The sequence below is a fragment of the Methylophaga sp. OBS1 genome (assembly GCF_026319365.1).
On the sequence record NZ_JAPDMS010000001.1, the window covers coordinates 1,262,266 to 1,377,608 of the forward strand.

The window sequence follows — 115,343 nt, forward strand, 5'->3', positions numbered from 1 at the left end:
AACCCCTTCAAGTGCCAGTGCTTGAAGGTCGATAGGCCGCCCCTGCTGACGGAGTTCACGAAGCTTGTCAGCAAAATCGTTGAGCCCGACGATATGTTCTCCCATCAGACCCAGAATCGGCGAGTGGATCTCGGGATGGGCCAGGCGTTTGATTTGGTAAACAAAATCATCGGCTTTCAACTCACGCGTATCAGTTTGTTCAAAATCAGCCAGCTTCTCGACCTCGTCAAGTTGTTCCTGCGTCAAAGCGTGATACAGAAAATCACCCTGTTCATCGCGGACAAATGCCGGATGAGGCTGGTAATAGATCCCGCTTTTGAGCGGAATCGTGTAAACACTGTAGGCAATATTGTCACTGTCTTCTGCTACCGGCTCGTTATTTTCATCCAGATAAGTCACTTGCGGCATAGCATCTGCAACCAGCGGCTCCAGCTGATAAGGACGTTTAAGATAATGATACTGATACGGTGGCTCATAAATCTGACCGGTGATGGCGATTTCATTGGCACTGTATGAGCGGGCCGGGTCAAGGTGTTTGGGTCGAAGCGAAAAGGAAGTATAGAGGGTATCCAGCTCAGCATTCTGATCCGGGTAGGGTGAGTTGACCGCACCGAATTCACAGGCGGACACAACAAGCAGCGACAGACAAACCAGCAGATATCTCAGTTTCATTCTCACAACGTCAAAATTGGAACCAGATGTGTGACCAAGATTATCACGAGTTTACTGCGCGGTCGCCCTTCCCGTTGGTGATAAAATCAGGTAAGTTATCCCGCTTTATCCGCAGTTTAGGAGAGACTTATGGGTTTCCTGCAAGGCAAACGCGTGTTAATTGTGGGCGTTGCCAGCCCGCGCTCTATCGCCTCCGGCATTGCACATGCCATGGCCAAACAAGGGGCTGAACTGGCCTTTACCTATCAAAATGACAAGCTCAAATCCCGCGTTGAAAAAATTGCTGAAGAATGTGGCGCCGACCCGGCAATGGTCTTTCCCTGCGATGTCAGCAGCGATGACCAGATTCAGGCGGTCTTCGACGATCTGAACAAACATTGGGATGGTCTCGATACCATCGTTCATTCAGTCGCCTTTGCGCCACGTGAACAATTACAGGGCAGCTTTGTTGACAGCGTCACCCGCGAGGGTTTCTCCATGGCCAACGATATCAGTGCCTATAGCTTTGCTGCACTGGCCAAGGCCGGTAAACCGATGATGGCTGACCGTAACGGTTCTATGCTGACACTGAGCTATCTGGGCGCTGAACGTGCGATTGATAACTATAACGTCATGGGCGTCGCTAAAGCCGCACTGGAAGCGACTGTCCGTTACATGGCCTACTCACTGGGCGAAGAAGGCATTCGCGTGAACGCCGTTTCTGCGGGTCCTATCAAAACCCTGGCGGCCGCCGGTATCGGCGATTTCGGCAAAATGCTGGCTTATGGTGAGCGTAACTCTCCGCTCCGTCGTAACGTCACCATTGAAGAAGTCGGTAATGTCGCTGCCTTCCTCTGCTCCGATCTGGCGTCAGGGGTCACCGGCGAAATTACTTATGTGGATGCGGGTTACAACATCGTCGGCATCGGCGATAAGTAGAACGCCAGCAATCTGCTAATATTCACGACAGGGCATTTTATATGCCCTGTTTTGTTTTCAGCGCGGGGAAATCCAATGTCGCACTTTCATGCCCTGGTTCTGTTGGGCTTTATCATTGCCGGTGCGGTTATCGGCGTTTTTTATGGCTGGTATGCCGGTGAAGCCGCCATGGCTGTTGCTTGGTTGGGCAGCCTTTTCCTCAACGCGCTGAAGATGACCATCATTCCCCTGATCATTGCCTCTGTCGTCAGTGGTATTGGCAGTCTTGGTGATATCCGGCAGTTGGGGAAGCTGGGGGGCTATACGATGGTCTACTATCTGTCGACCACAGCACTGGCGGTTTTTGTCGGTCTTCTGGTCGTAAACTGGATTCAACCCGGCGCTGGCATTCAACTGACACAGACTGCTGTGCCGGAACATATTCTGTCGAAACAGGACACGGGTATCAGTGATATCTTCCTGTCACTCATCTCCCCCAATCTGTTTGCTGCTGCCAGTCAGACAGAGTTATTGCCACTCATCGTCTTTGCCATCCTGTTTGCGATGGCACTCACCACTATCGGTGATAGATCCAAACCCGTGTTTGCGGTATTCGATGGTATCAATGAAGCCATGATGAAGCTGGTAATCTGGATTATGCATTTTGCCCCGGTTGGCATATTCGCGCTGATTGCCGCCCGCCTGGGAAGTACCGGGGGCGGCGAACAGTTTATGGCAGAAATCAGCGCGGTAGGCATGCATGTCGTGACGGTACTGACCGGCCTGCTGCTTCACGCAATTATATTATTTTGTATCCTTTATTTTGTCGCCCACCGCGGTATGGATTACCTGTTAGGTATGGCCAGGGCACTGGTCACGGGCTTTGGTACCGCCAGTTCCTCAGCCACCCTGCCGCTGACCATGGAATGTGCTCGTGAAAACAAGGTCAGTCCCAAAGCGGTTAAATTTGTTTTACCTCTGGGGGCGACTATCAATATGGATGGCACCGCCTTATACGAAGCGGCAGCGGTCATGTTTATCGCCCAGGCCTATGGCATCGAACTCACGCTGATGCAGCAGGGACTTGTCTTTATTACTGCGACACTGGCTGCAATCGGTGCTGCAGGCATCCCTGAAGCCGGTCTGGTAACGATGGTGATTGTGTTGACTGCGGTCGGGCTGCCACTCGAAGGTATCGCGCTGCTGCTGGCTGTGGACTGGTTCCTGGATCGTTTCCGCACCACCGTCAATATCTGGGGTGACAGTGTCGGTGCTGCCGTTATTGCCAGGCTGACATAAAAAAAGCGCCCGAAGGCGCTTTTTTCTGTCTGCTTAAAATCTATCTCAGACTTTTATCCCGAATCTCAATATCGGCGTCTGCTCGCAGACTGGCAATGAATGCCTGCAGTTCAGCGTTGGACATCATTTGCTGTAACTGCTCTTGTATGGACTGTCTTTCTTCAGCCTCAACATCCGCAGTCTGACCGTTTTGAACATCAGTCAGCTTGATCACAACGTAATTGCCATTATCCGCTGTAAAGCCGGTGTATTGGGCCTGAGACTCAGGCTTTTGCATTTCAAACGCGCGTTGCAGAATCTGTTGACTGACTGCCTCGCTGTCACGGCCATAAAAAGCTGCGGGCTGCCAGCTTTCCAACAACGTCTGCGCCTCGGCACCCGTTTTCAACTCAGCCACGATGGCTTCACCTTTTTCACGGGCAAACTGGCTGGCTTCATCAAATAACAGCTGTTGTTCTATGGCAGGTTTAACAGATTCAAATGGCAACACACTCTCTGGAATGTGTTTGTTCTTATGGATCACCACAAGATGCGTATCCGATAGCTCAATCACAGCGCTGTTCAGTTCGTTTTGCAGCACATCCTCACTGAAAGCGGCTTCTACTACTTTGGCTTCGCTGCTTATGCCTGACTCGGTACCACCGCGAGTAAACAGCGGCGTAGTTTGAATCTCAAGCCCGAGTTCTTCGGCTGCCACATCAAGGCTATCCGGGTTTTCAAAACTCAGGTTAGCGAGTTGTTCAGCTTTATCATAAAATTGAGCTTCAGCCTGTTGACTGCGGTAGCGTTGCTCAACTTCAGTACGGACGTCACTGAAGTCCTGTACTTCTGGTGATTCCACACCGGTCAATTTAATCAGGTGATAACCGAACTCCGTCTGTACCGGCTCACTGATATCGCCCACATTTTCCAGTGCAAAAGCTGCTTCTTCGAAAGCAGGCTCCATCACATCAGGGCCGAAATAGCCAAGGTCGCCGCCTTGAGCTGCCGAACCCGTGTCTTGCGACTCAGCTTTGGCAAGCGTTCCAAAATCTTCACCCTGTTGGAGTCGCTCAGCAATCTTTTCAATCTCTGCGAGCGCCTGTTCGTCGTCACCTTCGATCAGGATGTGACTGACACGACGTTGTTCGGGTCCCACAAACTGAGATTCGTTATCGACATAGAATTGCTGTAATGCTTCTTCATCAACCGTAATAGTGTCAGCAATACTGTCTATGTTGAGTTCAACATAATTCACTCTGACCTGCTCGGGTGCGGTGTATGCCGTTTTGTTGTTGTCATAGTATGCACGGACAGCTTCATCATCGATGCTGACTTTATCAACATAGTTCTGAAGCGGCACCACCCCGTAAGCAATTTCACGTTGCTGCTTTTCCAGTTCCAGCACTCTATCCAGTTGCACCGGCGTTACGATAGCTGAGCGCTGAATATTCCGGGTCAGTTCCTGGGTCAGCAAATCATTGCGGAGCTGGGCTTCAAAACTGGCAGGACTGTAACCCACACGGGCCAGCATCATCGCATAGTAATCAGGGTCAAACTGGCCATCACGCTGAAACGCCGGGTTGGAACGGATCATTTCTGAGACTGAGGCATCATTGACTGTTTGTCCCAGCTTTTGACTGGCCTCATGCAGTAATCGCTGTTCAATCAAGCCGTCAAGAATGTTCCGTTTGACAGCTGCCCCTTCAAACATCGCCGGATCAAACTGTTCACCCAGGACGTTACGCATCTGGTCACGATACTGCTGCAGGGACTGCTGGAGTTCTGTCTGGTTGATTTCATGGCCGTTGACTTCTGCGACAACAACGTCGGATGCACCGGTCATGTAGGAGTTTACCCCCCACAAAGCAAACGGAATACTAATCAGACCGACAATGAACCAGGCAATCCATCCCTGGGCGCGATCACGAATGTAATGCAACATGGAAGAAAACCTTCATATCTGTAGTTATAAAAATGGATAGTCTAAACCATCAGGCAAAAAAAAAGGCGCATAAAATGCGCCCTTTTTCGTACTTGGCGGAGCGGACGGGACTCGAACCCGCGACCCCCGGCGTGACAGGCCGGTATTCTAACCAGCTGAACTACCGCTCCAAGAATTCCTGGTGGGTGCTGAGGGGATCGAACCCCCGACCCTCGCCTTGTAAGGGCGATGCTCTCCCAGCTGAGCTAAGCACCCCAAGAAAAAAGACTAGTTTACAGCATCCTTGAGTGCTTTACCAGCTTTGAAAGCAGGAATTTTAGCCGCAGCGATTTTGATTTCTTCGCCGGTACGTGGGTTACGGCCAGTACGTGCAGCGCGCTCACGAACAGAGAAAGTACCGAAGCCAACCAGCGTGACCTGGTCGCCTTTGCTCAGCGCTTTAGTGACAGCTGATGTCATGCCATCAACAGCTTGGGCGGCTTTTGCTTTAGAGATGTCTGCAGCTGCAGCAACTGCATCGATGAGTTCAGATTTATTCACAGCTTAATTCCTCATATCGTTATTGATCGTTATGTCGTCCAAATGCCGGATTCGCTGCTACCTGGCTCAGCGAGACCGGACTGTGTGTATCTAACTACAGCAAAATTAGCGTGTCAAGACAACGGATCACTGTTTGTAAATAGATTTTATCGGGCTTCAGCCGGAATCTTCGGCATAAGGTTGACAATCTGATTCAGGCCATGAATATTGTCAGGTTGCCTGTTTCTGTTCCAGGCGACGCGCCATTGCCACATATTGTTCAATGGTGACTGTCTCGGGACGTTGTTCCGGTTTGACCCCCACCTGCTCCAGGTCAGCCAAAGATAGTAGTTTTTTCAATGTGTTAGCGATCGTCTTGCGGCGCTGGCTAAACGCGACCGTGACCAGCTTATTCAGCCAATCCCTATCCACATCGCCGCCTTTCTTTTGTGACAGAGGTTGCAGATAAATAATCGCAGATTCGACTTTGGGAGGGGGGTCAAAGGCTTCAGGCGGTACGATGAACATTTGCTCTGCGTAGCATTGATGCTGCAGCATAATACTCAAACGACCATACTGCTTTGAACCCGGTGAAGCGCAGATGCGCTCAACAACTTCGCGTTGCAGCATAAAGCACATATCCTCAATACACGCGGATTGCTCGATAAGATGGAATAACAGCGGGGTTGTAATGTTATAAGGCAGGTTACCGATCACCCGCAGCTTTTCATCATTCTGCTGCAGTTGTTGATAGTCGAATTTAAGGGCATCAGCTTCATAAATTGTCAGATGCGGTTGGCCAGCGAACTGCTGTTTCAGCAACGGTACCAGATCCCGATCCAGTTCAACCACATCCAGATGGTCACAACGGCTCAGCAGTGGTTTGGTCAGCGCCCCGCGACCAGGGCCAATTTCTACCAGATGTTCCCCCTTATCGGGGCTGATAACCTCGATAATTGCTTCAATAATGGCCTGATCATGAAGAAAGTTCTGGCCAAAACGTTTGCGCGCCCGAGGGTAGTGAGATTCAGTCATATTATTTGTCTTGGGATTGCTGGCTGTCAGCCATTTCGAGCGCCATGTCGATGGCGGCCTGCAGGCTGGATGCAGACGCTTTACCGGTCGCAGCCAGATCAAGTGCCGTACCGTGATCAACGGAGGTACGGATAAAGGGCAAGCCCAGCGTCACATTTACAGCGCGACCAAAGCCATGATGCTTGAGCACCGGTAGCCCTTGATCATGAAACATCGCCAGCACCACATCATAGTCTTTCAACCTATCCTGATTGAAAATGGTATCTGCCGGCCAGGCACCGCTGACTGCAAGCCCTTCAGACTGACAGGCATCAATGACCGGCTGTATGGTGTCTATTTCTTCATGTCCCAGATGACCGCCTTCACCAGCATGGGGGTTGAGCCCGCAAACAGCGATTCGGGGCTTGTTCAGACCAAACTGACGCTTGAGTGAGTCATTGGTAATATGCAGAATCTGCTGCAGGCTGTCACGGGTGATAGCATCGCTCACCGCTGCCAACGGTAAATGCGTTGTCGCCAGTGCCACTCTCAAATCACCCGTCGCCAGCATCATCACCACCTTAGCGACACCCGCACCATCAGCAAAAAACTCGGTGTGACCACTGAAGCTGTGACCGGCATCGTTTATGACGCCCTTATGAACTGGCGCCGTCACAATCGCATCGAATTCACCACTGATGCTTTTATCGAGTGCCAGCTGCAACATGGCAAGCACATAGCTGCTGTTGGCTGGATTAAGCTCGCCGGCAGTAACCGGCTGACTTAACTGGACAGGGAGGTAGTACAGACTTCCGGGTTCGGCTATGGCCGCAGGCTGATTCAGATCGGCCTCAATCAGCTTTAACGGCAGATTTAGCTGCTGTGCTCTTTGCTGCAACAGCGACGGATCAGCCAGGACAATCAATTGCGCCTGTTGCCGGGTCTGCGCCAGTTGAACAGCGAGGTCAGGGCCTATGCCAGCAGGTTCACCACTGGTGAGTGCTATACGCCTTATCACCATTAAAGATCACGGTATTCGACATAGGCTTCATCACGCATTGCCCGCAACCAGCTTTCCAATTCTTCGTCGATCTTGCGTTGACGGATTTGCTCGCGCGCTTTGTTGCGTTTGAACTCTTCCGCCATGTTTTCTTCACGCCGGTCTTCCACTTTGATCAGATGCCAGCCAAAACGACTCTGGAAAACATCGCTCATTTCACCAATCGCAAGTTCATCCATTTTTTCCTGGAACTCCGGCACCATTACACCGGGACTGACCCAGCCCAGGCTGCCGCCCTCAATGGCTGAACCGGTATCTTCAGAGTGAGCACGGGCCAGTTCGGCAAAATCTTCACCGTTGGCAATACGTTCACGCAGTTGATTCAAACGTGCTTCTGCTTCTTCATCGGTCACGAGTTCGTTGGTCTTAATCAGGATATGACTGGCCAGGGTCTGTTTGACCAGATGGGTCTCAGCGCTCTTTTTGTCCTTGAGCCGGACCAGATGAAAGCCACTGCCACTGCGCAGCGGTTCGCTCACTTCGCCGACAGACAGCTTGGGAACGACGTCAGCGAATAGTGAAGGCAGTTCACCTTGTTTACGCCATCCCAGTTCTCCCCCTTCCAGTGCATTCTGACCATCGGAGTAACCCGCTGCGACCTGACCGAAGTCACCGCCTTCGGCCAATAAACCCTGAATCTTTTCCAGTTGTTCCTGCGCCGCCTGTACTTCTTCCGGTGATGCTGCTTCCGGCATACTAATCAGGATGTGCTGCAACTGGTATTCAATGTCACTGTTGCCACTCTGCACACTCTGCGTCGACAGGAAGTTATCCACTTCCCGATCAGAAACAACAACACGGTCCTCCACCTGACCTTTACGCAGTCGGCTGATAATCATCTCTTCACGAATCGTTTCACGGAACTGACTGAAGTCGTAACCGTCTTCTTCAAGAACATCACGAAACTGTCTGAGATTCATATTGTTGTTGTCGGCAATCTGACGCAGTGCCGCGTTTAATGCATCATCGCCTACCCTGACGCCCACTTGTTCAGCACGCTGCAATTGAAGGCGTTGCATAATCAGTCTTTCCAATACCTGGTCACGCAGCACATCGCTGGGCGGGATCGCAGCCTGACGCTGACGTATTTGCTGCCTTACTGTCTGCTGCATGTCCATCAACTCGCTTTCCAGAATCACTTCATCATTAACAACGGCAATGATGCGGTCCAGCGGTGCAGCCCAAACATTGCTGGCCACCAATAACGCGGCAATCAAAAACTTCATCAAAATTATTACTCCAAAATTCACGCGGGCATTATATAAGGATCAGTTCAAGCTGTGTGTCACGGCTTTGACTCTAACGGGGTTCAGTCTGCCTGATAACCGCGAATACTGGTCTCCAGCAAGCTGTCAGATTTTTTACCAAAGGCGCCCAGGCCTTTCAGCTCAACCTGGAAATAAATGGCCAGATTGCGGTCATCGTCAAAGGCATCATTGACGTAGTTACGTATTGCCAGACGCGTGGCCCAGCAACAACTGTCGTATTGTAAGCCGGCCAGGGCTTCCAGCGTTTTACCCTGATCGATGGAACGGTACCAGCGACCAAACAGCTGCCAGCGATCTGAGACCGGCACCTGGGCTGAAATGTCGACCTGTTCCAGACCTTCCAGGCGGGTAATATCCGCACCATCACGACGGTAACGATGAGAGATGTTGAAAATACCGCCCTTATCACCGCGATAGCGCAGTCCCACCGAGGACATATTGGATTCGGTTTCGCCCGGATCCCACTGGATTTCACCACTGACTGACCATTCGTCATTAATGAATGCCACAGCTTCTGCAATCATATCTGAATCAGCATCACTATTTTCAATACCATTGGGCAGGGTTACATTGCGATCATCAAAATAGCGAATCTGTCCCAGCGTCAACCTCAGATTTTCATCACCGGTTTCCTGATTGATGATTCTCGAAGTCACAGCGAGCGAGAGCTGATTGGCATCACCGATACGATCGCCACCAATAAAGCGGTCATAGGAGAAAAGCCGGATCATGTTAAATGTGGACAGACTGGTGTCAAAGTCGGGAATATCCGATTGATCTCGCTCGGGTATATAAAGATAGAAAGCCCGGGGCTCCAGTGTCTGTAAAAAATTGCCCTTGCCGATGTTCAGCTCACGCTCGAAAAACAGCCCGGTATCAAAACTGGCTATAGGCAGAGAACGTGATGCATCATCATCAAACTGATTCAGATCATCGCTTTTGAGATTGTAGCGGGTATGGTTAAACGCCAGTCTGGGCGTGGCAAAAAAGGCTGAGTTACCCATCGGCATACTGACAGCCGGTTCGAAATTAATACGCTGACCTTCGACCCGGTCATTGTGATCAAACTCCACATACTCCGCATCAAATTCATAGGTCAGGCCCAGCGCCTGGTCAGGCAGGTAACCGCTCAATAGTAGCTGAGGCAGTCGTTTATATTGTTCAGGTACATCTGACAGGGTCTGATAGCCCTGCATGCGAGCAGTAAAGTTCCAGACATCCCCCACATAACCGGTCTCAACCAGGCGGTTCAGGTGAGTTCGACTGGACAGACTCAGACTGGAGCCAAAATCCTCGAAATAATTCTCATCCGAGACATAGTTATAATCGACAATCGCACGCCAGCGGTTGGGCAGATAAGAACGGTGCTGCCAGGTAAATAACTCACGATCCTCCTGGTAATATGGATTCAGATCTTCACCACTATTTTTGAGATCGTCTGAATCAAGGAAGTTGGCCTCGATCTCACCCTCTCCCCACTCTGATAAGTAACGGAACTGCCCGCCCAGCATCAACCCACGATCACTCATATATCGCGGCGTCAAAGTGGCATCCATATTAGGCGCAATGTTCCAGTAATAGGGTGTCATGACATCGAAACCGGTCTCATCACTGTTGCCTACTGAAGGCGGCAGGAAACCCGACTTACGCTTATCATTGAGCGGGAAGTTGATGTAAGGCGTATAGAATATGGGGATACCGCCCACGCGAACCACCACGTCTTCGGCTTCCCCGACACCGGACACATGGTCCAGGTGGACTTCATCGGCATCCAGCAACCAGGCATTATCCCCTTCCGGACAAGTGGTATAGCTGGCGTTTTTCAAATCTGTGCTGGCTTTGCCTTTACGCAACAGGTGACTGGCCTGCCCACGGGCATGCATCTGACGGATTCGATACTGGGCATCCAGCATTCTGCCCTCATCTTTTTGCATCGACCATTCAGCCTGCTGGGAATCAATGATAATTTCACTATCACGCAGTCTGACATCGCCGCTGGCGGTAACATCACCACTGGCACGATTATACGTGGCGCGCTCTGCGCTCAGTTGCTGACCGGCGCGGGTGATATCGACATCGCCGGAGAACACCGAGGTACCGCTCTGCAGTAACTGCACATCATTGGCTTTGACATCAACCGGGCTCTGCTCCGAATCTACCTCCGATGCCGGCAGGAATAGATCCTCGTAACCAAAGTGGCAACTGAGTCCCTGTTCCTGTTGGGCCGCAACCGTCCCGGTAATGCAGGACAGTAATAAGGTAGAGAGAAGCTTTAATTTGCGCATGTTCATCCTCAAGCTGCTGACCCAGCCATGATTAACGTCCTGACCGAATGAAAAATAACGCTCAATTTATCGCATATATATAAGTAATCAGCAAATTAGTTCCGTCGCTATCAGCCACGCTGAAGCGGATAATCCCATCTGCTCAAAGACTTAGCTTTAAGGCCTGCTGGTGAGTGATTTTCAGGCCGTTCATCAGGCACGCTGAATCCGCTGAGGGGATAAAATAATTTTGTCATGATGTGTTGACAGAGCGGGCTTCAGTCCCTATAGTATGCGCTTCCTTTCGGGGGCTATAGCTCAGCTGGGAGAGCGCCTGCATGGCATGCAGGAGGTCGGCGGTTCGATCCCGCCTAGCTCCACCAATAACTCGAAAGAAAAGTTTTAGGTCCCCATCGTCTAGAGGCCTAGGACACCGCCCTTTCACGGCGGTAACAGGGGTTCGAATCCCCTTGGGGACGCCAAATTGAGGGTCTGAACAATCAGACCCTTTTCTTTTGAGACAATTTAAAGACCTGGGTCCCCATCGTCTAGAGGCCTAGGACACCGCCCTTTCACGGCGGTAACAGGGGTTCGAATCCCCTTGGGGACGCCATCTTTATTCTGTTTTACCTTACCCGCTTGTTCATCCACAAAGCCAGTGCGGCAAACAGCATAGTCGGAAACGACGATGCCAGCCACGGCAACAAACCGAACACCAGCCCCATGTGCTGAAAGCTCTGGTTAAAAAGGTGAAAGCCGATTCCGAGCAAAGCACCGGCCAGAATCCGGCCCCCTATCGGCGCTGAACGCAGTGGTCCAAATACAAACGGCACGGCCAGCAGCACCATCACCGCCGCACTCACCGGCATCATCAATTTACTCCAGAAAGCCAGCTCATACTGGGCCACCGACTGATGATTGTCTTTCAGATAGGTCACATATTCCAACAAGTCCCACACCGGTAAGAATTCAGGCGGCACCACCACGATATTGACCATGCCCGGATTGAGCTGGGATTGCCAGCGGGCGTGCGTGACAGACCGGACCTTGACCCCTGCCTCATTAATCGTACTCTGGACGACATCGGTTAAGATCCAGCTTTCATCCTGATATTCTGCTTTGACAGCCCGGGTCAGGATCCGCAGCCGGTGATTGTCATCAAACTCATAGATCGCCACATTGGAAAAACTGCCGTCGGCATTAATTCTGTCAATGTGATTGAAATGGTTACCGTCACGGGTCCAGAAACCATGTTCGGAGCGTGTTCCCACCGTGCCGGTCTGCGCCACCGACTGTAACTGTCTGGCATATTGTTCAGTAATCGGTCGAAGCCCTTCACCAATGACCAAAGCCACCAGCATCAGTATGGCTGCCACCACCACGACAGCTTTATTGATATCGGCAATCGAATAACCCGCGGCCCGCATCGCCACCAGCTCGCTCTGGCTGGCGAGATTACCCAGGCCAATCACACTGCCCAGCAAGGCTGCCACCGGCAGTAATTCATAAATCCGCTTGGGCATCGTCAATGCAATATAGCTGAGGATACTGCCGATGCCGTAGTCGCCCTCGCCCAGATCATCGAGTTCAGTAATAAAGTCCATAAAGGTATACAACGCCAGCAATACCAGCAGCACCAGGGCGGTGCTGGCAATAATGTTTTTGGCAATGTATTTAGACAGTATGCGCATTTATGAACTTTGTTTTTGTTGATAGCGGGAAAGAAAACGACGCAGGGTCTGACGGTTCAACAGCAGCAACAGCACCACCAGCATTAATACATGCACCCAGACGCCACCGAGCCAGACGGGAATGTCCCCCTTGGCGACCCAGGCACGATTGACGCCCAGCAGATTGCTGTAAATGATGTAGATCAGCACCGCTGGGACAAATCCGGCATAACGTCCCTGACGGGGACCGGCATTGGCCAGCGGAATCGCCAACAGGCACAGCAGCAGCGTCATCAGGGCCGCAGCTGTACGCCACTGAACTTCTGCAAGATCACGCGGTTCGCCCCGTGCCAGCAGGTCTGACGTGGCCATCGCCTTGTGACGTTCACGCACCTCGCCTTCCTGTCCTTTTTCTATCAACAGACTGTGGCTGCCGAACTGCGCGATAGTGAAATCCTGATCCCCCGCTCTGCCCTCATAGCGGTAGCCCTCTTCCAGGACCAGGAATTTATCCCCGGTTTGCGAATCAATTTCGAAGTGGCCGGTTTCGGAGCGAAATATCAGTGGCTTGTCCTCACGATCAATCTCAATGAAGACATTTTCCATAAACTGCTTATTGGCGCTGAGCCCCTGCGAATAAAAGGTCCAGTCGCCGCCTTCACTTTCCTTGAAACTGCCCGCAATCAAGCCCGTCGTATTCGCGGAAATCTTGGCCTTTTCCTGTAATTCATAGCGTTCAGACAACACGCCGGGCACCACGAACAATGACAGCACGGCGACAATGACTGCAATGGTACCGGCAAACAGCAGCACATTGCGCATGATGCGCAGATTGGAGATGCCACAGGCCGACATGACGGTGAGTTCATTATCGGAACTCATCCGCCCCAGTGACAGCATGACAGCGAGAAAAGCGCCTATCGGCAACAGAATCGACAACGCTCCCAGCGAACTCAGGCCAAGCAGGCTGAAAATCACATCGGCTGGCATGTTACCTACCGCGGCATCTGCGAGATAGCGGGCAAAGCGGGTTGAAATATAGATCAGCCAAAGCACGCCGGTCACAGCGACCAGGTTAATCACAAACTCCCTGAGCAAATAGCGATCGATGATGGTCAGCCAGGAAGATATCGGGTGCGGAACGTTGAGCATTAACGGCGTGTCTTGGTTAGAATAAAACGTTTGTTTTTGGCACAATCAATTTCGAATTCAAGAAGTCTAAACTAATTCATCCCTACAGGAGAAATCCATGCAGTATTTTGTCACTACCGATGCGCTGGCGTCACAGCAGACTGACTGTCTCGTTGTTGCCGTTTATGATGGCGGCGAACTGAGCCCCTGCGCTGCGCAGTTGGATGAAGACACCCGCGGCGCGGTGCAGCGTGTGGTTGATGCCGCCGATATTACCGGCAAACCGGGTCAGACCCTGTTCATGTATCACCCCGAAGGCATCAAGAGTCCACGTATTCTGCTGGTTGGTGTCGGTAAAAAAGGCAAAACCACTGAGAACGATTTCAACGCGGCGACCACCACCATGGCGCAGGTTTTGAATGAAAGTGGCGCACAAACCGCGACCTGTTGTCTCGCCGAGGTGGAACTGGGTGATCGCTCAGTTGCCTGGAAAGTGCGGCAGACCAGTGTCAATACCGAAACGGCACTCTACCGTTACACACACACTAAAAGTGAAAACAAGCCGATCGAAAAACCTTTGACACAGCTCAGTTTTGCCTGTGATGAGACTGACACGGCGGCGCTGGGCCAGGCCGTCGATCAAGGCGCAGCGATTGGCCGCGGCATGAACCTGGCACGTGAACTGGGCAACCTGCCCGGTAACATCTGCACCCCGAGCTATCTGGCCGAGCAAGGTATCAAACTGGGTCAGCAGTTCGACAGCATCACTACCACCGTGCTGGATGAAGCGGAAATGGAAAAACTGGGCATGGGGTCCCTGCTTTCAGTCTCCCGCGGCAGTCGTCAACCAGCCAAGCTGATCACCATGGAATACAAGGGTGCCGGCGACGCCAAACCCGTCGTCCTGGTGGGTAAAGGCCTGACTTTTGATGCTGGCGGTATATCCCTCAAACCCGCTCAGGGCATGGATGAGATGAAATACGACATGTGTGGCTCTGCCAGCGTATTCGGCACCATGCAAACCATCGCAGAACTGGGCCTGCCGATTAATGTTGTGGGCGTGGTTCCCAGCTCGGAAAATATGCCGGACGGCGATGCCAACAAACCGGGCGATATCGTCACCAGCATGGCCGGAAAAACCATCGAAATTTTGAATACCGACGCTGAAGGCCGCCTGATTCTGTGTGATGCGCTGACTTATAGCGAACGTTTCGAACCCGATACCGTAATTGATATTGCGACCCTGACCGGGGCGATCATTGTCGCACTGGGCAGCGTCACAACCGGTGTGATGGCCAACAACCAGGATCTGGCTGATGCCCTGCTCAAAGCCGGTAATGACAGTTACGACCGCGCCTGGCAGTTGCCTCTTTGGGACGATTACCAGAAACAACTCGACAGTAACTTTGCCGATATCGCCAATGTCGGTGGTAAAGAAGCCGGCAGCGTCACGGCCGCCTGTTTCCTGTCCCGTTTCACCGAAAAATTCCACTGGGCACATCTGGATATCGCCGGCACTGCCTGGCTCGGCGGTAAAGCCAAGGGGGCAACGGGTCGTCCGGTGCCACTGTTGGTGCAATATCTGTTGAACAAAATCGAATCACAAAGCTGATATGACCCGAGTCAGCTTTTACGTGCTGAAGTCAATTGAGCCGGAACAGCGGCAGGCCTTTGCCTGCCGCCTGGCTGAAAAGATTTATCATCAGGGTCAGCAAGTCTACATCCACACCGAAAATGCCAGCCAGAGTGCCGCGCTGGACGAGGCATTATGGGCTATCCGCCCGGATAGTTTCGTTCCTCATGAACAGGTAAGTTCAGGCAGTGATAATGCCAGCCCGGTGCTCATCGGCCACGCTGAAACCAGCCCGCCCCGACTGATGGATGTATTAATCAACCTCACCGATCAGCAACCGCTGTTTTTCAGTCAGTTTGAACGGGTGGCTGAGATTATCGACGATAATGCCCCGGTGAAACAGGCGGGGCGAGAACGTTTTCAGTTCTACAAACAGCGTGGCTACGAACTCGATACCTTCCACATTTAATTTTCCTGCAGACCAATTTCCGATTGCGGCTGACCGCGACCTGCCTCAGCAGGTATAATGCCCTGCTACTTTAACGACTTAGATCTGAACAAGAACAAGATGGAAAAAACATACAGTCCTGACGCGATTGAAGAACGCTGGTATCAGCAATGGGAACAGGCCGGGGAATTCAAACCGACCGGTGAAGGTGACCCTTACTGCATCATGCTGCCACCACCCAATGTCACCGGCAGCCTGCATATGGGCCATGGTTTCAACAATACCATCATGGATACGCTGACCCGCTATCACCGCATGAAAGGCCATAACACCCTGTGGCAACCGGGTACTGACCATGCCGGTATCGCAACCCAGATGGTAGTTGAGCGTCAACTGAATGCTCAGGACAAAACCCGCCATGATCTGGGCCGGGACAAATTCATCGAACGGATCTGGGAATGGAAAGAAGAATCGGGCGGTAATATTACCCGCCAGCTTCGCCGCCTGGGCTCTTCGCTGGACTGGTCACGTAACCGCTTCACAATGGACGATGAGCTGTCCGAAGCAGTGAAACAGGTCTTTGTGCGGCTTTATGATGAAGGTCTCATCTATCGGGGCAAGCGCCTGGTGAACTGGGATCCGGTATTGCATACCGCTGTCTCTGATCTGGAAGTATTGTCAGAGGAAGAATCCGGTCACCTCTGGCATTTCCGCTATCCCCTAACAGATGGCAGTGGCCATCTGGTAGTCGCCACCACCCGCCCTGAAACTATGCTTGGCGATACCGCGGTGGCAGTCCATCCTGAAGATGAACGCTATCAGGACCTGATTGGCAAAACCATCACCCTGCCGCTGGTGGGCAGAGAAATCCCGATCATTGCCGATGATTATGTCGACCGTGAGTTCGGTACCGGTTGCGTAAAAATTACCCCGGCCCATGATTTCAATGACTACGAAATGGGCCAGCGACATAATCTGGAGCAGATCAATATCCTGACCGCTGATGCTGCCATCAACGATAATGCACCGGAAAAATACCGGGGGCAGGATCGTTACGAAGCCCGGGATGTGATTGTGCATGACCTGAAAGAACTGGGTCTGCTGGAAAGCATTCAGGATCATAAACTGATGGTGCCCCGCGGTGACCGCAGCGGTGCAGTCATTGAACCCTTCCTAACCGACCAGTGGTATGTCAAAGCTGACGTACTGGCCGAGCCCGCAGTCAAAGCCGTGAAAGAAGGCAAGGTCAAATTCGTCCCCGGCAACTGGGATAAAACCTTCTTCAACTGGATGGATGGCATCCAGGACTGGTGTATCTCACGTCAAATCTGGTGGGGACACCGCATCCCGGCCTGGTATGACAACAACGGTCATGTCTATGTTGGGCATGATGAAGCCGATGTACGTCACAAGCACAAGCTTGCTGATGACATTGAACTGAATCAGGATGAAGACGTGCTCGACACCTGGTTCTCTTCCGCCTTGTGGCCATTCTCCACGCTGGGCTGGCCCGACAATACCGATGCGCTGAGAACCTGGTACCCGACCAGCGTCCTGGTTACCGGTTTTGACATTATCTTCTTCTGGGTCGCCCGGATGATGATGATGGGCCTGCACTTTATGGATGATGTGCCGTTCAGGGAAATCTATATCCATGGTCTGGTACGTGATGCCTATGGTCAGAAAATGTCGAAATCCAAGGGTAATGTCCTGGATCCTATCGATATTATCGATGGTATCGATCTGGAAAGTCTGGTTGCCAAACGCACCAGTGGCATGATGCAGCCGCAACTTGCCGCCAAGATTGAAAAAGCGACCCGCAAGGAATTCCCGGACGGCATTGCGCCACACGGTACTGATGCCCTGCGCTTCACTTTTGCCTCGCTCGCCTCCACCGGCCGTGATATCAACTTCGATATGAACCGGATTGCCGGTTACCGCAATTTCTGTAACAAGTTGTGGAATGCCGCGCGTTACGTTTTGATTAACACCGAAGATCAGGACACCGGCATTGATAACAGTGATGTCGAACTGAGTCTGGCCGATCGCTGGATTATCTCCAAGCTGCAAAGCACGGAGAAAGACATCACCCGAGCGCTGGACAGCTATCGTTTTGACCTGGCTGCGCAGGGCATATACGAGTTTATCTGGAATCACTACTGCGACTGGTACCTGGAACTGTCAAAGCCGGTACTGACTTCTGACACCGCATCAGAAGCAGCCAAACGCGGTACCCGTCGCACATTGGTCCGGGTGCTGGAAGCGACCTTGCGTCTGACACATCCATTTATGCCATTTATCACCGAGGAAATCTGGCAGACTATTGCACCTCTGGCCGGAGTCAAAGGTGAATCGATTATGCGTCAGCCCTACCCCGTTGCTGATGACAATAAGATCGATGAAGCTGCCGTTGCCGAGATGGAATGGGTGATGCAGTTTATCACCGGTGTGCGTTCAATTCGCTCGCAGATGAATATCGCACCGAAAAAACAACTGCCGGTATTGCTCAAAGATGCTCAGGCTGAGGATAAGATCCGACTGGAGAACAACCGTAACTTCCTGAGCAGGCTTGCCAACCTGGAATCCATTGACTTACTGGATGGTGAAGCACCGGCCGCTGCCACCGCGCTGGTGGGCAAAATGGAAATCCTGATCCCGCTGGAAGGCCTGATCGATAAAGACGCCGAGATTACCCGTCTGAACAAGGAAATGAGCAAGCTCGACAAGGTCATCAAGCAATCTTCCGGTAAGCTGGCCAATGAAAACTATGTCGCTAAAGCACCGGCAGAAGTCGTGGCCAAAGAGCGCGAAAAGCTGGGAGAAATGCAGCAGGCTTATCAGCAATTGGAACAGCAGTTAGCCGCGTTGGGGGCTTAAAGGCTGGACTGGACAGTCATTGGCCTCGTATAAGAGGCCTCTGCTTTATCAAGGGGCTATTGGCACAATTGGCTAAATGTCATGTTGAGCGAAGCCGAAACATCTCCACGGCTGGAGCTATCAATTGCTTCCACTGCGGCTCACAGTAAAAGGCAAAAAAAAGCCGCTGAATTTTCAGCGGCTTTTTTGTCGCAATCAGAAAAAGGCTTATTCTTTTTCCATACCGATTTCATAAAGCTCGATATTCGCCTCTTCGATTTCACCGGTGGTGGCATCGACATCGACTTTGACTTCATAGCCATGCACGCTCTGAATATCGAACTCATAAGTGGCGTCACCATCGAAACCGACTTCCATTTCAGAGGCGACGACTTCACCCGGATGGAACATCAGCGCAGTCTCACGCGCTTCAGCTTGTGAGATTTTTGCCAGTTTCTTGAATGCCGGATCGTTAGCATCGACTTCACGCTCGATTTCAGTAATAAAACCTTCCTCGGCATTGCATTCAACGTTATAAGTGTTGCCGTCGGCGTCTGCTTCAATATCGAACTCATAAACCGGATCATCGCCTTCCATTTTCAGTTCAACTTTACGGGCATTACCGGGAATGGTATCCAGTGCGGCATCAAGACAGGTTTCGATTTTGACGATATTCCAGTTACGAATATCATCCAGATCGTAGTTGTCATCTGCGGCAAAAGCAGTAGAAGAGAGAGATAAAGCCAGAGCGGCAGGAATAATTTTCAGAACAGAAGTTGTCATGTAAAGCTCCTTTTTGAGATGAAAGATCCAAAACGATCAATCTCTACCCACAAGAGCAATGATCAAACTTGTGAGTACAGTATAACAGCCATTATTAATTTTAGGAATTTTTCCTATACCCATCCAACATGACAAGTGGTAACAAGAAAAGTTTTGCTAAATACTGACTCTTCTATATTGACGATACTGCGCGTTCCAGACAGTGTTCTCAATCGCTTCCTGCACGCTCTGTTCATCTGACTGGGCCGCCAGGTCCTGCTCCTGTGCGATACGAATGACCGCAAAGGCGATCGCCTGACTCAACTCACGTACGCTGCTGAGTGGGGGTAATAAGGCACTGCTGTTATCCGTTGATAAAGGCGAGTTATTAGCCAGCACTTCACTCGCCACCATCATCATCTCCTTAGTGACCCGCGAAATCCCGCCCGCTACCACAGCAAGGCCGATACCGGGGAAAATATAGCTGTTATTGCATTGAGATATCACAAACTCCCTGCCTTCAAATTCCACAGGGTCAAAAGGACTGCCGGTCGCAATGATGGCCTTGCCACCGGTCCAGCGAATCAAATCTGCCGGCAACGCCTCAACGCGACTTGAGGGATTACTCAAGGGAAAAATCACCGGCATCTCACAATGTTGCTGCATGGTTTTAATCAGCGATTCGGTAAACAATCCCGGCTGCCCCGAAACACCAATCAGAATGGTCGGTCTGGCCTGCTCAACGACCTGTTCAAGGCTGATAAAATCAGACGTTACTGACCAGTTGCTGATTGCATTGTCGTACTGCGCCAGTCGAGCTTGCGCATCATAAAGCCCGGACATTGATTTAGTCAGCAGCCCGGCTTTATCCACCATATAAATCCGGGTTCTTGCCGCTTCCTCGGTCAGTCCTTCACGACACATCTGAGCGACCAACTGCTCGGCAATGCCGCAACCGGCTGATCCGCCGCCGGCGAATACGATGCGCTGCTCCGAGAGTTTCTGCTGTTTAAAACGACAGGCTGCCAGCAGGGAGCCCACTGTGATGGATGCCGTGCCCTGAATATCATCATTAAAGCAGCAGATTTGGTCCTGATAGCGCTCCAGCAGCGGCAACGCCTTGCGCTGTTCGAAGTCTTCAAACTGGATTAAAACACCAGGCCAGCGACGTTCTACAGCATCGATAAACAGTTCGATGAATTCATCATATTGTTCATCATCAATCCGGTGATGCGGCCAGCCGATATACATCGGATTGTCGAGCAAGGTGTCGTTATCAGTACCGACATCCAGCATCACTGGCAATGTATAAGCCGGGCTGATACCGGCACAGGCCGTATATAAAGACAATTTACCAATCGGAATCCCCATGCCACCGACGCCCTGATCGCCAAGGCCCAGTATGCGGCTGCCATCGGTAACCACAATCACTTTGACATGGCGTTTGGTGGCGTTATGTAGAATTTCATCAATGCGATAACGGTCAGGATAGGCAATAAAGAGACCGCGGGCACGACGGTAGATTTGTGAAAACTTCTCGCAGGCCTCGCCCACAGTCGGCGTGTAAATCACCGGCATCATTTCCTGCAGATGTTGTTCCAGCAGATAATAAAACAGGGTTTCGTTGGTATCCTGCACCATACGCAGGTAGATGTGTTTATTAATGGCCGAGTCAAAGCTGGCATATTGCAGATAGGCGCGTTCGGCCTGTTCTTCTATTGATTCAAAGTGATGCGGAATCAGTCCGGTCAGGTTGAAATCGCGTCGCTCCTGCTCGCTGAATGCCGTGCCTTTATTGAGCAGCGATGTGCCCAAAAGCGCTGTGCCGGCATGCGGAATGTAGACAGGTTCCTCTTTACGCTGATCTGTCATTGGACTTGCTCCCTGTTAGTGCCTCGCCTCAAGGCCAGTATAAACCGTGAGCACGCAGGAAAAGCAAACCTGTCATTGGTTCCGGGAACTGCGATTAATAAAGAAAAGCCCGGCACAGGATTGATACCGGGCTTTTAATATTTACTGATCGACTTTGACCTCGATACGGCGGGGTTTGGCCTCCACTGACTTGGGAATAGTCAGTTCGAGCACACCATCACGGGTCTTGGCCGCAATATTGTCGAGATCAGCTCTTTCCGGCAGGGTAAAACGTCTGATAAAACTGCCACTGAATCGTTCCACGCGGCGGTAGTTATCCTTTTCTTCCTCCTTATGCCCCTGGCGCTCACCTTTAATCGTCAGGATGCCGTTTTCAGCGGTGACTTCAATGTCTTCGGATTTCACACCGGGCAGATCCGCATGAATCGTGAATTTATCCTGATCTTCACTGATATCCACGGCCGGGCTCCACTCTTCACTGTTAAAGCTGCTCTCTGTGGTCGGCGTCTGAAACAATGAATTCATTTCCCGCTGCAGTTCATCCAGCAGGCTAAGGGGTCTGTAACGTTGAATTGCCATAATAAACCTCCAAAAAACATCAAGTTAATCAGAGAGACATGTCTTTCTGACTAAAATAATGTGTCCACCAGTGAGGCTTTTCAAGAGGTTTATCAAGATTTTTTTATTGATATTGATCGGCATCAATATCAGTCACTTAGATTTTGACTCAGGGCTTAATCAGCCCCAGCACCACGGCAATATTGGCAAGTTCCGCCGCTGTGTTCACCTTCAGCTTGCTCTTAATCTGGGTGTTGTAGTTAGCCACCGTTTTATAGCCAAGGTGGAGATCATTCGCTGCTTCGTGCGCGGTCATGCCTTTAGCCAGCCGACAGAACACATCAAACTCGCGCGGTGATAATAAATCGACGACTTCGCGGTAATGCTCAATATCCATATGACGCACATCATCGATTTCAGGTAGCAGCTTCTCCTCCACATACTGTTTTCCCTCTGCCACGGCCTTGACCGCTTCAGCAAGGACTTCAGCTGCGCTGTTTTTACTGACATAGCCTCTGGCACCGGCCTGAAGTGCCCTTTCAACATAAATGGCCTCGTCATGGATGCTGTAAACCAGCACTACCGCTTTAGGATCCTGCTTATGCAGACGCCGAATCGTCTCCAGGCCGCCGATACCCGGCATCGATAAATCCATCACCACCACATCGGGCTGTAGCCTTTCATATTCCTGTCCAACCAGTTCACCCCGGTTCACATCCATGATATCGCCGATAAAGGGTTGTGCTGATAACAAAATACGAAATCCAGCGCGAACGACTTCATGGTCATCGACTAATAAAACACTGATGTTATTGTTCGTCATTCTCTCTCTCTATGAATGGCATCCAGGCCCTGACTCTGACTCCCTGACCGGGGATGGATTCGAATGCAAACTGGCCGCCCATGCTCTCAACCCGCTCGCGCATACCCAGCACACCAAAGCCTTCTCCTTCCGTTGAGCCGCCAATCCCATCATCCTCGACTCTGATAACGACCTGCTCTTTACCTTTGATGATATGTCGTCTGACCGTCACCGTTGCTTTGGATGCCTGAGCATGACGGACCACATTAGTCAGACACTCCTGAACGATGCGGTAGACATGGATGCCTACTTCATCATCAAGCCAGTTCACAGCCTCATCATAAGTTAAATCAATTTCCAGCGCAGGATATCGCCGTTGCCATTCGGTGACCAGGTCTGTCAAAGTCGCTGCGAGCCCCAAATCACTGAGGCTGAGCGGGTGCAGGGTACGCATCATCGAACGCACGACCACTGAAAGATGGTTACAGATACCAATGATAGAGTCCGCAATCTCATTGATCTTCGCTTTCGGCTGCTTGCTTGCAACAGCCATCGCCTTAACAGCGGTCAGCGATTGGCCCATTTCGTCATGCAGTTCGCGCGACATAGTCTGCCGTTCATTCTCCTGAATGTGCATCGTATGTCGGGCCAGCGCCTGGTTATTCTGTCTGGCAATATTCAGGGCCTCCGTCAGGTTATTCACTTCTGTAGCTATGGCATCGAATTCACTGATTTTGAAATGCGGTAATTTTTTACTGTATTCACCACTCTCAACACGACGCAAACCCGCCAGAATCGCATGGACACTCTTAAGCATCGATTGAAAAACGATATTAATGGCGACAAAAATGACCATCATCATCAATACTATCGACCAGAAAAAAGCGACCGACTCACCCCAGGCTTCGGCGATTTCATCGATAGGATCAGCGCGGATAAGAATGGTTTTTGTTCGACCATCCAGCAATTGAATATCATAGCTCGCAGAGGGTGCGTCGGAAGTGACCGCCATTTTGAACCAGGCCGGTGGCATATCCTCCTCGTCAGACACTCTCTTTCCCGCGAGCCATTCACTTTCACTGCCGTCATCATTCACCAGACTGATATGTATATGACGGGTTTTCTGAATAGCACTGAGCTGACGCATCCAGTGCTGTTCAGTAATCGCACGATTGGCTGGATATTTGAAGCTCAGATCAATCATCTGGAGGGCCAGGTTAAAAGAGGAATTGATCTCTTTCTGAACCGACTGACGCGCCTGCCAGATGGCCATCAGGCCGCCAATAATGAGAATCAAGACAACAGACAGCACAATCCTGGCGTTGATCAGCCCTCGCAAGCTCATAGCTGAATCAGGTATGTTGCTGGATCAAAAATCATAATTTAGCCCCAGGCTGAACCCATAGCTTTCCCAATCGACCTCGTTGAGTTTAATGCTGACTTCATTACCGTTAGAGAAATAAGTTGTATCAACGCCATCTCTGTCCGCAAGCCAGTTTTTATATTCAAAATCCAAAGTGACTGCAAGTGCAGGTGAAACAGACCACTTGCTGTTGATTCCAGCCACCCATCCAGTGCCTTCTGCCTCATGTTCAAAGCTAACAGGCTGTGCAAAATCCGTCCTTAAGTTCCATTGAGCTTCCGCATCGTACTCAAAGTAGTGATACTCAAGATTCAGCCCAAGGCTAAAGCGATTTTCTTTGATAAAAATCGTCTCCAGCCCCACCCAAGGACCAAACCAGGTAGTGTCGTAACTCGAGTCCAGCCCTTCAAAGGGCCCGTTTGCTGGTATGGTTTGATAACCATCAACTGTTTTGAGATTCTGGCTGTGATAGGCGAGCCCTAGTTTTGGCCTTAATTCAAAACTTGAAGTATTAGCCTGGTTTAAAGGCCAGGCAAAGCGATGCCCAGCAGCCAAAGAGATATCGAGAATATTGCCTTCATCTGCCCCATTGTTGGAACGAGAGAATTCCAATGTACGGTTGTTTCCTAAATAATCGGAATCCTGATTTTTACCATCAAAGATTTCACCCCAGACTAGGTCACCGTTCACGAACCAGTTATTTTTCAGATATAAATTAGCGCCCAGATTAATAGTTGCAATTTCCAGATCCTGCCATGTGAGCTCCGATAAAATATTCGGCTGTCCCCCTAAACCCGCGATACTCCACTGAAGGTCATCTCGGCGATACCCCGTTTTGATATAAATGTCCGCATAATCATAGGTCAATGGCGGCACTTTTTTCTCGGGACGTCTGTCATAGACGTGTAATTTTAACCTCTCAGGTTCTTTAGCTTTATTGTTTGGAACGGAAGACGGTTGATAAGTGCTTGTCGATTTAATCTCAGCCAGTTGTTTTTCATTTTCTGATGTAGGCACTTCCTCAAATACATGCATGGTTAACTTCGGTGCTGCCAAAGCTGAAAACGACACGCAGAGGACCGGCAATGAGGTCAATGATAGGCGCATCCATTTACCGGGTTTCATTCATCACCTCCTCAAACGGCAAGGCTGAAATCAGATACATATAGGTCGTGTCACCCTCCTGCCCCCGAGGTGCCAGCGAAGTATTCTCAACTGTCGAGGCAAGCCAACGACCATTAATGTCTTGATAATTGACGGGCTGCTCTACGCTTGTTGTATTAAGGACCCGCACCGCAGTGACATACATCCCCCCCCTATTCCATGCATCCAGAGGCTTGGCCGCTAACTGAGTACCAGGGAAAATATCTTCACGCAGGGCACGTGGCACCCTAACCAGCGAGTATAGAGGGTCCTTGAGTCTATCGATTTCACTGATGCGCATCATGTCTGCGGCATATTCACTCATTTCCATATAGATTTCTTGACGACTTGCGTTGGCCGAATCCATTGTTTCAGCAGCCGTGGCTGTTTCCGCATTCACATCATCTTCTTTATCAATGAAACGGTTTGGCGGTTCAGCCGGATCCGGGTAGCCCGCGTTGTGCGACTTGTAAAAAAGATTATCGTTGTTTCGAATGCTCTCGCTTTCTCCAGGCACATTCATAATTCGCGGAGTTATCAAGAGGACAGTCTCGGTCTCTTCTTCACCTTCAATTGTGGATGTGAACAATCGCCCAATAACTGGAATTTCACCCAATAGGGGGACTTTCCGTTCATTGCGGTTTTCGCTGGTTCGAATCAAGCCTCCGACAGCAACTGTCAGATTATTTTTGGCCATTACCGTTCCGGTAAGCCTGGCAGTGTCTACTGTATCAACCGGTACATTAGTAATACCCGTCACCGTATCTCCCACCGGAATCGTGCCACCCCCTTCATTTACAGTGGAATTTTCCTGTTCAATGAACAATTCAACCGTTTGGTCATTGTTAATTCTTGGCGTAAGGCGCAGGGTAATCCCGATATCCTCACGAGAAATCTGGGCTTCAACAAAAGCCTGTTGCAATACAATCCCGTTATCTATAACTGCCGGGAAAAACTCAAAGCCTTCCGTCAGCAGAACTTCCTCACCGATGAATAACTCTGCAGGCCTGTGATTGGAAGCAACAACCATTGGATTGGATAGAACCTTGATACGATTTCGTTCTTCAAGAAATTGAATGTTGGCCCGCAGACGGTTGTTGAGAAACTCATAAACAAAAGTACCGGAGTTCAGCAGGTTATTATTGCCAAGCAAAATCGGGTTTTGTGACTGATTACTGCCACTGGGCTGCAGCTCAAAGTTGAAGATTGAATTGATATCTTCGCCAAGAACCACGTTAAGGATTCGCATTTCCAGCATCACCTGTGGGACAGGAATATCCATCCGGTCTATCAGCTGTTTGATGCCAGACAACACTGCTCGGTCGTCTGATCGCACAACAAGCATATTATGCTCATTATTGACCGTCACATAAATGGGCTGAGACTGGACTGTAGCCTGCTGCAGCGCCTCTTGACTGACATTGCGGGCTCCTGACTGCTCAATTGCCGAAGCAATCTGTTCGATCTGATCGACAGTGAGTTCATCGCCATCCAAGACCGCACCCGACTGCGTCAGGTTATCACGACCAATACCACTCCGCCCGCGGGAACTGCCACTAGAGCGACTCGTTCGACTTGAGTTACGTACACTTCGGTTGTTCCCTCTGACGTTGCCGAAACTTCCTCTTTGAGAGCCTGAGCCTATGCTGTTTCCGGAACCAAAACCAGAACCGAAACTGTTTGAGGCGGGTGGCAAACCATAAGAGAGCAAAACCCGTTGACCATAAATGTCTTCAATAGCTTGTGCGATCACCAGCACATTGGCATTGAGAAGACGGAATATCTCGATGTTTTCGCTTTCCCTGACAATCAAATCCTTACTGTACTGCTCACGCGTCATTAAACGATAGGTATCGGTATCTTCATCATAGCGGTACCACAAATCACTGATGCGACTGATTGATTTAACTGCATCCAGAATCGTGACATCCTTCAGATGAATCGTGACCTGTCTCTGCGCTGCTTCCGGCGTCGCAATAATATTCTGCCGACTCAACTCAGAAAGGGTTCGAACAACATCACTGATCGCACTACCCGTGAACTCAACCTCTCTGATACGCGTGGTGTTGTCAGGATTATTGATAACAGGCCGAGGCGGGATAGCCTGTGGTCGCTCGGCGATGTAAGTCTGATTCATCACCGTTTGATTCTGCGTTTCAGCTGAGGCCAAACCAGCAACGATCATGCTCACCAGTACAAAACTTATTCTTGTGGATTTCATATAACTCATCTTAAAACGCGAATACGGCCGAGTGTCCCGGTTTCTATGGTGATACTCAGTCGGGAAATTTCAGAAATACGAATGGCATTGGCGGGCTGTCTGGGATCAATGTTAATTTCATCCCCCTCACGCACCATGTAAACACCGCTGCCGCTGATCTCGAGCAATGCCAGCTCTTCCTGCTCTCCCTCCGGTGTGATGAAACCTCTGAGGCGCATTTTAGGAATCTGTATCTCAACATCATCTGGCGCTGGACGAAATCCGAATGCATCACTATCAATGTTCGCCACCGTCCCCGCCTGTTCGTACATCAGAATACTCGGCGTGAAAGGGTCACGGATAAATGTTCGATCATTACTCGCACCTTGCATTTCGTTCGCACTTATTGCGCCCAAGTGGGCGAGTATGAGGCCGGAAATAATTAACTTGATCACTTGTTTCATCATGTTTTCCTGCTGTCTAGGCTGCAAGGGCAAAAAGCGCCTGAAAAAAGGCATAATAGACAAAGCCCACCATACCGCCGATGATCAGAATCATCGCCGGTTCAAGCATGGCAGACAGACGTTTGATACCAATTTCAAGTAGGTTCTGATAGTAGATCCCAAGTTCCTGCTGGATACGATCCAATGAACCTGTTCTCTCGCCAATAGCAATCATATGTGTCACCAGTGATGGCATTTGAGGATGCTGGATACTACTGGCCAGATCCCGCCCCGCCATGACGCTTTCCGATGCCCGCTTTAGTTTGTCCGAGTAGATTTTATTGGCTATGAGATCTGCTGTTATCTTGAGTGTTTCAAAAATTGTTATGCCGCTTCGCATCAGAATTGATGAGGCCCAGTTCATCTGTGACATTGACCCGTATATAATTAATTTGCCAAACACCGGCGTGCTGAGCAGGATGCGATCAATCCAGCGTCGGCCGGGGTAGGTTTTATAAGTGATCAGAATAAGGATCATTATGGCAATCATCACGCCGATAATGGTCAGCCCGTTCTCTCTCAGGAAAGCCGCACCGTCAATTAAAGTCTGTGTTGATTCTGGCAGTCGTTTACCACGCCCCTGAATAAATTGTGCAAATTTGGGAATGATCATTGTCACCATGAATACCGCCACGCCAATCGCAGCCAATATGACCACCACTGGGTAAATCATGGCGTTGATCATCTGCTTGCGTAGCTGTGATTTTTTTTCCAGATGAATCGCAAGCCGGTCCATAATCACATCCAACTCACCCGTGCTCTCCCCGGCAACCACCAGATTAATCGCGATATTACTGAATACATCCGGGTGTTTACGCAACGCAGAGGACAGAGATTGGCCTGCCTCAATATCACGGTGCATTTTCCTGAGCGCAAAGTTGAGCCTGGGACTACTCACTTGCGTCGCAGCCAATTGGATACATTCAGCCAGTGGCAGACCTGCTCTGAGCATGAATGCCATTTGCCGGTAGAAGAAAATTAAGGCGTCAGTCGAAGCAGATCGTTGTGTCGCATACCAATCGCTGAAGTTATCCTGTCCTAGAAAACCTGAACGACGTTTTTCTTTGATATCAAGGACACGCAACCCCTCTGTACGCAGTGCCTGGGCCACAGCATTAGTATTTTCCGCCTGCATCTTACCGGAGAGCTCCTCCCCGGTCCGACTCAAAGCCTGATAAGCAAACATCGGCATCTCAGGCTATCTCCGCCATATCATGACGTTTGAAAACAGCCACATCACGGACCTCGTCCAGCGTGGTAAGCCCTCTCAGAACTTTTTCACAGCCATCTTCCCACATAAATTTGAGGGCTTTCCCCGCATTGGCTTCCAGTGTTTCTTCATCGGCCCCTTTTGCTACCATTCTTGCCAGACGCTCGTCGAACCAAAGCGTTTCGAACAGGCCCAAACGACCTCTGAAGCCCTGGCCCTGACAGACGGCACAGCCTACTGGCTCGAAAATTTCGACCTCATCTTCAACACCCAACAGCACTTTTTCATCATCCGTAGCTGGTCGGCTTTTGGCACAGTGGCGACAGAGGCGTCTGACCAGCCGTTGCGCAATCACCGCCGTCATCGTTGAACCAATCAAAAATGGTTCGCAGCCAATATCGACCAGACGCGTCACAGCGCTCACGGCATTGTTTGTATGTAATGTAGAGAAAACCAAGTGGCCCGTCATGGCTGCCTTGACGGCCACGTCAGCCGTTTCAGAGTCACGAATCTCCCCCACCATCAACACATCCGGGTCATGACGAAGCAAAGACCGTAGTGCATCGGCAAAATTAATCTTGGGGCCAGTCTGAATTTGTGAGATACCGTCAATCACATATTCAATCGGGTTCTCCACCGTCATGATATTGATATCGGAATGATTGATTTCCTGCAGTGCGGCGCACAATGTGGTTGATTTACCACTTCCAGTAGGCCCCGTAAGCAAAATCATGCCGTAAGGTTTTCGTATCGCCTGCTTGAACTCGATCAAATCATTCTCAAGAAAGCCCAAATCAGTCAGTGTGAGGCTGTTGCTTTCACTACCGAGTAAACGCATGGTAATGCGCTCGCCCAAGCGGGTCGGCGCTGTCGCCACACGAATGTTGAATTCCATATCAACGGGAGAGGCAAGTCGATAAGAGAAACCACCATCCTGGGGCATCCGCTGCTCTGAAATATCCAGTCCAGACAATACTTTCACCCGGGATATCAATCCCGCTGCAACAGACTGGTCAGCATCAAGGGGATAATCTGTTAGTTTGCCATCCACCCGGAAGCGAACACGTAAGCCATCCTCTTCCGTCATTAAATGCACATCCGATGCCCGATTAAGATAGGCATCCTTGAGAACACTATCCAGGACGGCAACCAAATCTGTTTCAGTCACTGCTGCAGACTCATTGGCTTGGCCTACAGCGGTGTTGGCCAGCACTTTCCTGATTGCCAGTCGCAAGCGTTCAGGGTCACTCATCACTACAGGTAAAGTCGTGCCTATCAGGCGTAACGCAGAATCGATCGACATTCGATCTGTAGGATCACTAACAACCAGCATGTCACGAGAGTCCACTGTCATGACCAACAATTGTTTGCGGTTGATCAGGCTGGACGGGATCTTCTTGGTGAGCGTCGCATTCAGCTCGGCATCCGTTAAGTCAACAAAATCGTGGCCATGCTCTTCTGCCAGGGCTCTATGCATGGCTGAGAGAGGTAAACGGTAATGCGCAAGCAACTTTGATAATAGTGGCACCCGCTCGCGCCTGGCGATCAGACGCAATTGTTCAACGGTTGACTCTTCTATAAGCCCCGTTTCGACCCCCGCTCTGATTAATTGTTCATCTCTGACAGCCATGAAAGTCCTTGTTTAGAGCGCTAAAATCATTTCCGTTTTCAACATTTGTGAGGTACCTCTGAAAGGCGATATCTCAAGCTTGTCAATATTCAGACGAATCACGGTGACTTGATAGGGAAGCTCATCCAGACCATGGATAAAACGCCTTAACGCAAGATAACTGCCATCGACTTCAAGTCGCTGCAAAGGGCGCTGAAACATTGATCCAGGCGCCATACGTGTTATCCAACCTGCTGTTGCCGGCGGTATTACTTCCTCCCCGTTATTACCGCGCCGACCACTGATAGGCTGAGCCCGAAGTGCCTCATTGACTCTAATTCGAATACCACTGTCACGTGCAAGCTCAGAGATCTTCACCTTCAGTTCCTGTGAATCTATCGGTGCCAGTTGCATTTCAACCTGGCCAGCACTCTCTCGAATGGCATCCAATGCTTTTTTCTGGTCTTCAAGCTCACGCTTGATTTCGTCTATTCCTTCTTGAGGCTCATTAGGAATTTCCATTTTGGCAAGACGGTTAAGCGTAGCGTCTTTTTGCCGTTCAAGACTTTGAATAGTCTCGAGCCGTGGCTCAAACCTCAATAAGCCATAGCCACCAAGAATTACGACAACCAGGATTGTGCCTGCCAGGATACGTTCACGTTTATTGAATTGTCTCAACTTCATGCCTGCGTATCCCCAATCTCCGTTTCTGAGACCACTCGCACCAGGCTCATCGATACCGAATAGCCTGACAGATTCATTGGGCCCGGTTTCTCGATGACCTGAATATCTCTCACCTCCATATCCCAAGCGGCCACAGAGAGTTTCATGTTTTGTACAAATTCCTGCGCCGCACTTTCTGTGAGCGCCCAGGCATCAATGTTGAAATTGTCAGTTTCTATCCCCCCCGGCTTACTCGGCGGTGACGCTGATGGCTGCACAGACGCGCGCCGCCCCATTTCATCAACCCGACTAACGATGATCTGCTCATTAATATTGTTTTGAAGCACACCGAGTATGGCCTGAACCAGCAGCGCTCTCTCGGGCAGTTCCTGACCAAAAAATTCCAACCTGGCTTCCATTCTTCGTTGGTTTTCTTTCTGCTCTTCCAACTCTGCTTTCTGTTTTTCAATCGCTTCACGTTGTTTCTTTATGCGATCTACTGCCGCATCCAGAACGGCAGCACGTTCATCAACTTCAGCTTTTTCTTTACTGATGGAAGCCTGCTGGATAGACATCGTTATCTCAGAGATCACGATCAAAAGCAGCATGGCTGAAACTAGCGCTAAAGCCTGTGTTTCGGGTCTGTGCCAGGTTGGTGGCAATGGTCCTCCCGGCCTGACCATACTGATTTTTTTAGCGCCTTTGAGACCAAAAAACAGCCGTCCAGCGGCAAACATGCCTGGTGATAGTCCATCGCGCTCATCAAACATCACCAGATCAGGTTCGTTTGCCAACGCAGAACTCAAACTTCGTCTCAAGCTTGGCAGGCTATCCGGAGGGGCTGCGAGAACTACGCCGGGATGCTGAGCGTTTTCAGCATGAAAAACTTCCAGACAAGCATCCAGCATTGAAGCACTGCGATTGACATAATGCTGAACCGAAACGATCAGGTCGCGTTTCAAATGCACAGAGGTAGTGATAAATTCTGTTGTCTCCAGTACAACCAGGTGTTTCTCCGCATGCTCGATCAATGCCACACTATTTCCTGTCAGTGGCATCAGACCGGCAAGATGAAGCTTATAGTCTTCGCAGAGCTCACTCCACTTATCTATCACAGACTGATGCGTGGCCGTTGTCAGCCAATTCCAGACACCCGGCGCATCATCCACCTCACCCTGGGCTGACCAGCCACATTGAACGTCATCGTCCTCACCCCGCAACCAATCCTGTACCACAAACAGGGACTGTGCCTGCTCACGAGTGACATAACCCAGCTCAAGCGCCATTTCACCGAATCGTTTATTACCACGCTCGTTTCTATTGCCTTCCTGTTTTTGCAGCTTTTGCGCCTGATTGATTTCCAGCACCTGCTCCGGTGAGAGCATGCCGTGTGACTCCATTAACTGTCCGAGCGTCCATTGCAGTTGATGCTGCATCAATAGGGGTTCTACTTCCCAGCGAACCAATTCATGCATCTGATTAACCGGCTTCGGTTTTTTCGGTGAGACCGGAAGCTCTACCATCGCAGTAATCACAGAGGGGGTCAGAATGACGACATGTTTACCCTGCCAGCCTTGCGTTTTAAGCGAGCTCAGAATCTGGCTGAAGGCGACTGCAGGATCAATACTGTCTGATGATGCGGTGGCCTGGACCTGGAGTTTTTTTCCAGCTTTACTGAAGACCGCTGCCTGCATAGACAGGCCAGTCCATTCGCAGACCATGACATTATTAGGACGCAGGGAAGTTAATTTATCGGTCAGATTCTTTAAATTCATTCTAGCTCGGTCTTCAAGTAGTCAAACTGATTGCTTATGTGCCGCATCAGAGCCCGCCCCATAAGAATGGTTCTGGCTTAACAGGACCACTTGTTCGCGGAATAACAACAACATCCTCAGTGGCGTTGGAAAAATTAGCTTCATCACAGGTGCCGTCAACGTATACATGCCCATTGTTCTCACAAACCACCGTCAGGCTATGAACGCCGAGAGGCAAACTCAACGACGCGGGGATGATTAAATCATTACCACTTGATGCAGTACCCGCTGGCACAGCAAAAACATCACCAGAAGTTGTGGTGGTCACAGTTCGGTTGGCCAATGTAAATGCTTCGGATACCGTGATGGTATCGCCTCCCAGCACGACCGTATTATTTGAAACCACAGAGCTGCTATTGGCTGGAAGGCTGATTGTAGCCGTATTGGGTAATGTCAGTGTTGTACCGGAAATGCTACTGCCATCAGGGACTTTGATGGCGCGTTTTGCCAAGTTATTTGCAATAAAAGTTATCACATTGGTCGAAGCCAGAATCTCTGATGAGGCGCCCGGCGTGACTTCCATAAAATTGCCATCGGGCTCCGCCAGATTGCTAATCTCTATCGTGCAGGCACCATTACAATAACTGGCAACTTTATATTCATCGATATAATCCTCAGGGAGTGGTGCTGACTCCGTGGTGTAACTGATCACCGTGCCGGGCACAAGCGTAATTTCATCTCCTGACTTATTGATGGCTGCAGAAAATCGTATTTTCTCAACAGTCGATAATGGAACGGTTATCTCTGCATTAGTGACACTGCTAATGTTTAAGGTTGGGAATACTGACGACAGCGAGCGACTCACCTCCCGCTCTGCTTCGGTCGCCGGCCATGATTCGGGGGCGCCTCCCACTGGAAAGCTTAATTTAAGTCTGAACTCCTGGAATGTCAGCGAGGAGTCAAAATTCAAGATTGTCGACACATTGCCCCATGAATTTCCAAGCGTCAGTATGTAGTCATTCAGGTTCGTCAAGGTGGCACTGATATCGTCAACGGCACTACTTAGATCAAATCCGCTACTAACTATTTGCACTTCGCCGGTGACGGGATCAGCCTCAAAACGCTGCCAGCCAAAATTCAAATCGTCCTCAACCGGATCGGTACTGACATTGCTGTAACCATCCCGGAATGTGCTGACACCACTATCCTCCTGCTCCCCCTGCAGGTAGGGGCCGCGCCAGCCGCTCCCCCTGCCTGTTTCAGTATTCAGCTGCCAGATTCGGATATTGTTTTCTGCATCATCGTCACAGGGAGAGGCATAAACACCGTCTACAATATCGACGACTTCGCCTAATGTAATGAGCTCCTTGAGGCATAGCGGTAAACGCCCAACATCAGAGATAAATCCGCTGATTTCTGGCGAGTTGTCAATCGTGCGGTTCGGGTCACCAATGATGGCACGTTTAATCGCCGCCATTCGCCTTTGCGTCTCCTCATAATCAGCCCGTTGTTCGACATTTTCAGTGAATAACAGCCCCGCTGAGGCGAGCAAGCCAACAAGAAACAGTACCAAGACCATTTCCAGCAATGTGAACCCTGCCGCCTGCAAGCGTGATAAATGAGAACGTGCCGAAGTCACTCTTTTATCTCCCTACCTCAACAAACACAAAACAAAATCGTCATTTTGTGGGATGCAGGGATCGTCAATGACCTCAGGATCCGGATTGGTTTTTGCGACATCGTAGTTACTGATCTCACTATCCAGAATCCCATCCGGCCCAGAGCTTACAATACGGGCGATATCAGCCGGGAGTATGTCGGTGACGGGGTCAAATGCCGCATCATTTGCTGCGACACAGACATAATTCCCCGTTGAACTATCAATGGCATAGTCACCTGAGTCTGCTTCACAGCGATGGTTCTGCCCCAGGGTCAGCTCCGCTTCCAGCAACAGGTAGGGATTGCCCCAACCGTCAGTCAGTCCTTCTTTGCTAATGTAAGGGCCATTCCATCCCAGTTGGGTACTTCTGTTCCACGTTAAGGCAGCCAGATCAGGGTCTGCAATGTCATAAGGGAAGGTGTTCAGCATGAAAAGCGCATTTGAGGCCTGTACTTCGTTACTGGCATTGTTCAGCGCAGAAAGACACCAGTCCTGCCACACAGCCTGAGAAGCGCCACCGGCTGGAAGCACAAAGGCATCAATAAAACCGACATCACCGAAGTTATTGCGGAAATCAAGGGGGTTGTAGACGCCCGGGCGATAGATGCTGCAAGGCAGTTCACGATTATCACGACGAAACTGCAGCAAGGCCTTTTGCAACTCGGCCATTTCCAGTCGGGTGATATTCTCACGTGCCTGATCTTCATTACCATCAAAGGCATTGATCGCGGCAATACTGACGATGCCCAGCAAGACAATGACAAGCAGAATTTCTATCAGTGTGAAACCGGCCTGTTTTTTCTTATTGTTAGTGCTGTTAACTCGGTCAAACAATAAAAACCACATTTACTTGTTCCCGATAGATTGATCTCACGCTGAATTTAGCGCCCCTGTTTACGCTGCATGGCATCCTGTTCATACAAAACGTTCTGGCAATAAGCTTTATTGACGCAACGTTCTGAAATAAAGAAAGGGCGGGCTGAGCCCGCCCCTCTTTTGGCATCTCTAAACGAGATTATTGCTGAGCTTCTGAAACCAGCTCGTCAATGTTTTTGCCATCAGTTGATACGATAGCAATCAGACGCAGAGTATCGTTCCATGACCACTCAGCTCCTGCACCATTGGGGTCACCATCTGCGTCACCATATTGGCCAGCTTGGAACAAACCAATGTAACGAGAATAGTGAATTTCAGGGTTTACTGAAGTATCTTCATCACCAGTATTACGGACATAGGTTGGTGATTGCGCAATCGCTACGTTACTGAAAGTGGTTGATGCAGCAGCATCACCACCAAAGCCAAGAGCAATCATCATGTGACATTCATCACCCTCAAGAGCGTCACCATAACGGTTTTGCAGATTGTTACCACTGACAGAAACTGTGGTGTCAAATGCTGCTGTTGGATAATCGTTGGTCAAGATTCCTGTTGGACACTGATCGTTTGGAACAACTGCCAGATGCGATGGGAACTCCCCGTCTTCAATTTCCGCTTCAAAGGCATCACCAGTACTTTCATTGTGGAATCGGTTAGGTGCAGGATTGTCAGCGACCGCAGTGGTAAAGTTGGAGCCTGTGTTAAGAACTTGTAATTCTTCAATACCAGACTCTTCAAACATTTCTTGCAAAACTTCATGTTCTGTATCACCTGATACAGGTGCTTGCCATGCAGCCAGGAATGTTCTCATTGATGGGGCGCGGAAGAACATTTCTGAGCCACCCTCTTCAACTAAGTTATCCCACTGATTGGGATATACATTCTCTACCGCACGGTAAGTACGAATGGCGCGGTCAATAGTCGCTGCAGCATTACCGGCAGAGGCCGCTTCAGCAGCTTCACCCACGTCTTCATAGGCAATCAGTGCACCGGTTGCCAGAATCGCGATCAGGGTGATAACCACAAGCAGTTCCAGCAGGGTGAAACCTTTTTCTTTACCTTGCAGTTTTTTTGCTTTGTTACGCAGTTGTTCGTCTTTGATGACTGACAAATCCGCTTTACGGAATTTGGCAATCGCCGATTTCATTTGGTTGATGTTCATTTATATCTCTCTCAGGATTTTGAGCCTCAGCCACCCCTAGCGGCCTGTTGGACATCGGGTTTAAAAGTTTTTTATTGATGTGACCCGCTCACACTCATTGCTGTCATCCGGTTTTATTCACTCCTGTCAGGAGGCGGCTCCCTGCTCACCGGGGAAATCAATCACGTAACGGTACTGTTTACCGCAATGCAGAATGACTTCTTTTTGACGGCGTTTGAGAATACGAACCTCAACACGGATATCACCATAACCATCATGTGCCAGGATATCGTCTACCAGTTCCAGCAGTTTGGCTTTCAGTGGATGTTGGTCTGTGTCGACTTTGGCATTCATGAATGTGACTCTCTCCGGTTGAACTTCGTTGACGTTGATATTAGGCGAATCAGGAAAGGTTCCCTATAGGAATAATTCCTGAAATTAAAAGCGATAGTTTTGCGTATGATTTCGGAATAAATTCCCGCCGCTTTTTTTGTTCCTGATTAAGTTCACTCATCAATCCCCAGTTCTGACTCGGAAGCTTGGTAGGGGTCCTGGAGAATAATGAGTATGGGCAACAGGGCATTTTCCTGTCGCTTCACAACCTGCGCCAGGACAAAACGATGATAGGCTTCACGATATTCCGGGAATTGCTTGATTGCCATCCGCACCATCTTCTGTGCCGCAACTGGCTGGTTATTCATGGCCAGCAAATAGGCATGTGTGTATGTTTCAACACGACCAGGCCAGTTCTCAATTACCTGCTGACTGATTGTCAGCTTGTCTTTGATCAACGCCGGTTGATTAGGTAACACTCTGACCAGAAAGTTATCGGCAACCGGGGTAAAAACCGATGTTTCCCTGAGTTGATGGAGTTTTTCCAGGTTCTTATCGATTTCTGATTGCGGCAATCCTTCCTCACGTAACGAGGTCAGCGTAGTCTCAAGTTGCTGATAGCTGGTCAGCATATTTCCCATCGACCAGGCTGAAAAAATGAAGATGACTAAGAAAAAGACAGGTGCCAGCTGAAAACGAATTTGCAATGGTCGCTCTGAGCCCAGTCCCAGCAGCAGGCTCGCAATGGCCAGAAAAGTCATATACCAGAGTGGATATTCCAGCATGCTGTGAATACCGATCACTGATAACAGTGCCAATAACCACCAGCGTTCAGCGGTCATTGTGTTAAGAAACTGTTCTCTAAACCAATACAACATACCGCCAGTAAGAATCATTGCCCCAACAATGCCAGTCTCTGCCAGTAACTGCAGAACAAGATTGTGGGCATGATGCCAAAGTCCTTTTAAGGAAGGATAAGCTTCCGTCACCGTGAAGTTGTACCAGGAAAATTCTGCCCAACCAGCACCCAACCAGGGATGTTGTCTGAACAAATTCCAGGCCTGATCAATAAGCAGTAAACGACTGGATTCCGAGCCCAGCGTCTGTGCCAGCCGTTCTGCGGGCATTTTCGACGGTTCGAGAAAAGCCAGCATAGGGACGATAAGTTGAGCCAGAATAAACCCAGGTATCAACCAAAGTAATGCCGTGGGCTTCATCGCGGTTGACTGGTTTTGGGAAACAGTTCTACCTAGAAACCAGCCACCAAAAGCCAGCAAGGCGACGTACAGGATCGCCATCCGCTGACCACCTTGGGCAAAACCCAGCAGAATCAGCCCGGCAATCAGCACAGTGATGAGCGTATTAACACGACCACTCATCCTGAGATAAAGCAATGATGCAAGTCCCAGGGCCAGATAATTGGAGAAGTGATTGACCTGACCGATATTGCCGGATTTGCTATCGAGTATCCACTTTGCCAAAGCGTGCTCATCTGGCAAAAGCTTCCCAATAGGTAACAAAATCATAATGCAGGTCGCACCGACAACAAATGCCCAGGCGATACCCGGTACGATTTTTTCCAATGACACTGTATGTCTGAGGTTGGCAGCTAAGATCATCAGCAATGCTGACAGTCCAAGATAGAGCATGGCGACAAATTGATTCTGCCAGTAATCAGGCATGCCTAGCGCTATTTGCAACCCTAAAACCCCCATCAGCCCCAGCGGCACAAAAGTGATGACAGGAATTTGCAAATTGTCTTGTCTTTGACCAATCAAAAACAAACTGGCAAATACTGCCAACAAAGCAGCTGCCCATTCATTATAAAAACTGGCGATAGGAGGCATGTGATAAGGCGACAAAAACGGCAACACACACATCAGTGCCAGCATAAAAATACTGAAACCGGCAAGAAGAGAACGTGGTGGTTGGTCGTTGGAGGTTACTGCCGTCATTGACTGAGTCCCGCTGTGGTCATTGAAAATCAGTCAATATTAGTGAGGGAATCGCAAACAGGCATTAGGAAAAAATCCTATTCTGCAGTTTGTGCGACTTCACATTAACAGCGGGAGGCTGTGATCTGATTCTCAAGAACCACAGAAGGAATTCGGCATATTTAGGAATTATTCCTATAGGTGATCAGGAGTTATGGGGAAATAATGAGACTGAGATTACTTTAATCTCGCATTACTCGTCTGTCATGATGACAGCCCCTTAGAGGTCGGCTCTTGACTCTCACTGTGGGTGGTTTACCACCCACAGGTATTTTTCAGTTTGGTGTATTGGATAAGCTCAGGAGAGCTTGGCAGTATGCTAGAACATGCCCAGTTGCAACTGTGCGGCTTCACTCATCATGTCCTTGGTCCATTGTGGCTCCCATACCAGCTCAACATGCGCTTTTTTGACGCCGGGGACGGACATCACACGCGATTCAACATCACCCGGGAAAGACTGGGCAACCGGGCAGCCGGGGGCTGTCAGCGTCATATCAATATGGACGTTGCCTGAGGTACTGATTTCGATATTGTAGATAAGCCCGAGCTCGTAGATGTTGACCGGGATTTCCGGGTCGTAGATGGTTTTAAGCACCTCGATCACATCTTCTTTGAGCTGTTCCGGGCTGATTTGGTATTGGTCGTTCATCAATCTGCCCTGCTTATTCTGTGGTTACGGATATATCGTGGTCGCTGTCCATCGCGGCATGCACGGTGTGCCAGGATAACGTGGCGCATTTGACGCGAGCCGGGAACTCTTTGACGCCGGCCAGCACTTCCAGTTTGCCGGACAGTTCGCCGCCGCCCGCTTCGCCGGTCAGGGCTTTATGCACATTCTCATAAAGCGCTTCGGCTTCTTCCATGGTTTTGCCTTTCAGAATCTCGGTCATCAGCGAGGCTGAGGCCACGGAAATCGCACAGCCACTGCCCTGAAAGCTGACATCTTCAATCACGCCATCTTTGAGTTTGGCGTAAACCACCAGCGCATCACCACACAGCGGGTTATTGCCATGCGCCATATGATTGGCATCGGTGATCTCACGGAAATTACGCGGATTCTTTTTGTGATCCATGATCACTTGTTGATAGAGATCTCTTAAATCACTCATCAGGCAAACAACTCCTGTGTGGTTTTGATGGCATTAACCAGCGCATCAATTTCCTGCTCGGTGTTATAGAACGCGAAGGAAGCCCGTGCCGTTGCGGCGATGCCATAGAACTCCATCACTGGCTGGGCACAGTGGTGACCGGCACGAATCGCGACCCCCTGCTGGTCGAAAATGGTACCGACATCATGGGGATGCACATCTTCAATCATGAACGACAACACGCTGGCTTTATTTTTGGCGGTACCGATAATACGAATACCATCAATAGCTTCCAGCTTCGCTGTAGCAACTTCCAGCAGGTGATGTTCATAGGCAGCCAGCTTATCGATGCCGATAGCCTGCATATAATCAATCGCTGCGCCCAGTCCGACGGCACCGGCAATATGCGGTGTGCCGGCTTCAAATTTGTATGGCAGCGTGTTGTATTCGGTATGGCTAAAGCTGACCGAGAGGATCATATCGCCCCCGCCCTGCCATGGCGGCATCGCTTCCAGCAGTGCCTGTTTGCCATAGAGCGCACCGATACCGGTGGGCGCAAACATTTTATGACCGGAAAAGACGTAAAAGTCACAATCCAGATCCTGCACATCGACAGCGATATGCGGCACCGCCTGGGCGCCATCTACCAGCACTGGAATCGATTTAGCTTTGGCCTGACCGATCATTGCCTTAATAGGATTGATGGTGCCCAACGCATTCGACACATGACCAATCGCCAGGATTTTGGTGCGTTCGTTCAGCAGGCTGTCGAAATCGCTGAGATCCAGTTCACCGGATTCAGTCATGGGAATGACTTTCAGTTTGGCGCCAGTCTGCTCACACACCATCTGCCACGGCACGATATTGGCGTGATGCTCGATATGGCTGATCAGAATCTCGTCACCCGACTTGATCTGCGGGCGCACAAAGCTCTGTGCCACCAGGTTGATGGCTTCGGTGGCACCGCGAACAAAGACAATTTCTTTGTCTGATTTAGCATTCAGGAAACCACGGACTTTATCGCGAGCGCCTTCATAAGCATCGGTCGCGCGCTGGCTCAGCTTGTGTACACCACGGTGGACGTTGGCATTGTCCAGACGATAGTAGGCGTCGACCGCTTCAATCACCTGAACCGGTTTCTGACTGCTGGCGGCATTATCCAGATAGGCCAGCGGGTTGCCGTTAATGTCCTGATTCAGAATCGGGAAGTCACGTCGGATCGCTTCAACATCAAAGTCGGTTTCAGGAAACGGCACAGCTTTTAATTCGGTTTGTGTCATGCAATCACGCCCCTTTCGGTAACCGTTTTTCTATGACATTAGACAAGGCCTGACGCATAGGTGCTGACTTAATCCGTTGCAATACATCGACGGCAAAAGCATAAGTCAGCAGGCTGCGGGCAGCTGTTTCGTCCAAACCACGGGCACGCAGGAAAAACAGGTGCTGTTCATCAATCTGACCGACGGTACTGCCGTGGGCACATTTGACGTCATCGGCATAGATTTCCAGTTCCGGTTTGGTATCGATTTCACAGCTGCGAGACAGCAACAGGTTCTTGTTGCTCTGGCTGGAATCGGTTTTCTGGGCATCTTTGTGCACATTCACCTTACCGTTAAATACGGCATGGCTGTTGCCATCAAGCACGCCTTTGTATACCTCATCACTGGTGGTGTTGGGCACGGCATGATCGATACGCGTGTGGTTATCGACATGCTGGTCACCAGTGACCAGATAAAGACCATCCAGCGTGACGTGCGCTTCTTCACCCAGCAACTGGCTGTGAATATCATTACGCGCCAGTTTGCCGCCCAGTGAAATATTATTGGTATGCCAGTTACTGCCGGCCGCCTGTTTTGAGGCCAGGGTCGCGATATGGTAATGCGCCAAGGATTCGTGCTGCAGTTTGAAGTGATTCAACGTGGCTTTTTCATCCAGCTTCACTTCGGTCACCACATTGGTGAAACCTTCGGTGTCTGCCAAGCTGACATAGTGCTCCAGCAAGGTCACTTCCGCATCCGCTTCAACCTGAACCAGATTACGCAAGTGGCTGGCCAGCTTTTGGTTTTCAGCGGTACTGATAACCAGGAGTTCAACTGGTTTGCTGATGGTTTTGCCCGCATTCACCTGTAGCACCAGACCGTCTTGCATCAACATGGTGTTGATGGCATTCAGACCCGGTTTCTCTAAATCGATCTGCTCACCCAGCATAGACTGGGCATTGTCGAGCCCCTCTGCCAGTGGCTTGATAGACAGGCCTTCTTCCAGGTCTTCAAGCTCGGACAATTCAACACTGAAACGGCCGTCAATAATGACAAAGCGATAGGCATCTTCCAATGCAGCCACGTGTGCCAACTCGGTTTTATCCAGGCTGACTGCATTGGCATCGTGACTGAAACCTTCCTGGCTTAAAGACCACAGAGAGGTGTATTTCCAGTCCTCAACTTTTTTCGCCGGCAAGCCGTGGCGTTCAAACTGCGCACGGGCTTTGTCGCGCAGTTGCTGCAACCAGCCGAGTTCAGTGCCCGGCAGGGTTTTGGCAGAAGCCACTTCGCCAAATGGCGTTGTGATTTCAGTTAACTGTTTCATGCGGTTTGACCTTCCGGTGCATCGTGAACCCAGCTGTAACCGGATTTCTCCAATTCTTTAGCCAGTTCCTTGTCGCCGGATTTAACAATTTTGCCTTCAGACAATACATGGACGAAGTCCGGCACGATATGGTCGAGAAGACGCTGGTAGTGCGTAATCATGACGATCGAACGATCTTCAGCACGCAGGGCATTGACCCCTTCAGCAACAACACGCAGTGCGTCGATGTCGAGACCGGAGTCGGTTTCATCAAGAATCGCCAGTGCCGGTTCCAGGACCGCCATCTGCAGAATCTCGTTGCGTTTTTTCTCACCGCCTGAGAAGCCTTCGTTCACATTACGGTGCAGGAACTGTTCATCCATTTTGACCAGCTTCATGCGGTCACGGACGAGATTCAGGAAGTCAATCGCATCAACTTCATCCAGCCCCTGATATTTGCGAACCGCGTTCAGGGCAGCTTTCAGCAGATAGATATTGCTGACACCCGGGATTTCTACCGGATATTGGAAAGCCAGAAACACACCACGCTGAGCGCGTTCTTCCGGTTCCAGGTCCAGCAGGTTTTCACCTTTATAGATGACTTCGCCCTGTGTCACTTCATAGCCGTCACGGCCGGCAAGCACATTGGACAATGTACTTTTGCCTGCGCCGTTCGGGCCCATGATGGCGTGGACTTCGCCTGGATTGACGGTCATATTGATGCCGCGGAGGATTTCTTTCCCTTCAACGCTGGCATGCAGGTTTTTAATTTCTAACATGTATAAGTCTCTATATTTCTGAAAATCCGAATGGGTTCTCGTTCGTTTAACCGACGGAACCTTCTAATGACAAACCGAGCAGGTTCTGCGCTTCGACTGCGAATTCCATCGGCAGCTCACGAATGACCTGTTTGCAGAAACCGTTCACAATCATCGAGACCGCATCTTCGGCATCCAAACCGCGCTGCTTACAATAGAACAGCTGGTCTTCGCTGATTTTTGATGTCGAGGCCTCGTGCTCCACCTTCGCTGTCGGGTTTTTCACCTCAATATATGGGAAGGTGTGGGCACCGCATTTGTCGCCCATCAGCAATGAGTCGCACTCGGTGTAGTTACGGGCATTTTCTGCATTGGGCCCGACACGAACCAGGCCGCGATAGGCGTTTTGTGAACGGCCGGCAGAAATACCTTTGGAGATGATGGTCGAGCTGGTGTTTTTACCCAGATGTATCATCTTGGTACCTGTATCGGCCTGTTGCATGTTGTTGGTGACCGCCACGGAGTAGAACTCACCGATAGAGTTGTCACCCTGCAGGACGACACTGGGATATTTCCAGGTGATGGCTGAACCGGTTTCCACCTGAGTCCAGGACACTTTGGAGGACTCACCACGGCAGGCAGCACGTTTGGTGACAAAGTTGTAGATGCCACCCTTACCGTTTTCATCACCGGGATACCAGTTCTGCACGGTGGAGTATTTGATTTCAGCCCGATCCAGCGCGACCAGTTCTACGACAGCAGCGTGAAGCTGGTTTTCATCACGCATCGGTGCGGTACAGCCTTCCAGATAGCTGACATAAGCGTCGTCGTCAGCAATGATCAGCGTACGTTCGAACTGACCGGTATTAGCCGCGTTGATACGGAAGTAGGTCGACAGTTCCATCGGGCAACGCACACCTTTGGGAATGTAGACGAAAGAACCGTCACTGAAGACCGCTGAGTTCAGCGCTGCGTAGTAGTTGTCCTTATAAGGCACCACACTGCCCAGATATTTTTCAACCAGTTCCGGGTGTTCTTTCACGGCCTGAGAGATAGGCATAAAGATAATGCCCTCTTCTGCCAGCTTGTCCTGGAAAGTACTGGCCACAGACACACTGTCAAACACCGCATCGACGGCAACACCGGCGAGACGGGCACGTTCATCCAGTGGCACACCCAGTTTTTCATAGGTACGCAACAGCTCCGGATCGACTTCATCCAGACTTTTCGGACCGTCGTCTTTTTTCTTCGGCGCTGAGTAATAGCTGATTTGCTGATAGTCGATCTCAGGATAATGCACATGCGCCCATTCCGGCGTGTCCATGGTCAGCCAGTGGCGATAGGCTTTCAGGCGCCATTCCAGCATGAACTCAGGCTCTCCCTTGATACGGGAGATTTCACGGACAACCTCTTCACTCAGGCCTGGCGGCAGACTTTCTGCCTCAATGTCGGTAACAAAACCGGCCTTGTATTCTCTTTGAGTAATCGACTCAAGTTGTTGACTTTGCTCAGTCATGAAACTCACCATCCTGTATTGTTGCTTTACTCATCCCGGCTGCAGATGAGTAGAATCTAATTGGGCTTATCCCCGATGTATTCTGCGATGTCAGCATATCTGAGAGCTTAACTTCATCCAGTGCGTGAAACACCGCGTTGTTAATGCGCGTCCAGTTAGTCTGGACCGCACAGTGCGTTTCCTGCTCACAGTGGCTTTCACCACTGACACATTCGGTCAGGGCTATGGGGCCTTCAATGGCCGTAATGATTTCCGCTACTGAAATCTGTTCCGCTTCCCGACTCAGGCTGTAACCACCTGCGACGCCACGTTCCGATTGCAGGAGACCTTCATGGGATAAAGACTTCAATACTTTCCTGACGGTGGGTAACGGCACCTTTACCGCATCGGCGATGGCGTGAGCACTGTGCTGCTGTCTGGCGTGCGTTGCCAGATAGCTCATCAGCACAATGCCGTAATCCGTCAGTTTTCCCATTCGCAGCATAGCTGAACCTCCTAATTGGTACTATTATAGTATCAATTAAGACAATAACCAAGTGTTTTGCTCAGATATTGACGCGGGTCGAGTGAAAATTCCGTTGATTTCGCGTATGGTGATGAACTTTAAAACATGCAATTGTACTAAATTCCGCAACGCCTATTGAGTTAAATTCCAACCAGAGAGCCTAATAAATGAAATTAAAAGCACTGATTTTTTTACCCTTATTATTTGGAGCAAACGTAATGGCTGATGATCACGCCGCAACCCTGGACACAGACAAGCAGAAACTGAGCTACATCTTTGGTATTCAGGTCGGACAAAACATGCTGCAGGAAGGCGTCGAATTGGAACTGGACGCATTCAAAGCAGGTGTTGCCGACATGATGGCAGGTAACGAGCCACAACTGGATCAGGCCACGGCAGAAAAAGTGATTCAGGAATACCAGGCAGCAAAAGCCCAGGAAATGGCGAAAGTCATGAACGAAAAACAGGCTGAAGCAAAAGCCTACATGGCCGAAAATGCCAAGAAAGAAGGCGTTGTCACCACTGACAGCGGACTGCAATACGAAATCATCAAAGAAGGCGATGGTGCGACACCGACTGAAAACGATAAAGTCATCGCGCATTACAAAGGCACCCTGCTCGACGGTACCGTCTTTGACAGCTCTTATGACCGCGGCGAACCAGCCACTTTCCCGGTTAACGGTGTCATTCAGGGCTGGCAGGAAGCACTGCAGATGATGAAAGAAGGCGGAAAATGGCGCATCGTCGTCCCGGCCAACCTCGCCTATGGTCCACGTGGGGCGGGTCAGCTGATTGGTCCCAACGAAACACTGATTTTCGATATCGAACTGATCGCTATCACACAATAAGGCAAATGCCTGCCGTTGAAAAAGCCGCCCGAGGGCGGCTTTTTTTATGTCAGTCCAGTAGCTGTCTCAGGTAATCCCATTCGAAAAACGGCCCCGGATCCGTTTTGCGTCCAGGCGCAATATGTTCATGACCGGCAATTCGCTCATAATTGAGCTGGGGGTAAGCCTTACATAAAGCGCTGATAACCGCAGCCAGCTGATGATACTGGGTATCATCAAAGGGCTTGTCATCACAGCCTTCAAGCTCGATACCTATCGTAAAATCATTGCAGCGTTCCCTGCCTTGCCAGCTTGATACGCCCGCGTGCCAGGCCCGTTGATGAAATGGTACAAACTGAACCAGCTCCCCATTACGTCTTATCAATAGATGAGAGGAGACTTTCAGACCCTTCAGTTGTTCGAAATAGGGATGTTGTGAGCTGTCCAGCTGGTTCAGAAACAAGTCATCAATAAACCGTTGGCCGAACTCCCCGGGAGGCAGACTGATGTTGTGAATGACAATGCCTTGAATATCCGTCGGGTCGGGACGCTCATCATGGTTGGGTGATAAGTAGAACACCGCCTCATTGCAGCGTCCCTGTGTCAGATCAATGTTCAAACAGGCATTCCCTCAATGTCGTAGATTATTCAGTCTTCACGCGTTACCCTATTGAGTTTTTCAGTAAAGAGCCTTTCAATGACCATTGAAAACCCGTTACCGTCTGCGTTTATCGACTCCCAAGTCAAGCTTGCCCTGCTGGAGGACGTCGGTCAACAGGATCTGACTGCCAATCTGATTCCGGCAGAGTCTATCGCCGAGGCCCAGCTAATCACGCGTCAGGACGCCGTGTTATGTGGCCGTGACTGGTTCAACGCAGTCTTCAGTCGTCTTGATGACCGTATTCAAATTGAATGGCTGGCAGCGGATGGGGATGCGCTTGCTGCAGACGCTATCATCTGTCGAATAAAAGGCCCAGCGCGCGCAGTTCTGACCGGTGAGCGCACAGCAATGAACTTTTTGCAGACATTATCTGCAACGGCAACAAGCGCCAGGCAATATGCGGATGCCGTTGCCGGACTGCCGGTCAAAGTGCTGGATACCCGCAAAACATTACCGGGTTGGCGGGTGGCACAAAAATACGCTGTGCGATGCGGCGGCTGCTTTAATCACCGCTTCGGACTCTATGATGGGATTCTCATCAAGGAAAATCATATCAATGCAGCCGGTTCTATTGCTGCAGCAGTATCACAGGCGCAATCACTGAATGCTGGTGTCCCTATCGAAGTGGAAGTGGAAAACCTGGATGAACTGAATCACGCACTGAATGCCGGTGCGGATATTGTGCTGCTGGATAACTTCGAACTTCAAACACTGAAACAAGCCGTGGCTATCAATGACAAAAAAGCCTTGCTGGAAGCATCCGGTGGTATCAGCCTGGCCAATATTCGTGAGATTGCTGAAACCGGCGTGGATAGGATTTCAGTCGGCGCTTTGACCAAGGATATTCAGGCCGTGGATTTATCACTGCGCTTTCAATAAAAAACCGCAGTTGAACATTGTCAGACTGCGGTTAACAAACGTCTAAAGATCAGAGATTATTCAAGACCCACTTGCCACAGCTCCTCGTTGGTTTCGACCACCTCACCGGTAGCTGCGTCAATTTCAATTTTTATCTCGCTGCCTTCGTAGGTATCAATGTCAAACTCATACGAGGAATCACCGTTGGACTCAATCTCGTATTCGACCTCGATGATTTCTCCAGGATAGAGCGCCAGTGCAATCGCTCTGGCTTCTTCTTCGTTGAATTTAACGTTTCTCTTGAACAGCGGATGGTTGGGATGATCCACCTCCTGTTCCAGCTCGATTAACTCACCCGAAGACTTCAGACACTCGACATCCCAGTCCTTACCATCCAATGCTCTGATATCAAACTCGTAAACTTCACGCCCATTTTCAAGCTTGAGTTCAACTTTGATGACATGGCCGTTACGCGCATTTAAAGCGACATCCAGACAGGTTTCAAACAGCTGGTTGTTATCAGCTGCAAGACTGGTTATTGGCCAGAACAGAATGACGGGTATTAAGGTTTTCAGCATGCTTGGTCCTGAAATAAATTGGGCCACCCGAAGGTAGCCCAATGTTGAAATTAAGCTGTGCTTTACAGCGTCAGCTTGAAGCCAATCCAACCTGCTCTGGGCGCACCGGGACCAACAAAGCGAGGGTTTTCATATTGTTCCAACCCAGCTTCACCCGGTTCACCGTACAGGCCGAAAGATTCGTACTCGTTATCAAAAACGTTATCTATACGGCCAAAGAACTCAAAGTTCTCAGTGACTTTGTATCGTCCATGCAGATTAAATACAGTATAGCCTTCGATCTTTTTATCAACGTTGGCTTCATCACCACGGAAGTACTGACTGGAGCGGTATGAAGCTGTTGTACCCAGTGAGAGCTTTTCTGTAAACGCATAATCAAAGCCAACATTGATGTTGTGCTCAGGCTGATTCGGCAATCTATCACCTTTACTGACAGAAAAGACTTCATCTTCCTCATTCACTTCACGGCTATAGGAGAAGTTGTCTTCGAATGTCGCACGGATGTATGAATAGTGTGCAAACCAACTCAGTTTGTTAACGGCACCGTTTGCACTTAATTCCAGACCAGCACGTGCTGTTTTATCAATGTTATCGAAGACACCTGTGTTTAATACCGGTGTGTCATCATCGGCATCGTTGAAGAAGAACAGGTCATCTTCCAGCTCTGTGTAAAACACACCGGCTGACCAGTTGAAGTTAGCCTGTTGACCACGCAGACCGGCTTCAACTGTTCTGGCCACGACATCATCTAATGGCGGATCAGCAAGGAATGCATTGGGGTATGCACAAGGTGAATCCGGCTCAGCACATGTCAGTTCTGACGGCGTTGGTGCACGGTTGGACTCACTATAGTTGGCATAGGTGGTCAGGTTCTCTGTCAATGCATAAGTGGCACCGACCGATGGGTTAAACCGCTTGAAGTCATGCGTATTGCCAGACTCATTCAAGTCTTGGGTCCCACCTTGGCTGGTGCCTGAAATATCAATCGCGATCCAGTTGTATCGACCACCGACAGTCAAATCCAGACGCTCTGTGAGGCTGTGAGTATTGGTGAAGAAAATGCTGTAAGTGTTAGTGTCGATTTCTCCATCGACGCGTTCATCCAGCAACTCAATTCCCGTGCCATCAGTGCCCCGGGTCTCAGTCAGGTAAGCGATCTCAGAGCTGGCAGAGTAATCCACTTTGGAGCGGTCAAAGGAGACACCGACTGTCAGTTGGTTCTCTCTGCCAAAGAGGTCATTGAATGAAGTTGTCTGGACACCAAAGCCCCAGCTGTCCTGTTCAGTTTGACTCCGGTTATTCAGGCCCAGACCTTCAACCTCAAAGTCACCATCTTCCAACTCTGCCTCAACGTCATAGGCAGGGTTATCAAAATCGCCCAGAGTAACCGCACCTGCACTGGTTCTGATCGGGTTACCATCATCATCAATAATCTGACTACCTGCGGCATCACCATCCGCCTCAAACTCACCGCCATCGCCATTGAACGAACTACGGTCGCTTCTGCGGTAGTAGGTGTTGGCAGCTAACATTGTGGTGTCATTAATCCAATGTGAGCCATTCAGAGTGAACATGCGGAGTTCATTTTGCGTGTTATCTGGATAGGTGAAAACGGCATCGCGATCTGCCGCAACAAGTTCGACTGGTGAAGCGCCGTTACCATTCAAATCACTATCAACAGCCGTGATACCAAAGTCCAGCGTGGTGTCTTCGTTGGCATAGCTTAAGTTCGAGAAAAACTGCTCTACGCGTGAGGGTGAAAAGTCACGCCAGCCATCTTCTTTGGTAATGGAACCAGTCACATAATAAGCCAGGTTCCCATCGCTACCACCACTCTCAATCGTGCCTGAATCACGACCGAATGAACCGGTGTAAGCCTCAAAGCTATGACCGGGATGCGTGAAACCTGTTTTTGTTCTGATTGACAGTGCACCACCCAGGGTATTGAGGCCAAACACAGGGTTTGAACCGGACACCAGGTCAATATCTGCAATCGCCGCTTCCGGCAGTAATTCGAAGTTAATCGCATCACCGAATGGTTCATTGACACGAATACCATCCATGTAGACGGACAGGCCCTGGGCACTACCGACCAATGGTGAAGCGGTAAACCCGCGATAATTCAAATTAGGCTGAAAAGGATTATTCTGAGCAGCGCTGATGTTGACACTGCCCATGGTTCGATTCAGTAAATCGGATAAATCCAGGCTCTGGACTCTTTCTATATCACTGGCATCAGCCGATTGTGTTTTCGTTGGAATTCTATCGGCTTCCAGACCAACACCACCAATGGGTGTTGTACCGATTACCTTGATATCACTCAGCTCTACCTGATCCTCATCTGCAGCGAGGACCGGGGCTGACACCAGCGCAGAGGCCAGCATCAGACTTAATGCTTTCTTTTTATGCGGAACTTGCATTACTCATTACTCTCCCGAAATCTTTTATCGTTGTTATGGTTATAGTCAAACCGATTCTAATTAAGCACGGAAAATGCCAACTCTGAAAAATGTTTTATGACAACCAGTTACTTTTAAGCAGTGGTGCGGACCTCTGGTTTACTGGTTGATATAAACCACACAAACTGGCTGATATCACCCACCCTTAAACCAAGCCAGTGTGTTATGCAGACGAGTCACTTCACCAATGATCACCAGTGTTGGGGCCACCGGTTGTTCCCGCTCAGCGAGCAACGGCAATTCATCAATCGTGCTGATCCAGACTTTCTGGTTCTCAGTCGTGCCCTGCTGAACCAGCGCGGCCGGTTTATCTGCAGGCATACCATGCGCCTGCAACTGACGGCTCAACTCTGGCAAACCAGCCAGTCCCATATAAACCACAACTGTTTGACGAGGCTGCACCAGACTCTCCCAGTTGAGATCCAGTTCGCCCTGTTTTAACTGTCCGGTGACGAAAACACAGCTTTGTGCGTAATCGCGATGGGTTAGCGGAATGCCGGCATAACTGGCACAGCCGGAAGCCGCTGTGATGCCGGGCACCACCTGAAATGGAATCTTTTCATCAGCCAGTGTTTCGATTTCTTCGCCGCCACGACCGAAAATAAATGGGTCACCGCCTTTAAGTCTTAATACCCGTTTACCCTGCTTCGCATGCTGCAGAAGTAGACCATTGATTTCTTCCTGTCGCACTGCATGCCAGGCCCGTTGTTTACCCACATAAATCAACTCGGCTTCCTTACGAACCAGCGCCAGGATTTCTTTACTGACAAGACGGTCGTAAAACACCACATCCGCCTGTTGCATCAGACGCAATGCTTTGAATGTCAGCAAATCCGGATCACCGGGTCCGGCACCCACAAGATAGACCTCTCCCCGCCCCAGATCCTTGTTATCAGGATCCTGTAACTTTTCCAGCAGGGTCTTTTCCGCTAATTCTTCACGACCTGCCATCATGTGATCGGCCACTGGCCCTTCCAGCACCGACTCCCAGAAACGGCGGCGCTGGGAGACATTTTCAAACTTCTGTTTGACCTTGTCCCGGTAGCGGCCGACCAGATCACCCAGTTTGCTGTAAGACGGTGGAATCAGGGTTTCCAGTCTCGCACGCAGGTTACGGGCGAGAACCGGCGAATCGCCACCGCTGGAGACCGCGACGACTATCGGTGAACGGTCCAGTATTGATGCCAGGATAAAATCGCAATGGTCCGGGCTGTCAGCCACATTCACCAGAATATTTCGGGCTTTGGCGGCCTCATAAACAGCGGCATTGACTGTCTCATCATCGGTGGCAGCGATGACCAGTCTCTCCTGCCCCAGTTGAGAAGGGTCGAACCTGGCTTCAAGCCAGTGAACCTGTTGGCTGGTCACCAGCTTTTGTGAGCTCGACGATAGCTTCGGCGCGACAATGGTCACGACAGCCTGGGCTTTGAGTAGCAGACCAGCTTTTCTGGCGGCGATATCTCCGCCGCCGACAACCAGACATGATTGCTGCTTTAAATCTAAAAATATCGGTAAGAAATCCATTACTGTGCTTTCAATGGTAAAGAGAGCCCCTGCAGAACATAGGCATTATCGAGGTTTTGCACCACAGCAACGACACTCAGGTCATGGTGCTTCCATGTCGGATCCAGTGGGACTGTGGTCTGAATTTGGGTGGCATCATCGCCGGCATCAATTGAAAACGGGCCCAGCCAGCGTCTGACCAGATTCTGATGGTTAAACACCGCACCGATATTATCACCACCGTGAATTTCACTGATGATATTGTCTTCCGTCACGGCCAGATAAAGCTGACTGTTAGCCTGATTTTCCTCGCCGAGCACCGTTACCGCAGTGTCGATGTTGAGCGTGTCGTCCGTTTTTTTGACCCTCAGGCTGATTTCGGCTTCCGAATCAAAGCTGTTGATAAATTCAATCACATCAGTGCCATGCTCGCGCCAGTTATGGACCACTTCGCCACTGATAAAGAGCTCCGGAGTAAAAACCGTCTGATACAGGTTCAAACGCGCCATCTGCCGCTGCCGCTCAGTGAACCGGGGTTTGGCAAAACGGTCTACCCAGCCTTTTTTGTCATCCAGGTAATCGACATGAAAACCAAGCACAATCAACTGTGCTTCGCTGTAGCCTTGTTCCGGTAAATGTTCTACCCAACGCTCTGCTGCCGGACACAGGCCACACCCCTCGGAAACAAACAGCTCCAGCACCGCCATCTGTTTATCAGCGCTCTCGGCCTGCCACTGCTGTGCTGCTACAGGGTGAGTGATTAGCAAAGTGATAATCAGCAAAAGGCCTGTTTTCATTTTCAGCATGATAAGCCCCGAAAAACCCGTTTATTGATGTGAAACTTGCGGTTCCGGCGAGTTCCAGTGACTCACGTCAGTTATCTCTGCCAGTTCACGCATCACTGCCGTGGCATAAGAACCAGCGGGCAGGAAGAAGGACAGAGACAGGCTATCCTCACTGAACTCCCAGCTCAACGCCTGCGGTAACACCCGCAAAGGCCGCCTTTCCTGTTTGAGCCCGGCCTGTTCCAGCCCCTGCTGCCAGGTTTGCCAGTCTGCCAGTACAGCATTTTCCAGCGCCAGACTGTCGGCTTGATTCGCTGCTCTGCCGCGCCCCCAAAGTGGCCCTGTAATATCAATATCAAATGTATTCAAGCGCTCAGTGATGGTTTCATCAATGACTTCTGCCAGAAAAATACTGCTGCTACCGGCCAGTTGCATCACATCACCCGGCACGCCTGTCTGCCAGTTCTGTTGGTTGATACGGGCTGACAGCACCTGATTGAACAGCCAGGATCGCGCTGCAGATAGAATCATGCTTTTCTGCTGGCGCTTTTTAGGCTTTCTGCCGGTTTCGAACCACTGCTGCGCCCTGTCCAGATTAGAAAACTGGTGACCAAAGCGCTGTTCGGCAAAATAATTGGGTACCCCTTCGGATTGAATGCGCTCAAGGCTCTGTTCCCAGACAGCGCTGTCGCCATCAATGCCAGTCAAAATCAGTAAAAAGCGGTTACCCGACAATACACCGCGTTTGAGTTTTTTATTGTGTCGGGTAAGTGTTTTGATTTGACAGTCATCGGCTGAAAATAGCGACCAGTCAGGCTCTTCATGCCCTTCCGTTTTCACGGTAAACCATTGCGTGGTAACCGCATGTCGATCTTTCAAACCGGCATAGCCAACAGCCACATCCTCCACACCAGCAAATTGTGCCAGTTGTTTGGCGACCCAGTCGGTATTGCTGCCGGTTTTCTCTATCAGCAGCATAGCGTGACCGCCCTCACCGCTTGGTTCGAAAGGCAACTGTTCATCGACCCGGAAATGGTCCGGCTGCAAACGGATATTGGCGCGGCAACTGCCTGCCAGGGTGTTTGCACGTTGTAATGAATTGAAATCAAATGCCATCAGGCTTTCCTCAACAGGACAACAGCATGAGCTGCAATGCCTTCCTTACGGCCGGTAAAACCCAGCTTTTCTGTCGTTGTGGCCTTGATATTCACTTCATCTTCACTGACTGCCATATCGCTGGCGAGCAGGCTTTTCATCTCAGGGATGAACGGCGCCAGCTTGGGGGCTTGCGCGATCACGGTGGCATCGACGTTATTGACCACCCAACCACGTTCTAATAAGTCAGCCATCACCCGTCGCAACAACACGCGGCTGTCGATATTTTTAAAGGCTTCATCGGTATCCGGGAAATGATGACCGATATCCCATAAGCCAGCGGCACCCAGCAAGGCATCACAAATAGCATGGATCAACACATCACCATCAGAATGGGCTTCCAGGCCATGGCTGTGCGGTACCGTCACCCCACCGATGATTAATGGCCGGTTCTCGGCGAAACGATGTACATCATAGCCGTGACCTATGCGCATTACTGTCCTCTGCTTTGTTGTTCCAGATACAGGCTGGCGAGCGCCAGATCCTGCGGTAGGGTAATCTTGATATTATCCTGATGCCCTTCCACCATCATCGGCCGTAATCCCATCAGTTCCACCGCACTGGCTTCATCGGTCACGGCAAGGCCTTGTTCAGCCGCTGATTCCAGCGCCTGCTTTAACAATTTGAGACGAAACATCTGCGGCGTGCCCGCTCGCCATAGACCATGACGATCCACGGTTTCAACAATAACGCCACTGTCATCAACCCGTTTGACAGTATCGGTGACAGGCACCCCCAGAATACCGCCAACTTCATGCTCTCTTAATTGCAACAGCATCTGATCAATATCGCTGTGACGAATACAGGGGCGAGCTGCATCATGCACCAACAGCCAGGGATTATCGTCGGTTTTCTCAGCAAGCGCTGCCAGTGCATTGGCTACGGAATCAGAGCGCGCCTCACCGCCGTTTGTCAGCAGCAACTCACAATCAAGCTGAAGCGCCAGTTCGGGCCACCAGGGATCATTTTCCGCCAGTGCGACAACGATGCCTTCAATCTTGGGATGGGAAGCGAGTCGCTCCAGGGTATGCTGTAGCAAAGCTTTGTTATTGAGCTTGAGATATTGCTTGGGAATATCGGCGCCCATGCGACTGCCGATGCCGGCTGCCGGGACGACAGCCCATACGGCTTCACTTTTGCTCATCTTGCTCTTCTATGACATGAAAAAAAGTCTCGCCTTCTCTGATCATGCCCAGTTCACTGCGGGCACGTTCTTCCAAAGCATCGAGACCACTTTTCAAATCCTGAACTTCCGCTGCCAGTACCTGGTTACGCTCGGTCAGTTTTTCATTATCCAGTCGCTGTTTTTCTACCTGATGGTGCAAACGCAGCAGCGACGGCAGCCCGTCATGACTCAGCCATAATCGGTATTGCAGTAATACCAGCAGAATGGCCAGGAAAATCATGACGGGCTTAGTCATCAGGCCTTACTTGACGTTGAACGCCTTCATGCCCGGATAGCTGGCCTTGTCACCCAGCTCTGCTTCAATGCGCAGCAACTGGTTGTATTTAGCAACACGGTCTGAACGTGACAAAGAACCGGTTTTGATTTGACCTGCATTAGTAGCGACCGCCAGATCGGCAATGGTGGTGTCTTCGGTTTCGCCACTGCGGTGAGAAACCACGGCGGTATAACCATTTTCCTTGGCAAGGTTAATCGCATCCAGAGTTTCTGACAGCGTACCGATTTGATTGACCTTAATCAGGATGGAATTACCGACACCTTTAGTAATGCCTTCCTGCAGGATCTTAGGATTGGTCACGAACAGGTCATCACCGACCAGCTGCACTTTGTCACCGATTTTATCGGTCAGCAGTTTCCAGCCTTCCCAGTCATTCTCATCCATACCGTCTTCGATACTGATGATGGGGTATTTGCTGACCCAGTCGGCCAGCAGATCGGCAAACTCGGCAGAAGACAGAGAACGGTTTTCAGAAGCCAGCACGTACTGACCATCCTTGTAAAACTCTGAACTGGCGGCATCGAGGGCCAGCATGATGTCTTTACCGGCTTCATAGCCGGCATTTTTGATGGCCTGCAGTATGACTTCAATCGCCGCTTCGTTAGACGGCAGGTCCGGCGCAAAACCACCTTCATCACCGACAGCAGTGTTAAGGCCTTTGCTGTTCAATACTTTTTTCAGTTCATGAAATACTTCCGCACCGTAACGAATCGCTTCACTGATGCTGCTGGCACCAACCGGCATAATCATGAATTCCTGCAGATCCACGCTGTTATCGGCGTGAGAACCGCCATTGATAATATTCATCATCGGTACCGGCATCACCGCTTCATCGCTCGCTGCCAGGTACTTGTACAGCGGCTTTTTGGCGTCAGCTGCCGCAGCACGGGCAGTGGCCATGGAAATGGCCAGCAAGGCATTCGCCCCCAGACGGCCCTTGTTTTCAGTGCCATCCGTTTCAATCAGCTTATTGTCAATCGCACGCTGATCAGTGGCTTCCATACCCAACACCGCTTCACGCAGTTCACCATTGACGGCGGCGACAGCTTTCAGGACGCCTTTACCCAAGTACCGGGCTTTATCGTCATCACGCAGTTCCACGGCTTCACGTTCACCGGTGGAGGCGCCGGAGGGTACCGCAGCACGGCCCATAGCACCGCTTTCCAGCACAACATCGGCTTCTACGGTTGGATTGCCACGTGAATCGATAATTTCACGTGCTATTACATCAATAATCTTGCTCAATGCTTTGCTCCCATCTATCAAGAATTGTTTTCAGGGACTTATCGTTTCGCCAGCAGGGCGTCTTCGATGTAGTCCTGTTGTTTAACTGTGCTATCGATGGCCTGCAGCGTTTCCAGCAAAGCGGATAACTGATGCAGAGGCCAGGAATTCGGGCCGTCACTCAGGGCTTTTTCAGGCTCAGGATGGGTTTCCATAAACAGGCCTGCCACGCCGGTTGCCACTGCGGCACGGGCCAGTACCGGTACAAATTCACGTTGACCGCCAGAGGCACCGCCCTGTCCGCCCGGTTGCTGAACCGAATGAGTAGCATCAAATACCACCGGACAATCCATGTTGCGCATAATGGGCAGACCGCGCATATCCGAAATCAAGGTGTTGTAACCGAAAGAGGTGCCGCGTTCGCATAGCATGATCTGTTCATTGCCAGTAGATTTAGCTTTCGCCGCGACATGTTGCATATCCCACGGGGCCAGAAACTGGCCTTTCTTGATATTCACCGGCAAACCCTGACTAGCAACATTGACAATGAAATTGGTCTGGCGGCACAAAAAGGCAGGTGTCTGCAAAACATCAACGACACTGGCCACTTCGGCCAGCGGGGTATCTTCATGCACGTCGGTCAAGACCGGCAGATTGAATTCTTTTTTGACCTTTTCCAGAATCGCCAGGCCGGCTTCCACGCCCGGTCCGCGATAGCTCTTGGTGGAGGTGCGGTTGGCCTTATCAAAAGAAGACTTGTAGATAAAGTTGATACCAAGCTTATCGGTGATTTCCTTGAGCTGACCGGCAACGTCCATCGTCATTTGCTCACTTTCGATGACACAGGTACCCGCGATCAAAAACAGCGGCTGACGGTTTCCAGCTTCAAATCCGCATAATTGCATTAGTGGTTACCCCGCTGCGTTTTGTTCTGTTTGGCTGCGCTGATAAAGCCCTCGAATAAGGGATGACCATGTCGCGGCGTCGACGTGAATTCCGGATGGAACTGGCAGGCGACAAACCATTGATGTTCCGGGATTTCAATCATTTCTGCGAGACTCTGATCCTTGGACATGCCTGAGAATACCAGGCCTGCCTTTTCCAGCGCTTCCATGTAATTGTTATTAAATTCGTAACGATGGCGGTGACGTTCGATAATCTCATCAGCACCGTAGATTTGATGGGCCAGACTACCCGCTTTCAGCTGGCAGGAGTAACCACCCAGCCGCATGGTGCCACCCAGATCAGAATCCTGATCCCGCTGCTCGACGGTGCCATCCGCTTTCTGCCATTCGGTGATTAGACCAATCACCGGATCTTTCGTGTTTAAATCAAACTCGGTGCTGTAGGCCTGCGGCAGACCGGCTTTGTGACGGGCGTATTCAATCACAGCGACCTGCATACCCAGACAAATCCCCAGATACGGAATATTGTTTTCACGGGCAAACCGGGCTGTTTCAATCATGCCCTCAACACCGCGCTCACCAAAGCCGCCGGGAACAAGAATCGCATCCATGTCCTTGATGCAGTCGGTGCCCTGCTGTTCAACCTGCTCAGAGTCAACATAATGCACATTGACCCTGGTGCGGGTGTGAATACCAGCATGAATCAGTGACTCAGACAGGGATTTATAGGCTTCGGTCAGCTCCATGTATTTACCGACCATGGCGATATTGACTTCGCCTTCCGGATTGCTCAGGTTTTCGTAGACCTTTTCCCACTGGCTCAGATCAGCCGGCTTGGCATCGATACCGAGTTGTTTGACGACGATGTCATCCAGTCCCTGGCGGTGCAGTTCCATCGGGATTTTATAAATGCTGTCGACATCAATCGCGGAGATAACCGCTTTTTCCGGGACATTGGTAAACAGCGCAATCTTGCGACGCTCTGATTCCGGCAACGGACGGTCAATACGGCACACCAGAACATCAGGCTGAATACCGATAGTACGCAGCTCTTTCACCGAATGCTGAGTCGGCTTGGTTTTGATTTCACCTGCAGAAGCGATATAAGGCACCAGTGTCAGGTGCAGGAACAGCGCGCGTTCACGGCCCAGTTCGGTCGCCATCTGACGGATGGTTTCCAGGAAAGGCAGCGACTCGATGTCACCTACGGTACCGCCAATCTCAATCAAGGCGACGTCGGCATCATCGGCGCCTTCGTAAATGCAGCGCTTGATCTCATCGGTGATATGGGGAATGACCTGAACCGTGTTACCGAGATATTCGCCACGGCGTTCTTTACGAATCACGTTTTCGTAAATCTGGCCGGTGGTGTAGTTGTTACGACTGCTCATATCTGCGTCGATGAAGCGTTCGTAGTGGCCTAAATCCAGATCAGTCTCGGCACCGTCTTGAGTCACAAACACCTCGCCGTGTTGCAGCGGGCTCATGGTGCCCGGATCGACGTTGATGTATGGGTCCAGCTTAACCAGGGTGACCTTCAGACCACGGGCTTCAAGTATCGCAGCCAGTGATGCCGCGGCGATCCCCTTCCCGAGAGACGACACAACACCACCAGTGACAAAAATAAATTTAGTCATATTATGGAGAGTTCAATAAAAATGACGCGGCCAGAATGGCTGCGCTCAAAATACGGTATAAATTATCAGAATTGCCCTGTCCGCTCAATCAAAAACTGGTTTCGCAGATGCCTGTTCCAGCACCGGCAGCCACCCTTTTTCGCCAATATCCGCGGCGTAGTGTTCTGCATAGCCATAACCCACAACGGCTACCAGTTCATGATCGACAAAAAGCAACGGGATTTGCTGACGTTGCCAGGGTGGCACATCCCACTCCTGAAACAACTGTTTGAGTGACTTATGTTGCGCATGGCCCTGCAGTCGAATGCGCTCCCCGCCCTCGCGGAATTTCAGTTTCAACGGGCGATTCAGTACATGCTGTTTGAGGCCTTTACCGGACTCCAGTTGCCATCTAAGCAGACGCCCGTCGGCCAGTCTGATCTCGTCACTGCCGGTTATCTCAAATTCACCTAAATCCAGCGGCTCGTCGCGATCCGGCTCGATGAAAATCACATCACGGTAACGCCTTATCATCGCCCCCGGCCAGTGCACTTCAGGATTGCGGTCTTCGGCAGCCGGAATGACCTCATCAATAATCCTTTGCAGAATGGCGGCAGAGGGCAGTGGCAGAGAGTTTTGCTCCAGGGCATAACGCAGCAGATTGCGTTGTCTTGCCTGGGGCAACTGGCTCAGTGCGGAAATGGACAGGCGATTCTTTTGCTCCGGGCACACATGCCGGGCATCCAGACTGCCTAGATCACGCATCAGTTCAACCGCTTCGCGGCAATGTTCTGCACTGCGGCTCATGGTTTTTGATGCAGTCGGCCAGCGCTCATTCAAACGCGGCCAGATTTGGTGACGCAGATAATTACGATGAATGCTGAGATCGGTGTTGCTGGGGTCATCAATCCATTGCAGCTGGTGCAACCGGGCGTACTCCAGCAGCGCCTGCTTGGAAACGTTGAGAAAAGGTCGAATGATACTCAGGCCATCAAGTGTTGCTTCGGGCCACATGGCTGATAAACCAGCCGGTCCGGCTCCACGCAGTAACTGGAGCATCAGCGTTTCTGCCTGATCATCCTGATGCTGGGCAGTAAGCAGCACCTCATTCGCTGATAGATCATAACGAAAGGCATGATAGCGGGCCTCACGGGCAGCAGCTTCGAGACCCAACTCCTCCCGCTTTTCCACGCTGACCTGGATGGATTCGAACTTAATGTTCAGCGCCTGAGCAACTTGCCTGCAATGCACGGCCCAGTCAGCAGATTCAGCATGCAGGCCATGATCGATATGCAGAGCACGTAGGGCGGGCAATTGGGGATGGCGGGTGGTAGCCAGCAGATGCAGCAGCACGTGAGAATCGACACCGCCACTGAAGGCCACACAGACAGCGCGTCCATCCACCCGTTTTATCAGATCAACAATACATTGTTGGGGGTTGAGAGACACCCCGACGTTAACCCTCGAATTCGCCGTAGCTCAGGATCCGTTGTTGACGACGCTTAATCAGATTATCGTGGGAAACCGCTTCCAGCTCCTTGATTTTGGCTTCGATCGACTTTCTGATGCGGGCCGCCATTTCCTCAACATTACGATGCGCGCCACCCAGCGGTTCCGGCACCACCTCATCGATCAGATTTAATTCCTTCAGCCGGTCGGAGGTCACACCCAGGGTAGCAGCGGCATCAGAGGCTTTCTCGGCGCTCTTCCATAAAATCGAAGCGCAACCTTCCGGTGAAATCACGGAATAAATACTGTATTGCAGCATCATCAGGTGATCAGCGACACCAACAGCCAGCGCCCCGCCCGAGCCACCTTCACCAATGACAGTAGAAATAATCGGGGTTTTCAGCTTGGCCATTTCAAACAGGTTACGGGCAATGGCTTCACTCTGCCCACGTTCCTCGGCACCAATACCCGGATAGGCACCCGGCGTATCGATAAAAGTAATCACCGGTAAACCAAAACGCTCTGCCATTTTCATAATACGCAGCGCTTTGCGGTAACCTTCAGGACGTGGCATGCCAAAGTTGCGGGCCACTTTTTCCTTGGTATCTCTGCCTTTCTGGTGACCGATGACGACGACCGGACGGCCATTGAGACGACCGATACCGGTGACCAGGGCACTGTCGTCAGCATAAGTGCGATCACCATGCAGTTCTTCAAAGTCACTGATGATGTGTTTGATGTAATCCAGTGTGTAGGGACGCTGTGGATGTCGCGCCATCTGGGTCACCTGCCAGGGCGTCAGCGAGGCGAAAATTGACTTGGTCAGTGATTCACTTTTTTCCTTTAACTTCTGAATCTCTTCAGTGATGTTGAGATCACTGTCGTTACTCATGTAGCGCAACTCATCGATTTTCGCTTCCAGTTCGGCGATGGGTTGTTCGTAGTCAAGGAAATTTAACTGCATCAGGTTAACCTTACATCCAAAATTGTCGAATTATACACAGAGGCGGCGGACAAAACTTAGTTGAGGATCAATTCATCGTCGTCGTCATTGTCGACCGCGCCTTCGCCGAGACGGATAGCGAGACTGAGGTCATTCCGCGAATCCGCGTTCTGCAGTGCCTCTTCCATCGTGATCTTACCGTCCTTGAAGAGTTTAATCAGCGCCTTATCAAAGGTAATCGTACCCGGATCGGTCGACTCTTTCATCGCATCCTTGATACTGCCGACCTCCCCTTTATTGATGAGTTCGGAAATATATGGCGTGTTGAGCATGATCTCGACGGCCGGCACCCGGGTGCTGCCATCCACAGTCGGCAACAGACGCTGCGACACAATTGCCCGCAGGTTCAGTGACATATCCATAAATAACTGACGGTGCAGGCTTTCCGGGAAAAAGTTGATAATGCGGTCCAGTGCCTGGTTGGCATTATTGGAGTGCAGTGTAGCCAGACACAGGTGACCGGTCTCAGCATAGTTAATCGCGTGCTTCATGGTTTCCATATCCCGGATTTCACCAATCAGAATGACATCCGGCGCTTCCCGCAATGCGTTTTTCAGTGCGTTTTCGTAATTCAGGGTATCGATGCCGACTTCACGTTGCTGGACAATCGAACGTTCATGGGCATGAACAAATTCCAGCGGATCTTCAATCGTCAGAATATGCGAGCTGGCGTTTCGGTTTCGATGGCCAATCATTGATGCCAGCGTGGTCGATTTACCGGAACCCGTCGCTCCTACTACCAGAATCAAACCGCGTTTTTCCATCACGATATCACCCAGTACCGGTGGCAGATTCATCTCTTCAAAACGCGGGATCTTGGTTTTGATATAACGGATAACAATCGAACACTCACCGCGCTGACGGAAGATGTTAACCCGGAAACGACCAACGCCCTTGAGTGGTACCGCGAAATTCATCTCCAGCGTTTTTTCGAACTCGGCAACCTGCTCCTCATTCATCAACGCATATGCCATCTCACGCACATCACCCGGTGCCAGTTTTTGGGTACCCACAGGTCGAATCACACCCTGAATTTTGATGTGAGGTTCGGTGCCGGTGCAAAAAAACATATCTGATGCTTCTTTGTCCGCCATCAACCTGAAATACGGAGTCATATCCACGCGGCTTATCCTCAGAATTATCTATCTAATCAATCAGTCCAATCGTACACGATAGACTTCGGCCAATGAAATCTCTCGCGCTCGGGCTCTGGCGAGGGCATTATCGGTGAGTGAGACCATCCCTTGCTGAATAGCATGTTGATGAATTTCACCCGATGTTATGTCAATGTGGATCAATTTCCGCAGACTATCACTCACTTCCAGCAATTCATAGACTGCGAGGCGTCCGGCGACGCCTGTCTGATTACAATGTTCACAACCACGACTGTGATAGAAAATTTCCTTGTCACTGACATTGAGGGCATGCCTTATCGGCCCATCGACAGGTTCCTCTTCCAGACAATGCTGACAATTACGCTTAACCAGCCGCTGCGCCAGTACGCCCAGCAGACAGCCGGTTAGCAGGTAAGGCTCAATGCCCATTTCTAACAGCCGGGTCACAGCACCGGCTGCATCGTTGGTGTGCAGGGTACTCAGTACAAGGTGACCTGTCAGCGCACTCTCTACAGCAATCTTACCGGTTTCTTCATCGCGGATTTCCCCCACCAGAATCACGTCCGGATCGTGGCGAAGGATATTTCTCAATGCCCGGGCAAAGCTATAGCCGGTAGCGTGATTAATCTGGATCTGTTGAATGCCGTCCATATGGTATTCAACCGGATCTTCAACGGTGAGGATATTGACATTTTGCTTCTGTACCTCGGCGAGTGCTGCGTACAGCGTAGTGGATTTACCGGAACCGGTCGGCCCCGTTACCAGGAAAATGCCATTACTCCTGTTGAGCAAATCCAGAAAAAGACGCTGATCGTGATTCGAAAACCCTAATTCAGACACGGCTTTGAGCCCCACCTGAGCATTAAGCAGCCGAATCACCACGCTTTCGCCTTCAACCGTCGGCATAATTGAAATCCGCAAGTCGACCGGATTATTTTTGTGCTTAACACAGCAGCGACCGTCCTGGGGTAATCGTCTTTCGGCGATATTCATGCCGCCCAGAATTTTGATCCGGCTGATCACAGCAGCCAGTAAAGTCTTACTGAAAAACCGAATATTGGTGAGCACGCCATCCATGCGATAAATCAGTTCAACATTTTTATCACGGGGTTTGATGTGTATGTCGGAAGCACGGCGTTCGATCGCATCGACAATGATATTAGCTACCAGCCGCACAATCGGCTTTTCCGAACTGAGTCGCATCATTTCATCATGCGAATCAGCGGTTGGTTCCAGCGGCTGGATTGAATCATTGAGTGACTCCAGTGCCAGCTCATCATCGCGGGCCCCGTAGTACTTTCTGACCGCCCACTGAATATCAGCGGGCGTGGCGACCGTCACATCAATACTGTAGCCGGTAATGAAGTTGAGGGTCTGAAACAGATCCATATCCATCGGCGTGGCCAGTGCCACCAACAGGTGGGTTTTGTTTACCCTCAGCGGGATCACATCATGTTTACGCGCGAACTCAGCCGGGATGAGGCTCAATACGGACTCATCAAAAGGATAATCATGCAATCCAATAAATGGCAGACTTAAACGCTCGGCGAGTCTGCGCTGACTTCGCTCATCCGAGCTGCTTTGACGCACCGATTTTTCCGATGAATGCGCCTGCGAAGCAGTCTTCTGGCTTGCCTCAAGCGCCGCATCCAGCGCATCGTTTAACGAATCGTCGCTGACTGCGGTCTGTGTTGTTGTACTGTTGTCTCCCACAGACATGGAGCCGCCTTATACTGAGGACTTGTATTTCATTGTAACAGCAACCTTTCCCGGCATCGCAGCGATCTGATTGAGTAAGGTATCGCTTGGTGTGATCTGCCACTCTTCACCAAACTTGAACAGCGCACTGGCCTGTTGATTCTGATACCTGAGTTCCATCCCAAGCGCTCCCCCTTTAAATGGCGTCAGCGTATTTTTGAGCTGCTCCACCCAGGGATGAACCTCATCCTCACTGGAGAAGTTAATCTGTAATGCCTGTCCGAAAGCTTCCCGCGCCCCGGTGATATCAAACACTTTTTCCGCAGTGGCAGACAGGCCACCGGTGAAATTGTCCTGACCAATCTTGCCCTGAATAACCACCAGTTTATCGGGCTGAATAAAGCTCTGATACTGTTCGTAGACCTCACCAAATACCCGGACCTCCAGTCGTCCACTCTGATCATCCAGCGTAATAAAGGCCATCCGGCTGCCACTTTTCGATTTCATCGTACGGATGGCGACAATCAAACCGGCAGTCAGAACCGGTTTTTCATTGCGCTGATAGCCCTTGGATTCCGGCGCATCAAGTTCATTAATTTTTTTGGGGATGAACGCCGCGAGCTCGGCTTCGTATCGATCAATCGGATGGCCACTCAGATACAGCCCCAGCGTCTCTTTCTCTGCCAATAGCAGATGCTCTTCTGCCCATTCCGCAGCTGGCTCCAGCGGTTCATCCTGTTCTGTGTCACTTTCCGGACTGAGACCGAATAAATCATTCTGGCCACTGTCCTTGTCACGACGATGCTGCTCGGCAATCTGCATCGCCCGGGTCAGGCTGGCACTCAGACTGGCGCGATGACCGCCCAGAGAGTCCATGGCACCGGCTTTGACTAATGACTCCATCACCCGGCGGTTAATCTTGCGCATATCAACGCGGCGGCAGAAATCATAGAGCGAAGCAAATTCCTCACCCTGCTCACGCTCAGCCACAATACCGGCCAGCGCCGATTCACCGACCCCCTTGATCGCGCCGAGACCATATCGAATTGTGCGCTCATCCTCGACCGTGAATTTAATCTTGCTGTGGTTGACATCCGGCGGCATCACATTGAGTTTCATATCACGGCATTCGTCGATAAGCCCAACAACTTTGTCAGTGTTGTCCATATCCGCTGACAACACCGCAGCCATAAAGGCAGCGGGATAATGCGCCTTGAGCCAGGCAGTCTGATAGGCGACCAGCGCATAGGCTGCCGAGTGCGATTTATTGAAGCCGTACTCGGCGAATTTTTCCATCAGGTCAAAGATAGGACCGGCTTCTTTTTCCTCGATACCTCGGCCTGCTGCACCTTCCAGGAAGATTTGCCGCTGTTTGGCCATTTCTTCGGGCTTTTTCTTACCCATCGCGCGTCGCAGCATATCGGCGCCACCCAGGCTGTAGCCCGCCAGGATTTGCGCGATCTGCATAACCTGTTCCTGGTAGACGATAACGCCGTAAGTCGGTTTCAGTACCGGCTCCAGATCGGGATGCGGATAATCGACTTTGGCGCGACCGTGCTTACGGTTCACAAAGTCATCAACCATGCCTGACTGCAGCGGCCCGGGACGGAACAATGCCACCAACGCGATAATGTCTTCAAAGGTATCCGGCTGCAGTCGCTTGACCAGCTCTTTCATGCCACGCGATTCCAGCTGGAATACCGCGGTAGTTTCACAACGTTTGAGCAGATCAAATGTGGGTTTGTCATTCAGCGGCAGATTGGTGATGTCGATTTCGTCTGCTTTCTCCCCCAATAACGTGCGGACGTTATTCATTGCCCAGTCGATCACCGTCAGGGTCTTCAGCCCCAGAAAGTCGAACTTCACCAGTCCGACACTTTCGACATCGTCCTTATCAAACTGGGAAACCAGGCCCGCCCCGTTATGTTCGCAGTAGAGCGGCGTGTATTCAGTCAGTTCCTTGGGTGCGATGACGACGCCGCCGGCATGCTTACCGACGTTACGAGTCAGCCCCTCCAGTTGCAGCGCCAGATCAATCAGCGCTTTGACTTCTTCTTCGTTGTCATAACGCTCTTTTAGCTGAGGCTCCTGTTCCAGCGCCTTGGTCAGCGTCATTTTCAGTTCAAACGGCACCAGCTTGGCCAATTGATCGACAAAGCCATAGGGATGTCCCAGCACCCGTCCGACGTCGCGCAATACCGCTTTGGCCGCCATCGTGCCATAGGTGATGATCTGCGATACATGATCCCGGCCATAGTGCTGCGAGACGTACTCGATCACCCGGTCACGGCCATCCATGCAGAAGTCGACGTCGAAGTCAGGCAAAGACACCCGCTCGGGGTTCAGAAAGCGTTCGAAAAGCAGATCGTACTGAAGCGGGTCCAGGTCGGTGATTTTAAGCGCATAGGCCACCAGTGAACCGGCACCAGAGCCCCGTCCCGGCCCCACCGGCACGCCGTTATTTTTGGCCCATTGGATAAAGTCGGCAACAATCAGGAAGTAGCCCGGAAAGCCCATGGAGTTAATCACGTCCAGCTCAATCTGCAGACGTTCCTCATAGCGGGCCCGGTTGGCGGCACGCTCAGCCTCATCCGGAAATAAGACCTGCAAGCGTTCTTCGAGCCCTTTGAAGGAATCCTGAGCAAAGAATTCCTCAATCGTCATGCCTGCCGGCACCGGGAAGTCCGGCAGATAATGCTCACCCAGTGTCAGCTGAAGATTACAGCGCTTGGCAATTTCAACCGTGTTTTCGATCGCTTCCGGAATATCGGCAAAGACTTTTGCCATCTCATCGGCACTGCGCAGATACTGATGCTCCGAGTACAGTCGGGGACGACGGGGGTCATCCAGCTGACGACCATCGTGAATACACACCTTGGCCTCGTGCGCTTCGAAATGCTTGGCCTCCAGGAAACGAACATCATTTGTCGCCACTACCGGGATCTGCTTTTGTGCAGCCAGGGCTACCGCTTCACGCACAAAGCGTTCTTCATCCTCGCGGCCGGTGCGGATTAATTCCAGGTAAAAACGCTGGGGAAACAGGCGTTGCCAGAAAGCCAGCTGGTTCTGAACTTCGTCGTGCTGATGATTCAGTAGCGCCCGGCCCAGAATGCCCTCACGCCCACCTGACAGACAGATCAAACCGTCTGTCTGCCCTTCCAGCCAGTCGGCCTCCAGCATTGGCACCCCAAGATGCTGGCCCTCAATATAGGCCCGCGATAGCAATCGCGACAGATTATGAAAACCGTCCAGGTTCTTACACAAAACCACAAAACGGGTGCTGTGCTTAGCATCGTTGGGATCGCGCAGGCGTAAATCGGCACCCAGAATGGGTTTCACCCCGGCCTGCATCGCAGCATTGAACAGTTTCACTGCTGCAAACAGATTGTGCTGATCGGTAATGGCCACAGCGGGCATGCCGTATTCAGCGACCTGTTTAACCAGCGGTTTTACCCTGACCAGACCGTCGATCAGAGAATAATCGGTATGAAGATGAAGATGAACAAACTGTTCGGCCATTAAAGCTTAAACCTGTCTCATGCTAATTATCTTGGAAACTCAACCGGGCCCGGGATATCAGTACCCAGTGTCTGGCTGACTATAGACTCGGCCTCCCTCTGCCCCCGAGCCAAGGCTTCTTCCTGACTCATGCCGGGTTTGAACGGTTCCACAGGAGGATGCTCCACATCGCCACGTTTGAGGTAGAGCGTCTGGGTCGGGAAGGCAAACTCGATTTCCAGTTGTTTGGCCAGGCGCAAAATATCCAGCAAAAAGCGATGTCGTTCACGCAGCTCTGTGCTCCAGTCGGGCGTTGCCCAGAACACATAAACCAGTATATTCAATGAGGCTGCGCCATATTCATTGAAATAGACGTGATAATAATCCTTACGCATGTAAGGGTGCAGCTGAATGATCTTGCGGATCCCTTCGCAGAAGGCTTCGATTCGCTCCGGCCCCGTATCGTAAGTGACCGACAATACGTGCTTCATCCTGCGGAACCGTCGGGCACCCATATTATCAATCTTGGTGGTAGTCAGAATCGAGTTGGGCATCGTGACCAGCGAGTTGTAAAAAGTTCTCACCCTTGTACTGCGGAAACCAACCTGCTCCACAGTACCTTCAATATCACCAATCACCACCCAGTCGCCGATGCTGAACGGACGGTCGAGCAGTACGGTCACCGACCCGAAAAAGTTACCCAGCAGGTCCTTCGCCGCCAGCGCGAAAGCCAGACCGCCCAGACCCAGACCCGCCAGTAGACTGGTGACATCAATGTTGAGATTATCCGCGGCAAAGACGATACCGATAACCACCACAAAAACTTTGAGACTTTTGCTGACCATCGGCACCAGCAGATCATCGAATTTATTGCGTGTTTTGAGTGCCCGACCTGTCCACAGGGCATCAAAAATATCGACAATCCGAAAGGCGCTCCAGATACCGGATAATGACACCAGCAGTTTCACTGCCACCAGCAGGATCACCAGGGCGGTATCGGGTAACCCAAGCATATTTAATCCCGACCACCACATTAACGCCATCGCCATCAGGCCCAGCGGCCGCAACACATTACTGTCCAGTGTTTCAAAAGACGGGTGTTGTTTCTGCCAGCGGCTGACATTGATTTTCAGCACCCAGGCCAGCACTTTGTCGGCGACTGAGCCCACCACGATAATCAGAAACAAGCCAATCCACTGCCAGTACTCCAGCAGAAAGCCCTGTTTCAGAACCGGTGGCATTTGTGCACGCAGTTGAACACTGGTGGGCAGTGACACCGAGCTCTCATCGCCTTCAGTGAAGCTCTGCTCCTGGGTCAACAGGTCAAAAATAGCCGGCACACTTTCCACCGTTTTACTGCTGAATAACCAGTTGTTCTGATCATTGATACGCAGCACCACATTGCCCGCTTCACTTCGCAGCAGTGTGTATTGTTCAAGCTTGGGGCTTAGCGGAATCTCTTCTATTTTGGGAATTTCACCCAGCTGAATCACGCTGAACAACAGGCGGGCGGTCTGCTGACCGCGCTCCTCCTGAATCAACGGGCTGACTTTAGATAAATCCAGCGTCGCCACCGCCTTGTCAATCGCCTCATCTTCACCGGTGGCAACCCGGGTCATGGCGCTGATAAATTGTTTTACCGTCGCCTGCGGACTCGGTAAACGCGACACCGGCTTGGCGTTTTCAGCCTGAGAAGATTTATTCTCTGACTGCTGACTGGTAACCGCAGCACCGGGATAAACCCCGGCCTGAACATTGACGCTCAATAAAAGCAGAAGCAGATAAGACCAGATTTTCATACCAGGTTCAGCTCCATTTCCGGATCCGGTGAATAGCCGGCAATGGTTTCAACGGCTTGTTTCCACTCGCCGCTGGTCAGCAGTTCCTCCCTGGGCGTGGCATGTCGTCCATGCAAACGAACCAGACGGGCATGACGCAGAGGATCCGGTTTGATTTTTAAACCATCGATAACCTCAACCACACTGCCGGGATTATTGCAGACCAGCACCATATCGCAACCGGCCTCCAGTGCCGCTTCTGCCCGTTCCAGTGGACCGCCGGCTATCGCTGCCCCTGCCATACTCAGATCATCACTCAGAATCGCACCCTGAAAACCGAGTCGCTCTCTGAGGATTTCCTGCAACCAGAAACGGGAAAAACCAGCCGGAAGCGCGTCACTCTGCTCGTAGACAATATGTGCTGGCATAATACCTGCGAGTTCTTTCTGACACAGCTGGCTGAAAGGTAACATGTCAGCCTGCAGCATATCTTCAAAATAACGGCTATCGACCGGCAGCCCCTGGTGGGAGTCAACTTCCACCGCGCCATGACCGGGAAAATGTTTACCCACTGCCGACATCCAGGCTTTGCGCATGCCCTGTATATAGGCACGGGCAATTGTAGTGACGGCTTGCGGATCGCGGTGAAAAGACCGGTCGCCAATCACTTCACTGACGCCATAATCCAGATCCAGCACCGGGGCAAAACTGAAATCAACACCGACGGCACGGAGTTCAGCCGCCATCAGCCAGCCGGTTTGCTCAGCGCGTTGCAGCGTCAACCTGGGGTGTTGATGAAATGTCTTTCCGATCGCGCCAACCGGCGGTAGCCGGGTGAAACCGTCGCGGAAGCGTTGAACCCGGCCGCCTTCATGATCCACCGCAATCAACAAGTGTGGTTGCCGCAGGGCGTGAATCTGCTTGCAGAGGGCTTCTAGCTGACTGACATTATCGAAATTGCGGCTGAACAGAATGACGCCACCGACCAGCGGATGTTGCAGAATGTCTTTCTCGTCCTCACTCAGCGCGGTGCCAAGCAGATCGACCATCAATGGTCCTAGTGTCATAGCATTTCAACCCTATTCGCGAATCAGTACTTTGAGACCGGGTTTAACCTGGTCATACAAAGCCAGCAGATCCTGATTATGCATACGGATACAGCCATGGGAGATTGGCTGCCCCATCGGCGCCGAATCGGGGCAACCGTGGATATAAATATAGCGGCGCATTGTATCAACATTTCCCAATCGGTTTCTGCCGATTTCCAACCCGCTGAGCCATAAAATCCGGGTCAAAATCCAGTCACGTTTGGGAAATTGCGCTGCCAGTTGAGGATGGTAGATTTCACCGGTAGGACGTCGGCCCACAAACACACTGTTGACAGGCTGTCCCGTACCGATACAGGCCCGGATTTGATGCCAGCCCCGGGGGGTACAGCCGCTGCCATCGACTTCACCCGGTCCATTCAACGCGGTTGAGACAGGCGCAGTGAACAGGCATTGCTCATTGTGCCAAAAACGACATTGCTGATCAGATAGGGAAACTTCCAGCCATTCAGCGGGCGGGGATTGGCTCATCGGTGCTTGGTCTTCAATACTTGTTATCCCGTCACGATAGCAAAGCCGGCCACTGATTGCGACTGTCAGTCACTGTGTTTATCAAAGGCTTTCTCTACGCCCCAACGGGTATAGAGGCGGGCAAACGCCAGCACACCGCAGCATAATAATGCCAGATATAACAATACATCCGCACGCGACTGCTTGGGCAAACGTTCCTCAATAATCAGCGGCTGATATTGCTGGCGATCAATTTCATCAATGGCAGCGGCAAACTCTTTCAGGGAACCAGCCTCAAAGGCCTGGTATGGTGTCGTGAGCTGTTTAAAAAAACGGTGCAATTTACGCTCCGGCATATCCAGCCATAACAGATTATCATCCGCCTGCTCATCCAGCGTCATCCCTCTCATACTGCGAAGATAGATCCAATAGAGATTAATCCGCATTTCGGCCAGAAGCGCCTGTACCTGGGATTTTTCATCCGCATCGAGAATTTCACCACCATCGGAAATCAACAAGATATTACGTGAGCCCCGGTAAGCCTCTCCCTCAAACATTTCAGCGGCTTGGCGCAATGCCTGGAAGATATCGGTTTTAGATAAGCCTTTACCCAACGCTCCCGCCTCAATAGTGGCAAGGATCGCTTCGCGGTTGTAACTGAGGGGCAGAATCTCTGTCGCACTGGTGCTGAATAAAATATATCCAAAACGATCATCAGGACGGCGTTTGACAAATTCGAGCAGGTAATCACCTGAAACGGTGCGTTTGCTGCGGGTGGAAAAGCGTTGTCTGGGCAATGTGTTACGGGGCGGTCGGGCAAAAATGTCATCCATGCTGCGACTCCGGTCCAGCAGGATCACAAATTCCGCACCCTGACGGTTACGTTCAACCAGCCGCTCGGGAATATAAGGGCCGGCCAGTGATAGCAATAATGAGGCGATAGCGAGGCTGCCCAGGAGCTTGAATAACAGTGTCAGCAGTGTCGACAGGCGGTCATGGGGCAGCATCGCCTGCCAGGCGACCGTCTTATCGGTGTTGTGGCTAAGCCATGGCAATAATGCCAGGGGTAATAGCCACAATAGACCAGGGATTTCCCAGCCCAGCATCAATCTTCTGTCTGCCGGGACAAAATACTGCGGTTCCGGTACATCATAGCCAGCTCCCGCTGAGAGGCTGTTAGCCGCTAATCATCCGCTCGGATAAACCAGCCGTAGGGTAAATACACCAGCAGAATCAGTGCCAGTGCAATGGCGGCAAACCAGGCATAAAGATCATAGTCGATGGTCTGCGGACGTGTCTCTGAGACATTTTCAATCGCGTCAACGAGTTTGCCCGGTCTCGTCGGTGATGACACAAATTCAAAGCCGACACGATCAGCGAGTGTCTGCAGATGTGACTTTTTCTGGGAAGAAAGGTGTTCTGTCCGCGCCTGCGGCACGTTTCTGGAGCTGTCAGAGCGAAGCGAAGCATAGACATCCTGATGCATGACATCATTCACTTCCCAGACCCCTTCTATTTCCCCCTGCTCATTGGTTTTGGGGATCGGTAACAGATCTTCACCGCCGACCCCGACCAGGACACCATGAATCTCGCCGGGTTTACCATCAAATCTGGGGAACAGCGATTCATGTAATGGCGGCGACTCGTGTCCATCAGTGACAAACACAATGGTGGGTTCCGGTTCGATTTCTTTGGCCTGACGTATGGCGGTGTAGACGGCTTTGGAGACTTCACTGGAACGCGCCCAGGCCATATGCGGATCGAACTGGTTCAGCATCTGCGTGAGATCATGATAACTACTGCAGACCTCAACCGGATTCATCAGAATCAGACTTCTTGCTTCACTGAAAATAGCCAGCCCGGCATGGGCACCACAGGGCATATCCAGAAAAGCACGGCGGGTGAATTCCTTGGCCCACGCCAGACGGCTCACCGCCTCTCCCTCAACCATGGCATCTTCAACATTCATGCTGTCGGTGATATCAATCACAAACAGCGCATCCATGATTTTTACATCCCGTTTGATATGCGGCATCCACAGCGCCGCCATCACCAGGATCAGGGCCACGACCATGATAATGGCAGTGAAGGTGATGCGTTTCTGATAGCTCAGCCTCATGGCAGATCGACCTTGAAGGCCTTACTCTCAATCGAGCGCTGGCTACTGATGACGTTTTTCTCAAAGTCTTCATTATTGGCCGGATCTTCCGGAACCACCCGTAATGCTACTTCCAGATTGTAACGTGCAGACCACATCAGCGGATCCAGTGCCAGTGCGCTACGGTAATCCTGTTTGGCCAGTTCAACCAGCGGGATCTGTCTGCCATCGGAGCTGGTCAGCTTCAATGCCTCACGCAGATTAATATTGCCACGGTTATAATAAGCCAAAGGCAGCAAGTCTGCGTCAGCCTCACCCAGAACCCGCGTCAGCGCTTCCAGCGCTTGATCATGCTCCTGCTGACGTTCGAGCATATTGGCGTGAGCAAAATGTGCGCGCGGATCATCGGGAACCACGTCAAATGACTCCGGTTCACTGATATAGGCGTTGATCTGTTGCGCCTGCCAGAGGCGAAAGCCAGTCATCACTGCCAGCGCTGCACTGCCGATAATCAGCATAATCAAAAGCCAACGGGCGACAAGCAAGATTTTATTCATGGGCTTTTTTCACTCCCCAGAAGGTGTAAACATGGGACGCTGCCAACAGCAGCACCGCTAACAGCGCGAGCCATAATAAAAAGTCCGTTTTGGGCTCATGCGGCAGCGTCTCTTCAACAATCAGTGTCTGATAATGCTGGCGATCAATCTCGGCGAGCGCGTCTGCGAAAGCTTCCAGTGAACCGGCTTCAAAAGCACGGTAAGGCACGCCGATGGATTTAAAGAAGTTATGCAGCTTACGCTCGGGAATGTCCATCCAGAGCATGCTGTCTTCATCTGACTCTTCCAGTGTCATCGCCTGATTCGACTTGAGATAAATCCAGTAGATCGTGAGATTCATTTCTTTATAAAGTCGGCTGATCTCTTCTTTGGCTTCATCCGACAACAACTGACCACCATCAGAAACCAACAGGACGATACGTGAACCGCGATAGGTCTGTCCCTCAAACATGTCGGCACTACTGAGCAGCGCTTCAGCCATATTGGTATCAGATAACCCCTTGCCCAATGCGTTGGCATTGATGGTCGCCAGCACCACGTCTTTGTCATAAGTCAGTGGCAACAGATTGACCGACTTGGTGCTGAAGAAGACAAAACCGAAGCGATCATCGGGTCGGTTACGCACGAATTCAGTCAGATAATCCCGGGCCACATTGCGTTTCGAGTCATCGCCGCCCACACTGACGACCGCGGCTTGATGTTTGACCGCAAACGGGTCATCCATACTGCGGCTGCGGTCAAGCAACAACACAATCTCCGCCCCTTCACCGATACGTTCGATTTTCTGTTCAGGCAGACTGGGGCCGGCCAGTGCCAGTATCAGCGCGGCGATAACCAGGGTCGACAGCAGTTTGAGACCGATATTAAAAAAGCGCGACAAAGGGTCCATCGGTACCAGGTTGACCCAGGCAACCGTCTTATCGAGGTTATGATTAAACCACGGCAAGGCCGCCAGCGGCAGCAACAGTAAAAAAGCGGGATTAAACCACTCCAGGCCGAACAGGTTCATGCCAGGCGCTCCCGCTCCCGGCAGGATCTGGCCAGCTTCAGCAAGTCCTCAAAGCTTTTTTGCTCGGCTGCACTGGGGCTGAAGAAGTGGGCTGCTGAAATCTGGTAAAAACTTTCAATATCGGTTTTCAACGGTGCCAGCCAGGGACAATTCTGCCAGAGGTTTTCAAGCTCACTGTTAATCACCACACGACCTGCACAGCGATTGAATGCATGATGCAGGACGCGGCTGGCGACATCGGCATCTTTACGTCCCAACAAACGCATTTTATTGAGTTCAAACATCGCGGTGGCAAAGGGCAGACGGTGCCGTGGACGCAGGCCGAAGTGCCACAACAACCAGATCAGGCTACTCAGCAGCAGCACCGCCAGCGTAGCCCACAGTTGCCAGTTCAGTGTGGTCTGCTCTGTGGGCAACAGGCGCATATCACCCCGTGGAATCATGTTGGGCGAGCCCTCGCCTTCATCACGCTGCTCCATGAATGAGCCAATCTGCATCGGCGCGGATGGCACCGTAATGAATTCGCCGTCTTTGGTTCTTAATTCCAGCGCCGGTGTCGCAACTTCACGGTTTTCCGCCGGCACATTAATCAACTGAAAGTACAATCTCAGTCGGTTGTCCTGCTGTTCAAGCTCATGCAGGTAAAGCCAGGGACCATAGCGTTTTTCAATCTGAGGCAATGAGTGTGAATCGAGATCAGCAACCGGCACCGGCAATACGACCGTGGCGGTCAGCCTGTCGCCAATCAGCAGGCCCCAACTCCGATCCAGTTCTATTGATGTGTCTATCGCCTGCGCCTGCAGGGAAAACAGAAACAAGATTAGTACTAAGCAATTACGCATATCTGCATCCCTAAGCTCTTTTCATACCGTGAAAATATTCAGTCAACTGCTGCGGCGTGATATCACCGTCGACAAACAAAGGTCTGATGCGATAGCGCATGAAACACTCGGTCAACCGGGAAAAATGATCATCCATCTGCTGTTGCCAGCGTTTTTTCATGCCGGGCCGCATCCAGACGCTGTGGCGCTGACCGGTTTCGGCATCGCGGGTTTCCGCCCAGCCGGCATGCGACGGGAAATGATCCACATCATCATGGCGCCAGACAATTGGAATCACGGTGTACTGTGACAGCTTTCGCAAGCTGCGCTCGACCAGTTCCAGGTCATAACAAAAGTCGGATGCCAGAAACACCATGGCGCGTTTGTTATTGACCAGATCAGCAGCATGAACCAGACCCGCGGCGCCCGGTGCTGAAGGCGCCTCGGCCCTCAGCAGCTTCTCGGCTGCAAAGGCCGGCATACTGCGCTGAGTCGTCGGCATGATAGTGAGGTCCTGGCGCCAGATGGAATCAAAAGCCGCCATCGCAAAGCGATCACCCAGACCGATGGAGGTATGAGCAATCATATGCGCCAGTCTCGCCAGACGCTCATGGTTCACACTGGCTACCGACATCGATTTACTGACATCGGCCAGCAGCCATAAAGTGATAGAAGCGCGCTGCTGGTAGCGTTTCACCAGCCAGCGCTGTTGCTGCTGGGTGATATCTGCCGCCTGACTGCGGATACTGGCACGGATATCCAGCCTGCGCGGATCGGGATAATCAAACAGATCAGCAAAGCCGGCAAAGCGATCGCCACTGCCCAATGCGGTGCCGCTGTGCGCACCCGGCACATGGCCGAAAACCTTATCCGGAAAACGGTAAGTAAATTCCTGCGGCTGCAGGTCTCGTAAATCCATGATGATTAAGGTGTGGCGATGTGATCGCGCAGCGCACTGACAAACTGCGGCATGATCTGTTCACGGCGACCTTCATAGACCGGCGACAGGAACACACGGTGTGTCATCGACGGCAACAGCACGGTATGGATATCATCCGGCAGCACATGATCTCGGCCTTCCAGCCAGGCACTGACCTTGGCTGCACGGACCATGGCAGACATACCACGGACACTGGCACCCGCTACCACCAGGTCTTCTACGTAGATATCGTCCATTTCAATGCCCATTTCCGCTGGTTTCCAGCTGGCATCCCAGAGTCGTACCACGTAGTTCTCAATTTCCGGCGAGACAAAGATGGAACGCTGGATTTCACGGTCAAGCTGATTGAGTTCACGATAATCCAGCAAGGGCTCACTGATACCGGCCAACAATTGATCGACATCATGGAAAGCCGGATCGAAAATCAGACGACGGCGGATTTCATCTTCTTCAGGACGACTGATGTTGATTTCAAACAGGAAACGGTCACGCGCTGCAGCACTGAGCTCAAAGGTTTCTTCTTTTTCCACCGCATTACGGTCGGCAAATACCACCATATGCGGGAAACGATATTCCTTACCGAAGGCTTCGACACTGCGCTCGGCCATAGCCCGCAACAACAATGATTGAACCTGTGGCCGGGCACGGTTGATTTCATTGAAGAAGAACACGGCAGTTTCTTCACCGTGACTAATCAGCGGACCGGGATCAATCACCGGCTTGCCGTCAGCATTGACCCAGGCACTGTAAAGCAGATCATTGGGCATCAGGTCGACACTGCCCTCAATCCGGCCGAATGCGCCGCCGAGTGCTTTGGAAAAAGCCCGCAGCAAAGTGGTTTTACCGACACCCACACCGCCTTCCAGCAGTACGTGACCGCGCGCATGCAAAGCGATTAGTATCAGACGTACAGCCTGGGTCTGACCGACAACAACGTCATTGACGCCTTTTTCCAGTGCCAACGCGTGGTCACGCGCTGTTTGTAACAGCTGAGATTCAGCCATGTTCTCTCCCCTTAACTATTTTTATGTTTTTTGTGCCGGACTACTTTACCAAGCAAATTGCAGAAAAGTGAATCCAATCCAGACAAAACCCACCGTAGTAATGGCAAAACTCACTGCCGAGAATAGTTTCCAGATCATTTTGTCCCAGAACGCCATGTCAAATGCCGCGATAATAAATATAGTCGGGTTGGTGAAGCCGCCAATCGCCACCGCCCAGCATGCCACCACCGGCAGCTCGATACCAGCGCCTCTGGCAGCGCCGTAAAACCCCAGACTGAATAAAGCCATCAGTGCATAATCGACATGCGCCCTTATCATGGTTTTGTAGTCGATAATAAATGCATCCACACCGGGCAATGGAAACCACTTGGCAAAGGTCATCAACCAGGCGCTCAGAATCAACGCTGCTATCGTCGCCACAGCACCAATCAGTAATATTTCCATCTTTTTCTCTCGCTCTGTTTATTGTTATTGCAACCACCGCTATTAAAAACGGCGAGCGAGATGACCGCACCAGATATCTGCCCTCAAAGCTCGGGCAAATTTCCCGAGCTGGAATTGACGACTTTCAAGCTGACCGTATAGAGCCTAGACTTTAACTTCCTTTGAGCCCCGTGAAATACGCATGAATTTAAAAGCTCAGTTGCTGGTTCGCATACTGCTGATTGCACTGGTCTGCCTGATGGGCAGTGCCTGGTATGTGTTGTACCAGACCGATAAACAGGCGATCTTCGAAGCCAAGCAGACCGCGAACCGGATAGAAAGGCAAACCCGGCAGCAGATGCTGCAGATGTTCCAGCGCTATGATTTTTCAAGGCCTTTTCCTGATGTGAATCAATGGCGAGGTATCGGCGGTGTGCCCGGTTCCTGCACCCAGTTCCTGTCGCGGACCCAGAGTCGTGAGCGAAGCCTTTGTAACGACATGCCTGATCTTAAAACCACCTATCCAAACTGGTTCGGCAACGTTTACCAGCAGTTTTTTAATCCGGATTATGAAGTCAGAACCCCGGTCAATTTCAATGCACTGCGCTACGGCACCGTGCTGGTGACGCTCAATGTACAGATGGAAACTACCCGTGCCTGGAATAACCTGCGCGCCGTCATCGGCGTATTGACGGTCACTTTCGTCGCCTTGTGCATTTTGATGTTCTGGACCATTAACCGCATGCTGCAACCCGCACAGCGTATTGTCGGCGGACTGGAAAAAATGCGCGAAGGCAATCTGGATTATCGTCTGCCGAGCTTCGATATCGTGGAATGGCGCCGCACCAGCGAGGCGATCAATGCACTTGCCAGCAGTCAGCAGCATACCTTGGCAGAAAATAAAAGACTGGCCATGAAACTGATGAACGCTCAGGAAGAGGAACATCGTTATATATCCCGGGAACTGCATGATGAATTCGGTCAATGTCTGGCGGGCATCAATGCAGTCACTGCTTCCGTGGTTCAAACCGCCAGAAAGGATTGCCCTGCTGTGGTGGATGAAGTGCAGTCTATCAGTCATATCACGGGTCATATGATGACTGCGCTGCGTAATCTTTTGACCCGCCTGAGACCGTCAGAGGTGGACGAACTTGGGCTCAGTGCCAGTCTGAGACAACTGGTGAAGAGCTGGAACCAGCGCAGCGGCAACCAGACGCAATATGAACTGGATATCGATGATAGCCTGGATCAGTTGCCGGATCCGCTACCGGTCAACATCTACCGGATTGTGCAGGAATGTCTGACCAATATCGCCAAACACGCCCGGGCCGGCAAGGCCGAAATCAGTCTGCGACGCATGACGGATGACACGGTTTCACTGATTATCCGTGATGACGGTATTGCACAGGCAGAATCCTTCGAAAACACCCTGGGTATGGGGCTGTTCGGGATTCACGAGCGAGTCACAGCACTGGGCGGACGCCTGAAACTTGAAGCCCTGCGCTACGGTGGCCTGCAGGTCAGTGCGTCGCTCCCGATCCCTGAAGCCACTCAAGAGTCTTCACAACATGAGTAATACTGTCACGATTATGCTGGTCGATGACCATGCCATTGTCAGGGAGGGTTACCGCTCTCTGCTGCAGAAACAAGCCGAGTTTGAGGTCATATGTGAAGCCGGTGATGGCAACGAAGCCTACAACCATTACAAACACTATCAGCCTGATGTCGTGGTCATGGATATTTCCCTGCCCGGCCAGAGCGGCCTGAAAGCGATTGAACGGATTCGTCAGTATGACGGCAGTGCCCGGGTGCTGGTATTCAGCATGCATCAGAATCCCAGCTTTGCTCTGCAGGCCACGCGCGCCGGTGCACTGGGCTACATTACCAAAAGCAGTGAACCGGAAGCCCTGATCCGGGCTATTCATCAGGTGGCTCAGAATAAACATACGCTAAGCGCCGATATCGCTCAGGCACTGGCCATGGAGAAACTGGGACAGGAGCAGTCAGCGCTGGACGAACTGACCGTCAGGGAATTCGAGATTTTGCGTTTACTGGTCGATGCCAAGTCGAATCAGGCGATTGCTGAACTGCTCAATATCAGCCCTAAAACCGTGTCCAACTCGCATTACATCATCAAGAAAAAGCTGGGCGTCAGCAGTGATATTGAACTGACCCGACTCGCAATAAAAATGAACCTCGTCAACCTGTTGGATCTGGTTGACGAGGCTCCAGGTTCAGAATGAAATCCTGATGCTATCAGGCAGCGTTGGTTTCTTTGTCATCATCAAAGTCGCTGCGGATGATGTAATCGAATGATCCCAATGCAGCCCGGGCACCATCCCCCATCGCCATGATGATTTGCTTGTATGGGATGGTGGTGACGTCCCCTGCAGCAAACACACCCGGCATTGAAGTCTGGCCGTGATTGTCGATTTCGATTTCACCGTATTTGCTCAGTGTAATCGTATCCTCCAACCAGTCAGTATTGGGCACCAGACCAATCTGGATAAATACCGCGTTCAGATCCAGCGTGTGTTTCTGCTCGGTGGCACGGTCGATATAGACCAGACCGTTCACTTTGCCATCAGCACCGGTGATTTCGGTGGTTTGCGCACCGGTGACAATGCTGACGTTATCCAGTGAGAACAGCTTTTTCTGCAATACTGCGTCAGCACGCAGTTCACCGTTGTACTCAATCAGCGTGACGTGACCGACAATACCAGCCAAATCAATCGCCGCTTCCACACCCGAGTTACCGCCACCGATGACGGCGACCGGTTTACCCTTAAACAGTGGGCCATCACAGTGCGGGCAGTAAGCGACGCCATGACCGCGATACTCTTCTTCACCCGGCACACCCAACTGTTTCCAGCGGGCACCGGTGGCCAGAATCACGGTTTTACTGCACAGGGTCGCGCCGCTTTCCAGCTCGACTTCGATCATTTTGTCTTTTTTGCTCAGCTTTTTGGCGCGTTGCAGGTTCATCACGTCAACATCATATTCCTTGACGTGTTCTTCCAGTGCTGCGACCAGCTTGGGCCCTTCGGTTTCTTTCACTGAAATGAAGTTTTCAATCGCCATGGTATCCATGACCTGACCGCCAAAACGCTCGGCCACAATACCGGTACGTATGCCTTTACGGGCGGCATAGATTGAAGCTGAAGCACCGGCAGGACCGCCACCAACAATCAGCACATCAAAGTCATCTTTGGCACTTATTTTTTCTGCTTCGCGCTTAACCGCGCCTTTATCCAGCTTGGCAATGATTTCCGGCAGGCTCATGCGGCCCTGGCCGAAGCTCTTGTCGTTCAGATATACAGTCGGTACCGCCATGATTTGACGCTCATCGACTTCGTCCTGGAACAGCGCACCATCAATCATGGTGTGGCTGATATTCGGGTTGTGAATAGCCATGACGTTTAAAGCCTGGACTACTTCCGGACAGTTCTGGCACGACAGAGAAATATAGGTTTCGAAGTGATATTCACCTTCCAGATTCTTGATCTGGTCAATCACTTCTTCGCTCAGTTTGGTTGGATGCCCGCCGGTGTGCAGCAGTGCCAGTACCAGAGAGGTGAACTCGTGCCCCATCGGAATGCCGGCAAAGCGGATTTTTTCTTCGCCGTCCGGTTGCTTAATCTGGAACGAAGGCTTGCGGCTGTCGCTGTGAACGTCATCGACAAAGCTGATTTGTGGCGACATCTCTGCGATTTCCTGCAGCAACTCACGCATTTCATTGGCTTTGGCACTCTCATCCAGCGCCGCAACCAATTCGATTGGGCGTTTGATGTTTTCCAGATAGCCTTTTAATTGTGCAGCGATGTTTGCATCCAACATGATAAATACCTGTAATCAGTTAACAATATGTTGACCGGGTCCGGGCGCAGGGCCCGGACACAGTCTCTGGCAAGACGGCAGATCTTAGATTTTGCCGACCAGGTCCAGTGATGGAGCCAGTGTTTCTTCACCTGGCTGCCATGAAGCAGGGCAAACTTCGCCTTCGTGAGTCGCGACGTATTGTGCAGCCTGTACTTTACGTACCAGATCTTTTGCACTACGGCCGATGCCCAGATCGTTGATTTCAGCCGCTTTGATAACGCCGTCTGGATCCATGATGAAGGTACCGCGCAGCGCGACACCGTCTTCTTCGATCATGACGTCGAAGTTACGGCTGATGCGGCCAGTTGGGTCACCAATCATTGGGAACTTGATTTTCTTAATGGTTTCAGACGCATCGTGCCATGCTTTGTGAACGAAGTGAGTGTCAGTAGAGACTGAGTAAACTTCAACGCCCATTTCTTTCAGTTGTTCGTAGTGGTCAGCCACGTCGCCCAGTTCAGTCGGGCAGACAAAAGTAAAGTCAGCTGGGTAGAAAACAAATACAGCCCATTTACCTTTGACGTCGTCACTTGTGACATCGACGAACTCGCCGTTGTGATAGGCAGTCGCTTTAAAAGGTTTAATTTCTGTATTAATCAGTGATGACATTATTAGCTCCTTTAATTGGGTTATGTCGTAAATGACAGTTGGCATTGTAGTCGAGCCTAATGGATAGGTACAACGACTTAATTCAATTAATATGATTGGTAAAAACGATTAAGAATTCAGGCAGACTGAATCGTCAAGAAATACTGCCTTTCCGTGGCTGTTGTCAGGGCTTTTTTGCAGAGGCTGAAACAAAAAAGGCCCTTGAATTCCTCCAAGAGCCTTTTTGATGAAATCACACTGTATTAGCGATTGCAAATGTACATAGTGACTTCGAAGCCGAAACGCATGTCTGAATATTCTGGTTTAGTCCACATGATGCAGTCCTCGTATTGTTTGTCGAGTTACCAGCAATCTGATAACTATGAAGCAGTTTACCTTTCCATAGCAATCCGAACATCAGCGCTTTCCGCTATTACGGTCAGGATTTTTCCTATCACTCAATCGCCTGGCGCTGGACTATCTCATCCAGCATCCTGCCGATGGCACCAGTCAGTAAACTTAAATCAGCCGCATCGATGATATAAGGCGGCATGATGTAAATCATCGTTCTGAATGGTCGGATCCAGACGCCCTGGTCAACAATAAAGCCCGGTAACCAGTCCATACAATCATCCAACGGCCGGTTCAAATCCACAACACCGATGGCGCCTTTGACTCTGACCTCATTGACTATCTGGTGTGATTGATAGGGCATTAATTCATTCCGAAGCTGCATTTCGATGCGGGAGACATTACCCTGCCAGTCTGATTCCATCAGCACATCAATGCTTTCGGCAGCCACGCGGCAAGCCAGGGGATTGCCCATGAAGGTCGGGCCATGCATCAGTACACCGCTGCCATCCGCGGAAATGCCCTCTGCGACTTTTCGATTACACAGCGTGGCTGCCAGCGTCATATAACCACCGGTCAAGGCTTTCCCCAGACACAGAATATCCGGCACGATGCCGGCCTGTTCATAGGCAAACAACGATCCGGTACGACCAAAGCCGGTCGCGATTTCATCAAAGATCAGCAACACGCCGTATTCATCGCACAATGTCCGGACCTGCCTCAGGTATTCGGGGCAATACATCCTCATACCACCGGCACCCTGTACCAGCGGCTCCAGAATGACCGCTGCGAGCTCATGATGGTGTTCGCGGATTAAGCGTCTGAACTCGGCGATATGGCTGTCATCCCAGTCCTCATCTCGCTGGCAGGAAGGGGCCGGTGCGAAAATATGTTTTGGCAGGACCTGCTCGAACATCGAATGCATGCCATTGACCGGGTCACACACCGACATCGCACCGAAAGTATCGCCGTGGTAACCGTTGCGGACTGACATCAGACGCTGTTTGCGTGGCTGACCCTGGGCAAACCAGTGCTGAATGGACATTTTTATTGCAACTTCCACCGAGACCGAACCGGAATCAGCCAGAAACACGTACTGCAGACTGTCATCGGTGATGTCGATAAGTTTACGGGCGAGATTCACTGCCGGTTCATGAGTCAGACCGCCGAACATCACATGCGACATCTTATCCAGTTGCGATTTTGCAGCCTCATTCAAACGTGGATGATTATAACCATGAATGGCTGACCACCATGAGGACATACCATCAACCACATGACGACCATCGCTGAGTCTCAATCTGACCCCGTCGGCAGACTGCACTTCATGTAATAGCGGGGGATTGGCCACGCTGGTATAGGGATGCCAGATATGAGCGGCATCAAACTCGAGATTCGCTGTTTTTTCCATCCGCAGATCATAGCAGTAGTCACAAGCCGGCCCCAATTTTTACAAACTTGGCTTATCGCTTCAGCCTGCTATAAGCTAGAGTCAGGATAGCAATCTAAGGCATCTCTCATGGGCCAGGAAATTGCCGGCGTCAGCTTCACTGCGAAGGATTTCGAGCGCTTCAGCGAGCATCTCCGTGACGAGACCTTACGTTTGCAGCATTTAATCAGCGATGCTCTGCAGCTCCACGAAACCCGCTATGCCGGCATCGAACTGGAGGCCTGGCTGGTTGATAAAACCATGCGGCCTGCCCCGATCAATGACGCCTTTCTCAAACTGCTCAATGACCCACTTGCCAACGCTGAACTCGCTAAGTTCAATATTGAGTTCAATACCGAGCCGGTCCCCCTGACCGGTGATACCCTGAGCCAGTTGCATCGTCAACTGCAAAACGCCTGGTCCAATGCCAGCCAGCAGGCGCAGCGGCTGGACAGTGAATTAATGATGACAGGTATTCTGCCGACGCTGCTGCAGGATGATCTGAATGTCTTCAATATGTCGGATATGAACCGATATCGTGCTCTTAATGAGCAGATTCTGGCTGCCCGCGGCAAACCGGTAAAGCTGGATATCAGTGGTGAGGAGCATCTCAAACTTACCCATCACGATGTCATGTTGGAATCGGCAGCGACTTCTCTGCAGTTACATACCCAGGTGCCGGTCAACATTGCGCACCATTTTTATAATGCCTCCCTGATAGCCTCGGCACCGATGGTAGCGGTTTGTGCCAACTCTCCTTTCCTGTTTGGGCACAGCCTGTGGCAGGAAACCCGCATCCCGCTGTTTGAACAGGCCATTGAAGCCGGTGGTTTCGCCGGTGCGGCACATGGACCGGTGAAACGGGTCAGTTTCGGCAGTGATTATGCCCGTCACTCTATCTTCGAATGTTTTGAAGAAAATCTCGAACATTACCCGGTGCTATTACCTGTCGATCTGGGCGAAGCCAGTGACCAGCTTGAACACCTGCGGCTGCATAACGGCACTATCTGGCGTTGGAACCGGCCATTAATCGGCTTTATCGGCGCCAAACCGCATATCCGTATCGAACACCGCACACCGGCAGCGGGCCCTACCATCACAGATATGCTGGCTAATGCCGCCTTTTATTACGGACTCACACATGCCTTATGTGACCGCATCATTGCTTACGGCACTGAGCTCGCCTTTGCCGATGCCCGGGATAATTTCTACAAAGCGGCCCGTTATGGCCTCGACACAGCGATAGTAGACCTTGATGGCTCACACCAGCCCTTAAAGCAGTTTATTCTGAACACCTGCCTGCCGTTGGCGGAACAAGGACTGGATAAGCTCGGTATCAAAAGCGGTGATCGTGATAAATACCTCAAAATCATTGCTGACAGAGTCGAACGGCATCAAACTGGCAGTGACTGGCAACGGGCTTTTATTGCTAAATATGGTAAAGACTTCAGCAGAATGAGCCGGTATTACCTGCATCATCAGCAAGAGGGCGAGGTGGTAAGCCAATGGCCGATTTGAAACAAGACATACTGCAGCAACTCGACTCTATCCCTGACGGTCTGCTGGAAAGCAGTGCCCGTGATTTACATAAGGTGCTAAGCCGCCCCACCCTGCTGCACCTTAAGGGTAAGCAAAATAACACCCTGTTTCTGTCGGTCATGCTGCATGGCAATGAAACGACCGGTCTGCTCGCCGTGCAGCAACTACTGAAGAAATATCAGTCACGCATGCTGCCGCGTAATTTGTCTATCTTTTTCGGTAATGTCGAGGCAGCACGTGACGGCCTGCGCCGTCTTGATGACCAGGCTGACTTCAACCGTATCTGGCCCGGCACCGAGTATTCCCTCTGCCCGGAAACAGATATGGCTCAGACTATTGTTAACACCATGGCGAACCGCAATCTGTTTGCAAGTATCGACATCCATAACAATACCGGTCTCAACCCACACTATGCCTGCATCAATAAACTGGAGCCTGCCTATCAGCAACTGGCGACTCTGTTCGCCCGCTTCGTGGTTTACTTCACCCGCCCTAAAGGCGTGCAGTCGATGGCTTTTGCCCAGCTGTGTCCGGCCGTAACACTGGAATGTGGACGGCCTGATCAGACTTATGGTGTCAAACACGCCTACGACTTCATCGACAGTTGTCTGAACCTGAGAGAGTTGCCAAATCATCCGGTTCATCCTCAGGATATTGACCTGTTTCATACCGTGGCTCAGGTCAAAGTGCGGCCAGATGTGGATTTTAGTTTTGATAACAGTGAAGTCGACCTTCAGCTGGACCGGGATCTGGAGAAAATGAATTTCTTTGAAGTCCCTGCCGGCACGGCGCTGGGGCGGGTCAACGCGAATGGATTCTTACCTGTTGAGGCCAGGGATGAAAATGGTGAGGATGTCAGCAGCCGCTTTTTTGAAATACATCATGATGAATTGATGTTTAAACGGCCGACCATGCCATCCATGATGACGCTCAATGAGCATGTCATCAAACAGGACTGTTTGTGTTACCTGATGGAACGATTGCAGGGCTGAACGCCCTGCAATCAATTATTTGGTCACGCTGAAGCTCTCACCGCAACCGCATTCGGAAGTGACATTGGGGTTGATGAATTTAAAGCTTTGATTAAGCCCTTCGCGGACAAAGTCCAGCTCCATGCCTTCCAGCATGGGCATAGCGTCTTCATTGACCACAACTTTGACATCGCCCTGTTCAATGACAACATCATCGCTGGCGACTTCATCAGCATAATCCAAGGCATAGCTGTAGCCCGAACAACCGCTTTTGACCACACCGACCCGCAGGCCGACGCCGCCTTCACGTTTGCTCATCATATCGCGGACTCGTTTAATGGCTGACTCAGTTAAGGTAATCATAATTCACCTGTTTAATAAATGACTGAAGCGATTTGCTTCTTTTTCCAGCACTTTGGCCAGTTGTTCTATTTCTTCGACAGTATTTTCTGTCGAAACACTCACCCGAACTGCACCCAGTGCAATTGGATCCGGTATGCCCATCGCGGTCAGCACATGACTTGGTGTTTGTCTGCCTGTACCACAAGCAGAGCCACTGGAGACAGCAAATCCCTGCTTATCCAGGGCCATCAGCATCGTATCTGAATCAAAGCCCTGCAGTGCAAAAAAGCAGGTATTAGGCAGCCTTTCGGCTTCACTGGCAAAAATGGTGACGCCCGGGATTTGTTTCAAGTGTTTCTCAAGCAGTTCCCGCAACTCAATGCAATGCTGCTGGTAATGAGAAAGCTGTGCTTGCACATAATCGGCAGCAGCACCGAAACCGACAATGGCAGCTACATTCTCAGTGCCACTGCGTTTATCCTCTTCCTGACCACCGCCTAAAATGTAGCCGGGCCAGTCGAGTTCAGCCGAGACGATTAACGCACCGATGCCTTTAGGTCCACCAAATTTATGCGCCGACAGCGTCAGCAGATCGACGCCGGCAGCTTTCATATCAACCGGCAGTTTACCCGCAGCCTGAACCGCATCGGTCAGTAATGGCACGCCCCTGTCATGACAGACGGCTGCTAGGGCGGGTATATCCTGAATCATGCCGGTTTCATTATTGGCCCACATGACAGAGACCAGACGGGTGTCTTCATCAATCATCCCGGCCAGTGTGGTCGGGTTGACACGGCCCTGTTCATCGACCGGAATCAGTTCCAGTTCAAAGCCATGACGTTGCAGCCGACGAGCGGGTTCCAGCATGGCAGGATGCTCAATGGCGCTGACCAGAATTTTGCCATTGTCAAAGCGCTCTGCCACACCGGCAATGGCCTGATTGTTGGCTTCAGTACCTCCACTGGTGAAAATCACCTGCGAGGGTTGGGCGTTAACCAGGCTTGCAACCTGCTGGCGGGCTTTATCAATGGCGGCCTGGGCATAACGGCCAAAGCGGTGACTGCTGGACGGGTTGCCCTGCTGTTGCTGCAGATAAGGCAGCATAGCATCGAGCACGCCCGGCGCCAGCCCTGCCCCGGCATTATTGTCGAGATAGGTAAATGACATCGTTGAGACCTGCTTAGACGACGTCGAATTGAATGACTTTTTCGCCGCTGCGTTTCTTTTCGTAGTTACTGACAACCTGGGCCAAGGTGATACCGTCGAGGTAGACCCGAATCTGGTCACTCAGACTTTGCCACAGCTCATGGCTCAGACACTGTTCTTCACCGTGGCAATTCTGACGACCTTCACATTGGGTAGTATCGACTTTTTCATCGACCGCTGAAATGACATCAAGCACGGTAATGTTATCCGCCGCCCGGCTGAGACGGTAACCACCGCCCGGCCCACGCGAACTGCTGACCAGGCCCTGTTTTCGCAGCCGCGCGAATAATTGCTCAAGGTAGGACAGAGAAATGCCCTGACGCTCGGAAATATCTGCCAGGGTAATCGCACCCACGCCATAGTTGAGGCTAAGGTCCAGCATGGCAGTGACTGCATAGCGCCCTTTGGTGGTCAAACGCATGTTTCAATCCAGATAAAAATCAATCTATTAAGTGTACATGCCTGACTGTTTTAGTCAACTTTTGAATCGTCATTCTCTTTGGAGATATCGCAGTTGTCCAGCTCAGGCATATCGACGTCTTCCGGCAATTCGCCGCCCAGGCGATGGATGGTTTCACGTAGTGATTCGACACGCTTATCCATGGCCTGTATATGTTCAATCAGACCATGAATCGCGGTCGCGACCGGGTCCTGACTTTTGCTGGAGGTGCCATAAGCATCAAAGCCGACAGACTGAGCCAGTTTTTGCTGTTGTCTCTCATCTTCTGTCATCTGAGATTTAGCTCTGACAATCCGGCCCGGCACGCCGACCACCGTCTCGCCCTCCGCCACATCTTTGACGACCACCGCGTTGGAACCAATACGTGCTCCATCATGCAGTTTAATTGGCCCCAGCACCTTCGCTCCGGCACCGACGACCACATCGTTACCCAATGTCGGGTGACGCTTGCCCTCTTTCCAGGAGGTCCCGCCCAGGGTCACACCATGGTAAAGCGTGCAGTCATCACCAATTTCGGCCGTTTCGCCAATCACCACGCCCATACCATGGTCGATGAAAAAACGACGACCGATTTTGGCACCGGGGTGGATCTCGATACCGGTAATCCAGCGGGCGATAGTGGAAATAAATTTGGCCAGCCATTTCCAGTTTTTGCGCCACAGGAAATGGTTGATACGATGCAATTGCACCGCATGGACACCTGGATAAGTAGTGACAATCTCAAATACGTTACGCGCAGCCGGATCACGTTCAAAAACGCAGTTGATGTCTTCCTTGATACGTTGCCAGCGGCTAATTTCTTCACTCATCTATTTTCCTCGCTTTAGTCTCAGCGGCGCGCAAAATCCCATGCATGATATGCAGTTCGTTACGATCCAGATCGGCACGATTAAATAATCGGCGGATACGACGCATCAGATAACGCGGATTGTCCGGGTCCAGAAAGCCGATAGTCGACAGAGAACGCTCGAAATGAGCGTATAAATGAGACAAATCGTCGGCAGTAATGGCTTCCCGCTCTTCTCCTATTCTGCCGAAATCAATCACAGGTTTAAAACTCATTCTTAATTCATAGGCCACAACCTGGACCGCCGCAGCCAGATTCAGCGAACTGTAATCGGGGTTAGCCGGGATATTAACCAGATACTGGCAACGATCCAGTTCATCATTGGACAGGCCCGAATGTTCACGGCCAAACACGATAGCAACCTGGGTATCATCATCAAACTTCTCCAGTTGCTCCACCGCCTGGCGTGGGTTCATCACCGGCACATGCAGGTGGCGCAGACGTGCACTCAAAGCAAAGGCATAGTGGCAACCGGATAAAGCCGATTCCAGGCTGTCATGCACCACGGCTTTGTGCAGTACATCATCAGCGCCGGAAGCCCGTGCAGTCGCTTCTGCACTGGGATAAATCTTGGGTGAGACCAGATGCAGATTGCTGATCCCCATGGTTTTCATCGCCCGCGCGGCAGCACCGATATTGCCCGGGTGCGTTGTGCCAACCAGCACAAAGCGAATATTGTCCAGTGAGGTCATCCTTTGTTCCTTGTAATAAACATGGCATCACCATAGCTGAAGAAACGGTAACGCTTTTCGATCGCATGCTGGTAGGCATTAAGAATGTGCTCACGACCCGCGAAGGCAGATACCAGCATGAGCAGCGTCGACTCGGATAGGTGGAAATTGGTCACCATGGCGTCGACGCTGCTGAACTCATAACCAGGGTAAATAAAAATGTCTGTTTCACCTTCAAAAGGCGCGATTTCTCCATTCTGAGAGGCACTCTCCAGCGCACGTACGCTGGTGGTGCCGACGGCAATCACGCGGCCGCCACGGGCTCGGGTTGCTTTGACCTGGTTGCAGACCTGCTCGCTGACCTCGATCACTTCGCTGTGCATCTGATGCGAGCGAATATCTTCAACCCGCACCGGCTGGAAAGTGCCGGCGCCAACATGCAGGGTCAAAGCCGCAGTCTCAATACCGGCCTGCTTGAGTCGTTCCAGCATCGCTTCATCAAAATGCAGACCGGCTGTGGGTGCGGCAACTGCGCCGGTGTTCTGAGCATAAACTGTCTGATAGCGCTCCAGATCCGCTCTATCGACTTCGCGCTCAATATAAGGGGGCAGAGGTAACCGGCCAATCGCCTCAAGCGTCTCAACAACCGACTGGCTGTCGATAAAGCGAAGTTCAAACAGCGCATCATGTCTACCGAGGACTTCGACCTCCAGTTGCCCCTCCAGCAGTAGTTTACGGCCGGTAGTTGGCGATTTACTGCTGCGCACATGGGCCAGCACCCGTTCGTTGTCCAGCACGCGCTCCACCAGCACCTCGACTTTGCCGCCACTGTCTTTTTGGCCTAACAGGCGAGCTGGCATCACGCGGGTATTGTTGAATACCAGCAAGTCATCGGGGTTCAGCAAACGCAGTAAATCAGTAAATTGCAGATCCTGCAGCGTTCCGTCAGACCCATTCAAGGCCAGCAAACGGCTGGCGCTGCGCTGTTCTGAGGGGTATTGGGCTATCAGTTCTTCTGGCAGGTCAAATCGGAAGTCACTCGTTTTCATGGACGCGATCATAGCAGAATGCACAGCCTGACTTGCCATCAAAATCAAGCTGTGACTGAAAATGCCGGCTGAATAGTTGCCGTCAGAAGCGTGTCAGCAGGATGTAAGTTTGAAGCAATGCTGAAGAGCTAGGGCATAAAAACATTAAGACGCTGTTGAATAAGCGCTTCGTTGTCGAGCAATTTTTCCACCTGCCTGTCGTCCAAACCCAGCAATTCCAGAGCTTCCAATTCCATCAGACTCTCTTTGTCATCATCTGCTGCTATATCAAGCATATAGGTAGCAAAACGAGAGCCGGCATGGACCGCTGCCGCAATTTTGGCTGATTCATTACCGGCATCCAGTTGCTCATAGGGCTTAATCGAATCCCTCACCTGAGCCGGCATGCCCCAGCGGGTGACCACCAGCTCCGTCACCGGCTGACAGTATTTGTTTTCAAGCCGGTAAACCGTCTCCGGCATCAGACTGCTGTCCTGTTGCCTGGCTAGCTCCAGCACGGTCTGCAACACTGCCGGACGGCCTATCGAATGTAATAGACCCGCTAAAAACGCTGCTTCCGTGTTCACGTTCGCTGCTTTAGCAATCTCTTTGGACCAGAGTGATGTCGCCATCGCGTGTTGCCAGTTAAATTCGACATAATCTTCATAACCAGGCGTATTAAACAGCTTTGCACTCAGCGCAGCGGTTAACGCGATCTCGCTCATCACATTCATACCTAATCGTGCGACTGCCTGTTGCAGTGATACCAGGTTGGCCAGTGGCGTATAGGCCACCGAGTTTGCGATCCGCATGACATGGCCTGCCAATGACTGGTCGCGCTCTATCAGTGTTGCCATTTGTGCCGCACTGGCTTCGGGGTCCTGGGCCAGAGATAAGGCCTGACCGGCTACCTCAGGTAGCATCGGGACCTCAACGAAACCTTCAAATATGGCCTGCTGTAATGACTCTTCAAGAATCTCAGAGTCCGTCTGTGTGGCTGCCAAGTCTTTGTCCATGGAACGACCTTAAATTCGATTTCGACGTTAAAGACCGAGTTTCGCCTGTCCTCTGTATTGCGGTCAAGCCATATCCTGATAAAAGGTGATAAAGGTCACAGGCTAAATTAAGGCTTCACTTAGGTGACCGTAGTCGTTATAATTTGCGGCCTTGGTTGCCGGGGTGGCGGAATTGGTAGACGCGCCGGATTCAAAATCCGGTTTCTTCGGAAGTGTGGGTTCGATTCCCACCCTCGGTACCAACACTTTTACCTGCAACAATTCCCCTTCAATATCATAATGTTACCCGATAAGCGTTCTTGACGTGTGGACGACGCTTGTGGACGACTTTTTCATTCATCTCTGAGTTTATTACTAGTCTTCTGTATTTTCAGCGTCTAAGACTAAGCCGCGCCCCACGAGGCTAGTACTATTGACTATTTTGTATTGATTGTTCTCTTTATGTATTTAGTCTATGGTGGAAGCTGTGATTATTGGTGGCATGGAGATAGGAAGTGGCTTCAGAGGAGGAATTCAACCCCATCAAATCACCGTTGTATATACGACAACGCAAAACGCTACTCACCGTTACAATAATCATCATTGCGATCAACCTGATTGGCGGCGAGATTCAAACAGACACCAACGGGAGTTCTTCCCTTACACTTCCATTTGGTGTGTCTTTCCAGATCGCACGTCCATGGCTCATTGACTGGCTTCTCGTTGCCGCTCTAATCTATTTAGTTATTAGGTACTTCATTTTCTCTACTCATGTTCGTCAGCGAGTTAGAGTGTACAGAGAACGCGCGCAACGCAACTGGATACCCAGACTTGTCGATACAACTTCTAAGGATAAACTTGATCCTAACCATGTTTCAGTCAAAAGCCGATTATGGTTATGGAGATATTCCCGTGGTGAATACAACGCAGGTAATTATGAGGAAGTTGTTGTTGATGAGAAAATCAATGCACTGAAGACATTACTACCTTCAGTGTTAGTTGAGTTAGAACTATTGTGGACCAAAAACGCCTACTCAGACTACTACTCCCCCTATCTAATGACTGCGCTTGCTATCATCTCGTACACAGCCAAAAGTTGTATTTAATTTCCAAGCTGAATAGTTGAACATGCACGCTTAACCGAAGCAGGAGAGATGCCGAAATGCTCGGCAGTCTGCTTGATACTCGCCGAGTTACTCCTCCTCCACCGAACAACCTCAGAATCGTCTATCTGTTTCTTCCTACCAAGAGCCTTCCCCTCGGCCTTCGCTCGTTCAATACCGGCCATCTGACGGGCCTTGATGTTCTTTCTCTCAAGCTCAGCGAGTGAGACCAGCATGGTCAGCATGAGCTTCCCGTGGTCAGTCGATAGGTCGAACCCTTCACGCATTGAGAGGATCGCTACACCCTTCTCTCTGAGTTCCTCTACTGTTGTGAGCACGTCAATGGTATCTCTGCCCAGACGGTCAATCGAATAGACCACGACCTTATCTCCCTCACGGACATAGCTCAAGAGAGCACCGAGTCCCTTTCTGTCTTTCCCTTTGGTCGCTCCCGATACAGCCTCGTCGGTGCACCACTTGTCCACGTTGTAAACCTCCTTGAGGGCGTGTACTTGGGTCTCAGTAGTTTGCTCTCCGGTGCTGACTCGGGCGTATCCAATCACTGACATTACTTGCTCTCCTTGATGGCTCAATATGTATGGCTCACATATTAGAGACTGGCTCAGTAAAAATCAACACGTTTGAGCCACATTGAGAGAGTCACCGCTGGGTAGCTCTTTTGGTGTAGCTTTTGAGCTACTGGAATTGATCAGTTTTCAGAAAGTTGAGACTATGTTTATTCATAGTTAACATTATTGGAATAAACGTCATGGGAAGACGATACAGAAGGAGGAGCTCAGCAAACTCAATCATCTCTGACTCAACTCACATTAGCTCTAAGTTGTCTTGGGTAGGAGCTTTGATATTCGGTTTTGTAACCTTTTCGCTTTTCTATTTCATCATCCCTGCATGGCTTTCAAATAAAGCTGCAATTCAACCTGAAAACACCATACTCACCCAAGGTATGCTCGAAACGATTATTGCTCCAAGGATTCGCTGGATTGAACGCATAGGAGTTGCCTGTGGCTTGATTGGCTTGTTTTTCTCTATCCGTAACTACTTCATAGCTCGACGTGCTGGTTACAGGGAGAGAAGTCTCGTCGGGCTGCTAGCTAGGTTGTTTGGTAGAGACTTGAGCTGATTTGAGGCAGGTATTGTTTCATCACTTTGTTTGCAGTGTGGTAAGACCGTCTCCAGATACGCCATTGGATTGTTCAGCACGTCTTCAGAAGCGTGTTCAGCTAGAGCGATACCTTGAATCTGGAGAGTGTCTAAAGCCTTTATGACTTTCAGTTGGAACTTCGGACTGACACATTTGCGTAGGCATACACCAGCTCCTTCACTGCGAAGTTTCCACCATATCTACCAGCTTGAAAGTTTAACAGTAGGATTCTCCACAGTTAGTTCTTCAATCAGCTTGACACCATCAAAGCGATACCACTGAGCAGGTAGATGTCTGTATTCACCTCCCGCCGCACGATGCAGGTCATTCAGACAGTGTGTCCTTCAAAGTCCTGCTTGATTGTCAGGTCGGCTACTACGAGCTAATTCCAGAGTATGATCCTGCGCGCCATTGTACCTCTAAACCTAGACACTTTTTATGGTACAAAATGTAACTTAAACCATACAGAAGTCGCAGGATAGGTACAGGAATTCACTATAGAGCTAAATCCTGCTTTAAAAGGCGAAATTTAACAAGTTATAAAGCGCTAAAAAACGAAATTAGTGAATTAATTATTCGAGCTAGAGATTGCCTGATCTTGCGTGTAATCCTTGACCAGGCGTTGAATGCGCGCAAAAGGAATCGGTTTTTCCTCTACAATCACATTCTCTGGTAAGTCGTAGTTCTGATGGATTTCATCTTTGTTCAAACCAGTCACGACCACAATCTGGCAATGGTCCATATCCGGATTCTGCTGGATAACGTTAATCATGTGGGCACCATCCATCCGTGGCATGCGTAAGTCGGTAATAATGATGTCCGGTTTTTTAGAGCCAATTTGAAGCAGCGCATCATAACCGTCATGGGCAAGATAGACTGCTGTTTTTGGCGTTTCCCAGCTTTCGATCTGCATCTGGTAGAGTTTGAGCAAATCTTTATCATCGTCAACGATCATAATCCTGACAATATCAGTCGCCGACTTTACTGCTTTGTCTGCAGTAACTGATGGGCTTTCAGCTTTTTCTTCTGCCTTACCCTTGCCTAACTCGCGTGCCAGCCGTTCAACTTCCCTCGCAGTGATACGACGATGCCCGCCCAGTGTTTTGGTGACCTGAATCATGCCACTGTCAGCCCACATCTGGATGGTTCTGGGTGTGACGCCGAAAATCTTTGCCACCTTGGTGGTGGTGTAGAGTTGCTCTTCCATAGTTACCTGTCTGCAATTTATATTGTTCGCAACATATTATATAAGTTGTCTGTTCAAGGTCTCATTAGATTATACGCTTGCTGGATAATTATTTTCTGTTTCTTCTGGATAATCCTGAGTTTAGCTGGTGCAGAGTCGATTGTACTGACGCTCTGTCAGATGCATGTGAATATACTGCTTGGCGTGAGGGTGATCAGCGTCACTCTTAGCTATTTCGAAACACAGGTTAACAGGCCGTACTCAATAGAAATTGCTTGATACGCAATTGGGAATGAACTTATTTCACGTTTTCACGGCCAGGCTCACAGACAAATGATAGCAAAATTAAAGCTATAAATCAGACAGTTGCAGAATGTTAAGCGATTAACCGCGCCACTTTTCTAATCTGCGAGACTCGCGTAAGCTGAGCCAAACAGGGTTTGCTATCAGCAGGAGTGGTATATGGAAGCGACTTTTCATTCACTGGAGAATCTGTTTCTTCAGCTTGGGCTTGATAATGACCCGGCAGCGATCGATGCTTTCATCAAAGACAATAAGCTGGCTCAGGATGAAGCGCTGCAAGATGCGCCATTCTGGACACCCAGCCAGGCGGCCTTTATCGAAGAGTGCCTGAACGACGACTCTGACTGGGCGGAAGTTGTAGATCAACTCAACGCTTTACTGCATGAGTGACATCACCCCAAAGCCCGAATTCACCCTCTGGGGTCAGCAGACCGATGCTGCCCTGCAGCACTTCCGCGTTGGTCAGGAAACGCTGCCTGACCCCATTATTCGGGCCTATGGGCTGGTCAAATACTGCGCCGCTGATACCCATCAGCAACATGGTAGACTGGAGCAGCGCATCGCTGAGGCTATCAAACTGGCCGCAAAACAGTTGTTTCAGGGGCAACTGAATAATCAGTTCCCGATCTCGCTTTGGCAGTCCGGCTCCGGTACGCAGTCGCATATGAACGTCAATGAAGTGCTGGCTACATTGGCCACACAGACGCTGGACGGACAACACCAGGTTCATCCTAATGATCACTGCAACCTCGGGCAGTCAACCAATGACAGCTTTCCGACAGCATTACATATCGCCTCGGTGTCCTTATTGAATACAAGCCTGTTGCCGGCACTCAGGCAGTTGGCTCAGCGTTTTGAGAATTTATCCGATAGCTGGCAGTCGCTGCTGAAAACCGGTAGGACGCACCTGCAGGATGCCACGCCGCTGTCTCTGGGCCAGGAATTCTCTGCCTATGCCGCCCAGCTTAAGCTCTCACAACATCAGCTTGAGTCAGATTTACCCGATTTGCTGTCATTGACGATGGGGGGTACTGCTGTCGGCACTGGCATCAATAGCCGTGCGGGCTTTGCTGCAGCCTTCTGCGACAGGCTGAATGAACTGACCGGCCACACGTTCAAACCCAGTGATAACTGCTTTGCCGGCCAGGCCAGTCATGATGCCATAGTCGCCCTTTCCGGCAGCCTGAACACCCTGGCCAGTAGCCTCAACAAGATAGCCAGTGACCTGCGACTGATGGCGTCCGGTCCACGATGTGGCCTGGGTGAACTAACACTGCCTGCCAATGAACCGGGTTCTTCAATTATGCCCGGTAAGGTCAACCCATCCCAATGTGAAATGCTGAATATGGTCTGTGCCCAGGTTATGGGAAATCATCTGACCATCACCATGGCCAATGCGCAGGGACAATTCCAGCTTAATACCTTTAAACCGGTGATCGCGCTCAATATCATTCAGTCGCTGGCGTTACTGGCAGATGCCATCACCAGTTTTGACAACTTCTGCGTCTCTGGCATCAAGCCTAATGAAACGCAGCTGCAGGAAATGATGGAAAAAAGCCTGATGCTCGCCACAGCCCTGACGCCGCACCTGGGATACGACAAAGTGACCGAGATTGTTCACTATGCCAGCGAGCAGAGGTGCAGTTTGCGCCAGGCCGTTATCGACTTGGAAATGATGAGCGCTGCAGCGTATGACCGGCTAATTCGACCCGAAACGATGATTACCCCTTCCTCCAACGCTTAATCACTGCCTTTTCTGGCACTCATTGAGCGCATGGCATCCAGCAGCTCGACCGGCAATGGGAAGACAATCGTCGACGACTTATCACCCGCGATGTCGGTCAGTGTCTGCAAATAACGCAACTGGAGAGACTGGGGCTGCTTCGCCAGAATTTCCGCGGCCTGCTGCAGCTTTTCCGACGCCTGTAATTCGCCTTCGGCATGTATCACTTTGGCACGACGATTACGTTCCGCCTCGGCCTGTTTGGCAATCGCCCGGATCATACTTTCATCCAGATCCACGTGTTTAATCTCAACATTCGCCACCTTGATACCCCAGGCATCAGTCTGGGAATCAAGAATCGACTGGATATCATTGTTGAGTTTGTCGCGCTCAGACAGCATTTCATCGAGCTCATGCTGGCCCAGCACCGATCTGAGTGTGGTCTGTGCCAGTTGGCTGGTCGCATCGTAGTATTGTTCCACCTGGATAATCGATTTCTGTGGGTCGATGACTCGAAAGTAAACCACTGCATTGACGTGTACGGAGACGTTATCCTGAGAAATCACATCCTGGGTGGGCACATCCATCACAATGGTACGCAGGTCAACCCTGACCATCTGCTGGATAAAAGGAATAATAATGATAAAGCCAGGGCCTTTCACCTTGTAGAAACGGCCCAGCAGGAACACCACGCCGCGCTCGTATTCGCGAAGAATCCTTACCGCACTGATCAACAGCGCGATGATCGCTATCGCGACCACTGCCAGAAATTGTAATGTCATATTGCCTCCCCATCTTTAGCTAGTGCTTCGACTTCCAGCGTGAGTCCTTCCAGGGCTTTTACCACCGCTTTGTCGCCCTTTTTCAAAGGCGTGCGGGTGACGGCTGTCCAGCGTTCACCATGAACCAGTACCTTGCCCCGCTCTGAGAAATGCTCATCGGCGACACAGACTGCGCCAATCATTTCTTCCTGTCCTGACACAATCGGGTGATCGCGGTTTCGTAAAACCATACCCAGGGCCATCAGAAAAAAAGCCACTGTGGATACCGTCACACCGGCGATAATCCCCATATTGACACCGTAACCGGGCAACTCCGTATCAATCAGCATCACCGAACCAGCCACAAATGCCGCCACACCGCCCAGTCCCAATACACCGAAACTCGGCTGAAAGGCTTCTGCCACCATCAGGGCTATTCCCAGTAGTATCAATGCCAGGCCAGCATAATTGATGGGCAGGATCTGGAAGGAAAACAAGGCCAGCAACAAACAGATAGACCCGATGGTACCCGGCACAATCGAACCGGGGTTGGCAAACTCAAAGATCAGACCATAAATCCCAATCATCATCAGAATATAAGCGATATTGGGGTTGGTTATAATTTCCAGCACTTTATTGCGCCAGTCAGGCAGGATCTCGGTCAGTGTGACAGCGTCGGTTTCGAGCGTGGTCTCGTTGCCCAGCACCTTCACCTTTTTGCCATTCAGTTGCTGAATCAAATCCCGCTGGTTAGTTGCCACGATATCAATGACGTTGTCTGCCAGTGCGGCTTCAGCAGTCAGACTCTGTGCCTCACGAACTGCTTTTTCCGCCCATTCAGCATTACGGCCCCGAAGTTCAGCCAGGCCCTTGATATAAGCCACGGCGTCATTCACCACTTTTCGGGTCATCGCATCGCCGTCATTAGCCGGCTCGGAATCGGCTTCCTGCTTTTTGTCTTGTCCCGTCTCGGGTGGTGGCGATTTATCGTCGGCGGGGGCAAAGCCCGGCGACATTTGTACCGGTGTTGCCGCCCCCAGATTGGTGGCCGGAGTCATGGCCGCGACATGACTGGCATACAACAAATAGGTGCCGGCACTGGCAGCACGGGCGCCTCCCGGAGTGACATAAGTGACCACTGGCACAGGGGAAGCAATGATTTGCTTGATCATTTCCCGCATTGATAAGTCGAGGCCACCCGGTGTATCCAGCCGGACCAGCATGAAAGCCGCATCAGCCTCGATAGCTTGTTCCAGGGAGCGGGAAAAATAATCCGCCGTCGCAGGACTTATCACACCCTCGATTTCGATAATGTAAGCTGCTTGTGATTGCGCTGCCAGCGGGTTGCTGCCCCCGGCAGCACTCAGTGTGAAGATGACTGACAACAGCCATGCTCGCATCATAAGTCCGGCTCCTTTACCTCACCGGTTGGTCGCCGGTTTAGTGTTAACGTATCGAGCGGTAGATATGCGGTCGACTACGTTTACTCAATACCAGTTGCCATAACTGCCCTTGCCGGGCTTTGAAAAAGCCGGCGCAGGACATGAGATAGTATTTCCACATTCTGTAGAAACGCTCGTCATATTTATGTGATAAAGCTGGCCAGGCCGCGTCGAAATTTTCCCACCAGGCCATCAATGTGTTGTAGTAATCCTGACCGAAGTTATGCCAGTCCTCTATAATCAGGCGCTCATTGAGTACCCGACTCAGTTGCTCTGCAGACGGCAACTTGCCATTACGGAAGATATATTTGTCAATCCAGGGGTCGACGCGATTGATCGTCTTGTAGATGCCGATGGTGTGCAGTAAAAACAAACCGTTGTCTTTAAGCAGACGTCTGACGGTATCAAAGTAGATCGGGTAGTTTTTCTCACCGACATGTTCAAACATGCCCACTGAGACAATTTTGTCGTATTCGCCGTTGAGATCACGATAATCAATCAACTCGATATTGACTGGCAGACCGGCACAACGATCCTGTGCCAGCTTTTGCTGCTCTTTGGAAATGGTAATACCCAGTACTTCAACCCCATAATTCTTGGCGGCATGTCGCGCCAGCCCTCCCCAGCCGCATCCAATCTCAAGCAGTTTCTCGCCTGGTTTGAGCTCCAGCTTGCGGCAAATCATGTCCAGCTTATTCACTTGTGCCTGATCCAGGTTGTCAGCCTCATGCCAGTAGCCACAGGAATAGCTCATGGTCGGATCCAACATTGACTCAAATACATCATTGCCAATATCGTAGTGCTGTTCTCCTACCTGAAATGCGCGCTGACTGGACTGAAGATTGAACAGGCGATGCCGCATCACCTGTATCAGCAGACGCATACGCGCCCAGCCGCCAAGTTTTTCATCGACGTTGAAGCTGAGGAGTCGATCGAAGAGTTGATCCAGGCGCAGACAGTCCCAAAGACCATCCATGTAACTCTCACCAAAACCGAGAGAACCTTTGCTGAGGATGCGTTGGTAGACCTCATCGCTATGGACCTGGATATCCCAGGGCGCATCGCCATTGAATTGAACGCCAGATTCTGCCGCTAATTCTCGTAACATTGGGGGCGGCGGTGGCTGGATATTACTGGCACCACCACTGCTGCTGGGGTAGGTTTGATCCATTTTTTGCTGGAATCGCGTAAATCTAGCCATGCTGTCCCGTCCCGTTGAGAAAAGCCTGAGTAAATTGCTGCAACCTGTTGTTATTACGCTACCGCGAAATGTTGCCGGTGACAATCGAAACAATGAATCATTTACCGGATTTTTGATGCTGAAAACAAAAAACCCCGGCTGATTCTCAGTCCGGGGTCTGTGTTTTATTCGGCTTCTTTAACTATCTGAGCCTGATGATAATTTTCCAGCCCAACTTTATCGATGAGTCCTAATTGGGTTTCAAGCCAATCCACGTGCTCTTCTTCTGAATCCAGAATTTCACGGAACAGATCACGGGTGACATAGTCCCCGACCCCCTCGCAGTATTTGATCGCTTCTTTCAAATCCGGGATGGCATCCAGTTCCAGAGACAGATCACACTGGATCATCTCACGGGTATTCTCACCAATACGCAAAGCGCCCAGATCCTGCAGGTTAGGCAACCCCTCCAGAAACAATATCCGCTCGGTCAATTTGTCGGCATGTTTCATTTCATCTATCGACTCATGATATTCATGCTCGTAGAGGTTGTGCAGCCCCCAATCTTTATACATTTTGGCATGGAGGAAGTACTGATTAATGGCAATCAGCTCGTTACCCAGTACTTTATTGAGATATTCAATAACTTTGGCATCGCCTTTCATGGCTTAACTCCTGTTTCAATCCAGTTGTGACGATTATCGTGTTTTCACACAAAATGTCAAAGCTAAGCTACTGATAATAAAATAAAAATAGCAACTATTATCATCTAGATTAGAAACGTTGACAGAGAGCTTTTCTCATTGTCGGGAGAGCAGAATCAGGGGGATCAAAAAATGTCTTAATAAAGAGGCTTTTAGCATTTCCCTATCATTTGTAGGGACAAAGCGAAGCGCATTAACTAAAGTCTTTTTGTTGAAACAGGAAGGTATTAACGGGTAATGCGTTTTTATGGGAAGTATGAATTTTGCGCAAATAAAATCAGGAGTAGACAGCCTGCGCCACTGAAATATCGATTGTTTCATCCTGCTGACGCTCCTGCAGGATGCGATTGACTTTGAACTGACATTTACCGCAACACGCTGCTGCGCCGGTTTCATTTCGCACGGCGTCAATGCATGCCGCGCCATTATCAACGGCCGCATGGATAGCATCGGAATTTACATTGTTACAGATACATACGATCATGAAAGGGCTACCTCATCAATCTTGATGTTAATGATAATAATTGTCATTAATCAAGTCAACAAGATTTTAACCGTTCGCCAGTCTGCGCTTTTTTCACATGGCAATCACGATCGATTCCGCTATCCTAGTGAGACTAAAACTAAGGAGTAGCCAGATGAAAATTAACCCGGCGACCGTGCTTATTGTAGAAGATCATCAGGATCTGGCTGCAAATATTGGTGATTTTCTCGAAGCCGGCGGTATGACGGTGGACTTTGCACCGGACGGGCTGACCGCAGTGCAGTTATGCAGCCAGCATCGCTACGATGCATTGGTACTGGATATTATGATGCCCGGTATCGATGGCTATGAAGTCTGTCGCCGTGTACGCGAGGACCTACAGCAGGATATGCCTGTTGTCATGCTCACCGCACGCGACACGCTGGATGACAAACTGACCGGTTTTGAACACGGTGCTGACGACTACCTGATTAAACCGTTTGAGATGAAAGAACTGGAAGCCAGGCTGATATCACATATCCGCCGACACCGAGGCGAAATGGACAGTAAGTCTCTGCAGGTCGCCGATATCGTGTTCGAGCCCAAAACCATGCGTGTGACCCGTGGTGGCGACCCTATCCGGCTCTCTCCCATCATGCTGCAGATTCTACGGATACTGATGCGTGAGTCGCCAAACCTTGTGACCAGAGAGAAGCTGGAAGCAGAGATCTGGGGTGAAGATACGCCGGACAGTGATACTTTGCGCAGTCATTTATATAACCTGCGTAAACTGATTGATAAACCTTTTCAGCAAAACCTGTTGCATACGATTCCCGGTATTGGCTATAAGCTCTGCGAAGAAAAAGACCTTTGACAGTCGCAAGCTATTACAAACAGAACTAGGTTTTTGTCAGCTGAGATTTGGGGAAATGGACACTGACTTCTGTACCCTCACCGAGTTCACTGGTGATCCGCAAGTGCCAGTTATAGCGGTTACATAAACGCTTGACGATTGTCATGCCCAGGCCATAACCGTTACCGGAGTTTTCAGCACGGTAAAACGGCTTGAAGACCTGTTTAACCTGCTCTGAATCCATCCCGACACCACTATCTCTGACCGAGAAGCCCTGGGACCAGGTTTTAATGTAAATAGTCCCCCTGGGCGTGTAATTAAATGCGTTTCTGAGCAGATTGCCTATCAAAATTTTCAATACACGTTCCGGGGCCGACAGCGTCAGATTGTTATCACTCTCTATTTCTACATTGACGGCCTTATCCTGAAAAAGCAGTTTCAGAGTATCAATTTCGTCTTTAATGAGTTCGTTTACCGCGACCTGGTTGCTGGGCAGGGAATCTTCCTGCTCACGAGCCAGTATCAACAGCGTCTCTATCAGGGATTCCATATCATAAAGGGTGCGGTAGATACGACGGATGGTCTTATCATCCTCTACATTGTATCGACGTTCGAGCAGCTCCATCGCACTGCGCAGCACGGCGATTGGCGTTCTCAGCTCGTGGCTGGCATCACGGGTAAACAACCGCTCACGCTCGATAAAATGCTCCAAGCGATGGGTAAATTGATCCAAGGCCCGAACCAGACTGCTGACCTCTTCATCCGGCATCTGACGCAATTCTTCCAGATCCAGATCGGGCAGATTACCTTCGCGGATTTCAGCTTCCTCGACCGCTTTCGCCAGCTTGACGATAGGTGACACGGCTTTATGTGATTGACGATAGGTCAACCAGGCCAACAGATACAGGGTGACCAGCACTGCTGCCAGTGGCAGGATCCCAAACACCAGTGCCAGCCTGGAGACCTTTACTTCATCAAAAACCAGATACAGTCTGTCACTGTTCTGATCTTCGACATAGACGATGGGTTCATCGCCATCAAGCCTGGCACGTTGCAGACCCGGCGTCAGATCCCGCAGGGGCATGGGCACGGATGACATATCATTAGCCGGCGCCAGGTAAGCAATCAGGTTCATGGTATTGGGTAGAGGGAAATCAGGCTGTTGCTCGCGCAAGCTCCAGAAATGCGCTGCTTCGCCTTCCAGCGCCTCACGAACCAGTATGTCCTCAACCGTCGTTTTGGCAGCATAGATCCCGGCAACCGTGACAATACTGATCAACAGGATCTGAATCAGGAAAGCTCTGACCAGCTTTGCCTGCAGGTTGGTTCTGGGTTTTGCCATTAATCCGCCGATTTTTTGCTGAACAGATAGTGGCCCACCAGCCACTCAGTGCCATCACGATAACCGAATAATTCGGCACATGCCATGAAGAATAACCGCCAGCGCTGCCACCAGATTCTGGCTTCATCCGCGCCATAAGTCTGCTCAAACAATCGGATAATTTCGGCCTGATGCTTATCGGCATTCTCCAGCCAGGCTTCTGCAGTACGCTGGTAATGTTGACCATTAACCAGCCATTGCTGCTCGATTTGCAGCTTCTGCTGGAAATGCAGCAGGGTATCGGCTGAAGGCATCAAGCCGCCGGTAAAGAAATAGCGCCCCATCCAGTTATCATCACCTTCAGTTTCAAACGGATAGACCACGTTCTGATGGCAGAAAATATGCACAAACAATTTGCCGTCGTCTCTGAGCCATTGACCAATCTTGTCAAACAGGCGCTGGTAGTTACGCATATGCTCAAACATTTCGATAGAAACAATACGATCAAACCGCTCATCGAGCGAGAGTTCATTGACATCACAGGTAATCACCCGAACGTTACTCAACCCTCTCTCCAGCAGACGTTTTTCAATAAACTGCCGCTGCGAGTTGGAGTTAGACACTGCTGTGATACGGGCATAAGGCAGACTTTCAGCCATGTGCAGTGTTAATGACCCCCAGCCACAGCCGAGTTCAAGGATATGCTGGCCGTTTTCCAGTTCCGCTCGCTGCAGGTAAAGATCCAGCATCGCCCTTTCCGCATCATCCAGTGTCAGGCAATCCTGACTCCAAAGGCAGCCACTGTATTTGAGGTGTTTGCCCAACACCAGTTCATAAAATGGGGCCGGGACTTCATAATGCTGCTCATTAGCTGCATCTGTTTCAATAGCAATGGGGCTGCTGCGGAGCATGTCAATACACTGCTGTTTGCGCAAACTGGCCTGTTCCGGATCAAAGGCCATCTCATCATGCAGACGTTTTTTCAGCAGCTGCCGGATACCGACTCGAATCACCGAATCAGGCACCATTTTTTTCTCTGCAAATTCAATCAGACGCATGTTTTTTTCTCCAAGGGATGAAAGCACTGGTAGTTTGCTGATAGCGACGGTAGGCATCACCGCGACTGCGAATGGCCTGCCGTTCGGTATAGGGTATGCCGGTAATAAAATAGAGGAATGCCAACATGACCAGCGGGGCCAGCCATAACCAGTTACCACCCGCTATGCCCAGAGCCAGCAGGGGGTAACTGAACCAGTGCAACCATTCAAAGAAGTAATTAGGATGACGGGAGTAATACCAGAGACCGTCTTCGCAGACTTTGCCCTTATTAGCAGACTGGCTCCGAAACGCTTGCAACTGACGGTCCGCCAGTGTCACACCACAGATAGCGATCAGCGCCAGCAGCAACGCAATAATCACCGTTGGCAGATAATGACTCTCAGCCTGACTCAGCCACCAGACCGGTAGAGTGAACATGAATGCCAGCAGCGCCTGAAACTGGAAAAAAAAGAAGTGATTGCGGTGTGTGTTATCACCCCAGTATTGACGGAGATAGGCGTAACGACCATCTTCCGGCTCAGAAAAGACACGACCGCTGAGATGCCAGAACAGGCGCAGATACCACAGGCTCATCAGGCCACCGGCCACTGCTCGCAGGAGCCAGTCACCGTCACTCAACACGGCATAATAAACCGGAAGAAACGACATCAGACCGGCCCACAGCACATCAACGACGCCGGCATTGCGAGTTTTACCCTCATAAAGCCAGCCCAAAAACATCACCACCGAGGCGATAACTAAACTATACCAAAGCATGGTTCTCCTCCTCTTCCTGTCTGTGCCAGAGTCTGGCCAGACACATCAGCATCGGTACCAGCAATGCCCAGCTCAGGGACAGTGACAACACCGCCATCCCTGGTTCAAGCAGGGTCACCGCGCCCAGCTTACTGCCTGCGAGATAAGATAAGGGCGCGGCGAACACGGTCATCATTCCCAGCATTTTCAGCCGAGGTTGCAGCCAACTGAGTGAGTGGTTCAAAGTCAGCATAAAGTTCACCCACAGACAGCCAATCCACCAGGGTGCCAGACCGCCAATATCGCCATGGGCGTAGCCTATCCAACCCATGTTGAGCCAGATAGTATCGAGCATCATTCCTGCCAGTAGTCCCAGTACTATCAGTTTGATATCGGTGACTCGCCAGCGACTGAAATAAACCTGAACCACGGCAAATGTCGCCGTGGCGAGCAAGGCATATGCCGGTTTGCCCGCAGCAGCAGCCAGGATGACAATCAGCCACACCGCCTGAAAGGCAACAAAGTTGAGTACATTACGCATCCAGTGGCACCCACTGTTCACGACGATTGGCCGGCTTGCTGAAAAGCAGATGCACATCGCTGATACTCCGCTCCATAAAACCACCCTCGCAATAGCAAAGATAAAACTCCCACATACGAATAAAGCGTTCGTCGTAACCCAGACGGCGAACTTCATCCAGCTGAGCCATAAAGCGTTCACGCCACACGCTCAGCGTCGTGGCATAACTGGGGCCGATATCTTCGAGGTTGGTCAGCTTGAGTTCTGCGCTGGCAGCGGCATTGACCAGCACACTGACACAAGGGATGAAACTGCCGGGGAAGATATATCGCTTGATAAAATCCACCGATTTAACTGCCTGCCGGTAACGATGATCCTCCAGCGTAATCGCTTGAATAATCGCCAGCCCGTTGGGTTTCAAAAGCTGGCTGCAGTGTTGGAAATAGTCATTAATGAAGTGGTGCCCCACCGCCTCGACCATCTCAATCGAGATTAACTTGTCATACTGGCCTTTGAGATCACGGTAGTCTTCCAGCAGCACCGTGACTTTGTCTTCCAAATCCAGATCGGCGACTCGTCTGCGGGCATGTTCGTATTGTTCACGGGAAATGGTGGTGGTAGTTACCCTACAGCCATAATGGAGCGCAGCGAATGTCGCACAGCCGCCCCAGCCAGTGCCGATTTCCAACAAATGGTCGTCAGGTTGCAGGTCAAGTTTGTCACACAGGCGTCCCAGCTTATTAAACTGAGCCCGCTCCAGGCTCTCGCTGTCATCATAGTAGAGACCTGAGGAGTACATCATGAAATCGCGGTCGAGGAACAGCTCGAATAAATCATTACCCAGGTCATAATGAGCGGCAATGTTTTTACGGCTGCCGTCACGGGTATTTCGTCGCAACCAGTGAACGCCTTGCAACAGCCAGCCAGTGATTCTCGCCAAGCCTTTTTCCATACCATCTACCAGATCGCGGTTACGCACCAGCAGACGAATCAGAGCGGTTAAGTCATCGCTGTGCCAGTCACCGGCCATGTAAGATTCCGCCGCGCCGACCGAGCCGCCAAAAATCACCGCTTCGAAAAAACGTGGATCGGTGACCGTCAGCCTGACCTTGAGCTCATGATCGGCCTGGCCCAGCGTCAGAGGTGCCTGATTGCTCATCTGGAAAATGAGGCACCCCTCCTGTATCGCCGCCAACTGCCTGAGCAGCAATTGTCTACATAGATTCTGAAACCGTGACAGCTTGAGTCGCTCGCTGCTAGCGGTCGAAACAGGCATATTCATGGGCTGTCCTCACGATGTGTTTTTCGGGTAGTTTGATTAGGCGTGGCATCGCTCTCCGGATGACTGTAAAAAGGTACCCGTTTGAGCCAGAGCCTGAATGCCTGCCAGTAAATACGGCTGATAACACGCAGTGTCTGTAGTGGATAGCGCCACGGCAGACTCGACATCTGCGCCGGGCTTAATGGCTGGGCTTGCATCTGCATTTCTGCATTGAATTGTGACTGACCGTCTTTATCTAACTGCATCAGCACTTTCAGCACATCACCTTCATAGTGAAAGCGCCAGTGATAACGCATCTCCATGGGCATAAAGGGGGAAATATGGAAGGCTTTATCAAAATCAGCGACAAGCGAATCAGCCTTGTTGTCGGCCCTGAGCACATAACAGTGACGTTGATTCCAGGGCGTATTGTTAATATCAGCCAAAACATACTCAACCTGGCCCGATGCATTAACACAGAAATAGAAACTCACCGGGTTGAACACGAAGCCGAGATAGCGCGGATGGGTCAGCAGGTAAACCTGGCCGTCGAAAGACTCGCCAAGCTGTGCTTCAATCTGCTCGCACACCGCGGTCTTCAGATCTCGGTCAAAGGGGCCCAGGTAATCACGACGATGGAAGCTGATAAGGTTAAAACGCTCGAGTGACCACCAGCGGCTGGCGGAGAATGTCGGCGCCAGTTGATCCAGATCCAGCATGACCATCGCCAGCGGATAGCGGAAGCAATGGGCAACCGGCTGCCTGCGATGATGCCAGACATGCCCCTGAAACAGGGCGGGTTCGAAATTCATAGCGCCCTCCTCAACTGTTCAACAACCCGTAATGCGCTGCTGACGCCGTCTTCATGGAATCCCCAGCCCCAATATGCGCCGCAGAAATAACTGTGCTGTTTACCGGAGATATCTGACCAGCGTTGCTGCGCCGCCAGGGTTTGTTCGGTATAAACCGGGTGCGAATAACGTCGCTCAACAAACACTTTATTCGGATCGACCCGGTCCGCCGAGTTAAGGGAAGCAATGAATTCAACCGGTGCATCGAGGTTCTGCAGGGTGTTCATGTGATAGGACACTGTGCAGCGTTCGCTCAGTGCATCATCGATATGCACATTCCAACTGGCCCAGGCCTGAGGGTTGACAGGCAAAACGGATTCATCGGCATGCAGTTGCATCAGATTGTCCTGGTAGGGAATGGCACCGAGCACCTCAGTTTCCGCCCGGCTCGGGTCAGACAGTAATTTGAGCGCCTGATCAGAGTGACAGGCAAACACCACAGCATCAAAAGGCAAAGTGTCTCCGCCGACCGACAGTGTCACGCCATTGTAGACCCGGCGAATGCTATCGACAGGGGTCGACGTGTACACCTTTCCGGGAAAGCGTTTCAACAGCGCACCAATGTATTGTCTGGAGCCACCTTTCACCACACGCCATTGTGGGCGCTCGGTCAGAGACAGCATTTTATGGTTACTCATAAACGACACCAGATAGCGCACCGGCATGTTTATCAGACTGTCACTGGGCCCTGACCAGAGCGCGCAGGCCATGGGCAACAAATGATCGTTGATGAAGATATCGCTGTAGCCGTTGGTCTTGAGGTAATCTGCCACCGTCTGACGATTGTCCGGTTCCTGCAGGACTGCGGGGGCGTTTCGGTAGAAACGGACCAGATCCGCCAGCATGCGATAGAAACGCGGACTGACCAGATTCTTACGCTGGCAGAACAGTTTGTTGAGACTTGTAGCGTTGTACTCGAGCCCGCTGCGGGTGTTATGCACACTGAAACTCATCTCGGTGGGCTGAGAATCTACGCCCAGCTCCGCCAGCAGTTCGGTGAAATGCGGATAGTTGCGATGATTGAAGACAATAAATCCGGTATCGACTGACCAGTTTTTGTTGAGGATTTCAATCTGATGTGTGTCGGTGTGACCACCAATGTAGTCGTTGGCTTCAAATACGCTGACGTCAGCCTGCTCACGATTGGCAAGATACCAGGCAGCGGTCAATCCGGAGATCCCCGCGCCAACCACAGCAATTCTCATTGAACTGACTCCCGACCAGTCTGGCGGGCGTCACGCTTACTCTTGGAAATACTACGCACATCCCAGATGAGGCCGAGTTTATGCATACACCAGAGCAGGTAGTAGCTGATGTCAATCTCCCACCAGTAAAAACCCTGACGCGCCGATGCGGCATGATAGTGATGGTTGTTATGCCAACCCTCGCCCAGCGTCAATAGCGCCAGCAGGAAATTGTTCCGGCTGTCATCCTGTGTCTGGTAACGGCGTCGGCCTACACGGTGTGCCAGCGAATTGATAAGCAGGGTGGCATGAATCAGGACAACGGTAGAAATGAAGTAACCCCAGATGACCATCTGCCAACCGCTGGTGTTGAGATCGGGCTGCGCAGTGGCAAGCGCCTCACCGACCGCATACAACACTACCGCCAGCATCACTGGAACAGCAATATCATAACGATCCAACCAGCGAAGCTCTGGATAACGGGCCAGTTCCGGCACCAGGCTGAGGTCAGCCCTGAAATGTTTTCTACTTAAAAACCAGCCCATATGACTCCATAGAAAACCCTGCTTGGGTGAATGTGGATCCTGCTCCTGATCCGCGTGACGATGGTGCTGTCGGTGATGTGCCGCCCACCACAAGGGACCGCGTTGCGTGGCACTGGCACCGATAAGCGCAAACAGAAACTGTACAGCACGAGACGTTTTAAAGGATTTATGTGCAAAATAACGATGATAAAAGGCAGTGATGGCGAACATTCTCAGCAGATACAGGGCGATTGCTGTTGTCACTGCTATGGATGATGTGCCAACCCAGAAAACAGCAATACAACCAAGATGAAGTCCGATAAAGGGAATGATTCTGAGCCAGTCGATGCCTGCATGGTCAGCATCGCTGTCCTGTTGCTGCAGGTTGCTGTCGAACCAGTAACGTAACGCTCGCATAGCCACTCTCGAAGTGTTTGGCACAGACTAGAGCGCAAAATGTGAATTTGATGTGAAAGCAGTAATGATGCGGCTTCACCCGGATTTCACAGTCACTGGCGACACAATTTGCCGTACCTGAAAAATAATAAAAAACAAGGTAAGTGGCACACCATACAATTTTGCATTGCCGGAGACCAGTTATGATCCGTATCGCCTGTTTTTTATTCAGTATTATCTTCGTCAGCAACAGCCATGCTGAGGCTTTTTCCAGCCGGATTGAGACCGAGCATGGCCCGCTCGCCAAGTGCAGTCAGACTGAAATTTCAGTGATGAAGTTTATCAATGTCGCGGATGCCGCACTTTATAGTAGCGACTGTGACCAACTTCCGGCCCTGACTGATGAAATTCAACTGTCCTTTATTTACCATCGTGAAATCGCTGCCGAGGATTTCATTGAAGCAGCCGAAACCTTGCTGAAACGTAACTTATCCGCTGCTGAATTCGAACAGATCAAAGCGGATTTGGCTCAGTTCAACACCGCTTATGAATCGGTGGCAGAAGGTGATCGTTATGATATTCGCCGGGGCGCGAGTGGCCTGTCGCTGTTCAAGAATGACCGCTTGCTGGGGCAGCATGCCTCAGACAGTCTGGGACAGCGCTACTATCAGATTTGGTTTGGCGACAAACCTTTCAACAATGCGCTGAAGGAGTCTCTGCTGCAGCCGGATGCTTAATCTGATAGCCGTTGTGACACAAAAGCGCGGGCGGCCCGATTGACTTTTGGCGCCAGGATCAGTGCTGCTGTCATAGTTGGTATAGCCATCAAGGCATACATGGCGTCAACCAGGCTGACCACCATCTGCAGGGAAGCCACTGCCCCCAGCACCACCAGAATGATATACAGCCAGATGTAGCGATGCTGATACTCGGCGCCAATCAGAAAGCCCAGACACTTGCTGCCGTAGTACCAGAAGGTAAACACCGTGCTGAGGCTCAACATCGTCACCACCAGCGCAACAATGACCGCACTGCCATGTGGGAACAGGTCTTTGAACGCCATCGCGGTCATGGTGATGCCATCATGCTCGCTACTTTGCCAGACACCGCTGATTAAAATAACCAGGGCTGTACAGGTACAAACTATCAGGGTATCAATCACCGGGCCCAGCATCGCGACCATGCCTTCTCGTATCGGTTCGCGGGTTTTGGCCGCGCCATGCGCCATCGCTTCGGTACCAATGCCGGCCTCGTTGGAGAAAGCTGCCCGCTGAATCCCGGTCACGATCACCGCTCCGACAATACCGCCCGCCATCGCATGGCCGCTGAAGGCATCGCGAACGATCAACTGCAATGCGGCCGGCACGGCTTCAGCATGGCTTATCAGCACAAAACCGGTGAGCAGCATGTACACCACCACCATGCTTGGGACCAGGATGCCTGTCACTTGTCCCAGTCTTGGTAAACGCCCTAACCCCACGATTAAAACCAGACCGGCCAGTAACAGCCCCAGCCCCAGATCAAAGCTGAAATGGGCCCCGGCCTCAGTCAGTCCGGCAGGAATCGCAATCGTATCACGCACTATCTGTACCAACTGGTTGACCTGAAAGATAGGCATCGTTCCCAACAGTCCCGCCACCGCAAAGAAATAGGCCAATGGCTGCCAGCGACTGCCCATACCCTCTCGTATCACGTACATGGGGCCGCCCTGCCATTGGCCCTCGCTGTCACGACCGCGATACATAACTGCCAGACTGCAGGTATAAAACTTGGTGGCGATGCCCACCAGCGCACTGATCCACATCCAGAACACGGCACCGGGACCACCGATTGCAATCGCAATCGCCACCCCTGAAACATTACCCATGCCCAGCGTGCCGGATAAAGCCGTGCTCAGGGCCTGAAAATGTGAAAGCTGTCCCGGGTCGTCTTCATCTTTGCGTCTGAATAACAGACTCAGACTATGCCCCAGATAGCGGTAGGGCAAAAAACGCGAGTAAAGCAAGAAGAATAAACCACCACCGACCAACAGGATTACCAGGGGTAAACCCCAGAGGAAAGCAGCCAATTGCTGCAGAAAATTCTCAATCACAGTGGCCATCATGGTTCAGCGACCTTTGATAGACAGACCCTGCTGATTTCGCCACCAGAGCACCGCAGTCAGGATCATCAGGCCAGAGATAATGCCAGGCAATCCCTCGTAGACAGCGTTATGCCAGCCAGCAAAGCGCCAGCCGAGCGCAACGGCGAGTCCCACCAGCATGGCAATGATACTGAGGCGCTGACCGGGCCTGAAACCCAGTGACAACACAATCAACAGAGGAGCGAAAGCACTGGCGAGGCCAGACCAGGCAAAAATCACCAGACTGAAAACACTCTCAGTGGCGGTGAGTGCCCATACCAGCGCGATAAAGACGATAACAATCGTGGTCAGTTTCAGGTAAAAGGTGTTATCGATTCCCCGGGGCAGCAGGTCGTGGGTAATGGCAGCAGAACAATTCAGCACCAGTGAATCCGCAGTCGACATCGTCGCAGCAAAAATGCCGGCCAGCACCAGCCCGACAAATACCGGGTGTAGTAATTCCATCGCCATCGTGGGTAAGGCCAGTTCAGCATCGAAGCCGGCCGGGTCGCCTCCAAGATAGACCCGCGACAACAGGCCCACACACGTCGACATACAGTAAAATGCGGTAAACCAGAGGTAATACCAGATACGGGCGCGAACCATTCGCCCCGACTCTGCCAGGGCCATAAATCGGATCATCACATGCGGTTGACCAATCACCGAGAAACCGGCAAACATCCAGCCCAGGGCGAACATGACGCCTCCGGCAATGCCGGGCAGGATTAAATCATCCGGAAACAGATCGAGAAACCCCTCGACCTTGTCCATCTCGTGAATAGCCCCGTCTATCCCCCCCAGAGAGACGGTCGCAATAACCAGCATGACGCCCATGGCAATAATCATCACCACTGACTGAGCAGCATCGGTCCAAATAGAGGCGCGGATGCCGCCCGCCATACAGTACAGGGCCACCATGATCGCCCCCATGACCGCACCGGCATAGATGGGCCAGTCGAGCAGCACATGCAGGGCTTTACTGCCTGCAACGAGTTGGGCGCCAGCATAGGCCATCAGGAAAACGAGCGAAATCAGGGCAATCAGTCTCTGCAGCGTCTGATCATGCTGTCTGTGCCAGTTGCTGAGTACACCGGCGTAACTGGGCTGGGCAGTATCTCTGGTCGCTTGTCGCAGCCGGGAGTGGATGAAGCTGGAAGCAATAAAGTCGCCGATGATCCACGATACCATTAGCCAGACAGCGGCAAAGCCGGTGGCATAAGTATAGCCGATGACACCAATAAACATATAACCACTGTTATTGGTCGCAACCGCAGACAGCCCCACCAGACTGGGAGGAACATCACTACTGGCGAGGTAGTAATCATTTTTGGTGCCGCGACTGCGTAAAATCGAACTCACGCCAATAGCGACAAACATCCCCAGGAAAATGAGAAAACTCCAGACCATGATTTACCTTCTATTCAAACCAGGCTGGACACCGATATCAGCTGTCGCCGCCGGGTTTGAGTATCTCGTCAAGTCCGGGATAGGATTGCAGTGGAGACAAAGCCGGATCGTTCTGGCTCTGCTCACGATAGGTCTCGCTGCAATTCACCGCACGCTGCAGGTAATGTACGGCTTCATCCAATTGAGCCAGCGCGGTGTGCGCACAGGCGAGTTGATAGAAAGCATGACCGTTTTCCGGATCCGATTCCAGCGCCTGATGACACAGGTTAATGGCCCATTGTGGCTCTGAGATCTCAAGTACCGCGTCGGCTTTGTAAGTCAAAG

106 protein-coding genes and 6 tRNA genes (2 of these 112 only partly in view) are annotated in these 115,343 nt (G+C 51.1%); 20 read left to right on the forward strand and 92 right to left on the reverse strand.

Going from position 1 to position 115,343, the window contains the following annotated elements; genetic code table 11:
• A protein-coding gene (locus tag OMQ46_RS06115; RefSeq protein WP_266234962.1) for an ABC transporter substrate-binding protein crosses the window boundary here: on the reverse strand, positions 1-672 show its 5' portion. It extends 1,479 nt beyond the left edge of the window; only the first 672 of its 2,151 coding nucleotides appear in the window; the start codon lies at positions 670-672; its stop codon lies beyond the left edge, outside the window.
• 129 nt (positions 673-801) lie between these two features.
• Between OMQ46_RS06115 and OMQ46_RS06120 the strand changes: the two genes are divergently transcribed.
• Complete coding sequence (locus tag OMQ46_RS06120) at positions 802-1,590, forward strand: enoyl-ACP reductase FabI (protein ID WP_266234960.1); 789 nt, start codon at positions 802-804, stop codon at positions 1,588-1,590.
• A 75-nt stretch (positions 1,591-1,665) separates the two neighbouring features.
• A complete protein-coding gene (locus OMQ46_RS06125; RefSeq protein WP_266234958.1) occupies positions 1,666-2,868 on the forward strand; it encodes a dicarboxylate/amino acid:cation symporter in 1,203 nt (400 codons plus the stop codon).
• Between the two features lie 40 nt (positions 2,869-2,908).
• On the opposite strand, the gene OMQ46_RS06130 is transcribed toward OMQ46_RS06125, so the two are convergent.
• The 8 genes from OMQ46_RS06130 to OMQ46_RS06165 all read right to left on the reverse strand — a co-directional run bounded on the left by OMQ46_RS06130 (position 2,909) and on the right by OMQ46_RS06165 (position 10,938).
• Entirely contained in the window at positions 2,909-4,792 is a 1,884-nt protein-coding gene (locus OMQ46_RS06130; RefSeq protein WP_266234957.1) for a SurA N-terminal domain-containing protein, read from the reverse strand.
• Positions 4,793-4,885: 93 nt separating this feature from the next.
• Positions 4,886-4,962 (reverse strand) — tRNA-Asp (locus tag OMQ46_RS06135).
• A 9-nt stretch (positions 4,963-4,971) separates the two neighbouring features.
• Positions 4,972-5,047, reverse strand: a tRNA-Val gene (locus OMQ46_RS06140).
• Between the two features lie 12 nt (positions 5,048-5,059).
• Positions 5,060-5,332, reverse strand: a complete 273-nt coding sequence (locus tag OMQ46_RS06145) for an HU family DNA-binding protein (protein ID WP_266234955.1) — start codon at positions 5,330-5,332, stop codon at positions 5,060-5,062.
• 210 nt (positions 5,333-5,542) lie between these two features.
• On the reverse strand, positions 5,543-6,346 hold the full coding sequence (gene rsmA / locus OMQ46_RS06150; RefSeq protein WP_266234953.1) for a 16S rRNA (adenine(1518)-N(6)/adenine(1519)-N(6))-dimethyltransferase RsmA: 804 nt from the start codon (positions 6,344-6,346) through the stop codon (positions 5,543-5,545).
• Position 6,347: 1 nt separating this feature from the next.
• Positions 6,348-7,346: a 4-hydroxythreonine-4-phosphate dehydrogenase PdxA gene (gene pdxA, locus OMQ46_RS06155; RefSeq protein WP_266234952.1), complete on the reverse strand. Its 999-nt coding sequence runs from the start codon at positions 7,344-7,346 to the stop codon at positions 6,348-6,350.
• Positions 7,346-8,635, reverse strand: a complete 1,290-nt coding sequence (locus OMQ46_RS06160) for a peptidylprolyl isomerase (RefSeq protein WP_266234951.1) — start codon at positions 8,633-8,635, stop codon at positions 7,346-7,348. Before OMQ46_RS06160 ends, pdxA begins: the two co-directional genes overlap by 1 nt.
• 59 nt (positions 8,636-8,694) lie before the next feature.
• The gene (locus OMQ46_RS06165) at positions 8,695-10,938 is read right to left on the reverse strand and encodes an LPS-assembly protein LptD (protein ID WP_266234950.1); all 2,244 of its coding nucleotides are present in this window, start codon (positions 10,936-10,938) and stop codon (positions 8,695-8,697) included.
• A gap of 286 nt (positions 10,939-11,224) precedes the next feature.
• Here OMQ46_RS06165 and OMQ46_RS06170 point away from each other — a divergent pair.
• From OMQ46_RS06170 to OMQ46_RS06180, 3 genes are all read left to right on the forward strand, one after another.
• Positions 11,225-11,300, forward strand: a tRNA-Ala gene (locus OMQ46_RS06170).
• A gap of 23 nt (positions 11,301-11,323) precedes the next feature.
• Positions 11,324-11,399, forward strand: a tRNA-Glu gene (locus OMQ46_RS06175).
• A 55-nt stretch (positions 11,400-11,454) separates the two neighbouring features.
• Positions 11,455-11,530, forward strand: a tRNA-Glu gene (locus OMQ46_RS06180).
• A 13-nt stretch (positions 11,531-11,543) separates the two neighbouring features.
• Here OMQ46_RS06180 and lptG read toward each other — a convergent pair.
• The gene (lptG, locus tag OMQ46_RS06185) at positions 11,544-12,608 is read right to left on the reverse strand and encodes an LPS export ABC transporter permease LptG (protein ID WP_266234948.1); all 1,065 of its coding nucleotides are present in this window, start codon (positions 12,606-12,608) and stop codon (positions 11,544-11,546) included.
• Positions 12,609-13,739, reverse strand: coding sequence for an LPS export ABC transporter permease LptF (lptF, locus tag OMQ46_RS06190; protein WP_266234946.1), 1,131 nt, complete (start codon positions 13,737-13,739; stop codon positions 12,609-12,611).
• Between the two features lie 97 nt (positions 13,740-13,836).
• Here lptF and OMQ46_RS06195 point away from each other — a divergent pair, with 97 nt between their 5' ends.
• From OMQ46_RS06195 to OMQ46_RS06205, 3 genes are all read left to right on the forward strand, one after another.
• Positions 13,837-15,330, forward strand: coding sequence for a leucyl aminopeptidase (locus OMQ46_RS06195; RefSeq protein WP_266234944.1), 1,494 nt, complete (start codon positions 13,837-13,839; stop codon positions 15,328-15,330).
• 1 nt (position 15,331) lies between these two features.
• Positions 15,332-15,760, forward strand: a complete 429-nt coding sequence (locus OMQ46_RS06200) for a DNA polymerase III subunit chi (protein WP_266234943.1) — start codon at positions 15,332-15,334, stop codon at positions 15,758-15,760.
• Between the two features lie 99 nt (positions 15,761-15,859).
• A complete protein-coding gene (locus OMQ46_RS06205) occupies positions 15,860-18,616 on the forward strand; it encodes a valine--tRNA ligase (protein WP_266234942.1) in 2,757 nt (918 codons plus the stop codon).
• Positions 18,617-18,823: 207 nt separating this feature from the next.
• Here the strand turns inward: OMQ46_RS06205 and OMQ46_RS06210 are convergent, their stop codons facing one another.
• The 24 genes from OMQ46_RS06210 to OMQ46_RS06325 form a co-directional block, all read right to left on the reverse strand.
• Entirely contained in the window at positions 18,824-19,378 is a 555-nt protein-coding gene (locus OMQ46_RS06210; protein ID WP_266234941.1) for a PepSY domain-containing protein, read from the reverse strand.
• Between the two features lie 156 nt (positions 19,379-19,534).
• The gene (locus OMQ46_RS06215) at positions 19,535-21,229 is read right to left on the reverse strand and encodes an NAD-dependent malic enzyme (protein ID WP_266235894.1); all 1,695 of its coding nucleotides are present in this window, start codon (positions 21,227-21,229) and stop codon (positions 19,535-19,537) included.
• A gap of 141 nt (positions 21,230-21,370) precedes the next feature.
• Positions 21,371-21,808 carry an Hsp20/alpha crystallin family protein gene (locus OMQ46_RS06220; protein WP_266234938.1) on the reverse strand — a complete coding sequence of 146 codons (438 nt, stop codon included), beginning with the start codon at positions 21,806-21,808 and terminating at the stop codon, positions 21,371-21,373.
• Positions 21,809-21,956: 148 nt separating this feature from the next.
• Positions 21,957-22,610, reverse strand: a complete 654-nt coding sequence (locus tag OMQ46_RS06225; RefSeq protein WP_266234936.1) for a response regulator — start codon at positions 22,608-22,610, stop codon at positions 21,957-21,959.
• On the reverse strand, positions 22,597-23,934 hold the full coding sequence (locus tag OMQ46_RS06230; RefSeq protein ID WP_266234934.1) for an ATP-binding protein: 1,338 nt from the start codon (positions 23,932-23,934) through the stop codon (positions 22,597-22,599). Before OMQ46_RS06230 ends, OMQ46_RS06225 begins: the two co-directional genes overlap by 14 nt.
• A 24-nt stretch (positions 23,935-23,958) precedes the next feature.
• On the reverse strand, positions 23,959-25,077 hold the full coding sequence (locus tag OMQ46_RS06235; RefSeq protein WP_266234932.1) for a TonB-dependent receptor: 1,119 nt from the start codon (positions 25,075-25,077) through the stop codon (positions 23,959-23,961).
• Positions 25,064-27,316, reverse strand: a complete 2,253-nt coding sequence (locus tag OMQ46_RS06240) for a DUF3438 family protein (protein WP_266234931.1) — start codon at positions 27,314-27,316, stop codon at positions 25,064-25,066. Before OMQ46_RS06240 ends, OMQ46_RS06235 begins: the two co-directional genes overlap by 14 nt.
• A 5-nt stretch (positions 27,317-27,321) precedes the next feature.
• Entirely contained in the window at positions 27,322-27,762 is a 441-nt protein-coding gene (locus OMQ46_RS06245) for a hypothetical protein (RefSeq protein ID WP_266234930.1), read from the reverse strand.
• Positions 27,763-27,775: 13 nt separating this feature from the next.
• Positions 27,776-28,990, reverse strand: a complete 1,215-nt coding sequence (locus OMQ46_RS06250; protein ID WP_266234928.1) for a type II secretion system F family protein — start codon at positions 28,988-28,990, stop codon at positions 27,776-27,778.
• A gap of 1 nt (position 28,991) precedes the next feature.
• On the reverse strand, positions 28,992-30,638 hold the full coding sequence (locus OMQ46_RS06255; RefSeq protein ID WP_266235896.1) for a GspE/PulE family protein: 1,647 nt from the start codon (positions 30,636-30,638) through the stop codon (positions 28,992-28,994).
• 12 nt (positions 30,639-30,650) lie between these two features.
• On the reverse strand, positions 30,651-31,301 hold the full coding sequence (locus tag OMQ46_RS06260) for a hypothetical protein (RefSeq protein ID WP_266235898.1): 651 nt from the start codon (positions 31,299-31,301) through the stop codon (positions 30,651-30,653).
• Entirely contained in the window at positions 31,298-33,055 is a 1,758-nt protein-coding gene (locus OMQ46_RS06265; RefSeq protein ID WP_266234923.1) for a hypothetical protein, read from the reverse strand. Before OMQ46_RS06265 ends, OMQ46_RS06260 begins: the two co-directional genes overlap by 4 nt.
• A gap of 46 nt (positions 33,056-33,101) precedes the next feature.
• Positions 33,102-34,673, reverse strand: coding sequence for a prepilin-type N-terminal cleavage/methylation domain-containing protein (locus OMQ46_RS06270; protein ID WP_266234921.1), 1,572 nt, complete (start codon positions 34,671-34,673; stop codon positions 33,102-33,104).
• A 12-nt stretch (positions 34,674-34,685) separates the two neighbouring features.
• Positions 34,686-35,540 carry a type II secretion system protein GspG gene (locus OMQ46_RS06275; protein WP_266234919.1) on the reverse strand — a complete coding sequence of 285 codons (855 nt, stop codon included), beginning with the start codon at positions 35,538-35,540 and terminating at the stop codon, positions 34,686-34,688.
• Positions 35,541-35,709: 169 nt separating this feature from the next.
• Positions 35,710-36,732, reverse strand: a complete 1,023-nt coding sequence (locus tag OMQ46_RS06280; protein WP_266234918.1) for a type II secretion system protein — start codon at positions 36,730-36,732, stop codon at positions 35,710-35,712.
• 126 nt (positions 36,733-36,858) lie between these two features.
• Positions 36,859-37,065: a hypothetical protein gene (locus OMQ46_RS06285; protein WP_266234916.1), complete on the reverse strand. Its 207-nt coding sequence runs from the start codon at positions 37,063-37,065 to the stop codon at positions 36,859-36,861.
• Between the two features lie 152 nt (positions 37,066-37,217).
• Positions 37,218-38,999 carry a PglL family O-oligosaccharyltransferase gene (locus OMQ46_RS06290; protein ID WP_266234914.1) on the reverse strand — a complete coding sequence of 594 codons (1,782 nt, stop codon included), beginning with the start codon at positions 38,997-38,999 and terminating at the stop codon, positions 37,218-37,220.
• 358 nt (positions 39,000-39,357) lie between these two features.
• The gene (locus OMQ46_RS06295; protein ID WP_266234912.1) at positions 39,358-39,687 is read right to left on the reverse strand and encodes an SUF system Fe-S cluster assembly protein; all 330 of its coding nucleotides are present in this window, start codon (positions 39,685-39,687) and stop codon (positions 39,358-39,360) included.
• Between the two features lie 13 nt (positions 39,688-39,700).
• Positions 39,701-40,147, reverse strand: coding sequence for a Fe-S cluster assembly sulfur transfer protein SufU (gene sufU / locus OMQ46_RS06300; RefSeq protein ID WP_266234910.1), 447 nt, complete (start codon positions 40,145-40,147; stop codon positions 39,701-39,703).
• Entirely contained in the window at positions 40,147-41,406 is a 1,260-nt protein-coding gene (locus tag OMQ46_RS06305) for a cysteine desulfurase (RefSeq protein ID WP_266234909.1), read from the reverse strand. Before OMQ46_RS06305 ends, sufU begins: the two co-directional genes overlap by 1 nt.
• A 4-nt stretch (positions 41,407-41,410) precedes the next feature.
• The gene (gene sufD, locus OMQ46_RS06310) at positions 41,411-42,712 is read right to left on the reverse strand and encodes a Fe-S cluster assembly protein SufD (protein WP_266234906.1); all 1,302 of its coding nucleotides are present in this window, start codon (positions 42,710-42,712) and stop codon (positions 41,411-41,413) included.
• Positions 42,709-43,470 (reverse strand): Fe-S cluster assembly ATPase SufC, encoded by a 762-nt coding sequence (gene sufC / locus OMQ46_RS06315; protein WP_266234904.1) that lies wholly within the window; start codon positions 43,468-43,470, stop codon positions 42,709-42,711. The genes sufD and sufC overlap by 4 nt, the downstream gene beginning before the upstream one ends.
• A gap of 46 nt (positions 43,471-43,516) precedes the next feature.
• Positions 43,517-44,965: a Fe-S cluster assembly protein SufB gene (sufB, locus tag OMQ46_RS06320; RefSeq protein ID WP_266234903.1), complete on the reverse strand. Its 1,449-nt coding sequence runs from the start codon at positions 44,963-44,965 to the stop codon at positions 43,517-43,519.
• Positions 44,958-45,449 (reverse strand): SUF system Fe-S cluster assembly regulator, encoded by a 492-nt coding sequence (locus OMQ46_RS06325; RefSeq protein ID WP_266234901.1) that lies wholly within the window; start codon positions 45,447-45,449, stop codon positions 44,958-44,960. The genes sufB and OMQ46_RS06325 overlap by 8 nt, the downstream gene beginning before the upstream one ends.
• Positions 45,450-45,688: 239 nt before the next feature.
• Here OMQ46_RS06325 and OMQ46_RS06330 point away from each other — a divergent pair, with 239 nt between their 5' ends.
• Complete coding sequence (locus tag OMQ46_RS06330; RefSeq protein WP_266234899.1) at positions 45,689-46,318, forward strand: FKBP-type peptidyl-prolyl cis-trans isomerase; 630 nt, start codon at positions 45,689-45,691, stop codon at positions 46,316-46,318.
• A 49-nt stretch (positions 46,319-46,367) separates the two neighbouring features.
• Here the strand turns inward: OMQ46_RS06330 and ampD are convergent, their stop codons facing one another.
• Positions 46,368-46,916 (reverse strand): 1,6-anhydro-N-acetylmuramyl-L-alanine amidase AmpD, encoded by a 549-nt coding sequence (gene ampD / locus OMQ46_RS06335; protein ID WP_266234898.1) that lies wholly within the window; start codon positions 46,914-46,916, stop codon positions 46,368-46,370.
• 78 nt (positions 46,917-46,994) lie between these two features.
• Here ampD and nadC point away from each other — a divergent pair, with 78 nt between their 5' ends.
• On the forward strand, positions 46,995-47,837 hold the full coding sequence (gene nadC, locus OMQ46_RS06340) for a carboxylating nicotinate-nucleotide diphosphorylase (RefSeq protein WP_266234896.1): 843 nt from the start codon (positions 46,995-46,997) through the stop codon (positions 47,835-47,837).
• A 56-nt stretch (positions 47,838-47,893) separates the two neighbouring features.
• On the opposite strand, the gene OMQ46_RS06345 is transcribed toward nadC, so the two are convergent.
• The 27 genes from OMQ46_RS06345 to OMQ46_RS06475 form a co-directional block, all read right to left on the reverse strand.
• A complete protein-coding gene (locus tag OMQ46_RS06345; protein WP_266234894.1) occupies positions 47,894-48,394 on the reverse strand; it encodes a PepSY domain-containing protein in 501 nt (166 codons plus the stop codon).
• Positions 48,395-48,456: 62 nt separating this feature from the next.
• On the reverse strand, positions 48,457-50,814 hold the full coding sequence (locus OMQ46_RS06350; RefSeq protein ID WP_266234893.1) for a TonB-dependent receptor: 2,358 nt from the start codon (positions 50,812-50,814) through the stop codon (positions 48,457-48,459).
• Positions 50,815-50,988: 174 nt separating this feature from the next.
• A complete protein-coding gene (gene cysG, locus OMQ46_RS06355) occupies positions 50,989-52,377 on the reverse strand; it encodes a siroheme synthase CysG (RefSeq protein ID WP_266234891.1) in 1,389 nt (462 codons plus the stop codon).
• On the reverse strand, positions 52,377-53,162 hold the full coding sequence (locus tag OMQ46_RS06360) for a DUF1223 domain-containing protein (RefSeq protein WP_266234890.1): 786 nt from the start codon (positions 53,160-53,162) through the stop codon (positions 52,377-52,379). Before OMQ46_RS06360 ends, cysG begins: the two co-directional genes overlap by 1 nt.
• A 21-nt stretch (positions 53,163-53,183) precedes the next feature.
• Positions 53,184-54,257 (reverse strand): tRNA pseudouridine(13) synthase TruD, encoded by a 1,074-nt coding sequence (gene truD, locus OMQ46_RS06365; protein WP_266234888.1) that lies wholly within the window; start codon positions 54,255-54,257, stop codon positions 53,184-53,186.
• The gene (ispF, locus tag OMQ46_RS06370; protein ID WP_266234887.1) at positions 54,257-54,730 is read right to left on the reverse strand and encodes a 2-C-methyl-D-erythritol 2,4-cyclodiphosphate synthase; all 474 of its coding nucleotides are present in this window, start codon (positions 54,728-54,730) and stop codon (positions 54,257-54,259) included. Before ispF ends, truD begins: the two co-directional genes overlap by 1 nt.
• On the reverse strand, positions 54,730-55,440 hold the full coding sequence (gene ispD, locus OMQ46_RS06375) for a 2-C-methyl-D-erythritol 4-phosphate cytidylyltransferase (protein ID WP_266234885.1): 711 nt from the start codon (positions 55,438-55,440) through the stop codon (positions 54,730-54,732). Before ispD ends, ispF begins: the two co-directional genes overlap by 1 nt.
• Positions 55,427-55,717 (reverse strand): cell division protein FtsB, encoded by a 291-nt coding sequence (gene ftsB / locus OMQ46_RS06380; RefSeq protein ID WP_266234884.1) that lies wholly within the window; start codon positions 55,715-55,717, stop codon positions 55,427-55,429. Before ftsB ends, ispD begins: the two co-directional genes overlap by 14 nt.
• A gap of 6 nt (positions 55,718-55,723) precedes the next feature.
• On the reverse strand, positions 55,724-57,004 hold the full coding sequence (gene eno / locus OMQ46_RS06385) for a phosphopyruvate hydratase (protein WP_266234882.1): 1,281 nt from the start codon (positions 57,002-57,004) through the stop codon (positions 55,724-55,726).
• Between the two features lie 38 nt (positions 57,005-57,042).
• Complete coding sequence (gene kdsA, locus OMQ46_RS06390) at positions 57,043-57,888, reverse strand: 3-deoxy-8-phosphooctulonate synthase (protein ID WP_266234880.1); 846 nt, start codon at positions 57,886-57,888, stop codon at positions 57,043-57,045.
• The gene (locus OMQ46_RS06395; RefSeq protein WP_266234878.1) at positions 57,888-59,525 is read right to left on the reverse strand and encodes a CTP synthase; all 1,638 of its coding nucleotides are present in this window, start codon (positions 59,523-59,525) and stop codon (positions 57,888-57,890) included. Before OMQ46_RS06395 ends, kdsA begins: the two co-directional genes overlap by 1 nt.
• Before the next feature lie 84 nt (positions 59,526-59,609).
• Positions 59,610-60,953, reverse strand: coding sequence for a tRNA lysidine(34) synthetase TilS (gene tilS, locus OMQ46_RS06400; RefSeq protein WP_266234877.1), 1,344 nt, complete (start codon positions 60,951-60,953; stop codon positions 59,610-59,612).
• Between the two features lie 7 nt (positions 60,954-60,960).
• Positions 60,961-61,917: an acetyl-CoA carboxylase carboxyl transferase subunit alpha gene (gene accA, locus OMQ46_RS06405; protein WP_266234875.1), complete on the reverse strand. Its 957-nt coding sequence runs from the start codon at positions 61,915-61,917 to the stop codon at positions 60,961-60,963.
• Positions 61,918-61,973: 56 nt separating this feature from the next.
• On the reverse strand, positions 61,974-63,077 hold the full coding sequence (locus OMQ46_RS06410; RefSeq protein WP_416234827.1) for a PilT/PilU family type 4a pilus ATPase: 1,104 nt from the start codon (positions 63,075-63,077) through the stop codon (positions 61,974-61,976).
• 33 nt (positions 63,078-63,110) lie between these two features.
• Positions 63,111-64,790 (reverse strand): GspE/PulE family protein, encoded by a 1,680-nt coding sequence (locus OMQ46_RS06415; protein ID WP_266234873.1) that lies wholly within the window; start codon positions 64,788-64,790, stop codon positions 63,111-63,113.
• Between the two features lie 9 nt (positions 64,791-64,799).
• Positions 64,800-68,288, reverse strand: a complete 3,489-nt coding sequence (dnaE, locus tag OMQ46_RS06420; RefSeq protein ID WP_266234872.1) for a DNA polymerase III subunit alpha — start codon at positions 68,286-68,288, stop codon at positions 64,800-64,802.
• Between the two features lie 26 nt (positions 68,289-68,314).
• A complete protein-coding gene (locus OMQ46_RS06425) occupies positions 68,315-70,066 on the reverse strand; it encodes a mechanosensitive ion channel family protein (protein ID WP_266234870.1) in 1,752 nt (583 codons plus the stop codon).
• Positions 70,063-71,112, reverse strand: coding sequence for a beta-N-acetylhexosaminidase (gene nagZ, locus OMQ46_RS06430; protein WP_266234868.1), 1,050 nt, complete (start codon positions 71,110-71,112; stop codon positions 70,063-70,065). Before nagZ ends, OMQ46_RS06425 begins: the two co-directional genes overlap by 4 nt.
• 12 nt (positions 71,113-71,124) lie before the next feature.
• Complete coding sequence (locus OMQ46_RS06435; RefSeq protein ID WP_266234867.1) at positions 71,125-71,622, reverse strand: L,D-transpeptidase; 498 nt, start codon at positions 71,620-71,622, stop codon at positions 71,125-71,127.
• Positions 71,623-71,687: 65 nt separating this feature from the next.
• On the reverse strand, positions 71,688-72,707 hold the full coding sequence (locus tag OMQ46_RS06440; protein WP_266234865.1) for a vWA domain-containing protein: 1,020 nt from the start codon (positions 72,705-72,707) through the stop codon (positions 71,688-71,690).
• Between the two features lie 77 nt (positions 72,708-72,784).
• Entirely contained in the window at positions 72,785-73,720 is a 936-nt protein-coding gene (locus OMQ46_RS06445; protein WP_266234864.1) for a VWA domain-containing protein, read from the reverse strand.
• The gene (locus tag OMQ46_RS06450; protein WP_266234863.1) at positions 73,717-74,256 is read right to left on the reverse strand and encodes an MxaK protein; all 540 of its coding nucleotides are present in this window, start codon (positions 74,254-74,256) and stop codon (positions 73,717-73,719) included. The genes OMQ46_RS06445 and OMQ46_RS06450 overlap by 4 nt, the downstream gene beginning before the upstream one ends.
• Positions 74,249-75,265, reverse strand: coding sequence for a vWA domain-containing protein (locus OMQ46_RS06455; RefSeq protein WP_266234861.1), 1,017 nt, complete (start codon positions 75,263-75,265; stop codon positions 74,249-74,251). Before OMQ46_RS06455 ends, OMQ46_RS06450 begins: the two co-directional genes overlap by 8 nt.
• Positions 75,262-76,107 carry a hypothetical protein gene (locus tag OMQ46_RS06460; protein WP_266234859.1) on the reverse strand — a complete coding sequence of 282 codons (846 nt, stop codon included), beginning with the start codon at positions 76,105-76,107 and terminating at the stop codon, positions 75,262-75,264. The genes OMQ46_RS06455 and OMQ46_RS06460 overlap by 4 nt, the downstream gene beginning before the upstream one ends.
• A gap of 10 nt (positions 76,108-76,117) precedes the next feature.
• A complete protein-coding gene (locus tag OMQ46_RS06465) occupies positions 76,118-77,005 on the reverse strand; it encodes a DUF58 domain-containing protein (RefSeq protein ID WP_266234858.1) in 888 nt (295 codons plus the stop codon).
• A gap of 5 nt (positions 77,006-77,010) precedes the next feature.
• Entirely contained in the window at positions 77,011-78,030 is a 1,020-nt protein-coding gene (locus tag OMQ46_RS06470) for an AAA family ATPase (RefSeq protein WP_266234855.1), read from the reverse strand.
• A gap of 45 nt (positions 78,031-78,075) precedes the next feature.
• A complete protein-coding gene (locus tag OMQ46_RS06475; protein WP_266234853.1) occupies positions 78,076-78,474 on the reverse strand; it encodes a hypothetical protein in 399 nt (132 codons plus the stop codon).
• Positions 78,475-78,655: 181 nt separating this feature from the next.
• Between OMQ46_RS06475 and OMQ46_RS06480 the strand changes: the two genes are divergently transcribed.
• Both OMQ46_RS06480 and OMQ46_RS06485 read left to right on the forward strand, forming a co-directional pair.
• Positions 78,656-80,029, forward strand: coding sequence for a sensor histidine kinase (locus tag OMQ46_RS06480; RefSeq protein ID WP_266234851.1), 1,374 nt, complete (start codon positions 78,656-78,658; stop codon positions 80,027-80,029).
• Positions 80,022-80,696, forward strand: coding sequence for a response regulator transcription factor (locus tag OMQ46_RS06485; protein WP_266234850.1), 675 nt, complete (start codon positions 80,022-80,024; stop codon positions 80,694-80,696). The genes OMQ46_RS06480 and OMQ46_RS06485 overlap by 8 nt, the downstream gene beginning before the upstream one ends.
• A 13-nt stretch (positions 80,697-80,709) precedes the next feature.
• Here OMQ46_RS06485 and ahpF read toward each other — a convergent pair whose 3' ends face one another.
• The 4 genes from ahpF to bioA all read right to left on the reverse strand — a co-directional run bounded on the left by ahpF (position 80,710) and on the right by bioA (position 84,682).
• Positions 80,710-82,290, reverse strand: coding sequence for an alkyl hydroperoxide reductase subunit F (ahpF, locus tag OMQ46_RS06490; protein ID WP_266234848.1), 1,581 nt, complete (start codon positions 82,288-82,290; stop codon positions 80,710-80,712).
• 84 nt (positions 82,291-82,374) lie between these two features.
• Positions 82,375-82,941, reverse strand: coding sequence for an alkyl hydroperoxide reductase subunit C (ahpC, locus tag OMQ46_RS06495; RefSeq protein WP_266234846.1), 567 nt, complete (start codon positions 82,939-82,941; stop codon positions 82,375-82,377).
• A 242-nt stretch (positions 82,942-83,183) separates the two neighbouring features.
• Entirely contained in the window at positions 83,184-83,255 is a 72-nt protein-coding gene (pqqA, locus tag OMQ46_RS16635; RefSeq protein ID WP_081443609.1) for a pyrroloquinoline quinone precursor peptide PqqA, read from the reverse strand.
• A gap of 119 nt (positions 83,256-83,374) precedes the next feature.
• A complete protein-coding gene (bioA, locus tag OMQ46_RS06500) occupies positions 83,375-84,682 on the reverse strand; it encodes an adenosylmethionine--8-amino-7-oxononanoate transaminase (protein ID WP_266234844.1) in 1,308 nt (435 codons plus the stop codon).
• A gap of 108 nt (positions 84,683-84,790) precedes the next feature.
• Here bioA and OMQ46_RS06505 point away from each other — a divergent pair, with 108 nt between their 5' ends.
• Both OMQ46_RS06505 and OMQ46_RS06510 read left to right on the forward strand, forming a co-directional pair.
• On the forward strand, positions 84,791-86,218 hold the full coding sequence (locus OMQ46_RS06505; protein WP_266234842.1) for a glutamate--cysteine ligase: 1,428 nt from the start codon (positions 84,791-84,793) through the stop codon (positions 86,216-86,218).
• On the forward strand, positions 86,206-87,231 hold the full coding sequence (locus tag OMQ46_RS06510) for a M14 family metallopeptidase (RefSeq protein ID WP_266234840.1): 1,026 nt from the start codon (positions 86,206-86,208) through the stop codon (positions 87,229-87,231). Before OMQ46_RS06505 ends, OMQ46_RS06510 begins: the two co-directional genes overlap by 13 nt.
• Before the next feature lie 15 nt (positions 87,232-87,246).
• On the opposite strand, the gene OMQ46_RS06515 is transcribed toward OMQ46_RS06510, so the two are convergent.
• The 7 genes from OMQ46_RS06515 to OMQ46_RS06545 all read right to left on the reverse strand — a co-directional run bounded on the left by OMQ46_RS06515 (position 87,247) and on the right by OMQ46_RS06545 (position 92,780).
• Complete coding sequence (locus OMQ46_RS06515) at positions 87,247-87,573, reverse strand: HesB/IscA family protein (protein WP_416234826.1); 327 nt, start codon at positions 87,571-87,573, stop codon at positions 87,247-87,249.
• A 3-nt stretch (positions 87,574-87,576) separates the two neighbouring features.
• A complete protein-coding gene (locus OMQ46_RS06520) occupies positions 87,577-88,719 on the reverse strand; it encodes a cysteine desulfurase family protein (RefSeq protein WP_266234839.1) in 1,143 nt (380 codons plus the stop codon).
• 13 nt (positions 88,720-88,732) lie between these two features.
• On the reverse strand, positions 88,733-89,179 hold the full coding sequence (locus tag OMQ46_RS06525; protein WP_266234837.1) for an Rrf2 family transcriptional regulator: 447 nt from the start codon (positions 89,177-89,179) through the stop codon (positions 88,733-88,735).
• Positions 89,180-89,229: 50 nt separating this feature from the next.
• Positions 89,230-90,027, reverse strand: a complete 798-nt coding sequence (gene cysE, locus OMQ46_RS06530; RefSeq protein WP_266234835.1) for a serine O-acetyltransferase — start codon at positions 90,025-90,027, stop codon at positions 89,230-89,232.
• Positions 90,020-90,757 (reverse strand): RNA methyltransferase, encoded by a 738-nt coding sequence (locus OMQ46_RS06535; RefSeq protein ID WP_266234833.1) that lies wholly within the window; start codon positions 90,755-90,757, stop codon positions 90,020-90,022. The genes cysE and OMQ46_RS06535 overlap by 8 nt, the downstream gene beginning before the upstream one ends.
• Complete coding sequence (queA, locus tag OMQ46_RS06540; RefSeq protein ID WP_266234831.1) at positions 90,754-91,785, reverse strand: tRNA preQ1(34) S-adenosylmethionine ribosyltransferase-isomerase QueA; 1,032 nt, start codon at positions 91,783-91,785, stop codon at positions 90,754-90,756. The genes OMQ46_RS06535 and queA overlap by 4 nt, the downstream gene beginning before the upstream one ends.
• A gap of 128 nt (positions 91,786-91,913) precedes the next feature.
• Complete coding sequence (locus tag OMQ46_RS06545; RefSeq protein WP_266234829.1) at positions 91,914-92,780, reverse strand: HDOD domain-containing protein; 867 nt, start codon at positions 92,778-92,780, stop codon at positions 91,914-91,916.
• Positions 92,781-92,937: 157 nt separating this feature from the next.
• Here OMQ46_RS06545 and OMQ46_RS06550 point away from each other — a divergent pair.
• Both OMQ46_RS06550 and OMQ46_RS06555 read left to right on the forward strand, forming a co-directional pair.
• A tRNA-Leu gene (locus OMQ46_RS06550) sits at positions 92,938-93,022 on the forward strand.
• A gap of 252 nt (positions 93,023-93,274) precedes the next feature.
• On the forward strand, positions 93,275-93,865 hold the full coding sequence (locus tag OMQ46_RS06555; RefSeq protein ID WP_266234828.1) for a hypothetical protein: 591 nt from the start codon (positions 93,275-93,277) through the stop codon (positions 93,863-93,865).
• On the opposite strand, the gene OMQ46_RS06560 is transcribed toward OMQ46_RS06555, so the two are convergent.
• Both OMQ46_RS06560 and OMQ46_RS06565 read right to left on the reverse strand, forming a co-directional pair.
• Positions 93,862-94,431, reverse strand: a complete 570-nt coding sequence (locus tag OMQ46_RS06560; protein ID WP_266234826.1) for a recombinase family protein — start codon at positions 94,429-94,431, stop codon at positions 93,862-93,864. The genes OMQ46_RS06555 and OMQ46_RS06560 overlap by 4 nt on opposite strands.
• Before the next feature lie 1,161 nt (positions 94,432-95,592).
• Complete coding sequence (locus OMQ46_RS06565; RefSeq protein ID WP_266234825.1) at positions 95,593-96,231, reverse strand: response regulator; 639 nt, start codon at positions 96,229-96,231, stop codon at positions 95,593-95,595.
• A 441-nt stretch (positions 96,232-96,672) separates the two neighbouring features.
• Here OMQ46_RS06565 and OMQ46_RS06570 point away from each other — a divergent pair, with 441 nt between their 5' ends.
• Complete coding sequence (locus OMQ46_RS06570; protein ID WP_266234823.1) at positions 96,673-96,903, forward strand: DUF2789 domain-containing protein; 231 nt, start codon at positions 96,673-96,675, stop codon at positions 96,901-96,903.
• Positions 96,896-98,257, forward strand: coding sequence for a class II fumarate hydratase (locus tag OMQ46_RS06575; RefSeq protein WP_266234821.1), 1,362 nt, complete (start codon positions 96,896-96,898; stop codon positions 98,255-98,257). Before OMQ46_RS06570 ends, OMQ46_RS06575 begins: the two co-directional genes overlap by 8 nt.
• Here OMQ46_RS06575 and OMQ46_RS06580 read toward each other — a convergent pair.
• The 5 genes from OMQ46_RS06580 to OMQ46_RS06600 form a co-directional block, all read right to left on the reverse strand.
• Positions 98,254-99,018 carry a slipin family protein gene (locus OMQ46_RS06580; protein ID WP_266234820.1) on the reverse strand — a complete coding sequence of 255 codons (765 nt, stop codon included), beginning with the start codon at positions 99,016-99,018 and terminating at the stop codon, positions 98,254-98,256. The genes OMQ46_RS06575 and OMQ46_RS06580 overlap by 4 nt on opposite strands.
• On the reverse strand, positions 99,015-100,400 hold the full coding sequence (locus OMQ46_RS06585) for an NfeD family protein (RefSeq protein ID WP_266235900.1): 1,386 nt from the start codon (positions 100,398-100,400) through the stop codon (positions 99,015-99,017). The genes OMQ46_RS06580 and OMQ46_RS06585 overlap by 4 nt, the downstream gene beginning before the upstream one ends.
• 43 nt (positions 100,401-100,443) lie before the next feature.
• A complete protein-coding gene (gene cfa / locus OMQ46_RS06590; RefSeq protein WP_266234816.1) occupies positions 100,444-101,640 on the reverse strand; it encodes a cyclopropane fatty acyl phospholipid synthase in 1,197 nt (398 codons plus the stop codon).
• Between the two features lie 164 nt (positions 101,641-101,804).
• Positions 101,805-102,284: a bacterioferritin gene (gene bfr, locus OMQ46_RS06595; RefSeq protein ID WP_266234814.1), complete on the reverse strand. Its 480-nt coding sequence runs from the start codon at positions 102,282-102,284 to the stop codon at positions 101,805-101,807.
• A 316-nt stretch (positions 102,285-102,600) separates the two neighbouring features.
• Positions 102,601-102,807: a (2Fe-2S)-binding protein gene (locus tag OMQ46_RS06600; protein WP_266234813.1), complete on the reverse strand. Its 207-nt coding sequence runs from the start codon at positions 102,805-102,807 to the stop codon at positions 102,601-102,603.
• Between the two features lie 154 nt (positions 102,808-102,961).
• Between OMQ46_RS06600 and OMQ46_RS06605 the strand changes: the two genes are divergently transcribed.
• Complete coding sequence (locus tag OMQ46_RS06605; protein ID WP_266234812.1) at positions 102,962-103,660, forward strand: response regulator transcription factor; 699 nt, start codon at positions 102,962-102,964, stop codon at positions 103,658-103,660.
• A 25-nt stretch (positions 103,661-103,685) separates the two neighbouring features.
• Here OMQ46_RS06605 and OMQ46_RS06610 read toward each other — a convergent pair whose 3' ends face one another.
• The 8 genes from OMQ46_RS06610 to OMQ46_RS06645 are packed head-to-tail and all read right to left on the reverse strand — an operon-like array spanning position 103,686 to position 111,511.
• Positions 103,686-104,981 carry a sensor histidine kinase gene (locus tag OMQ46_RS06610; RefSeq protein WP_266234811.1) on the reverse strand — a complete coding sequence of 432 codons (1,296 nt, stop codon included), beginning with the start codon at positions 104,979-104,981 and terminating at the stop codon, positions 103,686-103,688.
• On the reverse strand, positions 104,981-106,018 hold the full coding sequence (locus tag OMQ46_RS06615; RefSeq protein ID WP_266234809.1) for an SAM-dependent methyltransferase: 1,038 nt from the start codon (positions 106,016-106,018) through the stop codon (positions 104,981-104,983). The genes OMQ46_RS06610 and OMQ46_RS06615 overlap by 1 nt, the downstream gene beginning before the upstream one ends.
• A complete protein-coding gene (locus OMQ46_RS06620) occupies positions 106,005-106,775 on the reverse strand; it encodes a DUF1295 domain-containing protein (protein ID WP_266234808.1) in 771 nt (256 codons plus the stop codon). The genes OMQ46_RS06615 and OMQ46_RS06620 overlap by 14 nt, the downstream gene beginning before the upstream one ends.
• Positions 106,762-107,295 (reverse strand): DUF2878 domain-containing protein, encoded by a 534-nt coding sequence (locus OMQ46_RS06625; protein WP_266234806.1) that lies wholly within the window; start codon positions 107,293-107,295, stop codon positions 106,762-106,764. The genes OMQ46_RS06620 and OMQ46_RS06625 overlap by 14 nt, the downstream gene beginning before the upstream one ends.
• Complete coding sequence (locus OMQ46_RS06630; RefSeq protein WP_266234804.1) at positions 107,288-108,556, reverse strand: SAM-dependent methyltransferase; 1,269 nt, start codon at positions 108,554-108,556, stop codon at positions 107,288-107,290. Before OMQ46_RS06630 ends, OMQ46_RS06625 begins: the two co-directional genes overlap by 8 nt.
• Positions 108,553-109,347 carry a DUF1365 domain-containing protein gene (locus tag OMQ46_RS06635; protein WP_266234803.1) on the reverse strand — a complete coding sequence of 265 codons (795 nt, stop codon included), beginning with the start codon at positions 109,345-109,347 and terminating at the stop codon, positions 108,553-108,555. The genes OMQ46_RS06630 and OMQ46_RS06635 overlap by 4 nt, the downstream gene beginning before the upstream one ends.
• Positions 109,344-110,591 (reverse strand): NAD(P)/FAD-dependent oxidoreductase, encoded by a 1,248-nt coding sequence (locus OMQ46_RS06640; protein ID WP_266234801.1) that lies wholly within the window; start codon positions 110,589-110,591, stop codon positions 109,344-109,346. Before OMQ46_RS06640 ends, OMQ46_RS06635 begins: the two co-directional genes overlap by 4 nt.
• Entirely contained in the window at positions 110,588-111,511 is a 924-nt protein-coding gene (locus OMQ46_RS06645; protein WP_266234800.1) for an acyl-CoA desaturase, read from the reverse strand. Before OMQ46_RS06645 ends, OMQ46_RS06640 begins: the two co-directional genes overlap by 4 nt.
• 182 nt (positions 111,512-111,693) lie before the next feature.
• On the opposite strand from OMQ46_RS06645, the gene OMQ46_RS06650 reads away from it, so the two are divergent.
• Entirely contained in the window at positions 111,694-112,227 is a 534-nt protein-coding gene (locus OMQ46_RS06650; RefSeq protein WP_266234799.1) for a chalcone isomerase family protein, read from the forward strand.
• On the opposite strand, the gene OMQ46_RS06655 is transcribed toward OMQ46_RS06650, so the two are convergent.
• The 3 genes in view from OMQ46_RS06655 to OMQ46_RS06665 are tightly spaced (at most 37 nt apart) and all read right to left on the reverse strand, a layout consistent with a single transcriptional unit that may run on beyond the window.
• Positions 112,224-113,594 carry an alanine/glycine:cation symporter family protein gene (locus tag OMQ46_RS06655; RefSeq protein WP_266234798.1) on the reverse strand — a complete coding sequence of 457 codons (1,371 nt, stop codon included), beginning with the start codon at positions 113,592-113,594 and terminating at the stop codon, positions 112,224-112,226. The genes OMQ46_RS06650 and OMQ46_RS06655 overlap by 4 nt on opposite strands.
• Positions 113,595-113,597: 3 nt before the next feature.
• Positions 113,598-115,019 carry a sodium/proline symporter gene (locus OMQ46_RS06660; RefSeq protein ID WP_266234797.1) on the reverse strand — a complete coding sequence of 474 codons (1,422 nt, stop codon included), beginning with the start codon at positions 115,017-115,019 and terminating at the stop codon, positions 113,598-113,600.
• A 37-nt stretch (positions 115,020-115,056) separates the two neighbouring features.
• On the reverse strand, positions 115,057-115,343 hold the 3' end of the coding sequence (locus tag OMQ46_RS06665; protein ID WP_266234796.1) for a TPR end-of-group domain-containing protein. Its footprint extends 592 nt past the window's final position; 287 of the gene's 879 nt are visible here — the last part of the coding sequence; the start codon falls outside the window, past its right edge — the gene reads right to left on this strand; the stop codon is at positions 115,057-115,059.

What these genes read in the sequence shown, in the direction of transcription:
- OMQ46_RS06120 (WP_266234960.1), top strand. Translation starts at nt 802, where the DNA reads ATGGGTTTCCTGCAAGGCAAACGCGTGTTAATTGTGGGCGTTGCCAGC.
- OMQ46_RS06125 (WP_266234958.1), top strand. Translation starts at nt 1,666, where the DNA reads ATGTCGCACTTTCATGCCCTGGTTCTGTTGGGCTTTATCATTGCCGGT.
- OMQ46_RS06130 (WP_266234957.1), bottom strand. Translation starts at nt 4,792, where the DNA reads ATGTTGCATTACATTCGTGATCGCGCCCAGGGATGGATTGCCTGGTTC.
- rsmA (WP_266234953.1), bottom strand. Translation starts at nt 6,346, where the DNA reads ATGACTGAATCTCACTACCCTCGGGCGCGCAAACGTTTTGGCCAGAAC.
- pdxA (WP_266234952.1), bottom strand. Translation starts at nt 7,346, where the DNA reads ATGGTGATAAGGCGTATAGCACTCACCAGTGGTGAACCTGCTGGCATA.
- OMQ46_RS06165 (WP_266234950.1), bottom strand. Translation starts at nt 10,938, where the DNA reads ATGCGCAAATTAAAGCTTCTCTCTACCTTATTACTGTCCTGCATTACC.
- lptG (WP_266234948.1), bottom strand. Translation starts at nt 12,608, where the DNA reads ATGCGCATACTGTCTAAATACATTGCCAAAAACATTATTGCCAGCACC.
- lptF (WP_266234946.1), bottom strand. Translation starts at nt 13,739, where the DNA reads ATGCTCAACGTTCCGCACCCGATATCTTCCTGGCTGACCATCATCGAT.
- OMQ46_RS06195 (WP_266234944.1), top strand. Translation starts at nt 13,837, where the DNA reads ATGCAGTATTTTGTCACTACCGATGCGCTGGCGTCACAGCAGACTGAC.
- OMQ46_RS06200 (WP_266234943.1), top strand. Translation starts at nt 15,332, where the DNA reads ATGACCCGAGTCAGCTTTTACGTGCTGAAGTCAATTGAGCCGGAACAG.
- OMQ46_RS06205 (WP_266234942.1), top strand. Translation starts at nt 15,860, where the DNA reads ATGGAAAAAACATACAGTCCTGACGCGATTGAAGAACGCTGGTATCAG.
- OMQ46_RS06210 (WP_266234941.1), bottom strand. Translation starts at nt 19,378, where the DNA reads ATGACAACTTCTGTTCTGAAAATTATTCCTGCCGCTCTGGCTTTATCT.
- OMQ46_RS06215 (WP_266235894.1), bottom strand. Translation starts at nt 21,229, where the DNA reads ATGACAGATCAGCGTAAAGAGGAACCTGTCTACATTCCGCATGCCGGC.
- OMQ46_RS06220 (WP_266234938.1), bottom strand. Translation starts at nt 21,808, where the DNA reads ATGGCAATTCAACGTTACAGACCCCTTAGCCTGCTGGATGAACTGCAG.
- OMQ46_RS06225 (WP_266234936.1), bottom strand. Translation starts at nt 22,610, where the DNA reads ATGACGAACAATAACATCAGTGTTTTATTAGTCGATGACCATGAAGTC.
- OMQ46_RS06230 (WP_266234934.1), bottom strand. Translation starts at nt 23,934, where the DNA reads ATGAGCTTGCGAGGGCTGATCAACGCCAGGATTGTGCTGTCTGTTGTC.
- OMQ46_RS06235 (WP_266234932.1), bottom strand. Translation starts at nt 25,077, where the DNA reads ATGAAACCCGGTAAATGGATGCGCCTATCATTGACCTCATTGCCGGTC.
- OMQ46_RS06240 (WP_266234931.1), bottom strand. Translation starts at nt 27,316, where the DNA reads ATGAAATCCACAAGAATAAGTTTTGTACTGGTGAGCATGATCGTTGCT.
- OMQ46_RS06245 (WP_266234930.1), bottom strand. Translation starts at nt 27,762, where the DNA reads ATGATGAAACAAGTGATCAAGTTAATTATTTCCGGCCTCATACTCGCC.
- OMQ46_RS06250 (WP_266234928.1), bottom strand. Translation starts at nt 28,990, where the DNA reads ATGCCGATGTTTGCTTATCAGGCTTTGAGTCGGACCGGGGAGGAGCTC.
- OMQ46_RS06255 (WP_266235896.1), bottom strand. Translation starts at nt 30,638, where the DNA reads ATGGCTGTCAGAGATGAACAATTAATCAGAGCGGGGGTCGAAACGGGG.
- OMQ46_RS06260 (WP_266235898.1), bottom strand. Translation starts at nt 31,301, where the DNA reads ATGAAGTTGAGACAATTCAATAAACGTGAACGTATCCTGGCAGGCACA.
- OMQ46_RS06265 (WP_266234923.1), bottom strand. Translation starts at nt 33,055, where the DNA reads ATGAATTTAAAGAATCTGACCGATAAATTAACTTCCCTGCGTCCTAAT.
- OMQ46_RS06275 (WP_266234919.1), bottom strand. Translation starts at nt 35,540, where the DNA reads ATGTGGTTTTTATTGTTTGACCGAGTTAACAGCACTAACAATAAGAAA.
- OMQ46_RS06280 (WP_266234918.1), bottom strand. Translation starts at nt 36,732, where the DNA reads ATGAACATCAACCAAATGAAATCGGCGATTGCCAAATTCCGTAAAGCG.
- OMQ46_RS06285 (WP_266234916.1), bottom strand. Translation starts at nt 37,065, where the DNA reads ATGAATGCCAAAGTCGACACAGACCAACATCCACTGAAAGCCAAACTG.
- OMQ46_RS06290 (WP_266234914.1), bottom strand. Translation starts at nt 38,999, where the DNA reads ATGACGGCAGTAACCTCCAACGACCAACCACCACGTTCTCTTCTTGCC.
- OMQ46_RS06295 (WP_266234912.1), bottom strand. Translation starts at nt 39,687, where the DNA reads ATGAACGACCAATACCAAATCAGCCCGGAACAGCTCAAAGAAGATGTG.
- sufU (WP_266234910.1), bottom strand. Translation starts at nt 40,147, where the DNA reads ATGAGTGATTTAAGAGATCTCTATCAACAAGTGATCATGGATCACAAA.
- OMQ46_RS06305 (WP_266234909.1), bottom strand. Translation starts at nt 41,406, where the DNA reads ATGACACAAACCGAATTAAAAGCTGTGCCGTTTCCTGAAACCGACTTT.
- sufD (WP_266234906.1), bottom strand. Translation starts at nt 42,712, where the DNA reads ATGAAACAGTTAACTGAAATCACAACGCCATTTGGCGAAGTGGCTTCT.
- sufC (WP_266234904.1), bottom strand. Translation starts at nt 43,470, where the DNA reads ATGTTAGAAATTAAAAACCTGCATGCCAGCGTTGAAGGGAAAGAAATC.
- sufB (WP_266234903.1), bottom strand. Translation starts at nt 44,965, where the DNA reads ATGACTGAGCAAAGTCAACAACTTGAGTCGATTACTCAAAGAGAATAC.
- OMQ46_RS06325 (WP_266234901.1), bottom strand. Translation starts at nt 45,449, where the DNA reads ATGCTGCGAATGGGAAAACTGACGGATTACGGCATTGTGCTGATGAGC.
- OMQ46_RS06330 (WP_266234899.1), top strand. Translation starts at nt 45,689, where the DNA reads ATGGCTGATGATCACGCCGCAACCCTGGACACAGACAAGCAGAAACTG.
- nadC (WP_266234896.1), top strand. Translation starts at nt 46,995, where the DNA reads ATGACCATTGAAAACCCGTTACCGTCTGCGTTTATCGACTCCCAAGTC.
- OMQ46_RS06345 (WP_266234894.1), bottom strand. Translation starts at nt 48,394, where the DNA reads ATGCTGAAAACCTTAATACCCGTCATTCTGTTCTGGCCAATAACCAGT.
- OMQ46_RS06350 (WP_266234893.1), bottom strand. Translation starts at nt 50,814, where the DNA reads ATGCAAGTTCCGCATAAAAAGAAAGCATTAAGTCTGATGCTGGCCTCT.
- cysG (WP_266234891.1), bottom strand. Translation starts at nt 52,377, where the DNA reads ATGGATTTCTTACCGATATTTTTAGATTTAAAGCAGCAATCATGTCTG.
- OMQ46_RS06360 (WP_266234890.1), bottom strand. Translation starts at nt 53,162, where the DNA reads ATGCTGAAAATGAAAACAGGCCTTTTGCTGATTATCACTTTGCTAATC.
- truD (WP_266234888.1), bottom strand. Translation starts at nt 54,257, where the DNA reads ATGGCATTTGATTTCAATTCATTACAACGTGCAAACACCCTGGCAGGC.
- ispF (WP_266234887.1), bottom strand. Translation starts at nt 54,730, where the DNA reads ATGCGCATAGGTCACGGCTATGATGTACATCGTTTCGCCGAGAACCGG.
- ispD (WP_266234885.1), bottom strand. Translation starts at nt 55,440, where the DNA reads ATGAGCAAAAGTGAAGCCGTATGGGCTGTCGTCCCGGCAGCCGGCATC.
- ftsB (WP_266234884.1), bottom strand. Translation starts at nt 55,717, where the DNA reads ATGACTAAGCCCGTCATGATTTTCCTGGCCATTCTGCTGGTATTACTG.
- kdsA (WP_266234880.1), bottom strand. Translation starts at nt 57,888, where the DNA reads ATGCAATTATGCGGATTTGAAGCTGGAAACCGTCAGCCGCTGTTTTTG.
- OMQ46_RS06395 (WP_266234878.1), bottom strand. Translation starts at nt 59,525, where the DNA reads ATGACTAAATTTATTTTTGTCACTGGTGGTGTTGTGTCGTCTCTCGGG.
- accA (WP_266234875.1), bottom strand. Translation starts at nt 61,917, where the DNA reads ATGCAGTTAAATTTCCTTGACTACGAACAACCCATCGCCGAACTGGAA.
- OMQ46_RS06415 (WP_266234873.1), bottom strand. Translation starts at nt 64,790, where the DNA reads ATGTCTGTGGGAGACAACAGTACAACAACACAGACCGCAGTCAGCGAC.
- dnaE (WP_266234872.1), bottom strand. Translation starts at nt 68,288, where the DNA reads ATGGCCGAACAGTTTGTTCATCTTCATCTTCATACCGATTATTCTCTG.
- OMQ46_RS06425 (WP_266234870.1), bottom strand. Translation starts at nt 70,066, where the DNA reads ATGAAAATCTGGTCTTATCTGCTTCTGCTTTTATTGAGCGTCAATGTT.
- nagZ (WP_266234868.1), bottom strand. Translation starts at nt 71,112, where the DNA reads ATGACACTAGGACCATTGATGGTCGATCTGCTTGGCACCGCGCTGAGT.
- OMQ46_RS06435 (WP_266234867.1), bottom strand. Translation starts at nt 71,622, where the DNA reads ATGAGCCAATCCCCGCCCGCTGAATGGCTGGAAGTTTCCCTATCTGAT.
- OMQ46_RS06440 (WP_266234865.1), bottom strand. Translation starts at nt 72,707, where the DNA reads ATGCTGGGCTGGGAAATCCCTGGTCTATTGTGGCTATTACCCCTGGCA.
- OMQ46_RS06445 (WP_266234864.1), bottom strand. Translation starts at nt 73,720, where the DNA reads ATGAGGCTGAGCTATCAGAAACGCATCACCTTCACTGCCATTATCATG.
- OMQ46_RS06450 (WP_266234863.1), bottom strand. Translation starts at nt 74,256, where the DNA reads ATGAATAAAATCTTGCTTGTCGCCCGTTGGCTTTTGATTATGCTGATT.
- OMQ46_RS06455 (WP_266234861.1), bottom strand. Translation starts at nt 75,265, where the DNA reads ATGAACCTGTTCGGCCTGGAGTGGTTTAATCCCGCTTTTTTACTGTTG.
- OMQ46_RS06460 (WP_266234859.1), bottom strand. Translation starts at nt 76,107, where the DNA reads ATGCGTAATTGCTTAGTACTAATCTTGTTTCTGTTTTCCCTGCAGGCG.
- OMQ46_RS06465 (WP_266234858.1), bottom strand. Translation starts at nt 77,005, where the DNA reads ATGGATTTACGAGACCTGCAGCCGCAGGAATTTACTTACCGTTTTCCG.
- OMQ46_RS06470 (WP_266234855.1), bottom strand. Translation starts at nt 78,030, where the DNA reads ATGGCTGAATCTCAGCTGTTACAAACAGCGCGTGACCACGCGTTGGCA.
- OMQ46_RS06475 (WP_266234853.1), bottom strand. Translation starts at nt 78,474, where the DNA reads ATGGAAATATTACTGATTGGTGCTGTGGCGACGATAGCAGCGTTGATT.
- OMQ46_RS06480 (WP_266234851.1), top strand. Translation starts at nt 78,656, where the DNA reads ATGAATTTAAAAGCTCAGTTGCTGGTTCGCATACTGCTGATTGCACTG.
- OMQ46_RS06485 (WP_266234850.1), top strand. Translation starts at nt 80,022, where the DNA reads ATGAGTAATACTGTCACGATTATGCTGGTCGATGACCATGCCATTGTC.
- ahpF (WP_266234848.1), bottom strand. Translation starts at nt 82,290, where the DNA reads ATGTTGGATGCAAACATCGCTGCACAATTAAAAGGCTATCTGGAAAAC.
- ahpC (WP_266234846.1), bottom strand. Translation starts at nt 82,941, where the DNA reads ATGTCATCACTGATTAATACAGAAATTAAACCTTTTAAAGCGACTGCC.
- bioA (WP_266234844.1), bottom strand. Translation starts at nt 84,682, where the DNA reads ATGGAAAAAACAGCGAATCTCGAGTTTGATGCCGCTCATATCTGGCAT.
- OMQ46_RS06505 (WP_266234842.1), top strand. Translation starts at nt 84,791, where the DNA reads ATGGGCCAGGAAATTGCCGGCGTCAGCTTCACTGCGAAGGATTTCGAG.
- OMQ46_RS06510 (WP_266234840.1), top strand. Translation starts at nt 86,206, where the DNA reads ATGGCCGATTTGAAACAAGACATACTGCAGCAACTCGACTCTATCCCT.
- OMQ46_RS06515 (WP_416234826.1), bottom strand. Translation starts at nt 87,573, where the DNA reads ATGATTACCTTAACTGAGTCAGCCATTAAACGAGTCCGCGATATGATG.
- OMQ46_RS06520 (WP_266234839.1), bottom strand. Translation starts at nt 88,719, where the DNA reads ATGTCATTTACCTATCTCGACAATAATGCCGGGGCAGGGCTGGCGCCG.
- OMQ46_RS06525 (WP_266234837.1), bottom strand. Translation starts at nt 89,179, where the DNA reads ATGCGTTTGACCACCAAAGGGCGCTATGCAGTCACTGCCATGCTGGAC.
- cysE (WP_266234835.1), bottom strand. Translation starts at nt 90,027, where the DNA reads ATGAGTGAAGAAATTAGCCGCTGGCAACGTATCAAGGAAGACATCAAC.
- OMQ46_RS06535 (WP_266234833.1), bottom strand. Translation starts at nt 90,757, where the DNA reads ATGACCTCACTGGACAATATTCGCTTTGTGCTGGTTGGCACAACGCAC.
- queA (WP_266234831.1), bottom strand. Translation starts at nt 91,785, where the DNA reads ATGAAAACGAGTGACTTCCGATTTGACCTGCCAGAAGAACTGATAGCC.
- OMQ46_RS06545 (WP_266234829.1), bottom strand. Translation starts at nt 92,780, where the DNA reads ATGGACAAAGACTTGGCAGCCACACAGACGGACTCTGAGATTCTTGAA.
- OMQ46_RS06560 (WP_266234826.1), bottom strand. Translation starts at nt 94,431, where the DNA reads ATGTCAGTGATTGGATACGCCCGAGTCAGCACCGGAGAGCAAACTACT.
- OMQ46_RS06565 (WP_266234825.1), bottom strand. Translation starts at nt 96,231, where the DNA reads ATGGAAGAGCAACTCTACACCACCACCAAGGTGGCAAAGATTTTCGGC.
- OMQ46_RS06570 (WP_266234823.1), top strand. Translation starts at nt 96,673, where the DNA reads ATGGAAGCGACTTTTCATTCACTGGAGAATCTGTTTCTTCAGCTTGGG.
- OMQ46_RS06575 (WP_266234821.1), top strand. Translation starts at nt 96,896, where the DNA reads ATGAGTGACATCACCCCAAAGCCCGAATTCACCCTCTGGGGTCAGCAG.
- OMQ46_RS06580 (WP_266234820.1), bottom strand. Translation starts at nt 99,018, where the DNA reads ATGACATTACAATTTCTGGCAGTGGTCGCGATAGCGATCATCGCGCTG.
- OMQ46_RS06585 (WP_266235900.1), bottom strand. Translation starts at nt 100,400, where the DNA reads ATGATGCGAGCATGGCTGTTGTCAGTCATCTTCACACTGAGTGCTGCC.
- cfa (WP_266234816.1), bottom strand. Translation starts at nt 101,640, where the DNA reads ATGGCTAGATTTACGCGATTCCAGCAAAAAATGGATCAAACCTACCCC.
- bfr (WP_266234814.1), bottom strand. Translation starts at nt 102,284, where the DNA reads ATGAAAGGCGATGCCAAAGTTATTGAATATCTCAATAAAGTACTGGGT.
- OMQ46_RS06600 (WP_266234813.1), bottom strand. Translation starts at nt 102,807, where the DNA reads ATGATCGTATGTATCTGTAACAATGTAAATTCCGATGCTATCCATGCG.
- OMQ46_RS06605 (WP_266234812.1), top strand. Translation starts at nt 102,962, where the DNA reads ATGAAAATTAACCCGGCGACCGTGCTTATTGTAGAAGATCATCAGGAT.
- OMQ46_RS06610 (WP_266234811.1), bottom strand. Translation starts at nt 104,981, where the DNA reads ATGGCAAAACCCAGAACCAACCTGCAGGCAAAGCTGGTCAGAGCTTTC.
- OMQ46_RS06615 (WP_266234809.1), bottom strand. Translation starts at nt 106,018, where the DNA reads ATGCGTCTGATTGAATTTGCAGAGAAAAAAATGGTGCCTGATTCGGTG.
- OMQ46_RS06620 (WP_266234808.1), bottom strand. Translation starts at nt 106,775, where the DNA reads ATGCTTTGGTATAGTTTAGTTATCGCCTCGGTGGTGATGTTTTTGGGC.
- OMQ46_RS06625 (WP_266234806.1), bottom strand. Translation starts at nt 107,295, where the DNA reads ATGCGTAATGTACTCAACTTTGTTGCCTTTCAGGCGGTGTGGCTGATT.
- OMQ46_RS06630 (WP_266234804.1), bottom strand. Translation starts at nt 108,556, where the DNA reads ATGAATATGCCTGTTTCGACCGCTAGCAGCGAGCGACTCAAGCTGTCA.
- OMQ46_RS06635 (WP_266234803.1), bottom strand. Translation starts at nt 109,347, where the DNA reads ATGAATTTCGAACCCGCCCTGTTTCAGGGGCATGTCTGGCATCATCGC.
- OMQ46_RS06640 (WP_266234801.1), bottom strand. Translation starts at nt 110,591, where the DNA reads ATGAGAATTGCTGTGGTTGGCGCGGGGATCTCCGGATTGACCGCTGCC.
- OMQ46_RS06645 (WP_266234800.1), bottom strand. Translation starts at nt 111,511, where the DNA reads ATGCGAGCGTTACGTTACTGGTTCGACAGCAACCTGCAGCAACAGGAC.
- OMQ46_RS06650 (WP_266234799.1), top strand. Translation starts at nt 111,694, where the DNA reads ATGATCCGTATCGCCTGTTTTTTATTCAGTATTATCTTCGTCAGCAAC.
- OMQ46_RS06655 (WP_266234798.1), bottom strand. Translation starts at nt 113,594, where the DNA reads ATGATGGCCACTGTGATTGAGAATTTTCTGCAGCAATTGGCTGCTTTC.
- OMQ46_RS06660 (WP_266234797.1), bottom strand. Translation starts at nt 115,019, where the DNA reads ATGGTCTGGAGTTTTCTCATTTTCCTGGGGATGTTTGTCGCTATTGGC.